This is a genomic window from Hymenobacter mucosus (assembly GCF_900188255.1).
GTDB classification, from domain to species: Bacteria; Bacteroidota; Bacteroidia; order Cytophagales; family Hymenobacteraceae; genus Hymenobacter; species Hymenobacter mucosus.
The window spans coordinates 1-115,343 of record NZ_FZNS01000012.1 but is presented as its reverse complement, the minus strand read 5'-3'; the positions used below and the strand labels follow the sequence as shown (position 1 = coordinate 115,343).

The following is a 115,343-nucleotide window of genomic DNA, read 5'->3' as shown; positions in this document are numbered from 1 at the left end:
GTATAAAGGTCGAAGGGGCCTACCTGGGTGCTATCAGTGAAGGCCCGCGCAAAGGTAGTTGTGGCCTCACAATAGTGTTGTTGCCGAAGGTGGCCCGCGGCAGTTTCTAATAGTTGCGGATAGGTCTGGGCCTGAACTAGTCGGCCGGTCGTCAGCAACAGGAACGCCAGTGAGACAGCAAGTGATTTAAAACAGCTCATAGAAACAAGAAATAAGTGACTAGCAGTACTATCTGAATAGGTTAGCAGGTGCGCATTGAACATACATTAACTGTGCACCGCCAAAGCAATTGACAAGTGCAATTATACGCAAGGTACTTTGTTTTACAAGGTACTATACCATAACTAATCTTATGCCATAGCTAGTCTTTGCCCACTTGTAGGTAGCCGTTGGGAAGTTTACCGGTTAGCGTAGCTGTACTTGAGGCATATAGGTTCTCCTTCCAAATAGAGTACCTGTCTCACTTCTTTGCTTTACCTAGCCTAGCAGGGCCTGTTTCCTCCTTAGGGCACCTAAGAGGGCCTTGAGTGCGAGCGAAGGCTAACCGTTGCTCCAATCGAGGGGCACGATGACTTCGTAGGTGGGACTGGCGGCCTACACCGCCTCGTAACAGTAGTAGTTAGCTGCGCAAATTGCTCCACATTTCACGCTACCCTCGGGCAAAAGCATACTGCCCGGAATCCTAGTGCTACCTTCACTCATGCCTGCGTTACCCCGCTGGCTTTCGGCCCGCTTATGGTACCAAAGGTGTGCTCGTATACCAAAGCGCGCTTGTTCCTACTCACTTCTTACCACTTAAAGAATTGGCAGTTAGGCAAGTAATGTCATCGAGTTCCTCCTTAGAAGGGCTTACTTTAGCTTTACTGGCTGAATACCGGCGTGCGTAGGCTTCACTGGCTTAATGCTACCATCAGCGTTGAATTCCAGCTTATCAATACACACCTCGCGGTGAAAGCCGGCATCACCGCCCATCTCAATGCCTTTAGGATAAGTGAAGCGGTGGTAGACCAAGTACCACTCATCGCGGCCCGGAAGCTGAATAACTGAGTTGTGGCCGGTACCGTAGATGCCAGTTGCCGGGTCTTTGCTGATAACTAGATTGTTGGCCGGCACCGTAATCTTGCCCAGCGGCGAATCGGAGGTGCCGTAGCGCACCTGATAGTTGGGGCTGCGCGTATCATCCTCGCTCCACAGGAAGTAGTACGTGCCGTTGCGGTATAGCGCGTAAGCCCCCTCCCGGAAGGTAGCGTCGGGCGTCAGTACGTGGGTAGTGCCAGGCTTTAGGCTGACCAAATCGTCATTGAGCTCAGCTCCGGCCATGTAGCCATTACCCCAGTACAAGTAAAGCTTGCCAGTTTTGGGGTCTTGAAAGGCGGCCGGATCAATCTGCTGCCCACCTTTTACGCCTTCGGGCAGCTGGTCGAGTAGGGGCTTACCGGTATCTTTGAACGGACCAGTAGGACTGTCGGCCAGGGCCACGCCAATCTTGGCGCCCGCGCAGAAGTAGTAGGCGTACTGGTAGCCGGTGGGCGTTTTGCGCTCTATGATGGTAGGAGCCCAAGCGTTTTTCTTGGACCAGCTCACGTCTTTGGGCAAGTCCAGAATCACGCCCTCGTCCTTCCAGTTTACCAAATCCGATGACGAAAAGGCTTTGAAGTACGTACCCGACCAGCCCGTAAATCCGTCGCTGGTAGGATAGAGATAAAACTTGCCGGTATTTTGGGAATACAAAATGTCGGGGTCGGCGTAATAGCCGCCCAGCACGGGGTTACGAGTTTCGGTTACACGCACCTGGTATGCGCGCTTAGCCGCGCCTTTGCCAACTGTATACGTCACGGGGCCCTTGCTGAAGTTCTGCGGACCCCTAGGCGTTACGGGCAAGGTAGGGGTGCTGAGTTGCAAATCGAAGGCTTGCAGGCTGGTGCCGGGCGCTACAACGAAGTTTACCTTGCCGGCGGCGCTATCCACTACGGTATTGTTCTTCCGAATGGCTGGGTTAGCTGACGTCAGCAATACGTCGGATGGGTTCATCCAGCGGGCCGCTAGGCGAGCGGCCTCGGTGCTAGTCAGGGGCAGCACCGTGCCGTGGCGCGGGTGGAAATTCATGCTGATGTCCTGGTCTACCACCGTGAAGTTCTGCAAGTCCTGAGTGCGCGTAAACTGGTAGCGGCCACTGGTGTACATGTCGTACATCAGAATGTAGTCGTCGGAGTTGTTGAGCTTGAAGGTGCCAGCACCCTCCACCGGGTTGGTCGTTTGCTGCACGTACTTATCGCGCAGCACGTAGCCCTCCGTCAGCTTGTCAGACACGGCTATCTTGATACCGTTGCCCTGGCCTTCGGTCTTAAAGAATAGGTAGTACTTGCCGTCTTTGGCTACGATATCACCGTCGATGCAGGAGCCATTGGTGGGCGAGAAAAACAACTGCTTCGGCTCACCTTCCAGATCGGTAAAGTCCTTATTGGCGTAGGCGTAATAGATTTTGTCGGGCTCCGAGCCGTACTGCAGGGAAAAATACACAAGGTACTTACCCGCCTTAGCATCATAAATAGTTTGCGGAGCCCACACCCGCTTCAGGTTTTCCTGGCCAGCATAGCGTTTTTGGAAGTTAATGGCGCTGGACTTCCAATTGATCAGGTCGGTAGAGCGCAGCAGCACCATGCCCCGGTTTGAACTCCAGCCCTTGGCCGATACCATATCGGTAGCTACCATGTAGAAGGTTTTGCCGTCGGCCCCGCGCAGGATATGCGGGTCGCGTACGCCCCCCGTTTCGCTGATGGTGGCCGAGCTGACCACGGGGCGGTTGCCATTCAAGGCGGTGTAGTGGTACCCGTCGGGACTGAGCGCAAAGCGAATGGCCTCTTCCTTTTTATCGTTGCCAGTAAAATACGCAAACAGGTAGGCGCTATACGGGGTGGCTTTTGGCGGCTTGGCCCCGGCCGAAGTACAAACGCTTAGCAGCAACAGAAACAGGTAAAGGGGGTATTTCATCAAAAAAAGAGATAATCAGTGCGGGTAAGCTGTCAGCAGCACCGAGGCACTGCAAGACTTGCCTCCGCTAAGTTTAATAGGTTTTTCGGTCAGCTACCTACTTGTTTGGCTAGCACATTGGCTTTTGGCCCCGCGGCGCCGCACCTAGTCTACCCACGGCAAGCTAGAAGCTATGCGTTTCAGCAACAGGGTAGCCTTCGTGAAACGGGTTATGCTCTGGTAAGCTAAACGGATGGCGCTGACGCAGCACCAGCCGGCCGAGTAGGTTCCCACTCCCACCCGACCGGCTTTTAACAGCACGTACTTCACTCACACTGGGCTGGCCTGATTCCCTATATATCAGGCCGTATTCCCATACGTACTGTTACTGGCGCCACGCGTTGCGCATCCTGCCCTGTCTACCGTGAGGAGTAAAAAGCGGCAGGTGTTCTTAGCTTCCTAGGTTACAAGCTGAGTCGTTGCACGGGGCTATATATCAGCTCGTTTACCCCTTGGGTCTTTACTCCTATGCGGGCATACACTACACCCCGAGTGGCGGCGGGTACGGTAAAGGAGAAGAGCTGAGGCTGGGTAAGATTGCCGAGGTCGGCGCTGGCTTTTCTTACTTGCCCTATCAAGCTGTTGTTGGTATCCACAAATTGGGTAGAGTTGAGGAAAAGCGTTGCCGACTCAATGGTACGCCCGGCCGTAGCCTGGCTAATCAGCGCGCTGGCAGTCACTACGTTGCCCGCGTTAGTGATGGTAGTGTTGCGGATTACGAAGTAGGGCTGAACTGGCACGTCGATGACCGTGTTGCCGCGCACAACCACGTCAATACTATCGGTGTTATTCTGCCAGGGGCCATTGTCGCGCAGGCGCGTCAGCTTGTAGTTGCCATCGAAGAGAGTAGCCGAATAGCTACCATCCTGGGCCACAAACACCTGAATCTTGTTGCGGAGTGCTTCGCCGCGCTGCCACAGTTCTAGTTGCACGCCTCCTTGCCCCCGCACGCCTATGACCTCGTTCTGGAAGGTTACGCGCCCCGTTAGCTGGGACGAAGGGGGGGAGTAGTTATCTTTTTCGCAGCTAGCGGCCAGTAGTCCTAGCCCAGCCAGCATCGTGATGGTGAATCGTTTCATGAGTGGTGCGGACTATTCGAAGGGGTTGCGAACGACTTTGGGATTGTTGTTGAGAATGCCGTTCCCGATGAAGGTGTAGTAGTTGAATGGCTGGAAGTTGCGCGGCGTACGGTAGCGCGGCGACACCCTTTTCTCAAATACATACTTGCCGTCGCGCGGGTCGCCGGGGCGCACCACGCGGTAAGGAAACAGCACATAGGCCACGGCGTTAGGGTTGTTGGCGTTGCCGTTCCAAACCTGGTGCGCAATGCGCCAGCGCTTGAGGTCCCACACGCGGTGATCTTCAAAGGCCAGCTCCACGCGCCGCTCGTTCTGAAGGCGAGCTAAAGTGAGGGTGCTAGTCGTCAGGCTATTAGCAGGAAATCCAGCTCGCTCGCGTACCCGGTTCACATAGGTAACTGCCTCTGCCGTGTTGCCTAGCTCCAGGGCGGCTTCACTGGCGTTGAGCAATACTTCGGCCAGGCGGAAGTGCACCCACCACACGTCGCTACGGATGCCGCGGCTGCTGGTGCCCGCCCCCGAGTCAATGAACTTGCGCAGGTAGAAGCCTGAGTTGGATACCTCTGGCTGGTTAGCCTGTGGCCCCGAGCTGCCGGTCAGAAGCTTGCCGTCGCCGGTGGGGAATGCCGCTCCCCCGTACACGCTGGCCAGGCCGCCCTCAAAGGTTTGATAGGAGTTGCTGGTGGCGTTCCACACTTTTACGCCTGCCTGAAGCTGTACTTCTTGCCCCTTAAAAGTGGAGCCAGGATAAATTATCGTGCCGTAGAGACGGGCGTCCTTGTTGGCGAAAGGACCACTTAGGTTGTCGTAGTAGATGAAGTCGGTACCTGCCGCGTTGCGGATATTCAGCTCACCCGAGGCGCCGTTGAGATACTCGTAGGCTTCCACCAAGTTGAGGATGGGCGAAATGGCCGACGACCCCAGATTGTCTTCACGGATGCCCCGCGCAATGTTGTCGTAGGAAAAGAAGTGTCGGTAGTCCTTGGCGGTCAGGAAGTCTTTCGCCCAGATGATTTCCGCGTTAGCGGTTTTCTTCGTGAGAGCCTCGTAGAAGTTTTCACCCAAGTTAGGATTGGCGCGGTAGAGCGAATATGGACCTGCCAGCACTTCCTTGGCCGCATCGAGCGACTTTTGGTAGTAAGCGTTAGCAAGGTTGGCTGGAATGCCTACTTCGCCGCCGCTGGTTTGGATATTGAGGCCCGACTGCGCATTATACTTGGCAATGGAGGCGGCGTAGAGCATGGCACGGCACTTCAGCGCCATAGCCGTGTAGCGGTTGGCGCGCGTAGCGCTACCGGCGTTGCCCAGCGTGCCCTTGATGGCATCCAGCTCACTGGCCACGAAATCATACAATTCCGTTTCCTTGCTGCGCGCTACCTGCAGTGGGGTCGTGTCGCCGTTGAAGTTGTACACGAGTTGGGATGTTACCAACGGTACTCCCCCGTAGCGCTTCCCCAGTTCGAAGTACGTGTAGGCCCGTAGAAAGCGAAACTCGGCTTTAAACTGTTCTTTCTGCGCGGAAGTCAGCGCATTGCTGTATTGGTCGAGGCCTTCCAAGGCCAAGTTGATGTCTCGGATGAGGCCGTAATTCCAATTCTCCCAGCGAAAAGCATCGAAGCTGAACAAGTCATTAGGCCCATTACCGTTGCCCGACCACATGGCTTCATCATAGGCAGCAAAATCTGGCCAGCCGGTCCGGCGGCGCGGATTGGCGTTGAAGTCGGCACCCAAATATGTAGTGGTATGGGTGGGTATACGGTCGTAGTAGTTGGCAAGCAAGCCCGTAATCAGGCCCGGGTCATTCCAGAGCTGCGCGTCAAGGATGATGTTGGGGGGAGTACGTTCCAGGAAATCTTTCTGGCAGCTGGTGGTAAGGCCTAACAGTAGCCCGGCGCCCAATGCCAAGGTTTTAAGCGTGTATTTCATTAGTAGGGAGAGGCTTAGAAGGTTACCGAAAGGCCCGTGTTGAGCAGTCGCTGGGGAGGATAGCCCAAGCCGTTGCTGGCTGCTACTTCCGGGTCAATATCGATGTCGTTAAGCGTGCTGAAGGTCAGCAAGTTGGTGGCATTCATATACACCCGCACTCCCGATAGTCCCACTTTGCCAAGCCAGGGCTTAGGTAAGCTATAGGCCAGCTCCAGGTTACGCAGGCGCACGTAGCGCACGGTCTTAATCCAGAAGTCGCTGCGGCGGTTGTAGTTCGCTTGGCCGCCGGCGTCGCGCCGGATGGCCGGGTACTTACCCGGTACCCAGGGGCTGTCAGCGTTGTACGGGTCGGCCCGGTGCCACCGGTCTTCGAGCATGTAAGCGGGTGAGGTGCCGTTGTTCTGGAAAGGTATCAGCAACTCCCATTCCCGCTGGTAGGTTTGCATACCGGCCCCCACGATGTCGAAGGTGAGAGTAAAGTTCTTGTAGCCCAGGCTGGTGTTGACCCCAAAGGTCACTAGTGGGTTGCCGCCCTGCAGGTAGCCAATGGGGCGCTCGTCGAGGTAGTTGATTACCCCGTCGCCGTTCACGTCCTTATAAATGATGTCGCCGGGCAGTTGGGTGCGGTTGCCCTGGCCGTCGTTATCCACCGTGTAATCGGCAATTTCCTGTTGTGATTGAAACTGCCCAATAGCTTGGTAGCCCCAGCCAATATCGCCCCAACGGTTAATGTAGGAACTGCGGTAACGTTCCCAGGAGTTGCCGAAGCGCTGCTTATAAATGTCGAGGTCGAAACGCCGGGCGATGGTAGCGTGCCCACTCACGGAGTACGTAAACCCAGGTGAGGCAGTGCCCGCGTACGTTAGAACGCCTTCAAGGCCTCGCGTCACGTCGGAGTTAAGGTTTTCATTTGGCAAGCCGTAGCCCACCTCAAGGGGTATGAGCACATCGTAGCGCGGGGCTGGGAGGCCCTCACGCCGCCGGGCAAAGACGTCGAACGCACCCGACAGCTTCCCTCCCCACAGCCCGAAATCCAGACCAAGGTTGGTAGTTTTGTTGCGCACCCACGAGAGGGTAGTGATGGGCAACCCGCGCGGACGCACCCCAATGGTATAGTTTCCGTTGAATACGGACGCTCCCGAGCCGAAATCATACCCTTGCTGGTAGCTATAGGGCGCTAGGCCTGATGGGTCACTACCCGTAATGCCGTAGCTACCGCGGAGTTTCAGTTCGGTAAGGATGTTCCCAATAGCGTTATTCTTGATGAAGGGCTCCTCCGTAATACGGTAGCCTGCTGTCACTGCGGGAAACAATCCAAAGCGGCTATCCGGCGCGAACAGCCATGAGCCATCGTAGCGGCCCAGGAGTTCGAGTAGGTACTTCTGTTTGTAGTTATAGCCTACCCTACCGGCATAGCCGGCCCGCGCTACCTCCGAAACCTCATCGTAGAGGTAGTCTTGGTTGGCGAAGTACTGAATGGGAATGGTATTGTTGGGCGGCACCGTGTGCACAATGTTGAACCGGTTGTCGGTATCATAGCGCTCATAGGCCGCCGTAGCCGTTAAGCCGTGGTCACCCAGCTGTTTGACATAGGTTAGCTGTATTTGCCCAGACCGCTCAATAATAGCACGGCGGCGCTGCTCCCGCCACGGGTTCTGGTTTCCCCCACCCGGCACCAAATCGTAGGTTTGCGTAGTGGGGTTATACCGGTATCCATTATAGGTGTACTCGAAGCCGTTGAACGTGTTGGTGGTGTAGTTATAAGAGCCAGTAGCGCGCACGCTCAAGCCGAAGTCAAAGTCATACTGCCCGTACAGGTTCATCTTTCCCGCCCGCCAGTCGTCATCATTGTACCCCGTAATGGACTCCTTATAGGTGGCCGGGTTGACGTTGATGTTGTGCGTTTGGTTGACGTAGTTCGGGTTGTCGTTGGCGTAGGGCGACTCGGTGGGCCACATCGAGAACACGCTCAAAAACGGGTTGAAATAGTCGTCGAGGCCCGGTACGCCGGCCGTATGGCGGAACTCTGTGCGCCCATAGAGCTGGGTACCCAGCCGCAGACGCGGGGTAACCTTGGCCTCCAAGTTTGCCTGAATATTGTAGCGCTTAAAGTAGTTATCTTCAATAAGCGCCTTTTGATCGAGGTAGCTGCCCGACAGGTAGTACGACATGTTGTCGGTGGCTCCCGACACGTTGCCGTTCACGTAGTACTGCGGCACGTTGGGCCGGAATACCATGTCGTAGTAATCGTAGCTTTTGTAAGCCGGGTCGGAGGCGGTGCGCCACTTTTCCAGTTCCTCCGCCGTCAGGACGGTACCTTTTACGGGGTCAACTACAGGGTTTGGCGCCCGGCGCTCCACTTGGGCCCGGTTCTGCTCGGCTTCCACCAAGCCGCGCTGGTGCTGGTAGGCATTGGCTGGGTGAGGATATTGGGTGAAGTTTTGCTGGCCGTAGTAGCCGTTGATGTTGACAACGGGCTTACCCAGTTTACCACGCTTGGTGGTCACCAGAATTACGCCGTTGGAGGCCCGCATACCATAGATTGCCGCTGAAGCATCCTTCAGTACGGAAATGCTTTCGATATCACTCAGCCCCAAGTTGTTAAACTGGCCTTCTTCTGACTGAATTCCGTCAATGACATAGAGCGGGGAGCCCATGTTGCGAATTTGGATGCTTGTACCGCTGCCGGGGCGGGCATCGCCCTGGCGGGCGGTAAGGCCCGGAATGCGGCCCACCAAGGCGCTAGTAGCTGCCACGGCCGGGGTACGAACCAATTCCTCGTTGGTGATCTGGCCCACGGCCCCCGTCACGGTAGCGCGCGACTGCGTGCCGTAGCCAACCACGACCACGCCGCCCAGCGACGTATCTTCGACTTCTAGCTTTATTGCCATGCGCGCCCCAGGTGTGGCGATAACCTCCTGCTTCTTAAAGCCTACGAAGGATATTGCGAGTATCGCATTTGCGTCTGGCACCAGTATCCGGAAGCGCCCCTGCTCGTCGGTAACAGTGCCTTTTGAGGTTCCTTTCAGGACCACGTTGACGCCAGGCAAGGGTTCACCTTTGGTATCAGTTACGGCACCTAGTATTTCAATTTCAGCTTGCTGAAGCGCTGTAGCCGACGTTTCAGCACGGAGCGACAGAGGGCCAACGGCACCTAGCACGGTACCAACCGAAGCACACCATGTTAGGGGTACCAGCGCCCGCCGGGCCATGGCAGGCCCCGCAGCAGTACGTAATTTTTTTCTCATATAGTGGGATTTTATGGAGGGTTACACAATCGTTTGTGCAAGCCCGTAGGGGGTAGGAGTATCGTTCGAAAAGCAGTGCAGCCAAAAGCAGGCTTACCAAGTGGAGAGAAATACGACTGGTTGCCAGGGCTTCGCAAGGCGGGCGAAGACTTATGACGCAGGTAGTCGTACTAAACTGTAGGCGAAAGAGCAGGTACTAAAAGCAGCGGGTATCCTGTGCAGAATCAGCGGGGAGCGTGGCGGCAAATAGCGCAGCTAAACCAAGCGCGCCCCCATTACGGTAGACCGACTGGAGAGGGGATATTTCACTGTAGCCAATGGGTACATGAGTGACCGATAAGCATGGCTAAAAGTACTCTAGTCAGCAGAAGCTAAAGGGGATAATTTCGCCGAAAAAGAGGGGTAATCTCGACAACAGTCTGCAACAGCTGCCTAGCGAATTACCTTATATGAGCTAACCAAGGCAGTTTCTATTGCAGATTTAGATAGTGTAGCACAACATGACCCCAATGCACTTCGTCAGTGGCAACACTACTATAGAAAGCGCTTCTATTGCTTGCCATCCATCCATTTTGAAAGGCGCCCAGAGTTGGGGCAAGCACGATGTCTAGTGAATCCAATCGCTCTAAGAGGTCAAAACCCACCGTTTGACACGACTTAAGAGAGAGAATTTTTAGGCAAAAAAGAGGGAAGAATTCTTTATAAATCTTCCTAAAGAATGTCCTGTCTCTGCTAAAATATTTCTCCTTTAGGCAGCACTCTTTGTTGACTCAGACTACTACTGACCTGCCGTGATATGAGGACACATACCAAGTATGCTCCCAATAGTATCTAGTTGATTCTGGAATTACCCCAACTTCATTTACTCAGGTGCCTGAAGTCTACTGAAGAGTGGGCACTCACTTTTGCGCTTTTTATGCAAACGATATCAGTGGTTAGGAGGCAACGTGCCTCTCTTATAAATTCTAGCTTGAGGTATGTTGCATGAACGGGCATCCTACCCTCTCTGCATCCTACCAAAGCACAAGAGGTACCCACCTTATACATCTAGTTGTAAGTAAAAACCCTAGGTTACGTCAGTTAGACAATGGTGAATTGTTTGACGGAAAAGCTAGAGTCGGCGCTTTACGCGCACAGCAGGACGTGTAGCAGGCAGCTTGATTAGCAAAGGCAAACGGGTTGTATCACTCACCGTTATTTCGGTAAGCAGATGAGCGGTTAAGTCAAATCGTAGCGCGTGGTTGCCTGCCCCTAAGCCTTCCAAGACAAATGCTCCGTCGGCATTCGTGCTTGTAGTGAACGTAGTGCCGGGCACCCAAACGCTTACCCCCGCTAACGGGTGCAACTCAGTATCTACTACCCGACCGCTAAGTACCGTCTGCTTTGAGGTGGTTTGGGCGCTACCTGGTGTTGAGATGAGTAAGCTATTCAGTAGCATAAGGCTACCTGAAATAAACCCAGCAGTAGTAGAACGATTTCGCATGCGGTTTACTTTTTCGAGAATTTAGAATTAGTACTCTTCTTGCTACTAATCCAGCAGCTGGAATACAATGGGTAGGGTGTAGGCTACGCGCACGGGACGACCATTTATGCGCCCAGGTACCCACCAGGGCATGATGCGAACTAGGCGAAGAGCTTCCTCATCGAGACCAGCGCCCAGGCCTCGCACCACTTGCGGGTCCCGCAGTCGTCCTTCTTCGTCCACTACGAAGCTGACTAGTACCTTGCCGGAAATGTTGAGTTGCTGAGCTTCGAGCGGGTATTGTTGTTTTGCGCGTAGGAACTTAAGTAATGCAGGGGCGCCGCCAGTAAAGGAGGGCATTTCGTCGGCAGCATAATAGACTGTGGTCGCTACCGAAGATGCCGCCGGGGTGGCTTTCGATGCATTAGCCGCGGTACTTGGAGCCGTATAGCTCTTAGCAGCTAGAGATTGTGCCGCCACACCCGAGGCAGTCAGCACGAGTGAAAGTAAGAGCGTGCAAGTAGGAAGCATCGAAGAGAATATGATTTAGCTATGTAAACCTACTGCAAGGCCTGAGCTTACGCATCGCGGCCACATCACCTTATCGTTATGGTTGTGTTACGAACGTAGGCTGTGACACTGTTCATGCACCATATATTAAGGTTTATAAATATATATTCAGCACATCGTACAGTGCGTAAGACATTGCGCGATATGCTGAACTCCTGCCTGAGCGGAATAGCTATAAGCTATTATGGGTATAAGGACCGATAAGTGAACCTTATCAGTCATTGAGGTAGAGGCGAGATAGTGCCTGTTTTTTGCGCTGCTACTCCTTATATATATGACTACCGAAAGTCAGCTGCCCGTCATCACCTCGCCACCTACCGCGCAGGTGCCGGCTCACCTGCTTGAATCTACCCACCAATACATCGCCTCGAACCTTCGCGGAACACAGTGCGCACCTACCCTGGAGATTGAAAGCACTTCACGGCCTAGTTTTGACGAAGCGCTGATGATTATCAGATTACCCGGATTTACAAGTTGTGTTCACAATCTCGTTGTTTCGTCCTGACACGCCCTTGAGTGTGCTTGCTCACCTCTATCACATATGTTGCTAGCTACATCTAATTATTTTAGGTAGCCAAGAGGTATGCCCCCTAGGCGAACCCACACAACTTGCGCATTATCTTCCTTAACCAGGCTTTCATCCTATCCTCCCGTTGCTATGACGCCGCACGAAACCCTATTCGCAGTGGTGCGCCACTTCATCACGTTGTCCCCCACCGAGGAAGCCTTGTTAGAACAGTTATTCGTGGCTGAACAGGTGCCCAAGGGCGGCTTTTTTCTGCGCCCAGGCGAGGTGAGCCGCAAGGTCGCTTTCATCGTGGAAGGCGTGTTTCACAACTTTCGTAGCCGCGACGGGCAAGAGCACAGCTTCTACTTTGGCCGCGAGCGGGAGTTCATCGGCGACTATAGTAGCTTTTTGCCGGCTCAACCTGCCGTGCACGCCATCCAAGCCCTGGAGCCCGCACGGCTACTCTCCATCTCCTACGACAACCTGCAGCGCCTCTACCGGGAGGTCCAACAGGGGGAGCGGTTTGGACGCTTGGTGGCCGAGATGCTGTTCGTAGATGTGCTGGGGCAGTTGACTTCGTTTTATGAGGAGACGCCCGAGGAGCGTTACGCCCGCTTCGTGCGCACCTACCCCGACCTGCTCCAGCGCATTCCTCAGTACTACATCGCCTCCTACGTAGGCGTGAAGCCTCAGTCGCTGAGCCGCATTCGGGGTCGAGCTATCTTATAAAGCCGCAAGGCATTTATGCACTTGAGTGAATGACTGGCTGGTCTGGGCGGCTGCACCTTTGTCAGGTACTTAACCCCTAACCTCCTCGTCATGACACGACGCAACATCACCCGCGGGCTCAGCCTGCTCCTCGGCCTGGGCATGGTCTTCATCGGTACTCGGTTTCTGCTGGCCCCCCGCCTCGGGGCCGAAGGCTACGGCGTATTTGCCCCCCGCCGATGTACAGTACTCCTTCCACTACGCTAAAGGCATCCGCGACGTCTTCTCGGGCCTGCTACTGGCCATTTTTTCCGGCCTGGGCTACGACCGTCCGTTGGCCTGGCTCGCACTGCTGGGCGCGCTAATTCCCAGCGTGGACCTGGCCATCGTGCTGGCTCAACCCACCGGCTCACTGGCGCTAGCCCTGCCGCACGTGGTTGCCATTGTGCTGCTACTGGGGCTGACGGTGTCGCTCTTTAGCTTGGCCCGGCCCGCGGCTTCCTCCAACTAAACTGTCCAGGGCAGCCTTTACTCGTCAACCAAAAGCATTTGTAATCAATAGGTGATGGTTTGGACCGCAAAGCACCCGCTGCTTGCTCTACTTGTCCATTCACCTGGTGTTAGTATTCAGCATCATTTTTTATCCTTCCTTCTCATGAAGCAAATCACGAAGCGGCTGTACCAACTCAGCCTGGGGGCTGTCAATGCCTTCCTACTAGAAGACGATGGCGTAACGCTGGTCGACACCGGCCTGCCCAGCAGCACGGATAAAATCTTCGCTGCCCTGCGGGCAGCAGGAAAGAACCCGGCCGACATTAAGCGCATCATCCTCACTCACCTGCACGCCGACCACAGCGGCAGTGCCGCCGAGATTCAGCGCCAGACCAACGCCCGCGTGTACGCCCACCACACGGATGCGCCCTTGCTGGAACAAGGCATCAGCAGCCGGCCGCTGACGCTCACCCCAGGCTTGGTGAATAAGCTCATCTACCACTTTATTATTAAGGGGCCCATTACGAGCGTGGCGCCCGTGGCGGTGGACGAAACGCTGAGCGATGGCGACGTACTCCCGCTGCTGGGGGGCGTCCAGGTGGTGCACACGCCGGGCCATAGCGCCGGCCACGTGGCCCTGCTGCTGCGCAATGAGGGCGTGCTGATTGCCGCCGACCTATGCTCGCACGCCGTAGGCCTAGCCTACAGCACCCTCTACGAAGACCGGGAGCTAGGCCGGCAAAGCATCTTAAAATCCAGCGCGCTGTCGTTCGACACAGCCGTGTTTGGGCACGGCCGGCCCTTGCAGGGGCGAGCCAATGAGCAGTTGCGGGCAAAATTTGCGTAGCTACCCTACCGTCGATATTCAGCGGCGCTCGGCGCATGTACTGATACCCCAAACTGGGTATGCAGAAGGACCAGGGCTCTAAGAAACAGCGGAGACCTGGTTAGCGTGGGTTACTCTTCTACAAGTGCCTGCCACCGTAGGTGTTTCTGACCGATCAGTGGAAGAGTAACCGGATTAGGGTTGAAAACCGTCTAGCTTCCCCAAAAGCCAACCACGCGCACGAGTACGCTCGCCTTGTTAAGTTTCACAAAGTCAGCTCCATGGGTGATGCATCCCCACACCACAAACGTGAGGTACTGGCTCGGCTAACCAGCGTAGAATAGATAAGCAAAGCGCGGAACTTGAGCGGGAAGTAGGAAAGACGTGTAAACAGGCTGGGGTCAACTTGATGTGAAGCAGAGTGTTAGCTAAAACAGCGGCATACAAGAGAGCCTGGATCAGTACGTGCTTATTTATTTCTTTACTAACTAAGGTACTCTCAGGAAAAGGCATGGTTTGGCCTCGCCTTTACTACCCCTGTGCATTAGCGTGTCAGGTATTTGCTGCTGCAACGGAGGCACCGTAGGTCAGTGACCTTGGCCGCCGTGAGGGCATGGACAGCTAGGCAGCCGCAGGGCAACCCTTTTCTGTCGTGATGGTCCTAATCCCCGCTGTCTTGGATTGTCTTACCTTTACCTGTTGCCTACCCACTAACGACGGTAGCCACTGCTTTATGGAAACGCTATTTAGTTCGTCTTACCTGCATATTTATCTTTACCGCACTACCCACAACACATTGGAACTGCACTGGCTGGATTTCGTACCGAGTGCCGACTTTCGCGCCTCCATCGACGAGTTGATGCGCTTTGCCCGCCACTACCAGGCGAAGGCACTTATTGCCGATAACCGCCTGTTGCGGGCCCTACGCCAAGCAGACTTGCAATGGAGCGGCGACGTCGTTTTTCGTGGGCTGAGCGAGTCAGGGGGGCAGCGGTTTGCGGTGGTAGAGTCGCTTGACGCCATGAATCGCATGGGGGTGCAGGCGCTCGTGACGAACGTCATACCCAACACGCAGCTGACCAGTCAGTTTTTCACTACTATCGAGCAGGCACGGGCCTGGGCGACGGCTCCGCTATAGCCACTTCGTGCCCCGGCGAGGTGCCTAGTGGCCAGCCCTATCAAGCCCATGGTCGTAGCCACGCGGTGCACTTTCTTATTGCCAACTTCATCATAACTCAGGCGTTTACTCTTGTGCACGAGATAGGCTAGCAGCCGTGAGTGAACAGTTGTTTTAGGAACGCCCTACGGGGTAGCACTAGCCGATTCTTCGGTGCTGTGCATGATTACCCGGTGTACGGCTTTGCTAACCAAGCAAAATTCATCGCCTTGCAAGGAGCGGTGCTCCAGTACTACGAGCAACCTGTTAGCCTAGCCACGCCCTGGGGTTGGATGAGCGATGTGCGGCGCATAAGCGCCATTCAGGAGGGGCGTAGCACCGGTTAGAGGAGTTCAACCCACGGGCGCTGACCGCCGGCCTGCGGGTAGTGAGTGTGGTGACCGAAACCCTATTTGGCCATATTGCTACGCAGCGCAACGCCTAGCAAACCGCAACGAGTACTGCTGTATTGCGAGCCATTTACTATCCTTTCCCTGGAAAAAGCCAAGGTAGTAGATCTCACTATGTTGGACTAGTACCAAATTTACTTGTAACAGAAAGCCCAGAGGAAGCGAAATTGTTCATTTCTCAGGAAGTCATGCGCCGGGAACAACCAGGCGTTCAGTGAATGCCCCATACGCAAATCACCATTCTAGAAATTCATATGGCGGTTACGGAGCTGACTTACGAAGTCGTCCTATTGAACCCTACTTCCTTGTTGGTCCGGGGATGTCCTGGGTGAGGAGAACCTTTGGGAGCGTTTCCGTCACCGGGCGCCCGCTATCGTAGCCTAGGTAGCATCCCTATCATTTCCTTGCTATCAAGCTTAACCTTGCTACAAAAATCTCATTATCAATCCGCATCCTACCAACGCAACTATGTAGTTATACTAGGGGCGCTTGGTATGTTGAAGCTATGTTTTATGACGAAAGAAAGATAGAATCCTATTATGTTTGGATTCAATCGGTCACCTTGATTGATCCACGCTTCTACAACTGGTTTTGCGAAGCGCTGCGGCCTCGACTTTTTCCTTTGGATATCTGCAAGGACTAGCTACTCAGGTGCCAGGCAGAAACCAGCCTTAACCGCAGCGCTTACAATTCTTGGTAGGTACTATTCACAACCTGCATGCTTGTTAGCTTACCAATCACGGCAGTGTGCCATAATAGCCTCTTTCTCATTTCTGCGTATGAAAAAACTGCTTCTTTCTGCCACTTTACTACTCGTCGCTGTCGTGTCTGAGGGCCAGGATTTCAAGTACCAAACACCCCCCAAAGCTCTGCAAGATCTGTTGCTGGCGCCGCCTACTCCGCGCGTTAGCCTCGCGTCGAATGGCCGTACTATGGCTTTGTTGCAAGTGCAGGACTTTCCTACTGTAGCCGAACTAGCCCAGCCCGAACTGCGCTTAGCCGGCTTGCGCATCAACCCCCGTACCAACGGGCAAAGCCGGGTGAGCTACGCCGTGGGCATCAAGCTCAAAACCCTGCCTACGGGTGCCGAAATTGAGGTAAAAGGCCTGCCCGTTCAGGCTCGTATCAGCGACGTAAGCTGGTCGCCTGATAACAAGACTATCGCCTTTGCACTAACCAACCCCGGCGCCGGCACTGACGGCCGCGTGGAGCTCTGGGTTGTTGACGTGGCTACAGCCACTGCCCGTCGCCTGTTAGCTACTCCCCTCAACGATGCGTTTGGTAACTCCTTTGATTGGGTTTCCGATAGCAAGACGATTGTAGCTTGTACCGTGCCGGCTGGCCGCGGTGCTGCTCCTTCCGCCGACACCGCGCCTACTGGCCCGGCGGTGCAGGAAAGCGGCGGCGGCATAAAGACGGCGGCCCGTACTTACCAGGATTTGCTGAAAAACCCCGCCGATGAGCGCCTGTTCGACTACTACGCCACTTCCCAGTTAGTGAAGGTAAACGTAGCCGATGGGACAACCCGCCCGCTGGGTAAGCCCGGCCTGATTCAAACCGCCTCGCCTTCACCTGATGGCAAGTACGTCCTGTTGCGCACCCGCCACCGGCCGTATTCATACACGCTGCCTATCAGCCGGTTTCCACAGCGCATCGATGTGCTGGATATGAACACTGGGGCCTCAGTAAAAGCAGTGGTTGACTTGCCCTTGGCCGATGCCGTACCCATTGGGAACGATGCAGTACCTACCGGCCCGCGCAATCACGCGTGGCGTGCCGATGTGCCCGCTACGCTCTACTACGTGGAAGCCCAAGACGGCGGCAACCCCAAAACCAAAGCGGACATCCGCGACAAGGTGTTCACCCTGGAAGCACCGTTTACGGGCGCGCCTCAGGAACTGGCCGCTTTGCCCCTACGCTTTGGTGGGTTGAGTTGGGGCACCAGCCAACTAGCTTTAATGAGAGGTTACCGCTGGGCGGACCGACACGAAACTACTTGGCAACTGAACCCTAGCAAGCCAAGCGTGCCGCTCGCTGTGCTGTTCGAAGGGTCGTCGGAAGATAAGTACCAGGACCCCGGCACGCCGTACGAGCACCGCAATGCCCAAGGAAAATCGGTGCTGCTCACGGGGGGGCCTGCGGGCAAGAGCCTATACTTGTTGGGCACGGGTGCTTCGCCCGAAGGCGACCGGCCTTTTGTGGACGAACTAGACTTAACCAGCAAAAAAACTACCCGCTGGTGGCGGTCAGAAGCGCCCGTATACGAGGTGCCAGTAGCCATTATTGATGCCAGCGGCAAAAATCGGCAGTTGCTCACTCGCCGCGAGTCGCTTACGCAAACGCCGAACTATTACCTGCGCGACGCCACTAAAAAAGATAAGCTCACCGCCGTAACGAAATTCCCGAACCCGTACGCGGCGTTTGGCGGCAGCTTCCCCAAACAGGTGCTGCACTACAAACGCGCCGATGGGGTGGAGTTGACGGCCAACCTGTACCTGCCCCCAAACTACAAGAAAAGCGACGGCCCGTTGCCTACGCTCATGTCCGCCTATCCTTTAGAATTCAAGGATAAAAATACTGCTGGACAGGTGAGCGGCTCCCCCTACACTTTTACCCGCCTGGGTGGGGGCTCGCCGGTATTCTGGGTTACCCAAGGGTACGCCGTTTTGGAGAATGCCAGCGTACCGATAGTTGGAGAGGGTAGCAAAGACCCCAACGATACCTATATTGAGCAGCTAGTGAGCAGCGCCAAGGCAGCCATTGATGAAGGAGCGCGCTTGGGCGTAGTGGATGCTGACCGTGTAGGCGTGATGGGCCACAGCTACGGCGCGTTTATGACGGCCAACTTACTGTCGCACTCCAACCTGTTTAAAGCGGGCATTGCCCGTAGTGGCGCTTATAACCGTACCCTCACCCCCTACGGATTTCAGGGTGAAGAGCGCAGCTACTGGCAGGCCCCCGAGGTGTACAATGCTATGTCGCCGTTTAACTACACCGACAAGATGAAGACCCCTCTTCTGCTTATCCACGGCGAAGCCGACAATAACCAAGGTACTTTTCCCATTCAGAGCGAGCGATACTTCTCCGCGCTGAAAGGCCAGGGCGCTACTGCTCGTTATGTAGTGCTACCAGCGGAGGCGCATGGCTACGCAGCCCGCGAAAACCTGCTCCACGTGCTGTGGGAGACGAATGCGTGGCTGGATAAGTACGTGAAACCATCTAAGCCAGCAAACTAGCACGGCTAAGGAAGCACACGATAAAAGCAAGAAGCCTGAATTACCAAATAGTAGTTCAGGCTTTTTTGCGTGTGCACAACTGCTTGCCTGTTCCAGCGCCGGGCCTTGGCAAGCTGTATTCCGGCCCAATCTGGACTATTGTCGGCTTGTATCCTCTTGCAAAACGATTGCAACTTCAACTTTACTGAAGCATGGGAGGTCGAGATATGCTCTGCATAATCACCAATCACGTCAGTTACTGAAAAAAATATGTATCAACAGTTTTTGCGTGTAAAAGTACAATTATTCAAAGTCAGCACCAGGCTTTATATAACTTTTATAAGATAGACTCCCTCCGATTTTGGTTGCAATATCTGCAATCATACTGTCGCTGTACAGATAAAAATACTAACACAATTATGTGATTGTTGATATTATACTCTTTATTAGCATCTGTAAACGAAATAGTCTCAACCGATAATACAAAGTACATGGGAGAATAATACGCTTATCTCTTTTGCAGATTTCACCCCCGATGAAGAGCGATTTGTGAGTAGCGCGGTAGATATTACCGGTGAAATAGTAGATGCGGAAGACCCAACGCCGATGAGCGTACCTGTCCTTATCTAAGCGCCTTTTCTGGCTTACACTCATTACTGCGAGTACGTCCCTATGCACTCTAATCAGGAGTAGCAGGCGCACGCCTGCCCAGGAATAACGGCCAATAAGCTATTCCCTTACTACTCTTTGGAAGCACCCATAGCACTTCCACCTCTCAAGGCCTTGAGGAGAAGTATCGTATCCCGTTGGAACATGGCTTGGTAGCGTGTAGAAAGTAGTGAGTGGGAGATGCCAGAAAACGGTAGAGTAGAGCAGTAAACACCTTGATCATTCAACAAAACATAATCCACATGAAGAAATCTTTACTTTCTAGCTTTGTCTTGATGTCAGCCTTCTCAACGCAGGCGTTGGCACAGAGCAAGGCGGTGACAGGACGAGTGACCGATGCCATTACGGGCGAAGGAATGCCCGGGGTAACAGTCCATCTGAAAGAGACTTCTACAGCCGCGCCAACCGATGAGCAAGGAAATTACAGCATAAACGTGCCAGCCGGCGGCGGGACGCTGGTATTTACCTTTATCGGCTACCTCAATAAAGAGGTGACCGTGGGCAGCCAATCCACCATCAATGTGAGCTTGGCCAGCGACTCCAAAACCCTCAATGAAGTAGTGGTAGTTGCCTACGGTACGGCAGATCCGGCGACGTACACCGGTTCCGTAACGCAGATTGGAGCCGAGAAACTAGCGCAACGGCCGGTAACCAACATTACCAACGCCATTGCTGGCCAAGCACCTGGGGTGCAGGTTTCCGCCGGTTCTGGGCAGCCGGGCTCCGGCCCTGACATCCGTATCAGGGGGTTTAGCTCAGTAAACTACGCCAACGACCCGCTGTACGTGGTGGACGGGGTACCGTACACAGCCGGTTTATCAAACCTGAACACGGAGGATATAGCCAGCATCTCGGTACTGAAGGATGCGGCCTCTACGGCTCTCTACGGTTCCCGGGCCACCAATGGGGTGGTGATGATTACTACCAAGAAGGGCAAGAAAGACCGGGTGCAGGTGAATCTGCGGGCGTTGCAGGGCGTTTCCTCGCGTGCAATTCCCGAGTATGAGCGCGTAAACGCGTACGAGTATTACCCGCTGATGTGGGAAGCCTACCGAAATAGCTTAGTCAGCGCAACCGTTACCAGGGCACAAGCAAGCCAACGGGCAACTGCCGACATTAAGGGCCTATTGGGCTACAACCCATTCAATGTTCCGAACAACCAGATTGTTCTACAAGATGGCACACTGAATCCGGATGCGCAGTTGTTGTGGGAAGATGACCTGGACTGGGAAAAGGCCCTGACCCGGGACGGTTCCCGCTCCGATTATACGGTGAGTTTCAATGGCGGATCTGAGAAAAGCGACTACTATGTTTCGTTGGGCTACCTGAACGAGAAGGGGTATTTGATTAAATCAGACTTCGAGCGATTCTCGGGTCGGATGAACGTCAACACCAACCTGACCAACTGGTTTAAGGCTGGCGTGAACATAAACTACACCCTGACCAACTCCAATCAGGCCAATACGGGTAGCTCCACGGGCTTCGTGAATCCCTTTTTCTTCAGCCGCGGAATTGGTCCGATCTACCCTATTTACCAGCACGACCCCGCCACGGGCGCTTATGTACTGGACGCGAATGGCGAACGGGTGTACGATCTGGGAGGCTCCTCTCCCACTATGACCCGTCCAGTGTACCCGGGCCGGCACATTGTGGCCGAAACGGAATGGAACAACTACCTCTACCGGCGCAACGTGTTTGGGGGCAGGACCTACGGGGAAATTACCTTCCTGAAGGACTTCAAGTTGACGGCCAACTTCGCCGCGGATATCACCAACTACGAAGAGCAAACTTACGAAAACACCCAAGTGGGCGATGGTGCCCCAGCCGGGCGAGCGGGCCGCGTGCTGTATAACCTGACGAGCTACACGGCCAACCAGCTACTCAATTATAACCGGACGCTAGCGGGCGTGCACACGGTGGATGCATTGCTGGGCCACGAGAACTACAGCCGGAGCCGGGACTACCTGAGCGGCTCTAAGTCAGGCGAGGTAATTGCCGATAATACGGAGCTGCAAAACTTCAGCACCATCAATAACTTCAACACGTACCTGCAAGAGCATAGAATAGAGTCATATTTCGGGCGGGCGAACTACACGTTCAACGACAAATACACAGTTTCCGCCTCGTATCGGCGCGACGGCTCTTCCCGCTTCTATAAGGACGTACGCTGGGGCAGCTTCTGGTCTGTGGGGGGCTCTTGGCGCCTGGACCAGGAAACCTTCTTCACCAAACCCAACTGGGTTGATATGGTCAAGCTTCGTTCTTCCTACGGGCAAGTGGGCAACGAAAACCTTGAAAACGGAGACGGCAGCCAGTATTACGCTTGGCAGGCACTCTACACGCTGGGCCAGAACAACGCCGCCGAGCCGGGCTTCTCACAAGCAACCCTGGGTAACCGGGGCCTGGTGTGGGAGAAGAACAACAGCTTCGATGCAGGAATTGAATTCGCATTGCTCAAGAATCGTCTGAACGGTTCGGCTGAGTATTTCAAGCGGACATCCGAGGACCTGCTGTTCGAAGTGCAGCTCCCGCTCTCCAGTGGAGTAGCCAACCGAATTGAAAATGTGGGGGCCATGTACAACCAGGGCGTTGAGCTCCGGCTGGCTGGTGACATCATCAAAACAGATGCCTTCACCTGGAACCTTGATGTAAACTGGACTACCTTTAAAAACAAGATAACCAAGCTGCCCTACCCAGAACTGGTATCTGGCACCAAGAAGCTGAAAGTAGGCGAGGATTTGCAGGCATTCTGGCTGCGGGAATATTACGGCGTTGATCCAGAAAATGGGAATGCGCTCTACCGGGCCATCACCTACAACGAAGCCAACAGCAAGATCATCGGCTCCGATACCGTAACCTGGAACGCCAACAACGGCCGATTCCACTACGCTGGCACGGCTATTCCAAAGTTCTCGGGTGGCTTCACCAACACCTTCTCCTTTAAAGGAATTACCCTGTCAGCCTTGGTTACCTACTCGGTAGGAGGCAAGTTCTATGACGGCCAGTATGCGACCCTGATGAACCACGGCACCTACGGCGGCGCCATGCACAAGGACATGCTGGACCGGTGGCAGAATCCTGGTGATATCACCGACGTTCCCAAGCTGCAAGTAGGAAATACGGCCAACCTAGCAGCGGCGTCTGACCGGTGGTTGGTGGATGCTTCTTACCTGAACTTCCGCTCGGTGAGCTTGAGTTACAATATCCCGGCCCCCCTCACTACCCGGCTCAAGCTGCGCAACGTGAACATCTTCGCCACGGGCGAAAACCTAGCGTTGGTTTCCAAGAGAAAGGGAATGAACGTGGCGCAAACCTTCTCGGGTACGACGTCGGCGGTGTACGTGCCCGCCCGGGTGCTTTCTTTGGGGTTGAATCTTTCTTTGTAGCAACTGATTGGTCATGAAAAAGACGATATACAGCGCGTTGCTAGCCAGCGCAATGATTTTTTCCTCTTGTGAGAAGGAGTATCTGGAAACGGCACCAACCAATGCGGTGACCGAGGAGAATGTGCTGTCCAGCACTAAGAATGGGATGGCCGCACTCAATGGCATCCATCGGATACTGTATTTACAACACAATGGTAGCCAAAACCAGGGTGGAGAAGGCTCCATGAAGATTATGATGGATGCCTTGGGGGAAGACTGGGTGCAGACGCTAGGCACCAGCTGGTGGGCCAATGAGCACAACTGGACGTCGCACCGTAATGCTACTTCTTCTACCACGTACAACCATGCCTGGTACTATTTCTATTACCGCATCATCGCCAACGCCAATATCCTCATCAATGGCTTAGACAACGCAACCGGCCCGGAAGCGGAAAAGCAGATGATAATTGGCGAAGCCCTCGTGTACCGTGCCTGGGCTCATTTTCAATTGGTGCAGGCGTTTGGCGAGCGGTACGAAGCTGGTAAAACCAACAGCCAGCTAGGAGTGCCCTTGCTGATTACTAGCACCACGGAAGGCCAACCACGTGCTACCGTGGAGGAAGTATACACCCAGATCAATACGGATTTGGACACGGCCATCGGGTTGCTGACTGGCCTGGGCAACCGCCCGGCAAAATCCCACTTTAACGCGGCCGTAGCCAAAGGCATCAAAGCTCGGGTGGCCCTCACTATGCAAAACTGGCCCGTGGCCGCACGGTTTGCGCAGGAGGCCATCCAGCAGAGCGGCGCTACCCTCATGAGCCGGGCACAGTACACGAGCGGGTTCAACAGTGTGGAAAACCCGGAGTGGCTGTGGGGCAGCAAAATGCAGGCCGACCAGACTAACTATTTCTACTCTTTCTTCGCCTACATGTCGGCCAATTATAGCTCGACCGCCATCCGGCAAAACCCGAAGAAAATTAACTCGGTGCTCTACAATCAAATCCCGGCCACCGACGTCCGCAAGGCCCTCTGGGACCCGACTGGGGCCAGTATCCCGGTTCCTGCTGGGGGCGTGAAAGCGCCGTACGGGCAGAAGAAGTTTCTGGTGGCAGACCCCAACCTGAGCATTGGGGACGTGCCGCATATGCGCTTAGCCGAGCTGTATTTGATCCAGGCCGAAGCCGAGGCCCGGCAAGGGCTGGCTTCCGCCGCTGGCAGTTTGTTTACGCTGGTGAGTGCGCGAGACCCGCAGTACGTGCGGTCTACCCGTACGGGGCAGGCCTTGGTAGACGAAATCCTTTTCCAGCGCCGGATTGAACTGTGGGGCGAAGGCTTCCGGTTCCTGGACTTGAAACGCACCAATAGCGCGTTGGATAGAACAGGCAAGAACCATATTGCCCAGTGGGCTTGGGCTCTCACCGGTGGCAACCTCCGGGTGGAGGCTGGCGTCAAGGAGTGGCAATTCCTGTTTCCACAGGCCGAGCTCAATGTCAATAAAGCCATTGTGCAGAACCCCTTGTAGAAACAGTTTTTTGGGCTGGATACACTGCAGTAGGCTACCCGTGAGAAAATAAAAGAGCCGCTCCCCGGAAGGAGCGGCTCTTTTATTTTCTCACGGGTAGCCTACTGCACGGGCTTACCTGTAGCGTTCCGTAAGGTGACTCTGCCGGGGGCAAACTTCTTTACTTCCTCGTACTGGGAGTGAGCATGTAGTAGCGGGCCCGCCGGGCGCGTATGTAGCGGCGCTGGCCACGTTTCTGCCCTGCTACGTGCTGGCATTGATGCAGGCGCTTTACTTCAAGCGGTATGGGCAGCACCCAGCCATTAGGGCCTTTGTAGAAGGTATTACGGCAGCGGCCATTGGCGCCTTCAGCGGAGCGGTAGTCGTGTTGGCCACTTGCTCGTTAGTGGACGTCCCAACCCTGGTGCTGGCAGCTGGTCTGAGCGTGGTGTTCAAGATGTGGAGGATTAAGGGTTAATCATCTAATGATCATGCTTTTGTCCACAACAATACTCCAATAAATGCAGGGTTAGTTCATCGAAACACATCCTGCTTTGTGTCGCCGCTTCAATTTATCAACGGGAACCAGGGCACCTGCTGCAAGGTGCCCTCGCCCTCTTGTGCTATATAGCTAGCCTTGCGGAAAGTACACCAGAAAGGTGGAGCCCTGATCAAGCTGACTATGCACCTCAATTTGGCCCCCGATATTCTCGACCATGCGCTTAACCATGTAGAGGCCAATGCCCGACCCCTCCACGTGCGTATGCAGACGCTGGAACATAGCAAACAGCTTCTCTTTCCCCTGCGACAGATCCAGCCCCAAGCCATTGTCCTGCACGGCGAGGACCTGATATTGCCCCTGGTTCTGGCAGCTCAGGCAAACCTGTGGCACCCGGTCGGGGTGGCGGTATTTGAGGGCGTTGCTCAACAGATTGTAAACCACGGAGCGTAGGTTTTTCTCCGAGAAAGTCAGCGTCACGTGTTCCGGTATCGCCACGGAAATGTGCGCCCCAGTTTGCGCTAGCAAAGGTGCCAGATCCGACTGCACCTCAGCCACCACGCGGGCCAGGCTAACTGGTGTGACAGGCTGGTCGAACTCTTTCTGCAAGCGCGAGATATCCGTCAGGTGCCCAATGGTGCGGCCAAAGCGCGCCGTAGACTCTTGCATCAATTGCAGAATGGCCGGTACGGTGCCCACGCGGGCCTGCGCAGGCAGCTCGTGTTGCAAGGCCTGCAGTAGCCCCTCAATGTTGGCGATGGGTGCTTTCAGATCGTGTGAGGCGGTGTAGATAAAGTTGTCCAGATCGGTATTCATGCGCTGCAGCTGCCGGTTAAAGTCGTGCAACTGGTGCTGCGCTTGCTTGGTTTCGGTGATGTCCACGACAAACTCCACGCATTCCGTGTCGCTCAGGCGCTTGCCGGCGAACAACCCCCACCAGCGCGAGCCGTTCGGACGGAGGAACTGCTTTTCGTAGGGCGTGTTTTTCCCGTGAGCGAGCAGTTCCTGTTGGGAAACACGCGTGATGGTCATGAACTCGGGTGGCGTCACCTCATCCCAGCGCACTTGCCCGCTGACGAACTCGTTGCGGGAGTAGCCACTCATGCGCTGGAATGCATCATTGGCGTCGTGGATGCTGCCTTCCAAATCGGAGAAGATTACGCCCACAGTCTCAATAGATATGGCTTCCTGCAGGCGCTCCCGCGAGTGGCGTAGGGCTTGCTCCGTACGTTTGCGCTCGGTGATGTCGCGGAAGAACACCGACAGCCCGCCCTGCTGCCCAGGATAAATGTTAACGTCAATCCAAGTGCCAAGCAGCGGCGATACGGTTTCGTACTGCACGGGCCGGCCTTCTTGCTGCACCTGGTAGTGTTTCTTGTATGATTCGCTGCCCACGGCCGAGGGAAACTCCGTCCAATAGTGTCGTCCCAGCAGTGCCTCGGGGTTACGCCCCCAGAGCCGGGCCGCCCGCTGGTTGACGTAGGTGAAGTGAAACTCGGCATCCAGGGCATAGAAGGCATCAGTAGTGCTTTCCAGGATGTCGATTGTGCGCGCATGAGCGGCCTGCAACTCCTGCTCGGCCCACTTGCGGTCAGTGACATCAATACAAGCGGCAAAGCCCCGGTTAGGGTGGTCCGGGATGCTATGGAGGGAGGTCACGCTAGCTAGGGTCCACACCGGCGAGCCATCGGGACGCACGTAGCGCTTGTCGACCGTAAACGGCTCGCCCGTGGCGTAGAGGTGCCGCAGCAAGTGTAAGTCGCGCACCGCATCATCAGGATGCGTGATGTCACTGACCAGCTTCCCTATCAGCTCAGCGCGAGGGTAGCCCGTTATGGCACAAAAACGGTCGTTGACGTAGGTAAAGCGTTCCTCTTCCGTTTCGGCGATACCTACAGCGGCCTGGGTTACTAACGCGCGAAACCGCTCTTCGGAGTGCCTCAGGGCCGCTTCCGCCTGCTTGCGGGCGGTAATGTCAGTAGTTGTACTCACGACCCCATCGCCCAGGCGCACTACCGACTGCTCAAACCAGCCGTCGTACTGCTCGTGGCGGTACTCCTGCTCGTACGCATGCGGTTGGCCGCTTTCCACGACCTGCACGAAGCGCTCAAAAATGCCGGTCTCAACTACGCCGGGGTTGAGGCTCAATAGGCGCTGCCCCACTAAGTTAGTGTCGTATTGAGCTGCTGCTTGCTCATTGACCAGGGTCCAGCGGAAATCCACGATATGGCCGGCTTCGTCGCGCACGGCATCAAACACTTGGATAATGGCCGTCGAACTATCGAGGGTGGCCCGTACCAACTGGTCAGCCTGAGCCTGGGCCACTTGCTCGCGGCGTTGGCTTTCGCTGAGCTGCGCCTGGGTGCGCTGCTGGTCGGTAACGTTGACTACACTGTGCAGCAGGTGACGCACCTGCCCCGTGGCATCGAGCAGGGGAATGTTGGTGGGCAGCCAGTAGCGTTCCGTGAACTGGCCGGGCTGCTCCGGGTTGGGTACATCGTAGTGCTGCAAGGCCATTTGGTGGGGCTGCCCAGTGGCCAAGACCTGCTCAAGTGAAGCCCGTAGGTTGCGCACGGCATGTGCCTCTTGGGCCTGCGGGTTATCGGGGAATACCTCAAAGAGGTAGTGCCCGACAAGCTGATGGCGCTCCGTTAGGGTTTCGGCTAGGTAGGTGTTGCTAACCTCCTCAATAATGAACTTGGGGGAAAGCAGGAGGTAGGCACCTGGCAAGGCGTGAAAAATAGCGAGCAGCGTCAGACTGTCGAGTGGGGCAGCAAGAGACATACGGGCAGGAAAAAGGCGAAGCAGTTAACTGACAAAGCGCCGAACGTGAGCTAGCACAGAGAGTTCATACCATAAAGTTCCTGCGAAAAGTTTCGGATGCCTTACGCAACTAGCAGCTTCTTGCCCGCCTAGGCTCTGCACACGCACTGCTAATAGCCCCATCGGCAAGGGTTGCGGCTTCTTACCTATCCCTATCCTGGAGGGGCAGTAATAAGATTGGCTGCTTGCTCTTCAGAGTAAGTCAGAGGTGGTAAATTGGCTTTGGCGCAATACACTTAATTAGCTGGCTGTAAGTTTATTGAGCGGACTCTAGCCGGTCCACTACCTTAGCAAGGGTTCTACCTGTCAAAGCAACCTGGAAAGAGTTTCCATACCTATCTTACGCGCTTTTACTATGCCTTACGCGTTGTTTTTGGGCTATTCAAGAAGTTATAGCACAGTTATTTCCTTGGTTGCTTATCATCACCCTTATTTCTCACATGCATACCGAGGAAATATAAGTAGTCACCTGCCCCGAGTTGCTACGGCGCGTTGATTTTTCCGGCACGCAATATATTCTCACACCCATAAGCTCTCTTTAGTAAGTTGCCTCACCAATTTACCGCTAGTCGCACGCTATCATTATGTTCCCTTCTCTTTCCTGGCTGCTAGGTGCAATAGCTCTGCTCTCGGCGGCCACCAGCGCGTGGTCCTCCCAACACCGGCCTAGTAGAACCATCGTGCGCGGCCACCTCGCCCACGCGCCCGCCGGTGACACCGTGCGCTTATGGTACGGCTCCCAGCAGGTTAAAACGCCCTTGGGTGCCAGCGGCGACTTTACCCTGGTAGTAACTGGGCTACCCCGTGCTACCTCAGCCTCGCTCTCGTATGCCCGTCAGCGCACCCCGCTCTACCTGAGTCCGGGCGACAGTCTGCACCTTACCCTGGACTTTGCCCACTTCGACGAAACTGTGCGCTACACTGGCCGCGGGGCCGCTGCCAATAATTACCTGGCCCATGTTCTGTGGCGCTTTCAGGCCGCGCCCACTGCTGCGTCGCCGGAGCGCCAGCGCACCCCAGCAACGACGCCCGCGCAGATGCGGCACCTGGCCGACGCGTTTCGCCAGCAGCAACACGCCTTCCTAGCGCGCTACCAGGTCACTAACGCGCTTCCCTCAGCCTTTCAGCGCCAAGCGGCCCTGGATATTGATCTGGAGTGGGCCCGTCTGTTGCTCGACTATCCCGGCTACCACCGCACGGTCGCCAAGCAAGCGGCTGTATTGCCGGCAGGGTATTATGATTTCCTGCACCAACTGCCCCGCCAGCAGCTAGACGAACAGGTGACGCGCGAACCCGTGCTACGCATGCTCACTGCCTATGGCGGGCGGCTGCTACCCGATGGCCCACTGCGCGCCGACCCCGCCGAAGCCGCCCGGCTCTATGCCATAGCCACGGCTGACTTCGGGCCGAACCGGGCCCGTGACTGGGCTTTATATCAGCTATTTACCTTTCAATTGCCCGACAACCTGACGGGAGTGATGGCGGCCTACCCTACCTTTCAGGCCCAGAACCGGGATACGCTGCTCAGCCGTAACCTCAAGCAATTTTTGCGGGACCTACGGCACCTGCAGCCCGGTCAGCCGGCCCCGTCGTTCACGCTCTTGAACCACGAAGGCTGCCCGGTGTCACTGACGGACTTTCGGGGGAAAGTGGTCTACCTCGACTTTTGGGGAACGTGGTGCGCGCCCTGCCGGCAAGAACTACCGGCCAGTGCCCAGCTTGCCCGCCAGTTTGCGGGCCGCGACGTGGTGTTTGTGTCCATTGCGGTGAACGATGCGGAGCAGAAATGGCAGCGCGTACTCGCTACCGAGCAGTTGACGGCCCTTGGGCAAGTACAGCTGCGAAGCCCAGATGCCATCGTGCCCACTGCCTATAATGTGGTAGAATACCCCTCTTATTTGTTGCTAGATCGTCAGGGCCGTATTCGCCTGACCAGCGCTCCGCGTCCTTCGGCAGGAACGGCCACCGTGGCAGCCATTGAGCAAGCCTTGCAGCAGTAGCCCGTGGTTAGCGGGAAGCCCGTAGGGAGCCGCTAGTAAGCCTAAAGGATTGCTTAGCTGAGGCAGCACAAGTCCGAATAGGAGTTTCAGGTCCCTACCGACCGTTGATATCAAGGGAGGTGCGCAATAGCTAGCGGGTGAAAAGGGAGCCCCAAAAATAAAAGGTAGGAGCCCCCGCAAGTTTCTGCGGGGACTGGGACCTAAGTAGTAGTTGGCCCTTTTCTGGTTCGGCTTCTGCTGCTTAAAGTTACCTCCATCCTCTTGCCCATGACTTCCCTACTTGCTTACCTGGTTTGGAACTTAGACCCCGTCATTACCTCTGTTGGCCCACTCACGCTCCGCTGGTACGGGCTCTTATTCATGCTAGGCTTTGTCGTGGGTACGCCCGTATTTCAGTACATTTTCCGGAGCGAGCACGTGTCGCCGCGTTGGGTGGATGTCTTGACCATCTACGTGCTGGTGGGCACAGTAGTGGGTGCGCGCCTGGGCCACATCTTCTTTTATGAGCCCGACCTGCTGCTGAAAGACCCACTGGAAGCAGTTAAAATCTGGCACGGCGGGCTGGCTTCACACGGGGCTACCTTGGGCATTCCGCTGGCCTGCTGGCTATTTGCCCGCAACAATAAGTTTGATACCCTCTGGGTGCTCGACCGCATCGTGCTAGTGGTCTGCATCGGCGGCGCCCTCATCCGCCTGGGCAATTTCATGAACTCCGAGATTGGCGGTTATCCCACCACCGTGCCCTGGGCTGTGGTGTTTCCGCGCGACACCCAGCACTTGCTGCCTGCTACCCGCCCGCTGCCCGCCGGGGCGGTACAGGTGGCCCACCCCGTGCGCCTGCCAAGTGGCGACGTAAGCCACCAGGTACTACCCGCCGACGCCCCCATTGGTCTGGACTCGCTGATGGCCGTGCCGCGCCACCCCACGCAACTCTACGAGGCGCTGTACTGCCTGCTATTGGTGTCGCTCCTCTACTATTGCTGGCACCGCACCAAAGAGCGTACCCCGCGCGGGCTCCTACTTGGCCTGTTTCTAGTGTTGCTGTTCACGCAGCGCTTCCTGGGCGAGTTTCTAAAGGAAGCCCAAGTTGCGTTTGAGCATGACAACCTGCTCAATCAGGGCCAACTACTCAGCTTGCCGCCGCTTCTGGTGGGTTTGTGGGTATTGTGGCATGCCGGCAAAGACTCAAAGAATCCGTACGGCTATGCCCCGCGCGACTTGGATGCCCCCTGGCCACCTGAGCGAGTAGTAGGTTCTTTGCCAGCAGGCAGCAATGAATATTAGGCTTTCGTGATGTAATATATACTGCACGCGAAGCCCTTTGCTTCGCGCCACCCCTGCCGATCTATGGTCCTTCAGTCGATTTACGCGTGAGTTCCTCCCCTACCGACGCCGAGCTGGTGGCCCAATTCCAGGCGGGCAGTGCGGCGGCCTTTCGTACGCTGGTTGAACGCTACCAGGGGCCTGTGTACCGTACGGCCCTGAGCTTGCTGCGCTCCCCCGAGGAGGCCGAAGATGTAGCCCAGGAAGTATTTGTAGAAGTCTACCAGACCATTGACCGGTTTCGGGGCGAGGCCGCTCTCAGCACCTGGCTCTACCGTCTCGCTACCTCGCGAGCCCTAAAACAGCAGCGGAAGAACCGGACCAAAAAGCGCTTTACCCTGCTAACCAACCTACTGGGAATTAACCACGAGGTGCTGCACGAGCCGCCCGACCATCAACACCCGCAGGCTCTACTGGAAGGCCAGCAGCAGCAGCAGCAACTGCTCGACGCCATTGCCCGCCTGCCCGAGTCCCAGCAGGTAGCCTTCACCCTGCGCCACGAGCAGGAGCTGAGCTACGAAGAAATAGCTGCTGTGTTAGGCACTAGCGTGTCGGCTGTGGAGTCGCTCTTGTTTCGAGCCCGGCAACGTCTGCGCCAGTTTCTTCATCCTCACTTAGTTTGAATTCCGCATGTCTGCCTTACCTCCCCTTCCGGAAGAAGACGAAGCCTGGACTGCCCGGTTGCGCGCGTTGCAGCCGCTAGGCCCACCCGAGCCCCGCCCATTCTTTTTTACCCGCCTGCAGGCTCGCCTCGACGCACGGCAGGCTCCGACGACGATGCTACCCGCGTGGTTACGCCGTCCTGCCTACGCCTTATTTCTAGGTGCCCTGGTACTGGCGTTGAACGCCGACACGGCCGTGAGCAAGTCGGTGTCGCCGCCGACATCCAGTTCCAGTAGTTCGGCGGCTGGTAAGTGGTAAACAGGGCCTACCCCACGTGTCCTATCCCTGATATACGAGAAGCTTCATGGACAGTAAGAACATCCTACAGGTCGCATAGGTCGTTAGAAACTCTAAGAGCCTAAAGCCTGTGTTAACCTATTGAATGAATATGGGTCTGGATAGCTTCCTACTCTTGTTTGGGGCTCATTCACCTGCCTGTTCCTTATTTGATACTTCTAGGCAGGTGATGTTTGCCGTTCGCAGGCCATCCACATTGGGTGGAAGCTCAGGGCCAAGTTCGTAGCCTACCCGCAGCACTTGCCTGTTTACTTGCTGGCTTTGATAGCGTTGCCACACCGCGCCCACTGGCAGTACATGGTAGCGGTTGGCCAGTTGCAGTGTCGTGTGTCGGGCCGCGCAATTGGGTGCATCCCCATAGCTAGCGCATAAGCGCACTGTAACGAGCTCATTGCACCCAGTCATAGTGGGGGTAACATTCTGCTCGGCGGTACAGCTACTTAACCCCAGCGAGAACAGCAGGCTAATGCCTGTTAGGTGTAGATGAGCAAGTGATACCCGCATAGATAAGAAATAGAGCGAAAAAATACGTGGTGAGAAAAAGTAGCAGGACTGGTCGATGCCTCTCATTGGCGTCATTCTACCGGCAACCCAGCAAATAGTGACGTGCGAAACAGCAGGTCATTGCCCATCTCACCTGAAGAGCGCCGCTGCCACGCTTTAGTTGCATAGTTCCACAGAAAACAGCAGCTGCCAGGATATAGGCTTCGTGAAGCCAGGGTGACCATAGTGAATGCACCGTATCCAATAGGGTGATGCTGATTCTTAGTTGACTTATCAAATACCGCTTATACTCGCCGTTAGTTAACGCGTGCTATTCTTATTCCTTATAATCCTGGACAATACACTAACCTCTACGGTAGCTGTGCACGCCCAAAGCAGGTTAACCTCACCTAGGATAGAGGCCGCATTCCGCTTATCGGATATCCGCTAACCACGCACTTGCCACGTACCCAACTCGACCATTCACAGCCACTTGGGTATACGATTTTTTACTTTGCCCCAGCACGTACACAGTTGCTTTTGGAGGGCAATTGTAGAGCAACGTAGCATTTGGGCGGCCAGCTGCTCGCAGTGAGTACGCCACCGCTTTCCTGAACCTGGTTTGGTACAGGTAGTTCGGGTTGGCGACTGAATCTGCGGTAGGTTTCCATGTAACTCCTGCTGGCCGGTACCCCCCTGGCGCCTGCTGGCTTCTTGCTTGTACAGAGGTGGGGGTAGCACGAGCTGACTGGAGCATAAATAAAGCAACAGCTACCCAACCCTGGCACTTCCTGATTACTGTGTACATGGCTTGTTTCTTGGCTTATTCTTTCGTGCTAACCCTGTGCACTGCTCACAGCGTCCTCAACGCCGAGTTGTGAATGATAGATTACTTTTTCTTAAGAATGTCTGCTATATCTAGCTACTTATTGACATAGCCTTCGCCATCCAACCGAGGCTTGTACCCATGAGTTAATTCCTGTATAACCGTGCCAATCTAGCGCAAAATTGGCCTTTAGGCTCGTATGCTTCACCTCTTGTAGTAGTTGGTTGCGCAAGGACTCAGTTGCTGGAACAAACCTACGTTGTGGCCGCCATTTCAGAAGATATCTGACGCACGACAGATCATGCTCGTACACAAGAACAGTTTTTCGTGGTAGGGATGGACAATCTACTCTGGAGCAAGGCTTTTGTCCCGTTTGGCCACGCATCCGGTGGTCAACGAGATGTCAGATTGCCTACTTCAGAAACTCATATTTTGTCCTAAAAAATCTTTTAAACAAACAAAAGCCACGTGTCTGTCGTCTTTACAGTAAGCCGCTTGATTCAGGAGCCCTCGGATTGGCTCTTCCCGTGCGAAAGTTGAAACCCGTACCACCCTCACTTTTTCTAACTATGAAAACGATTATTCTGTCTCTTGCTTTACTTACCGGCGCTACCGCCGCTGTACAAGCCCAAACCACCGGCGGTGGCACGCGCATTGGCCTTAAAGTGGGCGTGGTGGCTGCCTCCCTAGCTGGCGACGACAAAGACTTCCAAGGTGATGTTCAAAACCGCTTTGGCTTTCAGGCTGGCATTACAACCACGACGACCCTGGGCGTCGGGGGGCTGTTTGAGTTGCATCCTGAGTTGCTATATTCTCAGCGCGGCTACCAGATTGAGGATTTTTCTAAAACAACCTTTCACAACATTGATCTGCCGCTCTTGGCTCGCATAAATGCCGCCGGCCTTGTATTTGAAGCCGGTCCGCAAGTTGGCTACTTGTTCGCACGTAAAACGAAGTACGACGATTCGGCCATACCTGACATCACCGGTCGGGGCCAACTCAACAAGCTCCAGTTTGGCTACATTGTAGGCGTTGGCTATCAATTAGAGAGTGGCCCGAATGTTGGCATCCGCTACAACCGTAGCATTACCAAACTCTATGACGGCGATGCCGCTCTCCCCGGAGGAAATAAAATTTACAACTCAGTATTTCAGTTCCAACTGGGCTTTGCTTTCCCCGGAAGCAACTAAACAATAGGCAGCGTAGCTTCAAGTAAAGTAGCCCAGTTTCCGAAGCGGAAGCTGGGCTACTTTGTTAGCTTGGATTGCCTCTACCTACCCATTAACACACCATGTTCGTCCTACACTTCAGCCCGCAAGAACTGAAGGATCTGAGTAGTTACCCGTGCGGGCTCTTCCAAGTGCAACTAGTGCGTCGCACCATCAACGATAACCAACTGCCCATGGCTTACACTGCGCTAGTCTAGCGAGCAAACGTGCGAGCGAGAAGGATATAGTGGAGCTTATCTAGCCAGGTCACAATCAACTGGTTCAAGCGCCAATGGCCGGTTCTGACCTAACAAGGAAAGTCTCTTGATAAAGCGGCGCCCTATCATCCAGCCGGTTTATATTGTACTGGTATACGACGCCTTCCAAGCAGGCTACATTAAGAAGGGAGCCTTACCCTACCCCGTGTTTGACCAGCCATTGTGTCCCGTCCCGTTGTTCAAGTACGAAGCCATCTTGTAAGTAGACCTGCTGCAAGTGCTGCTCAAAGGTATCGGCCCGTTTGTGTCGCTGGGCATAGGGCCCAGGGTTATCGTACATGGCCTGCACCTCACTCAACCGGAAGGCTACCTCAAGGGTTGCAGTAGGCTCCTCTGCTGTCGGCTTCTTTGTGGCGGCCGTCGCTTTTGCTTGCTGATAGTCCGTAAAGAGGTACTTTTCGATCAGTGCCTTATACACAGCCCCAGCGGGTTTTTTGATCTTGCCCTTGCGGAATTGCCCCCCTATTATGCGCACGACATAGGCGATGTAATCGATATCATACTCACCGGCCTTTAACTGTCGGCTAATTACCGCCAAGCTTCTCTTTCCTACTCCTATCTCCGCCAGGGTTTGCGTCCAAGCGGGAGCTTCAGATAAGGGCGATTTTGTAGGCATAACCGTTGCCTCGTCAGGTGCAGCCAACAGGAACTTTACTTCTGATACGACTTTGCCTTGCTTCTGTAGTTCATAGGTGAAGGGCATGTCAGTCTGTTGCATCTCGTCCTGAGCCTTGTCTAGAATACGAGTGCGTAGATTGTTAAAGCGTGGATACTCTCCTTCCTGCAGGTCAAGCAGGAAGCGAAGCTGCGCAATAGTGATTGTGCGCTCTTTGAAGGTGGCATATTCCTTCAAGAGCCAGTAGATGCGATAGGAGTAGAAGCTCTTCAGTTTGTTGAGCTGCTCTAGTTGCGCCAAGGTAAAATTACCACTCTCACGCAACTGCAATAAGTAAGGCATAATCAGTGGGTTAAATGAAGCCACTACCCCTCCCCTATCGCTTTCATAAGCTGCCTTGGCCATTAGTGGAATGAACTCAAAATCGGGCTTTTTGCTGCGCTTGCGTGCTCCCTGTTGCGTGTCGACCAGCTTCTCAATATAGAGGCGGCGGGAAGTGATATTGTTACACATCTGCTTTACTTCCTCGTATGCGGAACCGCCCGTTCGCTCGTGGATGATCTCCGCCATGGGCACGAAATGCTCCCGGAATTGCTCATCTCCTGGCTCAATTCGTGTCAGCAAGGAAATGAACAAGCGCATCTCTAGCGGTACAAAACTGAAGCGTGCGTTGATCAGCGCATTGTGTTGCGCAACCGTCTTATCAACAACAGGAGTCAAGGGCGATTTTGTAGGCATGAGGGCGTTGCAGGGCGATTTTGTAGGTGTGAAAGGGCGATTTTGTAGGCATGAATCGTCGTTTTTGTAGGCATGAAAGGGCGATTTTGTAGGCATGACCCTCTATAGTATCCACAAAGACAAGCAGTTATGGCCTCCGTAATTACTAATATAGTATATATAATTAGCTAGCTTGTTTAGGGCGATTTTGTAGGCATGAAATTTCGGCGCTGTTAAAAGTAAAAAGTAGCACAAATTTGAAAATTTTTATGGCGCATTTTTTACTATTTTATACCTTAATTGTTTGGGCTTTTTGCTGTTACGTCGACTCGAGTAGCTTCCTGCCAAAGGCCGAGCAGCACCGGCTACAGCACCTAATAACGCACAAAGGGCGAAGCTTATCGTCTTTTATAAGGAAATAACGGCTTCACTTTCTCAACTTCTCAAGGATTTTAAGGAGAGTGTCAGCACGCTACACGCACCTAGGACACCCGTAAACTTCGCTATTACGAGTGGCTAGTTGCCATCGCACTGGATTAAGTGCGATAACGCTCCAAGCAACAGAGCCGAACTCCTATACCGTCATAAATTGTCCTGAAGCGTGGCCGTACGGCTATATCGACGTTCTGCCTCATGTGTAGTCCTCCTGCGCTTGCGCGAGCGTTAGGTGTCAGCACCTGGGCTTGACAATCAGAGATCCGAAGCTCATGGAGAACGGAGTGACTACCTTTCCGTCTACTAGCAATTGTGTGGAAACTAGGTGCTCCTTGCTACCACTCTCTTCTCTTGCCTATAGTAGAAATGCCAGGATTTCAATGCTTACCCGATGTGGGTGGGCACAAGCCCAACGGAAAGCTTCAGCAACCAGTCTAGCGTCAATACGCCTACTAGCCCAACTACTGACACGATAGTTTCCATCATCGTCCAGGAGCGGAGCGTGTCACGCACGGAAAGGTTGAAGTATTCCTTAAACAGCCAGAAGCCAGCATCATTGACATGGGAAAGCAGCAAGCTGCCCGCGCCAATGGCCAGAACCATCAGGTTAGGGTTGGCGTGCGAATAAGCCATGGTTGGCAGCATGACGCCCGCAGCAGTGAGACCGGCAATGGTGGCCGAACCCAGACATACTCGGATTATTGCCGCAATCAGCCAGCCCAACACCAACGGCGGCAGACCCGTACCCTGCAGCCTGGCAGCAATATCGGTGCTGACGCCGCTGGCCACTAGTACTTGCTTCAGGGCGCCAGCCCCAGCAATAATGAGCAGAATTAGGGCTACTTCCTTGGCCGAGGCGGTGTAGGCCTCCATTACCGAGGCAATAGACTTGCCAAGGGCCGTTCCTAGGCTGATGGTTGCCACCAGCACGGACAGCAGCATAACGACTGCGGGTTCGGATAGAAAGGCCAGTACGGGCGCAAGTTGGGTATGGGGAGGTAGTAGCGCCTGCAGGCCCAGCACAGTTACGAGCAGCAGTACGGGTAGCAAGGACGAGAGGAAGCTGTTCAGGCGGCCGGGCAGCACCCGTTCAGGCTCCGGTTCCACTGCAAAGCTAAGCAGCGGCACCGACACAATATGACGCAGGCGACGCCCATACACTGGCCCAGCCAGCACAATGGCTGGCACTGCAATCAGCAGCCCATAGGCAAAGGTGAGCCCCAGGTTAGCGTGGAACTGGGCAACCAGGGCGGTTGGGGCCGGATGCGGGGGCAAGAACCCGTGCATCACCGACAGAGCCGCCAGCATGGGCAAGCCCACGTACACGGCCGGCAGCTTGTACTTGTACACCACCGAAAAGATGAGCGGTACCATCAGCACAAACCCAACGTTGTAAAACAATGGAATGCCAATAATGAAGCCAGCCACCATCAGCGTCCACTGAATATAGCGGGTACCGAACGCCTCAATCAGGACGACGGCAATCTGCTGGGCGGCCCCACTGTCGGCTACCACCTTGCCGAGCATGGCCCCCAGCACAATTACAAGTACCACCGAGCCCAACGTGTCACCAAGTCCCTGGTAAATGGCTGCCATCAGGGGTGCAGGAGCCAGCCCAAAGGCAAAGCCTACCCCAATGGTGACCAGTAAAAACGCTAGAAAGGCATGTAGTTTCGCCCAACTAATCAGGCCAATCAGGGCCAGAATGGCCACTAGGAGTATCAGAATCGTCATAGAAGGGCTAGGCCAGCAACTGGCCTTGATAAGCAGCGTACTAGCTTGGCCTTAGTTAAAATACTGAGCGAACTGCGTTGGCATAGCCGTCAAAGGCCGAATCATAATGTCTTTGTAATACACTTCGGCGGCTTCGCTCTGGATCTGAATTTTACCGTGCGTGAGGGGTATTCGCTGCCCATTTTTGATATAGGCAGAGTTAGCCAGGGCCAGCACCACGTGGCCGTTCACAATGTGCAGGCTCTCTCCATTCACTTGAATTAGCTCCAACTCATTCCATTGCCCATTTGGTACTTCGTAGTTGGCTGCTGCCTGGCAAAAGCCAGAGTTCCCATTACCCATGGTTACGGGAGCTGCCGCCGGGTTGTACCGCAGGGTATCTTTCGTTGGATTGAGAGCCGCCCGAATATCGGCCGTGGAATTGGCAATGCGCCAGTAGTCGCCCATTGCATTTCCCCGCTGGTACTCCGACACTTGAAACTCCTGGCTGAGCATCCAACTGTGCCAGTAGTCGACGCCGCACTCTCCCTGACTGTTGTAGAGAATGCCACTGTCGCGGGGCTCATCCAGGCGAGGTATCCACTTTTTGTCGCCCCATTTCACTTTCAACTTGAGGTGGTAGTTAGTGAAATCCTGCTTTGTGAACACGCAGCCGTAAATCTCCCCACTAATACGCAGCACGGGCTCTCCCTTCTGTATCACCACCGAGAAGACATTTGCCTCGTTCTTGCCGTACCCGATGGGCGGAATTGTTTTGCCCTGAGAGTTAGTTGGTACTGTACCCTTGTAGCCTAGCTGGTGGCGGTAGCTCTCATAGGTCTGCCACTTGCTCAGATTGCGGTCTAGCAGCGGTTCCCACCCGGTGGGTTGCGGCGTTTTGAATGCGCTAGAAACAGATAACAGAGCCGCGGCGCTCAGTACCAAAGCGGTGATTTTTTTCATAATTGGGATTAGTAAGCGGTAGCGCAGTACCGAACGGGTTTACCACTGGTCGGGCAACTAGAAAGGTGGGTAGCCGCTGTTATGCCAATGCTTCGGCTTGAGCAACACCCCAGCTGTCATGCTCCTAGCTAGGTGCAAACAAGATGCTTCAAGCTAGGCAAATTGCAAAGCAATACTAGGAACGCTAGGTACAGAGGGGGTAGCGCAAGAGTAAGAACAAAAATTCCCGTTAAGGCAGTTGCGCAGAGCCGTAGAGCGTATCCTCGTAGTTCATCGGCGGAATGATAGCGGGTGGTGGGCCGGCAAAGATCCACTCAACAGTCCAACCGCGTCAGCCGCCGTTGTCGGCGGCGGTTGCGCCTTGCAGCAGGGGTCTACGGTTGGGTAAGCGGCCGTAAATAGTCGCCCACGTCAATCCGTATCACGAGTTCCGCCTTTTGTATAAGCCGGGCAGGGTGGCCGCGCCGGAGCTTTGTGTCATCACAACACCCCCCCAAAAAGATGGCAAAGACAATCTTCATTACCGGCGCCTCGCGGGGCTTCGGCAAACTCTGGGCCGAGGCCTTCCTAAAGCGCGGCGACAACGTAGCCGCCACTTCCCGCAACGTGAGCGGCCTGCAGGACCTGGCCGACACCTACGGCGCGGCCTTCCTGCCGCTGGCCCTCGACATTACCGACCGGGCCCAGTGCCTGGCCGCCGTGCAGCAGGCCCACCAGCAGTTTGGCTCGCTCGATGTGGTCATCAACAACGCCGGCTACGGGCTGTTCGGAGCCGTGGAGGAATTGGAAGAGCGGGCCGTGCACGACATCCTCGGCGCCAACCTGCTGGGCACGCTCTGGGTAACGCAGGCGGCGCTGCCCCTCATGCGGGCCCAGGGCCGCGGCCACCTCATTCAGCTTTCCAGTATATTGGGCATTACCAGCGCGGCGGGCACTGGCATTTACAGCGCCACCAAGTTTGCCGTGGAAGGCCTGAGCGAAGCCCTGTACCACGAGGTGAAAGGCTTCGGCATTTACGTCACGTTGGTGGAGCCTAACACGTTCAAAACCGACTTCGGCGGCACTTCCGCCGTGCACAGCCCCACCATTGGGGCCTACGACCAGGCCAAGGCCTCGCTGTTCGCCCTGCCCAACTTCCACCCGGACAACTACGGCGAGCCGGCCGCCACGGTGCCGGCTATCCTGCAGCTGGTAGATGCGCCGAACCCGCCGCTGCGCCTGTTTATGGGCAAGGCCGCCTACCCCTGGGCCCGGGAAGTGTACGCCGAGCGCCTCGCCAGCTGGGCTGAGTGGCAGCCCGTGGCCGAGCGGGCCCACGGCTAAGCACCCCTCCCCTGTTCCCGGCTAAACGCGAAAATCGCCCCTGCTCCTCCGGGGAGCAGGGGCGATTTTCCATATCTTTCACCTGGCCTTGCCCCGCCCGTTACGACGTGCCCCGCCCATGAAGCATTTCACCAGCATCAGTGCCTTTCACCGCGCTTGTGGCTACCCGCCGCCCCAGCAGCCGCTGCTGAGCCTGCTCACCTGCGAGCAGCTGCTGCGCTGCACCTTCGGCGAGGACCCGCTGACGACGGATTTCTACATGATCAGCTTCCGCAAAATGAAGCCCGGCGGTCGGTTCCTCTACGGCAAAACCAGCTACGACCACGAGGCCGGCGCCCTTTCCTTTATAAAGCCCCGCCAGGTCATTCAGATTACGGACCTGCAGTTCGTCGAAATGGCCTTCATGCTTATCGTGCACGAAGACTACCTGCTGGGCCACCCGCTGCACGCGGAAATAAAAAAGTACGGCTTCTTCGAGTACGAAGTCAACGAGGCCCTGCACCTGGCGCCGCGCGAGGAAAAGATTCTCTGGGACCTGTACCACCAGATGGGCTTCGAGTACGGCAACAACCCGGACGAGTACAGCAAGGAGATTATTCTCAAGCACCTCGACTCCATGCTTTCCTACTCGCAGCGCTTCTACAAGCGGCAGTTTTTGAACCGCAGCACCTTGTCGGGCAGCACGGTGACCCGGCTCACCAGCCTACTCACCACCTACCGTGAGCAGGGGCATCTGCAGACTCTGGGCCTGCCCACCGTGAAGTACCTGGCCAACCAGCTGCACACCTCCCCGCGCTACCTCACCGATTTGCTTAAGCAGGAAACCGGCAAAACCGCCCTCGACCACATCCATGCCTTCTTGCTGGACGTAGCCAAAAACCTGCTCATCAGCTCCGACAACACCATTGCCCAAACGGCCTACGAGCTGGGCTTCAACAACCCGCCTTACTTCACCCGGCTCTTCAAAAAACAAATCGGCCTGACGCCCCACGAGTACCGGGCCAAGTTCCTGAACTAATTCGCCGGTTAAAGCCAAGCCTGGCAGGAGCAGAAGCTGGCGCATGCCGACCACCGGGCCTACCGCCGGCGCATTTTGGTGCAGCTCAACTGGGGCGAGGGGCGGCACGCCGTGGCCCGAGCCGTGTTCCACAGCAAGAAAGGCGAACTGCGCCAGCGGTACCGCGAGGGCATGGAAGACCAACTCGGGGCCCTGGGCCTGGTCGTCAACGCCCTGGAGCTGTGGAATACCCGCTATCTACAGCAAGCGCTGGAATACCAACAAGCCCTGGTGGAACCGCCGGAGCCGGGCGACGTAGCCCGCCTCTCGCCCTTGCTGCACGAGCACATCAACATGCTGGGCCGCTACGACTTCACCTTGCCCGCAGGCATTGCCGCCGGCGAGTTGCGCCCGCTGCGCGATCCGACCAGTTGGGAAGAACAGCTCGCGCAACTGCCTTAACAGGAATTTCTGTTCTTACTCTTGCGCTACCCCCAGAGTGGTAAAGCACTTGCCGTAAGTAGCTGAGTCCACAGGCCGACTCTCGCAAATTATAGCTTGAGTATAACAAGTTGTACCGGCAACTCTGGGGGTTCAGAAAGTGGAATACGGAAAGGTCAAGACTACGTGCGGATTCACCTTCCCTCCTCCCCTACCGTCCGCGCACAACCAAGAAGCGTGGCGTGCACTTAGATGCTATTTGAGGCACTCCTCGCTAAATTCACGGGTCAAAAGACTCTAGCAGAGAAAGACGCTGCCACAAGGTAGTATGGAAGCGTTTGTGCTTGATAAGGCAATGTCCCGTGATGTCGATGACCGTCCAGTCGTCTAAGCGCATGCTCAGGCAGCTTATATACATCAACTGATTCATGCTGTATTCACAAACATTAATAATACTTTATTTAAATGTAAATAACTTAATTAAAATATATTACATATCTATTTTGCAACTAAAATAACAACTTAATAAACAATCATTTTTGAAAGTATTTCTGCAACTGTATAGAGTTCCTGATTTAGTTTTCGTTCTGGAATCTATTAGTTGTCGCTTTCTTGTGCGCTGGTCGATGCCAGCCTTTGAGCATCTTGTAGTTCTCCTCTATTCCACCTTCAATAAGATGAAAAATGTATCCCGGCGTGGATTTGTCGAGCGGCTTGGGGTAGGCCTAGGCGCCTCCATCCTGCTGCCCTCCTTCACTGCGTATCCCCAGCGCGGCGCGCTGCCCTATGCAACTAAAAAACTCCAGGTTGCGGTCTGCGGATTGGGTCGGTATGCAAATCTGGTGCGCGAAGGCTTGGCCGCCTCCCAGTACTGCCAGTTGGCGGGCATCGTGACTGGCTCGCCAACCAAGGCATCGCAATGGAAGGCCGAGTATCACATTCCCGAAAAGAACATCTACTCTTATCAGACCTTCGACACGATACTCGCTAATAAGAGTATTGACTTGGTCTACATTACCTTGCCCAATGGCTTGCATAAAGAGTACACGCTCCGGGCAGCGAAAGCTGGCAAGCACGTAATAGTTGAAAAGCCGATGGCGCTGACCGAGCAGGATTGTCAGGAGATGATTGCCGCCTGCCAGCGGGCCGGCGTCCAGCTGGCGGTGGGCTATCGGCTGCACTACGAGCCCCACCACATCGAACTCAAACGGCTTGGGCAGGAAAAGGTATTCGGGCAAGTACGCCTGATTGAAGCCTCACTGGGCTACCGGCTGGCTGACATCGACCCCAAAGACTGGCACTTAAACAAAGCCCTAGCCGGCGGGGGACCATTAATGAATTTGGGAGTGTACTGCGTGCAGAGCAGCCGCTACGTGCTTGGCGAGGAGCCCGTGGCCGTAACTGCCCAGTTTGGCCCTGTTACCCTGCCGCATTTGTTTACGGAAGTAGAAGAGTCCATTACGTGGCAACTTTACTTCCCCAGTGGAGCCGTGTGTACCTCCACCGCAACCTCCACGTGCAACATCGACCGATTCTTCGCCTCGGCGGATTCGGGCTCCTTTGAGCTCAGCCCAGGCCTGAGCTACGGGCCCTTTCGAGGCAAAAGCAGTCAGGGCGCCTTTAACTTCCCCGTCATCAACCAGCAGGCGGCCCAACTGGATGGCATTGCCTACTACCTGTTAGCGAACAAGCCCCTGCCAGCGCACATCTCAGGCGAGGAGGGCCGGAAAGACCTCCGAGTGCTGGAGGGCATTTACACAGCCGCTAAAAGTGGGCAGAAGGTATCCTTGCGGTAGATTGCGCCGCCTCCTCATTCAAAAATTACAACTACTCACACAACTATACCTACAACTATTTAGAGTTGTGTTTTTTGGCTGCCTTTTCGATTTTCTCTTTCACTGCTGCTACTACAAAATCGTGAATAGAGATACGGTCCCGTTTAGGTAAGCTGTCCTGAATGGCGCGAATCTGCGCAAGCTCACTCTCGTATATTTTGAAGGTAAAGGACTTGAGTTTGTCCTCTACGGGCTCCGACTTAGCAGGAGCAGGCACTAGGGGTTCCAGGACGGAGCCGCCCTTGCTGATCATCTCCTGCATGGCAGGGTTGGAGAGGGCAGCCGGTAGGGTGGGTGGGAGGCCGAGCTTAGGTTTCTTCGTAGCCATATGTTGTTGTTAATGTTGTACAACTAGACCTATTCTTACAAGTCATTCTAGTTGTAAAATAGGTTGCTAAAAAAGTTCTTTATTTAGTTGTACTCATCACGCTTTGTACGCTTGTACACAGCTCGTTGATCTCAGCAATAGCTTTCTCATCATTTGGTTTTATTTCGAGTACTCCTAACCCTGACGCCGCCGCATTAGCAAATGAGATACGGTTGCCCACGGAAGCCTCCAGGAAATGGAGGTACTCCGAACTGCGTAGAAGCTCGGCGGCTTCTTCCTTGTACGTACCACGGGCGTCCGCTTTGTTAATGAAGGTCAGGGAGCGCAGGCCCGGATTGAAGGGGGCTACTTCGGCAATTAGGTTCTCTACTTTTCGCAGCGTCCAAATATCGAGCGAGCGAGGAGCAAAGGGCACGAGGTACACGTGGGAGATGGTTAGGGCCGAACGCTGGCTGACGGTATCGCGGCCGCCCGTGTCAATGATGATATCGTCGCACTTCGTAGCTAGGCGTTGTACTTGCGCATTCAGTTCACGGCCGGTGACCTTGACTGCGGTGTACCCCAAATCTCCTGCGAGCGACTGATGACGAAAGGAAGTGAAGTCCGTAGCCGACTCCTGATCATCGGCATCAATGAGAATAACATCGCGGCCCTGCTGCAGCAGATAGACCGTCAGGTTCGTTGCTATCGTGGTTTTACCGCTGCCGCCCTTGATGCCGCCTACCGTGTAGATCATGTTGTCGTGGTTGAACTAGTATCGGTTGTTGATTTAGTTGTAAAACTAGTTGTTTTTCTCATCCTGGCAATATCGGATTTACGCAAAGCCTAGTGTACCGGTAGCGTAACTGGATAGTATCCGGTCCCAAGAAAATGATAGTACTGTCGCAAGCCCGTCTCAACCGCTCCCTGAAGACAGGTACCCTAGGGCTCACTTGTCCCTGATTCCACTTAACGTTTTTCTCCTGCTGAAGGCCCGCAGTAAAGGCTCTCGGTAGCCAAGCTGCGCGGCATCGCTAAAACCGCATTAAGGTAACGCTGGAAATAAAGGCCAGGAAAAACCAGCTTCTATGACCTGATTTTATGTGTTATTTTATGAAAATTCATCAACATTCCAAGTCAAAAAAGAGGCTTAGCTGCTCAAGCTACCCTTGCGACCCGGGCGTTTTCGTTTACATTAGCAACACCTGTTCATTCTATTTCTCCCTGTTAATGAGACACTTTCTTCTGGGGTTGAGTCTGTTGCTGAATCTAGCTACCCCCCAAACCAGTACCGCGCAGGCCAGCACCCAGCGGCCAGCGCAACCTAAAGCCAGCGCTCAGCCGCCCATTATCGACCGCGAACTACTGTTTGGTGACCCTGAGATTTCGGGTGCTCAGCTTTCCCCCGATGGCAAGTTCCTATCCTTCCTTCGGCCCTACAACGGTACCCGCAACATCTGGGTGAAAGGCCTGAACGAGCCCTTCGAACAGGCCCGGCCCATGACGAACGACCAAGCCCGCCCGGTACGCAACTACTTCTGGAGCCGCGACGGCAAGTACCTGCTCTACAGCCAGGATAAGGGCGGCGACGAAAACTTCAACATCTACGCCGTGAACCCGGCTGAAGCTCCCACCGCTGGCCAGCCCGTGCCCACCGCCCGCGACCTCACCGGCCTGAAGGGCGTGCTCGTACAACTGCTCAACGCGCCCCTGTCCGACCCCAACTCGCTCTACATCGGCCTCAACGACCGCGACAAGGCTTGGCATGACCTGTACAAGCTAAACCTAGCCACCGGCGAGAAAACCCTAGTGCGTCAGAACAACGACCGCATCGGGGCCTGGGAGTTCGACTGGAACGACCAGCTGCGCCTGGCCTCGCGCTCAAACCCGGACGGCAGCACTGAGTGTCTGCGCGTGGAGGGCGAAAAGCTGGTGCCCTTCTACAAAACGTCGATTGACGAGCAAAGCGGTGTGGTTGCCTTCGCCAAGGACAACCAGCACGTGTACATGATCACCAACCGGGGCGCTGGCCGCAACCTAGCCGAAATCGTGCTCATCAACCCCGCCACCGGCCAAGAGCAGCCTTACCAAGCCGACCCACTGAAGCGAGTGGACGTGGGCAGCCTGGAGGTGTCGGAGAAAACGCACGAGCCGGTGTTTGTGAGATTCGAGGACGACCGCATGCGCCGCGTGTGGAAAGACAAGGCCCTGGAGCAGGACTTTGCCGCCGTAAGCAAGCAGTTGCCGGGCCTCGATGTGTACCCCGCCTCGCACACCACCGACGAGCGGCTCTGGCTGCTGTCGGCTACTTCGGCTACCCAGCCCACCGTGGCCTACCTGTTCGACCGCCAAACCAAGCAGCTCACCAAGCAGTACGAAACGCGGCCCAAGCTTCGCGCCACCGACCTGGCCGACATGGAAGTGGTGCGCTATAAGTCGTCGGATGGGCTGGAAATTCCGGCTTACTTGACCTTACCTAAGGGCCTAACGGCGAAAAACCTACCGGTCATCATCCTGCCCCACGGCGGGCCCTGGGGGCGCGACGCGTACGGCTTCAACGCTATGCATCAGTTTCTGGCCAACCGCGGCTACGCCGTGCTTTCGCCCAATTTTCGGGCCAGCACTGGCTATGGCAAGCAGTTCCTGAACGCCGGCAACGGCGAATGGGGCCGCAAAATGCAGGACGACCTGACCTGGGGCGTGAAATACCTCGTGGCCCAAGGCATTGCTGACCCCAAGCGTGTGGGCATCATGGGCGCCTCGTATGGTGGCTACGCCACACTGGCCGGCGTGGCCTTCACCCCCGACGTGTATACTGCCGCCGTGGCTGTTGTGGCGCCGTCCAACCTGACAACCTTGCTCAACGCCATTCCGCCGTATTGGGAGGCCGAGCGCAAGCAGATGTACGCCCGCATGGCCGACCCCGGCACGCCGGAAGGCCGCGCCGCCCTGGCCCGCATGTCGCCACTCAACGCGGCCGATAAAATTAAAACCCCGCTCCTAGTGGTGCAGGGCGCCAACGACCCGCGCGTGAACAAGGCCGAGGCCGACCAAATAGTGGTAGCCCTGCGCAACCGTAACTACCCCGTACAGTACATCTGCGCGCCCGATGAAGGCCACGGTTTCGCCCGCCCCGTCAACAACATGGCCATGTTTGCTGCCTCCGAGAAATTCCTGGCCGGTCAACTCCACGGCCGCTACCAAGAAAGCATGAGCCCGGCGGTAGCCAAGCGCCTGCAGGAAATCACCGTCGACCCAAAAACCGTACAGTTGGGGGCAACGAATGGGCAGTAGGTGACAGTTGATTTCCAATAAAAAAGCCTTGCCTAGTTTATCCTTACCCAAAGCCAGAAGGGCCAGAAAGGCCTCCGAGTGCTGGAGGGCATTTACGCAGCCACTCAAAGTGGGCAGAAGGTAGCCCTGCGGTAGAATGCACCGCCTCCTCATCTAAAAAACGACAACTACTACTAAAACTAGTTTTACAACTATATCTACAACTATTCAGAGTTGTACGCATCACTTCCAATACCGTCACCGGGGCAAAGAACGGAAGGGTGGGGATAGGTAGATTTTATATTCTCACTCCCGGCTGAGTCTCCCAAAATGCTGCTTCCTGTAGCTGCTCAGAAGCTGGTCTGATTGACCTGCTACACTGGTCTACTGTGCCGTAGTAGCTCTGGATGCAGCCGGCCCGGCCACTAACTGTTACGCTACTACCTGCACATCCATTCAAACCGAAGCCTACCCGAACGTGCCATGGCAACTGCCCAAGGCGCGTACGGGTAGGCTTCGGTTTGAACATAGCTAGGTCGCTACATCCGGTTCTGGCTGGGGTTACTACAGCTGGATGCCCTGCGCCTGCATTTGCTTTTCTTGCGCGGCATGATTCGCGAGGAACTGCGCGTGTTGCGCTGCTGTACGCTCGGTACCCATGCTAGCTAACTGTTGCCGCAACTCAGTCGCGGGCAGGTCGGCACCGTAGCAGGGCGTACCGGGTTGCTGCCGCCAGGATTCGTGCAGGTTGCCGTTGTCTACGGCATCAAAGCCCAGTTCATCAACAAGAGCCATCACTCTCTGCTTGGCTTCGCCTTCGCCAGCCACGGGCAAGGCGATGCGGCCGGGCGTACCGGCGGGCTGCCCCGCGTTTTCGAGGTGGTCTGCGTAGATGTTGTTGAACACCTTCACCACCGGCCGGCCTAGGTGCTGCTGCACCCATTCACTTTCCGTCAGGTCTCCGCTTTCCAGCTCCGGCAGGTGGCCGTCGCGCAGCAAGGGGTAGTAATTGCTCGTGTCAATTACGGGCACGTCGGCGGGTATCCCTTCAAATAAGTCCTGGGGCAGCTTGGGGATGTTTTTCAGAGGAATGGTTACCACGATTAGCTCGCCCTGGCGCGCCGCTTCCTGTACAGTAACGGGGGTAGCGCCCGTGCGTTGGGCTACATCAGTGAGCGTTTCGGGGCCGCGTGAGTTGGCGATGTAGACTGTGTGGCCAAGGCTGGTGAGCCGTACGGCGAGGGCACTGCCGATGTGGCCGGCGCCAATGATTCCAATAGTCATGGGGAGTGGAAGTAGTGAACAGGGATAAGCAGCTACCGTGCGCAACTGCCTTATTCCATACCAGCCAGCCGGCAGATTGTTTGCTCTGGCGCTGACAGGCAGCGCATGCAAGCCCATACTGCCACCACGTAAGGACCGCACCGACGACCAATGGCTGTCATGTAGCAAAGAAGGACAGACGAGCGGCGCTGCAACCAGTGCCCCGAACAGCCTCAAGCATAGCTTGCCCTGTTAAGTCCCCAAAACGGCGGCTTACCTTTCCCTAATTAAGCGGTATAGCTGCTCACGGTACGTGTCGCTGACGGGCACTTGCTTGTCCCCGATGTAGAGGGTATTGCCATCCACTAGCTGAATCTTGTCGAGCGAGACGATGTAGGACTTGTGCACGCGCAGGAAGGGTGGCTGCGGCAGCGTATCGGCCAGCTCCTTAAGGGTCTGATAGGTGATCAGGCGCTGCCCTGGCAAGTAAAGAGAAACGTAATTACTCAGCCCCTCAATGTAGAGAATGTCGGCGTAGCTGACGCGCACGTACTTATGTTTAGTATCACCTTTAATGAAGAGGTAGGCCGGAGGCGCAGGCACAGACGGGGGAAGCACAGCTGCTGCGGGCGCGGGGGAGAGAAGGCCTAAAGCCTTCTGGGCTGCTTTGAGAAAGCGCTCAAACGCAATGGGCTTGAGCAGGTAATCCACCACGTCGTTCTCGTAGCCTTCCAGTGCGTACTCGGGGTAGGCAGTGGTGAGTACGACCTTGCATTTTGTCCCGCTGAGCTTGAGAAATTGTAGCCCCGTCAGCTTGGGCATCTGAATGTCCAGAAAGACTACGTCCACGCTGCCCTGCTGCACCAGCGTCAGCGCTTCAATGGGGTTCGTTGTGGTACCCACCAGCGTTAGGTAAGGCACTTGGCTGATGTAGTCGGCCAGGATGGCGAGGGCGGGCGCTTCGTCATCCACAACCAGGCAGCGAATCATAGGCAGTAGTGAGGCCCCGAGGGCCATATAAAAAGGGCCACCTTAGCAAGCAACCCGCAGTAAGGTAGTAAACTGCCCCCTTTCGGTGGCAATGTGCAACTGGTGACGGCCCGGATAAGATAGCGCCAGCCGCCGCCGCAGATTGGGTAGCCCAATGCCGCTGCTTGTGTCCTTCTGCTGGTCGCTAATGCGGTTTTCAACCTGAAAAACAACTTCCTGCGCGGCCACATGGAGCTGCAGGCGCACCGGGTGGGCCGGGTCGTCGAGCACCCCATGCTTCAGAGCATTTTCCACGAAGGGAATCAGCACCAAGGGCGCAATCTGGCGGCCCGCGGGCTCGCCCGTAATGGTAAAGTTGACGAACAGCTGGTCGGGAAAGCGCAGGCGGTACAGGGCCAGGTAGTGCTGCACGTACTCAATTTCCTGGGTCAATGCTACCTGATCGATGGCCGTCTCGTGCAGCATATAGCGCATCAGCTCGGCCAGCTTGAGCAGGGCACTCGCCAGCGGCTTGGACACGGGGTAGGCCATGCCGTAAAGTAGGTTAAGCGTGTTGAAGAGGAAGTGCGGATTGATCTGCGCTTGCAGGAACGCTGTTTCGGCGGCGCGCTTTTCTTCCCGAAGCTGCTGGTTTTCGCGCTCTTGGTGCAGGTTCCTCTCGCTCGCCCACAGAGCGGCACTAAACCACAGGGTAGGAATCGACCAAAAAAAGTTGTCTGCTACGTAATGCTGGATGGTGGTGCCTGGCGTGTAGTTATGAAACCCCAGCAGGGCCGGGAACAGCACTTCCTCAATACTGGCGCGCAGCCCAGCAAACAAGAGCACGGCCACGCCCACGCCCACTGCTAGGTGCGGTAGCCGATTGACGCGTAGAAAACGGGGATACACCACCAAGTAGCAAAAGTAGAACACGACGGCCCGCACGACCCAGAAGGAAGTGAGCAGCCATAAACTTTGCTGCAGAGGTACTCTGTGGGGTTTAATGGCGCCACTATAGTCCCAGAATTCATCAATGCAGGAGTAGACGTAGAAGGCTACCCAGGCCAGCACATGCCAGCGGAGCGTGCTCTTTTTCATAGCAGGAATAACGAAAGAAACTTAGCGCGCTTCCTGCCGCTGCACCCGGCCGCCGCTACTCACGCGGCTGCTCAGCTGCGGGTTGCCCAGCACCGTTAGCTGGCCGCCACTGCTGGCGTGGGCCTGTAAGTGGGTGGAAACCCTGACCCGGCCGCGGCTGCCACTGCTGAGCGTGGCCGTGCACGTCTCGACGGCCAATGCTTCGGCTTGTACATGCCCGCCGCTACTAAGCGTCAGCCGATAGTAGGGGCAGGTGCCCGCTACCGTAAGGCTGCCCGCGCTAGCCCCCGTTGACTGGAGCGTATCGGCAAGCAACTGGTGCAGCACTACCCGACCGGAGCTGGCCGTGCCCGCACTAACCCTTCTGGCCTGCACTTGCCCTAGCATCAGGAGCCCCGAACTATTAGCTTCTAGCCACAGCTGATTCACTTGCAAGGTGTCGGCGTGCAAGCGGCTGCCATTGGCCACGTAGAGACTGCGAACAGTGGGCATGGTAATATGCACGGTCACCTTCCCGAGAGGCGACTGGTTGCTCCGCCCGGCATCGGCGGTCCGGTCGCGAATGCGCAACTCGTCGTGGTCAACGTGGGTTTCCAGGCGGGCCAGGTCCTCGGGGGCGGCTTCCACCCGAACTTGCTGCGGGCTTCCTTGGTGCAGGAGCACCGTGATGGGTGCAGCCACCGCCACGTGGGTAAATGCGGCGACGTCGCGCGTATCGGGAGGCGTGATGCCGGCAGATGGAGCTGTAGGCAACAGCTGAAGCAGGAGTAGAAGAATAGCAGTCATAGGGGATATAAAGAAGCAGGTGGAAGACGCGTCAAACCTATCCATCCTCGGCAACGGACGCCACTTTTTTATTCCACTGCCCGAAAATGGGGTGTGAAACCGGAAAAAGGCTTTCACTTGATTTGACAGCCCATTTCCGGGCAGTGGAATAACTTTTTTGGGTAGGGGAGGCCCGCGGCACACTTTCGCCCCGTCCTCCAGCTTCTCCTGCCTTATGAAATGTTATACTCTCTTTACTACCCTTAGCGTCTTGCTGCTCAGCGGCCAAACCCGCGCCCAACAACCGGTTGCCGTGACAGGCACGGTGCACGACGCAACGGATGAGCCATTGGCCTTCGCCACGGTCGTGTTGGTGCACCTACCCGATTCGGTGGCAACGGCCACGCAAACGACGAATGAGCTAGGCTCGTATGACTTTGCGCGGGTTGCGGCCGGGCGCTACTGCCTGAAAGCCCAGCTGCTGAGTTACCGACCCGCCCGCAGTGCACCCTTTGAGGTGGCCAACCGGTCGATACTCATGCCCCGGCTGCTGCTCATGCCCCTTTCTACCACGTTGCAGGGCGTGACGGTGCAGGGCCGGCTGCCGGCTCTGGAGCAGCTCGCCGACCGCACCGTGTTGCACGTGGACCGCCTGAACACGGCCGGAGACAATGCGCTGGAGGTACTGCGCAAAGCACCCGGCGTGCAGCTTGACAAGGACGAGAACATCGTGTACCGCGGCAGTACCGGCCTGACAGTGCTGCTGGACGGGAAGCTTACCTACCTGAACGGGGAAAATCTCAAGGCCTACCTCAAGTCGCTCCCCGCTTCCGCCATCAGCCAAGTGGAGTTGCTACCTAACCCACCGGCCTCCCTTGATGCGGCCGGCACGGCCGGGGTGCTCAACATCCGGCTTAAACGCACCCAGCGGCCCGGGCTGAGCGGCACGGCAACGCTGGCGGGCGGCTACGGCCGCTACGAAAAGGCCTCAGGCAGCACCAACCTGCACTACAACGTGGGCCGGGTGCGGCTGTTTACTCGCCTGAGCGCTGGGCGCTACAACTCCTACAACCGCTTGGTGCAGGTGCGCTATATCCGCGACACGGTGTATCGGCAGGTGAACTACTGGCATCCGCTAGGGCACGCGCTCAACTTCGCGGCGGGCGTCGAGGTGCCCCTCACTCCCCGGCAGACCCTGGGTGGGCAGGTGCGCGGCAGCCGCTACGCCCAAACGGCCCCAACCACGAGCACAACTACCCTCACGGATGCGGCCGGCCGCCCGGTCGGGCGCTTGCAAATGGACAACCCCAAAGCCTCCCGTTCCGACAACGTGGGCCTCAACCTCAACTACCGCTTCACCCTCGACAGCCTGGGCCGCGAGCTGAGCGCCGATGCCGACTACGTTCGCTACCCTTCCACCGCCGACCAAATCTTCGCCAATTTAGCCTTCTCCCCCCTCAATGATAGTGCCCGCGACGCCGGCCGGTTGCGCAGCGCCGCCTCGTCGACGGTGACTGTGCGCGCGGCGAAGGCTGACTACGTGCACCCGGTAGCGGGCACAGCGTGGCGGGCCGAAACCGGCGCCAAAGTGAGTTGGGTGACCACGCGCAGTGCACTAGCCTTCGATACGTTTGTGGGTGATACCTGGCAGCCCGACCGGCTCCGTACCAATCAGTTTACCTACAACGAGACTATCACGGCGGCTTATCTGAGTTTGAGCACAACGCGGGGTAAGCTGGAACTGAAAGGCGGGTTACGTGGGGAGCAAACCCACTCCGTGGGCGAATCACCGACCACTGGGCAGCGCGTGCGGCGCAACTACGCGCAGCTATTCCCCAGCTTGTTTGCAACCTACAAGCTTACCCAGCACGACCAACTCGGCGTGTCCGGCAGCCGGCGCATCACGCGCCCGAACTACCAGAGTCTGAACCCATTTCTCAACTACACCGATGCCTACACTGCTCAACAGGGCAACCCGTACCTACTGCCCTCCTTGGCTACCTCTGCGGTGCTCACGTATACCCACCGGAACTTTCAGGTGCTGAGCCTAAGCTACCTGCGCGAAACAAACGGCATTAACAACGTCGTCTACCAGAACGACGAAACGAAAATTTCCACGTCCGTGGAGCAGAACCTGGACGAGGCCACAACGCTTGTCCTGTCTTCCGGGGGCCACTCGGACGTGGCGAAATGGTGGGGCGTGGACAACCAGCTGGCGGGCTCCTACGCGCAAACTCGTACCCTGGTTGAGGGCCAGACTGTGCGGTTGGCGCGCTTCGGTTGGTCGGCAAGTTCGGACCACACCTTCACTTTGCCGCGCCACTACCTGCTCACCGTTGGGGGCACCTATCGCTCCCCAACGGTGCAGGGACTATACCACGTCCGCGCCAACGGCTCGCTCAACCTAGGCCTGAAAAAGCAGCTCTGGCAGGAAAAAGCGACGCTGAGCCTGCGCCTCACCGACCTATTCTATACTGACCAGTGGCGCAGCTATTTGCGCTACCGCAACGTGGATATGACCTGGAACAACCAATACGAAAGCCGGAAGATATTGCTAAGCTTCACCTGGAAAATTGGTAGCGGCAAGGTCCTCAACCGCCACGCGGCAGGTAGCCAGGAGGAAGAAAACCGGGTTTCCAATTAAAACTCGGCTTACGATTACGAACCGGCCGAACAGGTAGATCTGGAGTGGCTGGGTAGTGCCGGGCTGCCCCAGGAAGATTTATTTGGTGGAAACTTCCAGGCGCCCCCCCGTACGGAACAAGGTGTGGTCCACGAAGTAGCCCTGGTTGGTGTGCCCATTTACCTTAATGGTGCTTAGGCTGCGGCCGTTGCCCGTTTTCTTCACAGTGAATGTGGTGCCGTTATCGGCTTTCCAGCTGACTTCATCAAAGAGAGGCACACTCACAAGGTACTTGGCGTCGGCAGCAGAATACGGGTAGAGGCCCGTGGAGCTGAACACGTACCAGGCCGACATTTCGCCCGCGTCGTCCATGCCAGAGTAACCCAGGCCGTCTTTGCCCATACCGTAGAACTTGTCCATAATCTCATCGAGCCGGCGCTGCGACTTTTCCGGCTTTCCAATGAAGTAGTAGGAGAAGGGCGTTTCGTGGTCGGGCTGGTTGCCGTGGCAGTACTGCCCAATAAAGCCCGATACGTTGCGGGCAATATGGGAGGGATTCCAGGGCACGGTGAACAGCGAATCCAGCTTGGCCTCGAAGGGCTGGGCCCCACCGTATAAGGCTATTAGGCCGGGCATGTCGTGGGGGGCGAAAAAGGAAACCTGCCAGGCGTTGGCTTCCCGGTACATGTACTCGTAGTAAGGATACTGCGGATCGAAGGGTTTCACCCAAGAGCCATCGGCGAGGCGACCACGCATAAACTTAGTGGCGGGGTCGAACAGATGCTTGTAGTTCTTCGACCTAGCCATCATCATCCGGTAGGTAGTGGTGTCCTTTAAAATCCGGGCCAGTTGGGCCACGGCGTAGTCGTCGAAGGCATACTCCAGGGTTTTCGATACGCCGGCCTTGTCTTTGGTTTCCACCTCCGGGTTCGCTACTTCCGTGGTAGAGATGTACCCTTTTTGGATGTACTCGGCAATGTGGGGGCGGGCTCCACCTTCCAAATTAGCGTTGCGCAGCATCAGTCGGTACACATCCTGCACGTCGAAGTTGGTGATGCCCCGCTGGTAAGAGCCAACAATCAAAGCCGAAGCATGGTCGCCGTGAAAGAAGGTGGGCAAGAACCCGGTCTTATGGCCTACATCCTGCATAGACTTAATCACGTCGGTTGTTACCTGGGGCGTGAGCATACCAATCAGCAAGTCCTTGTTGCGGTAGGTATCCCACAAGGAAGGCTCGGTGTAGTAATTGAAGTCGGCCTTGACCACGTTGCCCTGCACGTCGCGGTATTCGCCATTCAGGTCGCTACGTAGCGCCGGCCATAGAAACGAGCGGTATAAGCAGCTATAGAACAGCTGCTTTTGCTTGGCTGTACCGCCCTTTACGTTCACCTTGGCAAGCAAGCTTTCCCAGGTTTGCTCAGCCTGCTGGCGCACCTGCTCAAACGAGCGGCTGCCGATTTCCTGCTCCAGGTTCTGCTTGGCATTCTGCACGCTCACGAATGATATTCCGATTCTGAGTTCCACAGGCTTACTGCCGCCGGCCGGTAGGCGCACCACAGCCACGCCGTCTTGGGCACCCTTGCTTGGCACGTCCAGGCCCTGCAGGTTTTCGCTGAGTACTCCGTAGAAGTACACCGTCTGGCGGCCCGTTTCCTGAAAACCCTGTACGGCCGCTGGGCCCGCTTTTTCTATGCTCCAGTTGGTAACCCGCTCGTTGGACTGCGCAAGCTTGAACACGATGCGGCGGTTGTCTGGCTGGTGGTAGCGGTAGCGGTGAAACCCGCAGCGCAGGGTAGACGTGAGTTCTACCTGCACCCCGTAATCCTGCAGCGTAACGCCGTAGAAGCCCGGCGAGGCCTTTTCAGTGGCTTTAGCGAAGCGCGAAGAGTAGCCGGCCGGAGTAGTCGCCCCCGAAACCGGTAAAACCGGTAAGTGGCACAAGTTCCAGTGGCCCTTGTTGGTGTGGGCGAAGGCGTAAATCACCGAGTCCTCGTAGTCGTAGCCGGCGCCGGTGTGAAACTCGGTGATGGGGCTCAACTGCACCATAGCATTAGGCAACGAGCTCCCCGGAAACACGAGACCAGCCCACACGCCCCGCCAGTCCTTGGGAGGGGCGTATCCAATGGTTTTGGGGTCGTTGAACGGGGCTGTACCCATGAAGGGGTTAGCGTATTGCAGGTGGCCGCCCGGGGTGGGGTGGCTATCCGTCCGGTAAGTACTGCTCGGCGTAGAGGTTCTGGCGCAGGAGCAGGTACACCATACTACTAGTACAATCAAATAGCTCTTCAGCTTTATCATCGGGTGGAAGTACAGATGGGGGAGGAGTAGCAAGGCGCACTACAGCAGCCAGCGGGCGAGACTGGATGAGCACGCTCCCGGCGGCTTCATTTTCTGACGCCTATGTCAAGGCAGCGCAAGCCAATACTAGCGCCGTTTAGTAGTTTACTTCTTTACAAAGCGCTGTGATAAGCACTGCTGCCCGCTGACCCAAGAGATAATATAAACGCCGGGAGCCAGGGCCGAGACATCAAGCGACGTGTTATAAGACGGGGCGCTAATCACGATTTGGCCTAGGGAATTACGCACCGTGACTTGGCCACCGGCAAGAGTACGGTTTGCTTGCAGGCTCAAGCGGTTTACAACCGGGTTAGGAAATACCGCTAGTTCGGTGGATTTCGCGGTAGCAGGGCTGGCAGCGGCCAGAGGCGTATTCGTTACGTGGGCTACCCGCAGAATGGCGGCTGCGGCGCAGGCTTGGCCCATCATCATTACCGAGGCCGGGAACAGGTAGCGGCGGTCCTGGTTCCACGTGCCGTCGGCGTCATTGTAGGAGCCGGGGTAGTAGCCAAGCTGGTCGCGGCCATACTCAATGAGGTAGTCCACAATGTTGCGCGCCGCCGTGAGCCACCTAGCATTATGGTCTACTTCGTAAAAGTCTACCAGCATTTCTACCATGTCGCTGCCACCCCAGAAGGATATTTCGCTTAGTCCTTTACCGGGGGTGTACCACTGTCGCAGGCAGGCGTCTGCCATTACCGTGGCATCGTCGAGGTAGCGGCTGTCGCCGGTTAGCTGGTACAGCTTAAGAGCCAGCTGAATATTGGGGGTAGTTTGGTAGGCACGGTAGCCAGCCCCGTTCTCACCATGACCGGTTAGGCTCCAACTATTGTTGTTATAAAAGGAGAACTGGTTGAGCAGGTTTGTATTGGCATCGCGCAGCTTCCAGCTTACAGTATTAATTTTTTCATAGTATCGCTTGGCAATATCTAAGTATTGAGGGTCGGTGCTGTTCTTGGCAATCAGGGCACAGTGGAGGGCCGGCAAGATGGTAGCCTGCGAGTAAAACTTACCCCAGCCCAGCTCACTTTCCTTTTGCGGTACGCCCCAGTTCGCGTCGCGCGCATTCAAGCAGTAATTGAGGCCAATTAAAGAGCGCTCATATAGGCCGGTTTCAGTAGGCAAAACCTGCTGGTAGGCGTCCATGAGGGCAAGCCCGATGATGGCGTTGTCGTCATACAAAGGGTCGGCGCCGGGCACAATGTCGGAGGCGTACTTGCCATTCTGCCTATATTGGTCGAGGGCGTAGGCATAGGACCGAAGCCGGGCAGTATACTTAGCCGGATTGGCTAGGGCGCCGTAGCGGAGGGCCCGCAGCATGTGGGAGGCTGGCCAAACGTAGCTTGCCCCGCCGCGCTCCACAATAATGTTTTCGTTGCCATCAATTTGCTCCACATAGAGCTGCTTGCTGGCATTGTAAAACTTGGTGTTCAGCTTGTCAAGAATAGCTTCGCCGGCAACGTGGTACTTGTTCTGGCCGGAAGCGGTAGTGATAGTAAGCACACAGCCAGCCACGAGCAGGGCTAGGTACCGTGGCGCAAAAAGGAGGGTAGCAAAATACTTCATAGCAGGTTGGCACGAAAGGGTGGGAAGAAGAGCAGGAAAGCTTGCCCAGCGGGCAGCAGTTGTGTTCACTTAGATAGATGAGCGACGAGGCAACGCTACTGCAGGATGCTACCACTTGCTGACTGCCATCTGCAAGAAAATGCGCCTAGGGTGAGCCCTAACTTGCCCATAAGGAAGTGGATGAAAACAGCATCTAGTAGCAGAATAGAGAGAGGAGGGTAGGGGCAGGCTCTGCTGCCACACAGAGCCCAATAAGTGATTTACTTTCACAGGCACTAGCAGCCGTCATCTCCAAAAGCGCTGGGCCTAGTGTGGGCTGAAGTAGTATTTAAGCAAATGAAAGTATTTATTTTTCGTTTTGCTATGAAACGAACATTTTTGTTGTCAATATTGGTCAAGTGAAACGTATAGCCCACGCTTCAATAGGCTACGCGTTTCCGCTGCGAGGGAAGTACGCACGCCTTCAACCCGGTGCCAGCTACAGTTTTCCTTCGTTGCCAGCTAGTAGGCAATGCTGATTTCTCCCTTCTCTTTTCCCTTCTCCAGTCTATGCGCTCCTCCAACTATGACAAGTTTCCCTTCGTGCCGGTAGCGGCTAAAGCGGATGCTTGCCAAACCGGGTGGCCCGCCATTATCGAGGCATTACGCACGGCGCTGGAGGCGGCGTCCTCCGCACCCGGTCAGCCCCTGGTTCTGGCCGTAGAATGCTACCCCGGCACCAATCTGGAATTGCTACAGCAGCAACTAAGGCCGGGCTTGCCGGCGAATCAATGGCTAGTAGCAGATGATTACTACCGCCGCCCAGCTGAAATTGATCTGCTAGTTGCTGGCTCCCTTACCAACGACCCCGTCTTTGGTCGGCTGAATGGATTACTGATAGCCGATTTTTTTGACCCCGAGCGGCTCCACCAGGCCCAGGAAACCTTAGCTACGGCTGCGGGCCAGCTGGTAGTGCTAGTGGGTACCGGTGCCACGCTAGTATACCCGGCTCCGGCCCTGGTAGTATATGCTGACCTAGCCCGCTGGGAAATTCAGCTCCGGCAGCGGCGGGGCGAAATTGGGAACTTAGGCAGCCACAACTTCACAGAGAAGGCCAGCCTAAAGTACAAGCGCGCCTTTTTCGTGGATTGGCGGGCGGCCGACCGGCTGAAGAAGCAGGTGCTGCCCCAGGCTGATTTTCTGCTGGATACCAACGACTCCACCGTGCCCAAGCTCATCAGCGGGGCCGACCTGCGGGCGGGACTAGCGGCCACCGTGCGGCGGCCATTTCGGGTAGTGCCCTTTTTCGACCCCGGGCCCTGGGGCGGGCAGTGGCTGCGCGAAGTCTGCGACCTACCCGACGGCCCGGCGAACTACGCCTGGGGCTTCGACTGCGTACCCGAGGAAAACTCTTTGCTGCTGGGCTTTGGGGAAGCCCGCGTGGAAATCCCGAGCATTAACCTCGTATTTGCACACCCCCGGGAGCTGCTAGGGGAGGCCGTGCATGGGCGCTTCGGCACCGAGTTTCCTATCCGCTTCGACTTTCTCGATACCATGGGCGGCGGCAATCTTTCCCTGCAGGTGCACCCGCTCACGGAATACGCCCACGACCAGTTTGGCCTGGCTTACACCCAAGACGAAAGCTACTACCTGCTCGCGGCCGAGCCGGATGCGGTGGTGTACCTAGGCCTGAAAGAAAACGTGAACGTCCCGGCCATGGTGGCCGACTTGCAGCGCGCCCAAGAAGATGGTGGGGCTCCTTTTCCCGCGGCCAAGTACATCAACGAGTTTCCGGCTCGCCAGCACGACCACTTTCTAATTCCGGCGGGCACCATTCACTGCTCGGGTGCTAATGCCATGGTGCTAGAAATCTCGGCCACCCCCTACATTTTTACCTTCAAACTGTGGGATTGGGAGCGCCTGGGCCTTGATGGCCGCCCCCGGCCCATCCACCTCGCTCACGGCGCGGCCAACATTGCACCTGACCGCACCACCACCTGGGTAACGGACCACCTGGTTAACCACGTGGAGCCCGTGGCCTGCGGCCCCGGCTGGCGGGAAGAGCGCACAGGCCTGCACGAGCGAGAGTTTATCGAGACCCGCCGCCACTGGTTTACGGGCGTAGTGCCGCATCACACCCAAGGTGGGGTTCAGGTGCTGAACTTAGTGCAGGGAGCCGAAGCCCTTGTGGAAAGCCCCAGCCAAGCTTTCGAGCCCTTCGTGGTTCATTACGCGGAAACGTTTATCGTGCCAGCAGTGGTAGGCGCCTACACCATTCGGCCCCACGGACCGGCTACCGGTACCGAATGCGCCACCCTGAAGGCCTACGTGCGAACTCAGCCCTAGCGCAGCCCGCCCACCATTTGGCAGCTACCTTCACTCGCAAATCGACTTTTTGAACCCGATACGAGATATGCCTGACTTATTAGCGCCTGATAACGCGGCCGCCGCCCGCGCCCAAGTGATTGTTGAGAAACTGCTGCACACCGGCACGGTAGCCGTCGAGGAGTTAGCTACCCTGTTTGGCGTTTCGGTGGTCACGGTGCGCCGCGACCTGATGGAACTAGAGCAGCAAGGCCGCCTCCGGCGCACACACGGGGGCGCAGTGCCCCGCGAGCCCCTGCTCTACGAGCCCTTTCGGTATAACTCCAGCTTCCACGACCAGATTGACCGCAACCTGGCTGAAAAGCGCCGCATTGGCCTAGCCGCCGCCGCCCTCATTCAGCCCGGCGAGACTATTTCCCTGACGGCTGGCACCACTACTACCCAGGTTACGCGCAGCCTCCGCTCGGACGCCAACGTGACGGTCATCACCAATACCGTTAACGTGGCTATGGAGCTAAGCCACCGCCAAGATGTGCGCGTGTTTGTAACGGGCGGCTTTCTGACGGGTGGCTGGTTTTCGCTGGTGGGGCCGGCCACTACCCAAGCACTCAGCCAATTCTTTGTTGACAAAGTCTTTATTGGTGTCAACGGCATTGATGCCGAGAAGGGCCTGACCTCCCTACACCCTGAGGAGGCCGCCGTAATTCAGGTTATGCTACGCCAAGCCACGCGCCGCATCGTAGTGGCCGACCATACCAAGCTCGGGACGGTTGCTACCTCGCTGATCTGCCCCATCGGCGAAGTGCACCAGCTTATTACGGACACGGGCGCTACCGAAGACCAGGTAGCCCCCTTCCGGCAGCAAGGAATAGAGGTGCTGCTGGTGTGATTCACCTTGTGAAGTAGCCCCAACGGCTTGGTCTGCCCCGGGCCAGCGCGCAGAGAAGGTAGCCTTCGGGAAGGGGCGCACTCACGTGGGGCGCCCAGTATTATTCTGATTAGTAAAATGCTTACCGCCTAACTACTATGCCCCTCCACGCCTCCTCCGGTCCTCTCCTGCGCGAATCCGTTGCCCAGCCGCCTTCTCCTGCCAGGTCAACGGGTAACGCCGGCTACGTTTACCTGATTGCGACCGTGGCGGCGCTGGGGGGGCTGCTTTTCGGTTTCGACACGGCCATCATCAATGGGGCCCTAGTATTTTTGAAAAAGGACTTTGGCCTGACCGATACAGAAACCGAACTGGCCGCGAGCAGTATTCTGTTTGGGGCGGTGGCGGGCGCAGCCGTGGCCGGCGGGCTCACCGACCGCTACGGGCGTCGCCGCCTGCTATTTGGGGCCGCCCTCTTATTTACACTTTCGGCGGTGGCGGCGGCGCTGCCCCGCACGCTGACCGAATTTGTAGTGGCCCGGCTAGCGGGCGGCCTCGCCATTGGGCTGGCCTCACTGCTGGTGCCGCTTTACATTGCCGAAATTGCCCCGGCTCGCATTCGGGGGCTGCTAGTGACGCTCAATCAGCTGGCCATCGTCACGGGTATTCTGCTGGCTTACGTTGCTAGCTACTACTTAGCCGGGCAGGGGGTAGCGTCGTGGCGTTGGATGTTTGCTTCGGCGGCGGTGCCCTCTCTGCTCTTTATGGTCACGCTGCTGCTGGTACCGGAAAGTCCGCGTTGGTTGTTGGGCCAGGGGCGCGAAGCCGAAGCAATAGGTACGCTCACCCGCCTGAATGGTCCCGTTGCCGCAGCCACCGAGACGGCCGAAATTCAGACTGCTCTAGCGGCCGAGCGGGGGGCAGAAGCCAACCTCTACCAGCCCCGCTTGCGCCAACCGTTGCGCATTGCGGTGGTGCTAGCGGTATTACAGCAGATTACGGGCATCAATACAATTCTCTACTACGGCTCCATTATTTTCACCGAGCACAGCGGGCAGAGTGCCGCTTCAGCCATCGGAGCCAACGCCCTGATTGGGGGCATCAACTTCGCAGGCACCATTGTCGCCTTGTTCGTTATCGACCGGGTAGGGCGCAAGCCTCTGCTGCTGCTAGCGTCGGGGGGCATGACCCTGGCCTTGGGTGCGCTGGTAGTGGCCCTGCACCTGGGTGCGCCGGGGCCGTGGCTGCTGGGGCTTATCATGCTCTACGTAGCCTGCTTCGCGGTAGGGCTTGGACCGGGCGTATGGGTGGTAATCACCGAAATATTCCCCAACGCCGTGCGGGGCCGGGGGGCCTCTGTGGCTACGGTTGCCCTGTGGATTGCCTGCACCGTAGTCTCGTTTACGTTCCTATCATTGGTAAAAGCCGCGGGGCTGGCCGGAGCCTTCGGACTTTACGCCGGGCTTTCGGCCCTCACGTTCCTGTTTGTGTGGCGAGCCGTACCCGAGACCAAAGGGCGGACCTTGGAAGAGATTGAACGTGGGTGGCATTCATGAGCCAGCAAGCAAAGCATACAGCCGTTGCCGCCGCCAGTACTCTAATAGGTACAAGCCTTAAGTAATACACAATGATAACATATTGAAAATCAACAAATTATTATTAAAATATAAAACTTTTTTGCATAAATTGGCAGTGTAAATTGTTTTAGCTTAAACGATTTAGCTATTATTGCTGACGGTTAGATATATCTTGCTTCCAATAGGTACCAACTTCGTGACGATGTGGGACTTAAGCACTGTATTAACGCAGGTTTGAGTAGCCACTACACTGCCGAATAGGCTCAGGGGTAATTAAGAAATCGCCCCTTGCTTATTTATCCCTAGATCCTCGCACGGCACCAGGAATTATGGGCGCAGTATTAGCGCCTTGGTTCGCTAAAGAGCCGCCCTTTATCTGAGTTACTGGGCCGCTGGCCCACGAATACGCTTCCCTGTAGTCCTTTCTACCTACGGCTACTCCTGAGTAGATCAAGGACGCGCCCCGTCGTCATCAGCCTCCAAGGCTGATGCATGACTCCCCCTGCTCTATCTCCTCCATTTATCCCACCCATCATATGGCAAACTTTACTCGCTACGTGCGTTTGGCAGCACTGCTGGGCGCCGTACCCAGTGGCGCCAGCCAGGCCCAAGGGGCTTGGGCTCTGGCTTTGCAAAACCCTCCCACCCCGGCTCTAGCTGTTCCTACCCGATCAACGGTCCTGGCTGATGTCACCGTAGCTGGCCGCGTAACGGATAGTAAGGGAGCCGGCCTCCCCGGGGTGACGGTGGTGGTGAAAGGTACCACCCAAGGCACCAGCACCAACTCCGACGGCTCTTTCTCCCTGCAAGCGCCGGAAAATAGTGTGCTGGTATTCAGCTTCGTGGGCTACAGCCGCCGAGAAGTACCCGTAACCGGGGCCACCAGCCAACTCTCCGTAACTCTCACCGACGACACGCAGGCCCTACAGGAAGTTGTGGTAGTTGGCTACGGCACCCAGCAGCGGGCCAACGTGACTGGGGCCATCAACACGGTGGGCGGGGCCACCCTGGAAAACCGCCCGGTCACTACGGTGGCCCAGGCCCTGCAAGGCTCTTCCCCCAACTTAACTATTCAGCAGAGCAGTGCCGAGCCAGGCGCCGGCCTCAACATCAATATTCGGGGCGTTGGCACCTTGGGTAATGCTTCCCCGCTCATCATTGTGGATGGGATTCCGGGCTCGCTCAACGCCTTGAACCCCAATGATATTGAGAGCGTCACGGTGCTCAAGGATGCTGCTTCGGCCGCCATCTACGGCTCCCGCGCTGCCAATGGCGTGCTGCTGGTGACCACGAAGCAGGGCACACTCAATCAGAAGCCCGTTATCAGCTATAACACGGTGCTGGGCTGGCAGGCCCCGAACTTCCAACGCAAGCCCGTCACGGGCCTGGAGTTCATGCAACTCAAAAACGAAGCCTTAATTAACTCCGGACAGGCCCCGCAGTTTTCTCCCCAGCAGATGCGCGACTTTGCTGAGCAGGGTGACTACGAGTGGCATCTCAACAAGGTGCTCAAAAAGCAGGCTTTTCAGCAAAACCACAACCTGAGCGTCAGCGGCAGCTCGGGCCGGACGCGCTACTTGCTTTCCCTGGGCTACGTCGATCAGAACAGCTTGTTCTACGGCGACGACTATGGATTTAAGCGTCTGAACAGCCGCCTGAATCTGACTACGCAGGTAACGGACCGACTCAAGGTCGGGGCTATCTTCGCCTACGCCCATGTGGGCACTCGCGAGCATGCTTTTGACTCGCAGTGGATTATCAGCGACGCGGCCCGCATCCCGGTTATTTACCCCGTGCAGGATGAGCAGGGCAATTACGTAACCCCGGCTACCTCCACCAGCAACTCGGCAAATCGTCTCCTGAACGGCGGCCTACGCACCAACTCCAACGACAATGGCTACGCCAATCTCAACGCCGAGCTGGAGCTGGTGAAGGGGTTGAAACTACGCGGCGTGGTAGGCGGAGATTTGTGGAATTATCAGCTCGACGAATTTACCCGCAGCCTGCAGTACGTAACTCTGGATGGCTCGCCCACAGCCGGGGGCGACGGCAACAACTCGGTGCAGAAGCGCAACCAGCGCACCCTGCTGACGAACTATCAGGCCGTTCTCAACTACGACCGGACGTTTGCTAACAAGCACGGCGTGCAGGCGCTAGTTGGCTATTCAACTGAGCACTTCACCGACGACCGGCAGGGGGTTCGCGTCATCAACGTGCCCGGCAATGACTTCGGAGTGGTGAACAATGGTACGACCTACGCCGGCGTATTCGACCCCAGCGGGGGCTACCACGCCAACGGCACGTACGGCAACCAGGAGCAGTGGGCTCTTAACTCGGTATTCGGGCGCCTGAACTACGCCTTCGCCGGCAAATACTTGGTGGAAGGCAGCTTCCGCTACGATGGCTCGTCGCGGTTTGCCAGCAACAAGCGCTGGGGCTTTTTTCCGTCGGTATCAGTTGGCTGGCGTCCCTTGGAAGAGGCATTCCTGGGCTTCTTGCAGCCTACTTTCAGCGACTTGAAGGTGCGCGGCTCCCTTGGGCAGCTAGGCAACCAGAACATTGGCCTGTACCGCTACCTGAGCACCGTAAGCTTGGCTCCGGGCACGTATTCCTTTGGTGGCACGCCCGTATCCGGGTCCTACTTCAGCACCTCCAACGCCGACATTACCTGGGAAACGGCCACCATGGGCAATGTGGGCCTCGACCTGGCCTTCTTCCAGAACGCCCTCTCCTTCAGCGTCGATTACTTCGACAAGCGCACTAGCGACATTCTCATCGACTTGCCGGTTGCCGCAACCTTTGGGGCGGGCGCGCCCACCCAGAACGCGGCCAAGGTGCGCAACCAGGGCTGGGAAGTAACGGCTACCTACCGGATGCGCACGGGAAGCGGCTTCAACCAGAGCCTGAGTCTTAATGCGGCGGATAGCCGCAATACCGTGACTGATACCAAGGGGGTAGAAACCATCCGGGGGGGCGACGCCACGAACATCATCCGCGAAGGATTCCCCATCAACTCCTACTACGGCTACCGCACGGCCGGCTTGTACCAGACGCTTGAGGAAGTCAACGCCGGACCCAAGCCCTCGTTCGTGGCTCCCGGTACGGTGCGCCCAGGCGACATTCGCTACGTGGACCGCAATGGCGATGGAGTTATCAACCAGGATGACCGCTTTATTCTAGACAATCCGTTTCCACGCTACACCTTCGGGGCCACGTACTCGGCCGATTATAAGGGCTTTGACCTGCTGGTGTTCGTGCAAGGCGTGGGCAAGCGCAGCCTCTACATTCGGGGCGAAGGGGTGGAGGCCTTCCACAACAACTGGGAAAACGTGTACCAGCAGCACCTAGACCGCTGGACGCCGACCAACCCCGATGGGGACTACCCCCGCCTGACCATCGGTACGGCCTCAACCAACAACAACCAGGGGTCGGACTACTGGCTGCAGAATGGCGCCTACGCCCGCTTGAAGAACGTGCAGCTGGGCTACACCCTGCCCGCCACGCTTACCAAAAAGGCTGCCATTCAGCGGCTGCGCATTTTTGCTTCGGGCCAGGACCTCTTTACCCTGAGCCACCTGAAGAAGATTGGGTTTGACCCCGAAATCTCCGAGTTCAGCGAGAGTGTGGGCACCGGTGGGGGCCGCGGCAGCAGTGGCCGGGTATATCCGGCCGTGCGCGTCATGACCCTCGGGCTTGATATCTCCCTCTAACTTCCATCTCCCCACTCAGATGAAACGCAATTTTCGCTATACTATACTGCTTGGGCTTGGGCTGGGCTTGGGTTTCTCGGCCTGTCAGAAGCTTGACTTGCCGCCCACCGACCGCCCAACTGACGCCACGTTCTGGCAGCAGCCCACCGACGCGGCCAACGTGCTGGCTACCTGCTACGAAAACCTTTACAACGCCGAGTACTTCTTCTTCAACGAAGTGCTCTCCGATAATGCCTACAACAAAAGCGACGTGAACGGCTCGAATGCCCGCAACATCGCCGAGGGAGCCTACGGCACCAACCAGCAGCGCATCACCAACGAGTGGGGCTACCACTACAGCGGCATCCGCAAGTGCAATCAGCTGCTGGCCAACATCGACAAGATTACCAGTCTGGACGCTGGCCTGAAGGCTCGCTACCAGGCGGAAGCCCGGGCGCTACGCGCCTACCAGTACTTTCAGCTTCTGACCTGGTACGGCGATGTGCCCCTGATTACCGAAGAAATCAGCGTTACGGAGGCGGCGGGCGTGGCGCGCACCCCGCGGGCCGAGGTGCTAAACTTCGTGCTTGAGGAGCTGGATGCCGCCGCCGCCGACCTACCCCTGAATACGGCCTACGCCGCCGAGGATCGGGGGCGCTTCACCAAAGGAGCGGCCCTGGCCGTGAAAGCCCGAGTGCTGCTTTACGAAGGCCGCTGGGCCGAGGTGGCGACCATCACGGAGCAGCTCTTGAACAACCAAGCCGGTGCCTACAGTCTGTTTGCGAGCTACGCCGGCGTGTTTTCGCCTAACAACGAAGGCAATAGCGAAGTAATGCTGGACCTGCAGTACCTGTTTCCCTCCCGCACGCACTCCGAGCAGCGGTTTTTCATTCCGCGCACGGAGGGCAAGCTCATTTGCGCGATTGCCCCAACCCAAGAACTGGTGGATAGCTACGTGATGGCTAACGGCAAGGCCATTACCGAGGCCGGTTCGGGCTACAATGAGACCACTCCCTACGTGGGCCGCGACCCGCGCCTTTCGGCTACACTGGTGTACGATGGGTACCGGTGGCAGCGGCCGGATGGCTCAAGCATCCTTATCCGCACTCTGCCGGGTACCGGTGATAACTCCGTGGACCGCGCCGATGCCAGCCCCACGGGTTACTACTCGGCCAAGTACTTCGACCCAACCGCCGATGCCAACTTGAACTCGGGCCTCAACCTGATCTTGATCCGGTATGCCGACGTGCTGCTCATGCACGCCGAGGCCAAGAATGAGCTGGATCAACTGAGCGCCGGGGAGTGGAACCGCACCATCGGGGCCCTGCGGCGCCGGGCTGGCTTCACCGACCCGGCCGCGCTAGCCTTTCCCGGAGGCGACAAAGCCAGCCTGCAAGCCGTGGTGCGGCGCGAGCGGCGCACTGAGCTGGCCATGGAAGGCCTGCGCATCTTTGACTTGCGCCGCTGGCGCACGGCCCAAACCGCCCTCAACGGGTTTGCCCACGGCATCAAGGCCGGAAATCCATCCGTGGACAATGGTTACCTGCGGGTTGACCAACGCACGTTTGACCCCGCCAAGCACTACCTCTGGCCCGTGCCCCAGCGGGAGCGGGACATCAACCCCAACCTCAGCCAAAACCCTGGCTGGTAGCTCATTTCTCCGTTTCTGCATCCCTTCTCGCTCTTATAACCATGAAAAAATATTCCCACCCTCTGCTGTTGCTGCTCCTACTCGTTAGCCTATTCACGGGCTGCAATGATGATGACAAGGAACTCGACGACACTATTACGCCGGTAGAAAACTACATCTCGCCCGCCGACAATGCCGCCGTGAAACTCGATCCGCCGTCCAACGCAGCCGTTACCTTCGAGTGGGGCCAGGCCCGCGCGGCGGACGGCACGGTAGTACTCTACGAAGTGCTGTTTGACAAGGAAGGGGGCGACTTCTCCGCCCCCGTTTACAGCACCGTATCGGGCACGAACGGCCTGGACACCAAGCTGGTGCTTAGCCACGGGGACCTCAACAAGATTGCCAACCTGGCCGGTATTCCCTCCCAGGCCCAGGGCAAGCTGAAGTGGATGGTGAATGCCTCCAAGGGCCTGAACGTACTAGGCGCCGCCACTGCTCGCACTATTCAGGTGGAGCGTCCCGCGGGCTTCTCCGTCATTCCCGGCAACCTCTACCTCACCGGTGCTGGCACGGAAGCGGGGACTACGCTCGGTCAGGCCATGCCGTTCAAGCGGGTGTCGTCGGGCGTGTTTGAGCTGTACACCCGGCTTTCGCCCGGCGACGTGAAAATCGTAGACCAGACCACGGGCACGCCCACCGCCTACTACATCAATGGCAACAAGCTGCTGCAAGGCGACAACGCCACCAGCCCCGCTACCGCCCCGGCAGTATACCGCGTTACCCTTGACTTCAACAACGGCTCGGCTATTCTAACTGAAATTCAGTCGGTTGGCCTATGGGTTTCGGCCCAAAACAAGGTTACGGTAACCCTGCCTTACATCGGCCAAGGAATGTGGAAAATCGAAAACACTCCTATTGAGTTCTTCCAGTTCAGCTGGGGCCGCGACGAGCGGTACAAGTTCATCTTTTCCGAAAAGGATATGGCCGGCGCCACTACGGCCCGCCAGTACGGCAGCACCAACACCGACAACGTAGCCCCTACCGCAACGACGGCCGCGGCCTACTACACCCTTATTCCGGTGGCCGAGGACCAGTGGAACAACACCTACAAATTTATGGCGGCGGCGGACCGCAAGAACGTGGATATCACAGTCATGATGCAGCCCGCAGCTTACACCCACCAAGTCACCGTGCGGTAGGGAGCTAATCACCTTTTTCCAAGATTTTACTTCGACTGATATGCTGTTCTTCCGAGGCCCTGCCCGCCTGCTGCTGGGTTTGTTGGTCCTGAGCGCCTGCAACGAGCCCGTTGATGATATGATAACGCCCCCAGCCCCGGGGCCGGGGGGGGCGGCGGCAAACTGGGCTGCTCGCGCCGACTCAGCTCAGGCGGCCCTTCACCAGTACTTCTGGGCGCCCACCAACCAGTATTACCTGCAAAACAACCTCGGCAAACCCGACTTCAACTACTGGTGGCAAGCCCACGGCCTCGACGTGCTGCTTGATGCCTACCAGCGCACCAAGGCCCAGGACTACACCACCAGGATGCAGCAGTTGCAGCAGGGCGCCAAAAAGCAGAACGGCAACACTTACCTCAACACTTTCTACGACGACATGGCCTGGCACGCCCTAGCTAATCTGCGCGCGTTTCAGGTCACGAAGGACCCCTCGTATAAAGCCACGGCCACACTGCTCTGGGCCGACCTCAAGACCGGCTGGAACACCACGCAGGGCGGGGGCATAGCTTGGCGCAAAACCCAGCTCAACTACAAGAACACCCCGGCCAATGCCCCGGTGGCTATTCTGGCGGCCCGCCTCTACCAACTAGACCGCAACCCCGACGACCTGGCCTGGGCAATCAAGATTTACGAGTGGCAGAAGCAAACCCTGGTTGACCCCACTACGGGAACCGTGTGGGATGGAGTCAACCGCCAGGGCGACGGGCAAATAGACAAGGAATGGCGCTTTAGTTACAACCAGGGCGTGTTCTTGGGTGCCGGCCTGGAGCTGTACCGCGCGACCCAGCAGACTACCTACCTAGACGATGCTAACCGCACGGCGGGCTACGTGCTCAACGACAGCCAGCTCTCGCCCGGAGGTATTCTGCGCGACGAGGGGGGCGGGGACGGCGGCTTGTTCAAGGGCGTGTTAGTACGCTACTTAGCACTGCTGGCCACTGAGCCGGCCGTACCTGCTGCTACCCGCGCCCGGTACGTGTCCTTTCTCAAGTTTAATGGGGAGAGCCTGTACAAGCAGGGTACGCGCCGGCCCCAGTACCTGTTCAACACCAGCTGGACCACCCAGCCCGGCGGCACCGTAGACGGTTCCGCCCAGCTCAGTGGAGTGATGATGTTTGAAGTGATGGCTGACTTGCAGGCCCGTCAGCTCCTGTAGTCACGAGTATAGATTCTGAGGGCAAAAGGACCGGGCTGAGCAGTGGGATGCGGCCTGGTTCGCCCGCGCCTGGCTAATGGGACCGGGCGCGGGCATTTTGCTCGCACCTGCTACTCTTAAAATTCTTGTATGAAATTGACTTTCACTGCCGGCACCTGGTCCTTGGTGCTGCTGGCGGCGGGCGGCGCTAGTGCCCAAAGCGTGCTGAAGTACGTGAACCCGAATATTGGCACGGCGCACAGCCGGTGGTTTTTTTACACCCCGGCGGCCGTGCCCTACGGGATGGCTAAGCTGGCACCCTCGACCAACGGCCACTACGGCAATGCTTCCGGCTGGGAAGCCGTGGGCTACGACACTCGCCAGAATTCTATTGAGGGGTTCGTACACTTTCACGAGTGGCAAGTGGGTGGGGTAAGCTTCATGCCCACCACCGGCGAGCTGCGCGTAAAGCCCGGGGACCTAGAGGGTCCGGCCACAGGCTACCGCTCACGCTTCGACCGTAAAAACCAAGTGGCCGAGCCCGGCTACTACCGTGTGCTGCTTGACAACTACGGTATTACGGCCGAGCTGACAGCTACCAAGCGGGTGGGTTTTCACCGCTACACCTTTCCCCAAAGCGACCAGGCCCACCTTATTCTTGATATCGGCAACACGCAGGGTGAGAGCGGGGAGGTAACCGATGCCCGCGTGCGGATGGTGGACGCTACGCACGTGGAAGGCTTTGTGAGTACCTACCCTAAATACGTGAAAACCTACGACCCCAACGGCAAGGTGAACATGTATTTTTACGGTGAAATCAGCAAGGCACCGGCTGGCGTGGGGGCTTTCACTGCGGCGGGTACCCAACCCAATATAACCTCTGCCGCGGGCAAGGGCGCGGGGTTGTTTCTCAACTACAAAACCAAGGCGCAGGAGAAAATAGAGCTGAAAGTAGGCCTCTCGTACACGTCCATCGCCAACGCCAAGGCCAACCTACTGGCCGAGGCTCGCAGCCTCACTTTCGACCAGGCCCGGGCCGCCGCCCAGGCCACCTGGCAGCGTGAATTGAGCAAAATTGCCGTGGAGGGCCCCGATGAGCAGAACAAAACCAAGTTTTACACGGGCCTGTTTCACGCCCTGCTGGGGCGCGGCATTGCCAGCGACGTGAATGGCGCTTACCCGAAGCACGCGGGCCAAGTAGGGCAGCTGGCAACTAGCGGCCCAGGCCCTCGGCCCGAGTTTATCAATACCGACGCCATCTGGGGCGGCTATTGGAATTTAACCCAACTCTGGGCACTGTCCTACCCTGAGTGGTACGGCAACTACGTCAATACGGAGCTGCAAGTGTACCGCGACAAAGGCTGGTTTGGGGACGGACTAGCCAACAGCGAGTACATATCGGGGGTAGGAACCAATTTCGTGGGGCTGGCCGTGGCTGGCGCCTACCAGGTAGGCATTCGCAACTACGACGTAAACCTAGCCTACCAGGCCGTGCGCGCCAATGAGCTAAACTACCGCAACCGCCCCTTTGGCTCGGGCAAGATGGACGTGAAGGCCTTCACCCAGTATGGCTACGTACCCTTCAAGGAAAACTACAAGCAGGATCAGGGCGTGTGGTATAAAACCGATTCCACGGGCGCCTACTTCGCCAACTCGCACACCCTGGAGTACAGCTACAGCGCCTTTGCCGCCGCGCAAATGGCCAAAGCTCTGGGCAAGAAAGCCGACTATGAGCAGCTCATTAAGCTTTCCAACGGCTGGCAAGCTATTCTGAATCCGCGCAGCAAGCTCATGCAGCCCAAGCTGGCCGACGGGACCTTTGCGGCCAACTTCAAGCCCTTTGAGCCGTGGCGCGGCTTTCAGGAAGGCAACGCCATGCAATATACCTTCTACGTGCCCCAAAACCCCGCCGGACTGATTGCAGCCCTAGGGCGTGATAAGTTTAACAGCCGCCTGGATAGCATCTTCACGGCCTCGGCCAAAACGGGCTTTGGGGGAGGCAAAGAGATAGATGCCTTCGCTGGTGTCAATGCCATCTACAACCACGGCAATCAGCCTTGCTTGCATATCAGTTGGCTGTTCAACTTCTCGGGTCAGCCCTGGCTCACGCAGAAGTGGACCCGCCAGATTTGCGACGAGTTCTACGGTACCGAGCCCATCCACGGCTACGGCTACGGGCAGGATGAGGACCAGGGCCAGCTAGGTTCCTGGTACGTCATCACTGCCCTTGGGCTGTTCGACGTGAAGGGCTTCACCGATGCCCGACCAATTATCGAGCTGGGCAGCCCTATCTTCAGTAAGGCTACCATCCTGCTTGGCAACCAGAAAAAACTGGTGATTGAGGCTAGAAACACGGCCAAGGAAAACATGTATGTGCAGGCAGCGGAGCTAAACGGCAAGCCGCTGACCAACTGCTGGCTCTACCGCGACGAGCTGATGCAGGGTGGCCGGCTGGTGTTTACCATGGGCCCCCAGCCCAACAAAACCTGGGGCACCAAGACCCCACCACCCTCGGTACAGTAGCCGGTATCGGCGCCCCCGTTGTAAAAGCGCGGCGAATTTCAGCAGCTTGGGGGCAGCAATGGTCACCCTGGCGCGCTACTACCGCAAAACTCTTAACACCGCTTACCAGCGGCTGTTTGCCGCTTTCACAGCCGCGAAATTCAATAGGATAGAATCGGAAGACCAATGAATGTGGGCCGTTTCACGGCTGATTAGCCCAGGCTCCTCCACTCCGTCAGACCCTGGTTATAATGGGGCTCCTGTTAGGTTACGCCTTAGGTACCGGTTCTTCCGGTGTCGCTTTCCCGTGCCGAATTTTGGCTCGACTACACTGTGCATACCTAGCTACCGTGGGCCAAGGGCTTGCCGTATGCTTCGCATGCTGATGCAGGGTGGAAACTTTCTGCCGGGCAGCCAGCGGATCCAGAGCTTAATTAAATAGGCGAAGTTCTTCTCCCGACGAAAATTTGCTGTCACCTTTGGGGTCCATTTCCCAAGCGCCGCACGTGATAAACGCAACTGAACAAGAAGAGCGAGAATACCTAGAAGAAATAAAGGAGCATCTTGCCTTTGCGGTTAAGCGAGTGGATGATGCCGTTAAACAATTTTCCGACGAGCTACGGCAGAAAAAGCAATACATCCACGAGCACCAGTCGGGTATGGACGACGCCGACATGGTGGCGGCTGGGCAGTCCATCAACCGCATGGCCTTTACGGGCACCGCGGCCGTGGTCCGCAAACGGAAACTCATCAAGCTGGGGCAGTCCCCGTACTTTGGGCGCATCGACTTTGTCACTCAGAACCAGGTAACCACGCCGGTATACATTGGGGTGCATTCCTTCTCGGATGAGCAGCAGCGCCGAAACGTGATTTATGATTGGCGGGCCCCGATTTCCTCCATGTTCTACGACTTCGAGCTGGGAGAAGCTTTTTACGCTACCCCTTCGGGAACCGTGCAGGGTACTATTGAGCTAAAGCGTCAATACAAGATCCGGGACGGCCGCCTGGAGTTCATGATTGAGAACGGCGTGAACATCCACGACGACGTGTTGCAGCGGGAACTGGCCAAGTCCTCCGACGACAAGATGAGGAACATCGTCGCGACGATTCAACGGGATCAGAATGCAGTAATTCGCAACGAGTCTGCGCCGGTAATGGTCATTCAGGGGGTGGCCGGATCGGGTAAAACGTCCATTGCCTTACACCGCATTGCTTTTCTACTATATCGCTACCGCGAGACCATTGCAGCCAAGGACATTCTTATTATTTCGCCCAACAAGGTCTTTGCGGACTACATCTCAAACGTCTTGCCCGAACTAGGAGAAGAGCACATTCCCGAGCTAGGCATGGAAGAGCTGGCGGCCGATCTGCTCGATAACCGATACCAGTTTCAAACTTTCTTTGAGCAGGTGTCGGCGTTGCTGGATGGGCACAACCCAGCCTTCATTGAGCGCATCCGGTTCAAATCATCGTTTGAATTTCTCAGTAAGCTCAATCAGTACCTTCTCCATATAGAGAATACCTACTTCACCGTAACCGAGCTCCGCGTGGGTAGCACCCTGGTTCCCCGCACTCTTATTCTGGAGAAGTTCAAGGCATACCATCGGGTTCCACTCCTGAAACGGTTTGCGCTAGTAGGTCAGGATGTGCAAGCATACGTGCGAGATGCTACGCGCCGCAAGCTTAGTGGGCGGGAGAAAGCAACGATTGGCGAAGCTATTCCCCGCATGTTCAAGTTCAACCAAGTGCTGGACCTCTACCGGGATTTTTACCGCTGGATTGGCAAGCCTGGCCTGTTCCAGATTGACCACCGCATGAAGTTGGAGTATGCCGATGTTTTTGCCTTGATCTATCTGCGCATACGCCTTGAAGGTAGTAGCACTTACGATCAGGTTAAACACTTGCTCGTGGACGAGATGCAGGACTACACGCCCGTGCAATACGCGGTCCTATCCCGGTTGTTCCTGTGCCGAAAGACTATTCTGGGAGACGTGAGCCAGACGGTTAATCCCTACAGCGCTTCTTCTGCCGAAACCATTGAACGCGTGTTTCCGCAGGCCGATGTAGTTCGGCTTGACCGTAGCTACCGCTCCACCATGGAAATCACAGCCTTTGCGCAACGGATACGGCCCAATCCCAATATCATTCCGCTGGAAAGGCACGGGCAGGAACCCACGGTAGTGCGCTACACTACCCGCGAGGAGGAGTTGGCAGCAATCAAGCAGCTGCTCGTGGCCTTCCGGAACTCCGCCAACCATTCCCTGGGTATCATCTGCAAAACCCTTCAGCAGGCAGAGGATGCGTACGAAGCGCTTGAGGCACCGGGCGTGCATTTGCTCACGGAGGAATCTACTACCTTTAAAGAAGGAGTTATCCTCACCACGGCTCATTTAGCGAAGGGGCTTGAATTTGACGAGGTCATTGTGCCCTTTGTTTCCACCCAGAACTACAAAACCGAGGTTGACAAGAGCATGCTGTACGTAGCCTGCACCCGGGCTATGCACCAGCTTACGCTAACGTATTCCGGTGAGCTGACGCCATTCTTGTCCGTCTGAATCAGGTAGTCTCCGCTTTCTAAGCACTGATGTACAACAGGTGGTAGCTGGTGCAGAGGCCGCCGGCCCTGTCACGGCTCAGAATGCCTTGCCACCAAGGCCGCCATATCCCGGCCGGCAGTATCCCAGGAATACTTGGCCATGCTTGCCCACTCAGAAGAGGTTAGCCTTCCCCCAAACCCGTCCAGCAGTCGGGTTAGCTGAAGTCGGCAATGGCGCGGGCCATGCGGTTTTTATCATCATCGAACGGGTGGATGGTCATAAACCAAAAATGCGCTAGACCGGCCTTGAGCACTGGGCCTAGTTCGGTTGGCCCGTTGCACCAGGCCAAGAATTGCTGCATCTGTTCGTCCACCGCATCTGCTGGCGGGGCCTGGTAGTGGACTCGTTCTTGCCCCATTGGTCCGGATACTACTTGCATAAAGCGGGTGCGCCAGGCTCCAACTTCCAAAAGATATAGTCCGCAGCCGGTAGAGAACAGCGCGTGGTGCCAGCCAAATAAGCGGGCCGCCGCCAGCGGCTGATTGGCTTGCTGGGTGGCATCCAGTATACTGCGTGTTTCTATTCTCCGCATAAGATTCTTTCTGGGCAACTTCTTAGCCTGGTAGGCTTAGGGCGTGTACAGGCGGCAAAGCGCCACTTGTGTGTTCGCGGGCATAATTTCCTGCGAATACACAAGGGGCCAGTAAGCTGTTGGAGCTTGCACTGGCTATGGCGCTGTGCTTATCTACTTTCTGCCTTCACTTATCGTTCCTTATATTCGCTGGTCAGCAAGCACTTTCCCTACTGACAAAACTGTCATGAGTCAGCTTCCCGTTGTGTCTTCGGCGCCTGCGCCCCAGGTACCTGCCCACCTAACCGAGTCAACCCACCGCTACGTGGAGTCGGGCCTGCGTGGATCGGCCAATACGGTGCGTGCCTACGCTGGCGACTGGAAACGATTTGCTGCTTGGTGCCAAGTGCATCAGCTCGGCATGTTGCCCGCGCCGGTGGAAGCAGTAGCTGGTTTTCTCACGGAGCTAGCCGACGCGGGCAAGAAAGTAGCTACTATTGAGCGGCACGCCGCCGCTATTACTAAGGCTCATGAGCTGGCCGGGCTAGAATCACCTACCGCCGACAAGAAGGTAAAGGTGCTGCTCAAGGGCATTGCCCGGGAAAAGAAGACGCGGCAAAAGCAAGCTCCGGCCTTCACTCTCGACACCTTTAAGCGCACCATCAAAAGCATTGATAGTCAGATGCCAGCCGGATTGCGCAACCGGGCTTTGCTGCTGTTGGGCTTCACGGGGGCCTTCCGTCGCTCCGAACTCGAAGCCCTTAACATTGAAGACCTGGCGTTTGACGATGAGGGGCTGATTATTTCGCTGCAACAAAGCAAAACCAACCAGACTGGCCAAGCGGAGGAAAAGGCTATTTTCTATTCCCCCGATTCTGCCTTGTGTCCCATTCGCTCATTACAAGCGTGGCTGCGAGTGCTGGGCCGCACCGAAGGTCCAGTGTTTGTGTCCTTGCGCAAGAATAACCAGGTTACTACCCGGCGCATGACAACCAAGTATATCAACTTGATTGTGCAGCAGTACCTGGGTAGCCCGTACACGGCTCACTCCCTGCGGGCATCATTTGTAACTGTTTCCAAGCTTAACGGGGCCGACGACAGCAAGGTGATGAACCAAACCAAGCATAAAACTTCGGCCATGATTCGCCGCTATACCCGTCTCGACAACGTACGCCAGCATAACTCCGCCAAGGAGCTAGGTTTATAAAAAGCGCAGGTAAGGTGCCGCAACGCTGAGAAGTGGATACTTATCTTTTCCTGCCGAGAAGCGAGCTAGTCAACATGTCTGTTTGCTTCTCTTCTGCCCTCACCCATGCCCTCTACTTCTCCTCGCTTCTTTCCCCCGGCCGGCCCCATCCTGGGGCGATACGATGGCCCCGTTGTACGTGCTACTGGTATCCGATACGCCCGCGCCACGCGGTTTCAGGTGCCAGTAGCTGAATCGGCCTCCTCCACACCCATAGACGCTACCTCCCCGGCCCCCGCGTGCCCACAAGTGCCGGACACGTTGCTTGGGCCGGCTTTAGGCAGTCTGTTTGCGGGCCTTACTTACGACGAAGACTGCCTTCGTCTGTCCATCACGCTGCCTGCCGATTGGCAACCGGGCGAGCAGTTGCCGGTGCTGGTATGGGTACACGGTGGCTCCTATGTTATGGGGGCTGGTGATATGGCCGTGTACGACCCGGCCGCCATAGTAGCAGAGCAGCGCGTCGTATTTGTGGCAGTAACGTACCGGCTGGGGCTACTAGGCTTCTTGGGTAGCGAAAGTGGCCCGCCGCCCAACCTAGGCTTACTGGACTTGCTAGAGGCCCTGCGCTGGGTGCAGCGCAATATTGCCGCCTTCGGGGGCAACCCTGCCCTTGTCACACTCTTCGGACAGTCGGCCGGGGCCGATGCCATTGCCCACCTGATGATAGCCGACGGAGCTGCCGGCCTGTTCAAGCGAGTAATTCTGCACAGTGCCCCGCTGGGGCTGGCTCGTAACCGCCAGGCCATGCAGCGGGCCATGACGGCGGCGGCGGGCACCTTTGCGCCTACTGCTTCCATTGATGAAGTACTGGCCCGCGAAAGTGCAGTGCATAAGGCCGCGCGTCGGTTTGGCTTGAAAAGTGGGATGCCATTTGGTACTCAGTATGGCGCCTATCCTCTTCCACCCGAATCTCAGGTAAACGAAGCGTGGCAGGCCGTGGCCCCGCACGTAGACGTGCTGATTGGTGCTACGGCCGAGGAAACGCGTTTTTTTGCAGTGTTGGACCCTAAGTACCGGCGGCTGTTGCGTATTCCCTTGCTCGGGTCGCTGCTCACTCGCCCGCTCGTTGCCATCAGTTCGCGCCTGGTGTACCTGAAGGCAGCCAAATCGTTTGCTCGTCGGCATGCTCGGGCGGGTGGCCGGGCCTATCATTTCCTGGTGCTGTTTCAGCCGCGAGGCAGCGAATTTGGGGCTGCGCACACCATAGATCTGTCCTTGCTTTTGGGTACCCAAGCCAGTTGGTCCTTTGCCCCCATCCTAGGCCAAGAAAAGTGGGAAGACATCGACCAAGCGGGTCGGCAAATGCGCCAGTTGTGGGCCGCCTTTGCCCGTACCGGCACCCTGCCCGCCCGGGTAGACATTCCCGGTATACTTCGCGTGAAGCAGGAGGCCAGTAGGCAGTAGCATCAGGGGGCTTCGCGGATTGCATGGCGGGTATGGATACACGCGTGAGTTAGTCAAGTAGCATTACCTGAAGCGAGAATATACAAACCGGGGCAGATGGTATGAGCCCCGGCTTGCTGCTGCTGAGTGGTTGGAAGCTTGCTGGCTTGACTAGCAACGGCATACCTTCTTGTTGTCCCGCTCCTCGCAAAAACAGTAAGTTTAGGTCATGTATACGCTTTCCAGTAAGCAGCCAGTACCAGTGTATCCCTTCGAGCGGGATATGGTAACCGGAAGCAGTTCGTTCACCATCGCGCGCTCAGAAGGCGGCTTACCTTACGAAGACAACCTGCTCATACCTCACCGCAAGGCCTACTACCTGCTGGTATTCGTGAAGCATAATCGTGGGCGCCATTGGGTAGATATGACGCCCTACGAGCGGAAAGACAATACGCTTTACTTCTCGGCCCCAGACCAAATCTTAGTCAAAGAGGCTCCTACCCCCTTTTGGGGTACACAGCTAACGTTTACCACTGAGTTTCTCACCTTGCAGCAGCACGCGGCCCTGCGGGAGCTACCCTTGGTCCAGAACCCGCACAATGGGCACGAGCTGTTGCTGACAGTGGCAGATGGGGCTTTTGTGGAAGACATTCTAACGAAACTTGAGACGGAGTACCGCCACCCTGGTGAGTGGCAGCACCGGATGCTCACGGCTCACCTCACCGTGCTGCTTACCTACCTAAGCCGGTTGTATACTGAGCAGTTTACGGGCGTCGAGCCGTCGGCCGACCAACGGTTGCTCAAGACTTACCAGGCCAAAATTGAAGAATGCTTTCGGGAGCTGCACGAGGTAAGCGCCTATGCTTCGCAACTCCACCTATCGGCGGGGCACTTAAGCGAGGTAGTCAAGGCGCAAAGCGGCAAACCTGCCATCAAACATATTCATGAGCGCCTAGTGCTGGAGGCCAAGCGCCTGCTGTTCTACACCCCTCAGTCGCTTAAAGAAATTGCCTTCGACCTAGGGTTTTCGGATGCCTCCTACTTCAACCGCTTCTTTAAGCGCGAAACTGGCTTGACCCCGGCTGAGTACCGCACCGCCATCCGCAAAATGTACCAGTAATACCGCAGAATGGGTGCCAGCGGCGCCCCTAGGGCCCAGTAGTTTTGTGCTCTTACTCACTTGACCACCGTCAACCATGAAAACTGCACTTATTACCGGAGCCAACAAAAGCATTGGTTACGAGGCGGCCCGCCAGCTGTTGCAGCACGGCTATTACGTGTACCTAGGCAGCCGCGACTGGCAGAGGGGGCAGCAGGCTGTCAGCCAACTGCAATCAGAAGGGTTTTCTCAGGTAGAGCCCCTCCAGATCGACGTTACAGATAGCGCTTCTATTACCGCTGCCCGTCAGACGCTGGGCCAAAAAACCAGCGTGTTAGATGTGCTGATCAACAATGCCGGCATTCTGGGAGGGATGTCGCAACCGGCTCTTACCGCAAGCATCGGTATGATCAAGGAAGTTTTTGAGACCAACCTGTTTGGGGTGATTGAGGTGACCCAAGCCTTCATCGACTTACTGCAACAGTCGCCCGCGCCTCGTATTGTGAATGTAACATCGGGGCTGGGGTCATTGACTTTGCACAACGATCCATCTTGGCCATATTACCCGGTGAAGGGAGCTGCTTACCAGCCATCCAAAGCAGCTCTGAATGCCTACACTATCATGCTGGCCTATGAACTGCGCGACACGCCCTTCAAGGTAAACGCCGTGGACCCAGGCTATACCGCCACCGACTTCAACCATCACAGCGGCCCAGGCAGCGTAGCGGATGCCGCCGCTCGTCTAGTAAAAGCTGCCATGCTAGGTCCAGATGGCCTAACCAGCCAGTTTTTCAGTGATGATAATGCGCCGGAAACGGGAATCAGTCCGTGGTAGAAAACGGGTGGTACTTTCACCAGGAAGTTCTCCCATTTCCCCTCCTTGATTGGTAGTATGCTTATGCTAACCCTACGCTGCTGCCGCTAGTAGCCCCAACCTCAACAAGCCTCCTGCTAGTACGGAGGCTTGCTTGTTTTAGCGGAGGCCCATCTATTCCAGGAACAGACCGGCTGGATTCTTATCTGCTTCACTTTGCCTATTCTATGCTTGTTCTAGACGCGGTACAGTACCTTGGTATGAAACCGACGTCCTTTATCGCGTCAACTGCTAATGGTGCGCTTATTTACTCTGTTGTGTTCCGTGTGGTGGCGCTTTATGATGGTAAGCGTGGGTCTGCTCTTGGGGAGCCAAGTTGCGTGCGCTCAAGCGGCACAAGCTCCCGTTGAAGTACGGGTGCCATTCGCTCCTTCACCGGTAACTGGTAGCGACGGGCTGGTGCACGTGGCCTATGAATTGCACGTCACCAACTACTATTCCTCAACGGGTACCCTCCACCTCCAGCACGTTACGGTGCTAGAGGATAAGACCTCACGTGTACTAGCAAACTTTACTGCTGTCCAAGTAAATAGCCTGCTTGCCCACCCGGCAGAAAAGGCGGACACGACGGGAGTAGTACTTGAAGCGGGCAAACGAGTGGTACTCTTTCTTTGGTTGACGTTACCCCCTGGTCGCCCGCATCCGCGGCTACTACGGCATCAACTTGCTTTTACCACCTCGAATGGGGCACGGCAGCTTGTGGATGGGGTACGGACTTCGATTGTTACGGCCCCACCCATTGCGCTGGATGCTCCTCTACGGGCGGGGCCGTGGCTGACGCACGAGGGACCGGGCAACCCCTATGCTCATCACTGGAATGGCATAGTAGTAGTAAATGGACAAACCACGATTCCCCAGCGCTACGCCATCGACTTCTTCGGTCTCACCCCGGATGGGCACGCCCTTCGCCGCGTTTCGCTTGAGCAGCTGAAGACCTCTGCCCACGCAGACTGGGTAGGCTTCGGGGCGGACGTTCTCGCCGCGGCCGATGGGATAGTGCGCGACATGCGCGACGGTGAACCCAATCAAGCCGTTTTGGCTTCCCCTTCTTCGCCCACTGACGTAACGGAACGCACACTCATGGGCAACTTCGTCGTGCTAGAAGTTGCGCCCCGCGTTTTCGTGCATTACGGGCATTTGCAGCCGGGCAGCGTGCAAGTAAAAGTAGGCGACAGGGTGCGGCGCGGAGCCGTACTGGGCCGCCTCGGGCAGTCAGGCAACGCTAATGCTCCGCACTTACACTTTTTGGTAAGCAACTCCGCTGCCTTCGAAGAATCCGAGGGGCTGCCATTCGTTTTTCGGGCCTTTGACTGCCTGGGTTCAGCCAAGATTCACCAAGTATTAAACCAAGCAGAACAAGTGACCATTGAGCCTCGCTTTCAGAAATCGTCCCGGCAACAACTACCCTTGGATGGCAGTGTAGTAACGTTTAAATAAGGCGGAAAACCGTTGTGGTCGTAAACAACTAGCGGGTACTGGGCGGTCTGGCAGTAAGGAGCACGGGCATCAGCCTACTACCGTTGGGCAAAGGAGTACCGTGCAGGTTTTCTTGCGCCTCAGCAGGCGAATTATACCTTTAGCCCTCGAACTACAAGTATAGTACGGCAAGCCACTTCCGCACATAAGCAAATAGGCATAAGGCAACTAAGGCTCCTATGAACGAACCAATAGCTCCATCTAGTCAAGGTATGAGCGGCCCCGCTGCTCTGAGTGGGGTGATGCCCACGCTGGGCACTATGCGCCCAGATGATACGGCGGCGGCTACCGGCCGGGGAACGTTTCCGGGGCTGATAACCCGGGAAAAGGAGCCGCTAAATCTAGAGTTTCCCTTTCCCACGCTGGAAGCTCCATTGGTGCCGACTAACCGCTTTTATATCCGCAGCCACTTTCCCATTCCGCAGTTGGATACCACTAGCTGGCGGCTGCACATCGGGGGAGAGGTACGTGAGGAGCTGAATATCAGCTATGATGAGTTGCAGAACATGCCGTCGAAAACGGTAACTGCTACGTTGGAGTGTGCTGGGAATGGTCGGGCTCGGCTGACCCCCAAGGCAAAGGGCCTACTGTGGGAGCAAGGTGCCGTCGGCAATGCCGAGTGGACTGGGGTACCGCTTTCAGCTCTGCTGGCGCGGGCTGGTATTAAGGCAGAAGCCGTGGAAGTTATTTTCGAGGGTGCCGACCAAGGAGAAATTAAGGAAGAACCCAAGTCACCGGGCGTTATTCACTTTGCTCGCAGTTTGCCCCTAGCCAAGGCTAACCAGGGTGAAGTCCTGGTAGTCTACCTCATGAACGGTAAACCCCTGTCGCCTGAGCACGGCTTTCCCGTACGCTTGGTAGTGCCAGGCTGGTATGGGATGGCCTCGGTGAAGTGGCTTCACAAAATTACCGTAAGTGCTACCCCATTTGAGGGGTACTGGCAAACGATAGAGTACGCCTACTGGCGGCGCGAACATGGGCAGCCGGCCCTAACGGCCATCACGGAAATGCAGGTTAAGGCAGAAATTGCGCGCCCCGCCCTGCACGAAGTCATTCCCATCGGCCAGCCGTACCGCATATTTGGGGCTGCCTGGACGGGGGAGAGCGAAGTAACCTGCGTAGACGTAAGCACCGACAACGGCAGCACGTGGCAACCAGCCGAACTGCTGGATGCTAGTACCCCATTTGCCTGGCGCATGTGGGAGATGACCTGGACCCCACATGCGCCAGGAAGGTATACCCTCATGGCACGCGCTACCGACCGCGCTGGTCATACCCAACCTACCGAACACACTCCCGACCGGCGCACTTACATGATTAACCGAATCAGTGCGGTGGAAGTGACAGCGCAGTGAGGCCGTCTGCGTGGTGCTCCTGCTACCTTTCAGATTCCCTGGACCAGTACCACTACTAGTCCAGGGAATGCGTGCGGGGCTTCTCGTTCAGAATCCATCATGGTCAGGCGGAAAGCAATCCTCAGTCTACTATTCCTCTTCGGCCGCAATAGCAGCAGGGCCCTCGGGCAAGTTCAGCAGCGGGCCTAGCAGCAGGGCGTTGACAAACAGCCGGGAGGTACCGTGCCAGTAGTGGCGGAAGTTGGGGTCATCGGCAAACAGTACAACCCGGCCCGTACCCACCTTGCTCACCACCACGGCCGCAGAGTTGCGGATCTGCCGCAGATTGTTGTGGGATACGTAGCCGCTTACCAGTGGGGTAGGAGTATATTGGGCCACGGTGGCATAGGGGTTGCGGCTAGGCCGCAGAAAGGTGGTCCCGTTCCGGAACACATACAACTGCCGACTCGTCAAGCCAAACGCAATGGGGTTGGTAACGTCCACGTCGGCGCGGTAAATGGAGCCGGCAATGGCACGGGTGCCTTCCTGGTCCTGGGTCACAAAGTCGGTACGGCGGGTGAAGGGCAGCTCCGGTTTCGGGCGCTGGGTGGCCCTGGGAGCGGGCGGCCGCGCCTCGGCCATAGCCTCAGCCAGGGCTGTAGTATCGGCCCAGCCCCCATGCGCCGGAATCAGCAGCTTTTCTTTCACGATGCCCTGCTTGATGGCCCATTCCGAGGCGTTTTTCAGAGTAACAAGCGTGCCACCTTCCTGCACCCAGCGGCGCAGCTTATCTACGGCTGGTTTGTCGAGGGCAGTGTAGGAGCCGCCTACTAGTACTATACTGTTGTAGCGCCCCAAGGGTGCCCGGCCGAAGTTGCTTACTTCTAGGCGGCTGAGTGGCAGACCCAGTTGCTGGCTAGCTACAAACCACGCTTCGCCTACCTCCGACGCGTTGGTGCCGGTGCCCACCAGCAGGGCTGCTTTGGTTTCCGGCACAGTGCGGACGTTGTTCGAGCCCAGGTCGATGCCGCCCAGGCTAAACCCGGTGCCCACGCCCGTGAACGTTACGTGGTGCTGGCGGCTTACCCGACTTACCACCTGAAACACCGAGTCAGCAGGTAGCTTTTGGGCCGCTACTGGAATTACGAGGGTGCCGTAGCCGAAATCAGTTGACTGATTGGCGGCGCCAGCCCGGAAGGGCTTAAAGCTGACTTTTGCCGTTACGCCGGCCCGCTGCAAAGCAACCAAAGCGCGCGGAGCATTATAGTCGGACCAGGGTAGGAGGTAGGCGTAGCTGCTCTGTCCACCACGCACGCTTCCGGTGAGCACGGCAGGAGCTGCCACGGGTGCCCCCTGCACTAAGGCAATATTTTTCCGCTTTGAAACGGCCAGCCCGTAGGCGTGAGCCTGACTCCAGCCCGTTACGTCGTAGAATACACTATCGTGGAAGGCCGTCAGCTCTTCGAACAATGAGTGAACCACCCGGTATTGAGGCTGGCTGGTGGGCACCACGTAGGCCTTGCCAGCTTGGAATTCTTGGTTGTCGAGCGTGACGGTTTTGCTCAGCGCGTGCACTTCAATCTTATGTTGAAGCAGCAAAGTCAAAAAGCGGTTGGTCAGCGTCTCGTCTTGGGCATTGCCGAAGACGTAAGCTTTGGTGGGGAACTTGCGGGCATCGGTGAGAGCCGACGTGAAAAAGTCGCGCTGGTGGCGCAAGTACAGATCCTTTTCTTCCACTGCCCCGCGTACCGTGGCCAGGCCAGTAGCTACGTGGTTGCGAATGGTGAACGGAAACGTCACCACGCCGTTGCTGCCTTCCTGCGCTAGGCCGCGCGAGCTGCCAACCTCAAACGTGATGCCCACACCACCCTGAAAATCGGGATAGGTAGACCCGTAGATGGGCGAAAGGTTGTCGAACTGCTCCTTGGTCCAGTACAGAGAGCCTAAGTTATCGAGCGCCTTAGCAAAATACTTGGCCAAGTGCACGTTCAGTACTTCGTACGTGGCTCTGGGAATCAGGTCATTTTCAGTACTGAAGGGCTTCGATGGCTCAAAGTAATACGTTCCGTTGGTGCCCATTTCGTGAAAGTCAATCATCACGTTGGGGTACCACTCGTGGAAGAAGGCCATACGGGCTCGGCTTTCAGGCTGAGTCAACGCCAGCCAATCCCGGTTCAGGTCGGTGTAGAAGTGGTTGGTGCGCCCACCCGGCCAAGCCTCGGTATGCTCCCGGTCCAGCGGATCCGTAGGGTTGGGCCACGACTTATTCTGGTCAAACCAGTGGGAAGCCCGGTCACGGCCGTCGGGGTTTTCCAGCGGGTCAATGGTAATAACGGCCTGCTCCAGCCACTGCTTGGTTTCGGGCGCAGTGGAGGCCGTGAGGTAGTAGGCCAGCAGCAGCGCCGCCTCCGACGAACTGCTTTCGTTGCCGTGCACGCCAAAGTTCAGGCTCACTACCACGGGCAGCTTGCGGTAGTCGGGTGCGGCCAGCTTGGGGTCTATCAAGGCCCGACGCGCCTGCTGCAAACCAGCCAAATTCTGCTGGTGTTGCGGCGCCGTAATAGTGGCTACTACCTGCGGCCGTTCCTCAAAGGTGTTCCCAATAACCCGCAGGCTCACCTTGTCTGACACCCGATCTAGCTCGCGCAGGTAGGCTACAATTTGGTCGGTGCGGGTGTAATGCGAACCGATGGGGTAGCCCAAGAACTGCTCGGGCGTGGGCACGGCCGGGTCGAAGGAAGCAGCGGGAGTACCGGGGAAGAAGTACGTGCTTTGCGCCGAGGCTGAGGCAGTTAGGCCCAGCGCCAGCAGTAGGGTAGCAGTATAGCGAGTAATCATTGAGGCAAACAGAAAGGAAAGACCGAGGTGGAACAATGGCGCGCACTTACATCAGCAGAACTGGCAATCAGTAGTCGTGAAGTACTGCGCGGCAGGACTTAGTAGCCAGGATTCTGCTCTAGGTCGGGGTCGGCTACTAAGTCATTGAAGGGAATGGGAAACAGCCAGCGGCGCTGATCCGTGACGCCCAGCACCGCGCCCGCGCGGCCAGTGCGTACCAAGTCAAACCACCGGTCGGCCTCAAAAGCAAACTCTACCCGCCGCTCGTTCTCAATGGCTAGTAGCAGCGCGTCGGCAGAGGAGGCCGTGCTGGCTGGCACCCCGGCGCGACTACGCACGGCGTTCAGGTCGGCTAGCGCTTCGGTTAGCTTGCCCTGTTTGGCGCGTGCCTCCGCCCGAATGAGGTACTGCTCGGCGAGGCGCAGCACGTAGCTGGGGTCGTCGCGCTGGGCCGAGCGGCTGTAGAGGTTGCCGTAGGTTACGCTGCTTCCGGCAATGGTGGTAGTGCCCAGCAGAGCCGAGCGGCTGCCGCCCACGGCGGGGTCGTTGAGCAAGGCAATAGCGGCGGGCACGGGCTGGAAGTTGAACTGCCCGCCTAGGGCGCTCGGAAACCAATTGTTCCACATGGTATTGGCGTCGGAGTTACTAAAAGTCAGCTCAAACACCGACTCCCGGCTCAGGAAGGGTGCGGTAGAAATAGCCCGGTAGGGCGTTACCAAGCCGTAGTTGCCGCTTCCAATAACCTGCGTTGCATATGCTTCGGCATCGGCCCATTGCTGGCGGTAGAGGTGCAGACGGGCGCGCAGGGCGCGGGCCGTTGCCTTCACGGCCCGGTTGCGGGTAGTGCCATCAGGCAGCAGTGCTTCGGCCTGGGTGAGGTCAGCCAGCACTTGGTCGTAGGTTTGAGCGATAGTACTGCGGCGCGTGCCCTGGCCGTTTTCCTTAGTGCGGGTAGGCGAAAGCACCAGGGGCACACCGCCCCAGCCCCTGCCTAGGTCGAAGTACACTAGGGCCCGCAGGAAATATGCTTCCCCGAGCAGCTGGTTTTTCTCGGCGCTGGCCAGCAGCGGGTCGTTGATGCTGGGGAGGGCCGCCAGCACGTTATTAGCTCCGTTCACGGCCTGGTACATCTGGGTCCAGGCCTCTGTGAGTAGCACGTTATCGGCGCTGAGTTGGTTCTGGTCGATTTGCAGAAACTGGTTGAGCGTACCGTTGAAGCGGACGTTTTCGCCGGGTAGAAAGCCCAGTACCGGCCAGTTGAGTTGGTAGTACGCTTGCACCCGGTCGTAGACGCCAATGGTGGCCGAGCGGGCACTTCCGGCATCGGTAATAGCCTGGTCGTCGGGTAGTTGCTGCACGGGCGTAGGATCCAGCAGGTCGTGGCAGGCCGTAATGCTCAGGGTAGTAGCGCCCAGAATAGCAGCAAACAGCAGTTGGTATAGCGAAGATTTCATCGTAGTCAAAGGCTTACAGTCCAACCGTCAGGCCCACTTGGAAAGTGCGCGGTTGAGGCACGGTGGCCCAGTCGAAATTTTTAGTATTGCTTACTCCACTCTGCGAGTTTACTTCCGGGTCGAGGCCGGAGTAAGGCGTGATAGTGAAGAGGTTAGCAGCCTGCACGTAGAGCCGCAGCGAGTTAAGGCGAGCCTTGGCTACTACCTCCTTCGGAATGGTGTAGCCCAGCGAGAGAGTACGCAGGCGCAGGAAGGATCCGTCCTCTAAGTACCGGTCGCTCAGGTTTTGTACCACGCCACCGTAGTTGTTGCTGGCCGGGTTGGTTGTGAGGCGCGGAATGTCGGTCTGGTCGCCGGGCTGCTGCCAGCGGTCCAGTTGCTCGCGCAGGTAGCCAATATTACTTTGCGTGCCACCATGCACCAGAAAGAAGCGGTTCATATTCATGATTTTAGCTCCCTGCTCGAAGTTCAGGGTAAAGCCAAAATCCAAGCCTTTGTAGCTCACCGAGTTGGTTACGCCCCCGAAGTAGTCGGGCCAGGCATTGCCCACTAACCGGCGGTCAGCCACCGAGAGCTGCCCGTCGCCATTCACATCTTCGTACTGGGCATCCCCATTTTCGGGGTTCACGCCGGTTTGGTGGTAAAGCCAGAAGGAGTAAAGCGGGGCGCCTTCCTGCAACCGGAATATGTCGCGGGAGCCGGAGGTGATGGGCGCAGCCAGCTTCCCGATGCGGTTCACATTGCGGGCCACGTTGGCGGTAGTGCTCCACTGCACAGCCGCCGCGCGGGGCAGCCAGTTGGCAGTTACTTGCACCTCAAAGCCCTTGTTGCTCACGGCTCCGTAGTTTTCTACTACGGAAGCGAAACCGATTTTACGCGGCACCGGTACGTTCAGCAGTAAGCCCGAGGTATACTTATCGTAGTAGTTTAGCTCTAGCAGCAGGCGATTTTGCAGCACGGCCGCATCCAGGCCTACGTTCCACTGGCGGGTGCTCTCCCAACTCAGGTTGGGATTGGCCAGCTGTAAGGGTGCGGTGCCAGGTAGGTCTAGATAATTGGCCCCACCCTGCACCAAACCCCGGGCTGCAAAGTCGCTGATGCCGGCCTGGTTGCCGGTTTTACCTAGGCTACCGCGCAGCTTCAACTCCTGAAACACGTTCAGATTCTTGATGAACTCTTCTTCGCCCAGGCGCCAGCCTAATCCTACGGCCGGGAAGTATCCCCAGCGGTTATCGGCCCCAAACCGCGACGACGCATCAGCACGCACGCTCACGTCGGCAGTGTAGCGCTGCTTGAAGCTGTAGGTCGCCTTACCGAAAAACGAGAGCAGCCCCGCTTGTGAGCGAGCCGAAGAGCCCGTTTGAGTAGCGGCCGAGGCAATGCTGGTCAAGTCGTTGCTGGGAAACTGTTGACCCGCCAGGCTGGTACGCTGAAAGGTGTTTTTCTGAATGGTGTTACCTACCAGAGCTTGCAACGAGTGATTTTCACCGAAATCCACGGTGTAGTTCAGGGTCTGCTCATTGAGCAGGGTAATGTCGCGGGAGAGAAAAGAGGTAGCCGTACCCCGGGGCTGCCCAGCCAGAATCAGCGTGTTGTTGAAGTTGTTTTCATACATGTCGTTGAAGTCGATGCTCCAACTGCTGCGCAACGTCAGGTGCTTGCCAAACTGATACTGCCCATACACGTTTGAGATGACGCGCGAGCCCACCGCGTCGTTGTTCAAGTTATCAATCAGGGCCTGGTGGTTGTCGAAGGAGCCGTATTTGGCGTAGCTTCCATCAGGGTTGTACACCGGCAGGTTGGTGCGCGGAAACAAAGCCGAGTTGATGACGCCTACCGGGTTGTTGTCGTTGCTGCTCACGTTGCGGTGGGTGCGCGTGAGGGCTGTACTCGTACCGATGCGTAGATGGTCCGTAACCGCGTTATCGAGGTTTACGCGCAAACTAAACCGGTCGAAGTTGGTGGGCCGGGCAATGGACTCCTGCCGGAAATAGCCGCCCCCAACGTAAAACTGGGTTTTGGCCGAGCCCCCGGCGGCCGACAGTTCGTAGCTCTGCGTTTGGGCCGTGCGGAATACGTCCGAAAGACGGTCGTAGGTCTGCTGTTCCTCGGGTAGCCCGCGCCCCCCCGCTGCTACCGAACGATACGGCAACAGCGCGGGGTTACCGCCATCGTTGAGGAACCGCTCGTTTTCCAGCTGAGCCAGTTCCGGCCCACTCACCAAATCGTACTGCTTGGGTGCTTTCGACCAGGCGTGGTACGTATTGAAGGTAATGCGGGTCTTGTCGCCGGCCTTGCCGCGTTTGGTGGTAATAAGCACGACCCCATTGGCTCCGCGCGACCCATAAATAGCCGTTGCATTGGCGTCCTTCAGGATTTCGATGCTTTCAATATCCTGCGGATTTATATCGGCCAGCGGATTGCTGGAAACCTGGTTGCCCAGGCCCGTCGCAATCAGGTTGGTGTTGTTGATGAACACCCCGTCCACCACGTACAGCGGGTCGTTGCTGGCATTCACGGAGTTGCTACCCCGAATGCGAATGAAAATGCCCCCGCCCGGCACCCCGGAGTTGGCCGATACTTGCACACCGGGCGCTTTGCCTTGCAGCAATTGGTCGGGGCTGGCGGCCGGGATGTCCTTGAGCGCGTCGCCATTCACGGAGCTGATGGCGCTGGTTAGCGTCTTGCGGTTTTGCTCGCTGTAGCCCGTTACCACTACCTCAGAAAGCTGCTTAACGTCGGCCTTCAGAGTTACGCGCACTGGGCCGCCGCTGGCATTCACGGTCTGACTTTCGTAGCCTACGGCGCTAAAAACAAGGGTGGTGCTACCAGCCGGTAGCGGTAGTGAGAAGCCGCCATCTGGGCCAGTAGAAGCACCAATAGTAGTGCCTTTAACTACCACCGTCACACCCGGCAAGGGAGTTCGGTCGGTGGCATCCAGGACGGAACCGGTCACGGTGGAGGCCGTCTGGGCAAAACTCGCCTGGGCCAGCCCTGCCACCACTACTGGCACCGCCAGAAGAGTAGAGGATTTCATAAGCAGAAAAATGGGAAGAGGAGGATAGCAGAAATGCGCTGCCAGGAGGCCAGAAGGCCAATTGCGCGTAGATAGCAAAGCCGGAAGCCATAGGTCAGAAGTTCTTGGCTGCTACCAAGATCCGGGGCACACTGGCCAGCGCCACCGAGTGATTACACCGCGGCGGAATGGGCAGAATGTGCTCGGAGAGACCACCAAGCCTGCTCCGGGAATGGGAGGCAGGGCTTAGGCAAGAAGTAGCAGTAAGCTCAGACTAAGCTGCCAACTGACCATAGTTCACCCATTGGCCGGGCGAGTTGGCACTGAAAAGCTGGCGAAGGGCCCAGAAACGGGACCTATGATGCCTGGTGAGGCGGGAAGAAAGGAAAGCGAATCCGCTTCGCACCTTAGCAGCCCCGGCTCACCGTCCGCATACAGACGGGGCCCCGCATCATGCCATAACAGCCGTGCTGCGAAGCGATGTGGCGGCGGATACTAACGGTGGTGCTGGTGAAGGGCTTCACGGCTTTGTTGTTTTTATATGGTCAGGACTTGGCACCGTTCCGGATGTTCCGGGGGTTGTCGGCGGTTCATCGAGCCTGTCTCTCCGCGCCTCTGTATAAAAACAATCCTTTGTGGGGGAAAGAATTGATGTTGCAAATGTACCAGCGCATTTTTCTAAAATCCAAATTTTTATTTTAGACAAGCCTTTATCTCATGATAGTAAGCTGGTAACACTCTTTTTCGAGCTTACTTAAGACCACCATAAGACGCTCTGTTAGGAGAGTTGACTAGCATGAATAACTATAATTGAGTTCAGCCGCTGATGCTGGCAGAACCGCTTAGGGGGTAAGGCTAGAAGGGGCATTGTATAGGCTGGTAATAGCTCCCTACGGTGATATTAGCTTATAGCCTAGTACCTGTTTTTGTTCTAATTAAACAGCCGTATGATAATAAGTAAATTTATCGGATTGAAACAGCATAAAATATGACAATTTTAATAAGAACAAGTTCATAGTAGATGTTTTAATTTAAATAAAAAGTATAATACAAAGGACCATATTAAAATAATCAAAGTTATTATAAAACTATTCATCTGTTGGCAATAGTATAGCGCGTCACAGATTAGTTACATTTGCTGCATCATCACCGTGTGTAATTATACTAGATGGCTGCTCCTGTGCCGCTTGGTTTTCATGACCCTTCAGTTGCCCCTCCCGCCGACGAGCAGGCGTGGCGTACTTGGGCTCAAGACTACATAACCGCCCTGCAACTACAGCTAGCTACTGCGCAGGCGCAGCTTGCGAGCTTGTCGGGCGCAGTAGTCGAAAGTAGCCCTTCCCTTCTTCAAGCTGACCCGGCCTCCAGGCTGCTTGCGCAGCACCCGCAGCCAGTAGTGCAGCTTTCGGCCGATGGGCAGGTGCAATACGCCAACGATGCCGCTACTACCGTAGCCGCTCAGGCTGGGGAAGAACTTGCCTGGCACCAAGGCCCCTTGCAGGCCTTGGCCCAAGCTGCTCTTCGCACCAATACTTCTCAGCAGCAGGAAGTATACGTAGCCGGGCAGTGCTACGTAGCTCAAGCGACGCCTACCGCTGAGGGCGTCGTTGCCCTCTACCTAACTAAGCTGATGGCCGCGCGCTCTTCCGAAACGATTTCGAGCGCGCCGAGTGATTTTTACGAGACCATTTTGCAGCAACTGCCCGTGGAAGTGGCTGTGTTTGATACGGAGCACCGCTACTGTTTCGTGAATACCAACGGCATTCGGGACGCAGATATGCGCAACTGGGTTATCGAGCACGATGATTTTGCTTACTTCACCCACTTCCAGCGCCCCCAGGAACTAGCCCTACAGCGCCAGCAGAGCTTCGAGCAAGCCGTGCAAACCCGCACCCCCGTTATGTGGGAAGAAGTACAGGAAACCGCTACCGGACCTCAGCACATGCAGCGGCATTTCCTGCCAGTATTTGCCCCCGATGGTTCGTTGCGGATGATGGTAGGCATGGGCGTAGACATTACCGAGCGCCGACAAGTAGAGCAACAGTTAGCCGCCCAACGGGCGTTCTATGAGTTTGTGCTAGACCAGTTGCCCTGTGACGTGGGCGTTTTCGATGACCAGTTCCGATACCTGTTTGTAAATGCCAGCGGCATCAAGGACCCGGAAATGCGGAAGTGGGTAATTGGTAAAGATAACTTCGACTACTTTGCTCGCACTCAACGGCCGGTTGCCATGGCCCACGAGCGTCACGCTCAACTAGAGCGGGCAGTGCAGAACAAAGACCTTGTAACGTACGAGGAAACCTTCCTGCGCCCCGATGGCGACCGTCACTTGTACCGGTGTTTGCAGCCCGTGTTCCGTCCCGATGGCTCCCTGCACATGATTCTGGGCTACGGCCTTGATGTGACGGAGCGAGTAGCCACGGAGCGGGCGTTGCGCCACGCCAAGCTAGCGGCCGAGTCGGCGGTGCGGGCACGCGAGATTTTCCTGGCCAATATGAGCCATGAAATCCGCACGCCCATGAACGCCATTCTGGGCATGAGTCAATTGCTGGCTAAAACGCCGCTTACACCAATTCAGACCAGTTATCAGCAAGCCATTACCACCTCGGCCGACAACCTGCTGGTCATCATCAATGATATTCTGGACCTCTCCAAGCTAGAAGCAGGCAAGATGGTACTGGAGCAAGTCGGTTTCGATCCGGCTCAGTTGCTGACGCAGGTAAAGCAAACCCTTCACTACAAGGCTGAGGAAAAAGGGTTATGTCTGCGGGCCGAAGCGGGGCCGGGTCTTCCTCCCGTACTGCTCGGCGACCCATACCGCGTTACACAGGTTTTACTAAACCTGGCCGGCAACGCCATTAAGTTTACTGAAAAAGGGGAGGTAGTTATTTCGTGCGAGCTGGCCGCCGACGCGCCCCATAGCTCGGTAGATGTTCTGTTTCGGGTAACCGATACGGGTGTGGGCATTGAACCAGCCTTTCTGGCGCACATCTTTCAGGAGTTTAGCCAGGAGGATGCTTCTGTAACGCGCAAGTTTGGTGGTACGGGTCTGGGTTTGCCTATTTGCCGCAACCTAGTGAAGCTTATGGGCGGCGACATGCAACTGGAAAGCGAAAAGCACCGGGGTACGGTTACGCAGTTTACGTTGCGCCTACCCATTGGCGGAGATCAAGACTTGCTGCCGCAGGTGTTGCTGACTGAGGATAGCCCGCTGCGGCAGCACCTGCGCCACAAACAGGTACTGTTAGTAGAGGACAACCGCTTCAACCGTCAGATAGCCAAGACCTTCTTGCAGCAGGCGCAGGTGCAAGTAACCGAGGCAGAACACGGTGAGCAGGCCGTGGCACTGGCCCAGGAGCAAACCTTCGACCTGATTTTGATGGATATCCAAATGCCCGTGTTGGATGGGTATGGGGCTACGGCGGCGCTACGCCAGCAACTGCAGCTTACCACGCCCATTGTGGCTCTCACGGCCAATGCCATCAAAGGGGAGCGGGAGAAATGCTTGGCGGCGGGCATGAACGGCTACCTCGCAAAGCCATTTCAGGAAGCCGAATTGCTACAGATCGTAAGTGAATGGGTGGTACCCCACGCCGCAGGGGTTGGGGCAATAGTAGGAGCAGTTGCCCCTATTATTCCCCCACCCCCCGCGCTGTACCAGGTGGATGAGTTACTAGCAGTAGGTCAGGGCGACCAAAGCTTCGTGGCTTTTATCCTGGAAACCTTCGTGGAAAGCAGCGAAGAGATTCTCCAAGACCTAGCCCAGGGGCTGCAAGAGCAGGATGTCGTTCGGCTGAAAAGTGCGGCGCACACCCTCCGGCCCAGTCTGTCCCACCTGCGGATGCATCATCTGCTTCCTGCCGTCACGGAGCTCGATCAATGGCAGGGTGAGTTTCAGTTGGAGCCCCTCACTGCCCTGACAGCCTGTATTACGCAGCAGTTAGACGAAGTTATGCAGCAGATTAAACGTGACCTAGTCGCAACTTCGCCACTCACCGCCTAATAGCTTACTGTTAACTCGGTAGCATGCTGGTTGCTGCACCGGCGCACATGGCCAGCGCTACCGGAGCGGCCGGAAAAAGTTTCGTAGAGACTCGGCAAGCGCCTTAGGCTCCTCAAGGGCCGGGAAGTGCCCACCCGCTGGGATTTCAGTCCATTGTTGGACGTTATAGAAACGTTCGGCAAAGAGGCGGGGTGCCCGCAGTAAGTCGTGGCCGAAGGTAGTAAAGCCCGTGGGCACCTGAATTTTGGGGTACCTAACCCCTGCGGTACTGGGTCACCTTGGTAGTAGGGGGCAAAAGAAGAACCAATGGTATCGGTTGCCCAGTAGAGAGTCAGGTTTGTCAGTAACTCATCCTTGCTGTTGCGCTAGTGCGGGCAGCACTGCCGCGAGCTAGTAGCGGAGCACGACCTTCTCGGTTGGCCGTCGATGGGCCGCGTCGGCCCAATACTGTTGCAGAGTTTTGGGTCGGGCCGGATACACCTCGGCGCGCAAGTCAAGCTGTTGAATACGGTTGAGGCGGAAGTCGCGAAAGGACTGACGTAGCCGGCAATACACCACCACGTGCCAGTGTCGACTTAGGTACAAACCACTGGGCTCAATATCGCGGGTAGTAGGGGCCTGCGCCTCCAACGCCTGGTAGTGCAGCCGTACGAGGCGGCGCGTAGCTATTGCCATTACCAATTACTGGTAGATTGTTGAATCTGCGGGCTAGTTGCGCGGGGCGAAGACCTGAACATGCGGCGCAATGGTTGCTAGGTGGTCCCGTTCGGAGCGGCGCAGTACTGCCCGCACTTTGTCCATGGCTGCGCCACTAAAGCGGGCCGTGGGCGCATCGGTTAGTTGGGCCGTCAGTACGGCTGTGAGTAGGGTCGTGGCTTCCTCCAAGGTGCGCAAGTCTCGGTAAATCGTGCGCAGGCTTACACCAAACTGCTGGGCTAAGGTAGGGCCACTAACTACCCGCTTGGCTTGTAGTTGGAGAAGGATAGCCGTGACCCGGTCAAACCTGTTCATCAGTATAAAGCGAGTACGGGCGCCCGTCGGCTACAAACAGCCAGCGTATGGCAGCATAAGAACAGCACCAAGTTACCCACCTTTTTCTGTAGAAAACCTTACTAGAATACGTCAGGATACCTACTACGCCATAGCTAACCGCCAACCCCAATTACTAGCATCAACAGTGTTAAGCCCTGATGCTATAAAGCCGAAATAGCTCGCACCCCACAAATCTAAACCGGGCAACCAACTTAGTGGCACTGATTGAATTAGTACTCGGCGACTACAACTTTCCGACCTACGTTATCCTATAAGTACAATTGCTACCACCGAGCCTATCTATTCTCTACAAAGTTTGGCTAGTGCTTTGCCTGACTTGTTCCTACACGCCCTAAATGTGTATCCTGAAAGCCTGTCATGTACTTAAGGCCATAGCCCAGCATCCGGTCGAAGGCGCTGTGGAAGAGGAGTACTGTGCCTGCTAGCATCAGCACGGGTAGCCCTAGCCACCATCCTAGTACTCCTACCACCGCCAGTGCCTTATGGTGAGCAACGTTGTAACAGAATGCGCCCACGCGCGGGCCGGCCACGTAGCCGATCATGCTAAGGTCGGGGAGTAGGAAGGTAGCTGGTAGCACCCACCAAGCATAGGGCAGGGAGGCAAAGACAACTAGGGCTAAGAAAGCTTCGGCTAGTTCTTCTGTTTTCAGCAGCGTTTTCATATGAGAAGGGGGTGAATGAGGTGAGCGTTATACCTACCCCAAACTTCCGCCTATTCGGCCCCACGCAACGATAACAAAAGTTAAGAAATGCAGTGTGCGGCATGCACAGTTGTGGCTCTTGCTTTATTTGCCCGCATGGCGCGCCACTCGCCCCCTGATCCGGCTCAGCGAAACGGGCGTGACACCGAGGTAGTTGGCGACCAAATGCTGAGGAATGCGTTCTAGAATCTTGGTTTTGCCGCTGATTAATAACGCACGGTAGCGCTCTTCGGGCGAAAGTAACAGCTGCTCGACTAGGCGGGCATCGGTGCCAAGCAGGAGATATTCGGCCAGTAAACGCCCAAACCGCTCGTAGACCGGCCGCTCATCGTAGAGTTGGCGCAACACTGCGTAATCAAAAACAACCAACTCCGTATCGGTTAGGGCCTGAATGCTCAGCTTGCTAGGTTGGCCCGTCAAACAACCGGCGTAGTCCGCCAGCAGGTGGTTCTCGAAGAAGAAAAAGGTGGTACGTTCCTCTCCATCAGGGCGGGAGTAGTAGAGGCGGCAAGCGCCGCTGAGCAGCATTGCTAACTCAGGGCGGTACTCACCAGCGTGCACAAAATGCTCACCGCGAGCCAAGTGGCGCGGGCGTAAAGCCTCAGCCAGCGGTTGCCAGTCAGCGTCCGTTAGCTTAGGAATGAAGCGGTGGAGATACGCGCGCAGCGGGTGCATAGAGCCTATGTTAGCGGGGTACTATTCTACTACCCCGCTAACATAGGCAAACCGTAACCGAATGATTTCCTTTAGAGCAATGGTAGTGTCTTTTTTTAGTAACCAAGAGGCTGCTGAACCCTAGACAGGCACTACCCAATCGATTACAATGGCTTGTTTTTCAGTATTTTATTAACCAAGAGTGCGGTGAGTACGTGCTGATAGCCCTGGCGTACCGGACTTTTTTACCATACAAAACGCGCATCTATCGGAAAGCAAGCCCCTAGTATACCGTTTGTTCTTAGAGTGCATCTACCCCTCTATGTGTGGTAAGAAGGACTTCATCGTTTGGTTGACTCGATTATACTCAGCCGCTGGCAGCTAGATGGCGTCCTGTCCTGGTAAGTTGAGCAGACTGGCGGCACGCCGCGCTACGGTTTTGACACTAGTAACATCCGGACCGGTGATGGTTAGGTGGCCCATCTTGCGGCCTGCGCGCGCGTCTGCTTTGCCGTACAGGTGCAGGTGCGTTCCTGGTAAGCTCAGCACAGCCTGCCAGTCCGGCTCATGCAGTTGGCCTTCGGCGTCAAACCACACATCGCCCAGCAGGTTTAGCATGATGGCCGGGGAATGCTGGCGCGGCTGTGGCAAGGGCAAGCTCGCCATGGCATGGACCTGCAGGTCAAACTGCGACGCGTCACAAGCGTCCAGCGTGTAGTGGCCGCTGTTATGCGGGCGCGGTGCCATTTCGTTGACTACTAGGCCTCCATGCTCGCTGCCGTCTTCCACTACAAAAAACTCAACGCACAGCACCCCGACATAGCCGAGATGGTGTGCTATGGCGATGGCAGCGTCACGAGCCCTATCGGCTAGGGCTACAGGCATATTGCCTTCGTAGGCGTGGGTGACAGCCAAAATGCCATCGACGTGCACGTTGCGTTGTGGGGCGAAGCTGACGACTTGCCCGTCCCAGCCGCGCGCCACCAGCACCGAGCACTCAGCGGTAAGCGGCAGCATCTTTTCCAGCACGCAGGCGGCCCCGCCCAACTCCGCCCAGGCGGCGGCCAGTTCTTCGGCGGTCTTGACGCGGACCTGGCCCTTGCCGTCGTAGCCCAGGCGCGCAGTTTTCAGGATGCCGGGCAGCAAATCCGCCCGCTCGGCCTGCACGGACCGCAGCTGGGCCGGCGTTTCAAGCACCGCGTAGGGCGCGCAGCTCACCCCCGACAGGTCCGCGCAGGCCGCGAAGTGGGCTTTTTCCGCGATGCGGTTTTGGGCAATGCCCACCACGGCCGCGCCCGGCGCCACGGGACGGGTTTGCGCCAGGGTCTGCAGGGTTGGGGCGGGCACGTTTTCAAACTCGGTGGTGATGGCCTGGCACAAGTGGGCCAGTTGCGCCAGCCCGGCCGGGTCGTCGTAGCTGGTCTGGATATGGTGGTGACTTACCAGCCCAGCCGGGCTTTGCGCGTCCGGGTCCAGCACGGCGGTGAAGTACCCCAGGCGCTGGGCGGCGTGCACAAACATGCGGCCCAGCTGGCCGCCCCCCATTACGCCCAGGGTAGCCCGCTGGCCCGCGGCGTCTACACTGCCCGGGAAAATTGGGTTCATGGCAGTTATGTGACTATCTAGACTCATACCGGCAGGGTCATGGCGCGAGCGGCTTCGGTCTGCTCGGCGCGAAACGCCTGGAGCTTGGTCGCCAGGCCCGGGTCGTGCAGGGCCAGCAGGCTGACCGCGAACAAGGCCGCATTGGCCGCCCCGGCCGTGCCAATCGCAAAGGTGGCTACGGGCACCCCCTTGGGCATCTGCACGATGCTGTGCAGCGAGTCTACCCCCTGCAAATGACGGCTGGCCACCGGCACCCCCAGCACGGGCACCGTAGTTTTAGCCGCCATCATGCCCGGCAGGTGGGCGGCGCCACCCGCCCCTGCGATGATAGCCTGCAAGCCGCGCGGGCCGGCTTGTTCGGCGTAGGCAAATAAGTCGTCGGGCATGCGGTGGGCCGACACCACGCGCGCTTCGTGGGCCACGCCAAAGGCGGAGAGAATCTGCACGGCATGCTGCATGGTGTCCCAGTCGCTGCTGGAGCCCATGACCACCCCGACCAGGGGCTTGCCCGGAACGGAGCTGGGGGAGGGGGGAAGGGTACTCATGAATGGTTTTAGTAAGGGGGCGGAGCATGCCCGGGTAGTCAAAAAAACTGAATCCGGTCGCGGGCGACGAGGAGGCGAACTGTCCCGCCGGTGGTGAAAAAAGGTAAAGGGCATCCGGTTGGACACCCTTTACCGCGGCCACAAATCTAACGCTGCGACACCAGCGGTGGCGCGAAATTCGAAACCACGCCGGAAAAAGACTGGTCTCGGCGCCACGAACGGCTAGCGCTCCAGCAGGATTTCCGTGCCCAAAATCACTAGGTCTACCCGGCCCTTCAGCGTCTGGTCGATGAAGGGCGTGTTCTGGGATTTGGATTTCATGAACTCGCGCGTGAAGGTCGTTTCCGCTGCGGGGTCGAACAGCACGCACTCGGCTGGCTGGCCAACTTCGATGGCAGCCACCGGCAGGCCCATGAGGCGGCGCGGCTCCGCCGAATAGCGCTTCACCACCACGTCCCACCCGAACCTGCCGGGCTCGACGAAGAAGTGATGGAGCGACACCAGGGCCGTATCCAGGCCGGTGATGCCATTGGGCGCGCTGATGAAATCCTGGGCTTTTTCAAACGGCGTGTGCGGCGCGTGGTCCGTGGCGATAAGGTCGAAGACGCCTTCGATGAGCCCCTGGAGCAGGGCATCACAATCCGCCTGCGTGCGTAGCGGCGGATTCATCTTGTAGTTCGTGTCGTAGTCGCCGATGTGCTCGTCGGTGAAGAGCAGGTGGTGCGGGGCCACTTCCGCCGTCACCTTCACATCGCCGCGGGATTTCCACCAGCGGATGGTTTCCATGCCTTCCTTGCTGGACACGTGCTGGATGTGCACGTGCGCGCCCGCCGCCCGGGCCAGGCGGATGTCGCGGTCAATGATGATTTCCTCCGCGCAGGACGGCGAGCCCTTGATGCCGAGCCGGTAGCTCATCACCCCTTCGTTCAGGGCGCGTGGCCCGGCCAGCTCCGGCACCTCACAGTGGCTGGCGAAAAACATCCCAAACTCAGTGGCGTACTGCATGGCCCGCAGCAGCACCGCCGGGTCGCTGGTGGTATCGCCGTCGTCAGTGAGCATCTTCACCCCGAGCTCGCGCATGCCCTCGATTTCCGCCAGCTCCTTGCCCTCGCGGTTCTTGGTGACGCAGCCGGAGGTGTATACCGGGATACGGGACCGGTGCTTGGCATTTTCCAGTACGGAGGCCACTGAGCTCGCCGAGTCAAGGGCGGGACGGGTATTCGGCATCATGACCACACCGGTAATGCCGCCGTTGATGGCGGCCTCGCTCCCCGTGGTAATGGTTTCCTTGTTCTCAAACCCGGGGGCGCGGAAATGGACGTGGGCATCAAACATGCCCGGCATAAGAATTCGACCTCGGGCGTCGATGACGCGGGCCCCCTCGGGAATAGCTAGGTTGCTGCCGAGGTCCTGAATTTTTCCTTCGACAATCAGGACATCGCTCTCAAGCAGTACGGGTGAATTTTCGGAGGCGATGCGGGCGTTTTGAAGGAGTAGCATGAAGTGATAAAAGCTGGTAACCGGCGAAGGCTTTGAGAGAGGTAAATGGAAGAGTGGAGGGAGCGGCCGCGTCCCGGGGTTAGGGCATCACGAGCTTCGAGCTAGCCCGCTGCTGGGCGACATACGATTCCTGTTTCGGAAACTCTCCGCCCGGCGTGAGCCAGTCGAGGACGGCCATGCGAATGGAGATGCCGTTTTCAACTTGGTTGGTGATCAGGCTGCGCTCGTAGTCCATGACGGCGTCGCAGAGCTCAACCCCCCGGTTCACGGGGCCGGGGTGCATGATGTAGAGACCCCGGTCGCGGATTTCAGCCAGGCGGGCCGTGGTGATGCCGTAGACCCGGTGGTATTCGCGGACGCTGGGAAAAAACTGCACGTCCTGGCGCTCCATCTGCACGCGGAGCAGGTACACCACGTCGGGCGCCCAGGCCATGGCCGCCTCATAGTCGGTGAAGCGGCGGATGCTGGCCGGCACATACTTGGGCACCAGCGACCCCGGGCCGAGGTAAGCGATTTCGACGCCCAGCTTCTGCAGCAGCGTGCTGGTGGAGCGCGCGACGCGGGAGTGAAGAATGTCCCCGATGATGAGGACCTTTTTGCCCCGGGGGTCGGGGAATTTTTCCCGGATGGTGAAGGCGTCGAGCAGGGCCTGGGTGGGGTGCTCGTGCGCCCCGTCGCCGGCATTGATGACCGAGGCCGTGGTTTGGCGGGCAATCATGCCGGGCAGGCCGGGGTGGCTGTGGCGGACGACGATGTAGTCGGTGCGCATGGCCTGGAGCGTCTCGATTGTCTCGCGCACCGACTCGCCCTTGGTGATGGAGGAGTGGGCCACGTCGAAATTCGTCACCTCGGCCGAGAGGCGTTTGGCCGCGACCTCGAAGGAGGAGTGCGTCCGGGTGCTGGCCTCGTAGAACAGCATGAGCACGGACTTGCCCTCGAGGGCGGGGATTTTTTTCACCGAGTGGGTGAACAGTTTTTTAAACGACGTGGATTGGTCGAGCAGGAACTCGATTTCCTCACGGTGAAGGGATGCGATGTCGAGCAGGTCTTTACGTGCCATACCGAAGTAGAGGAAAAGTGAGGTCGTCTAGCTAAAAGGAACAATGTGAAGTCTACCTGCTACTCCTGACGGAGAAACGGGCTACCAGCAAGGACCGAGGCGATGGTGGCAGCAGCCACAATTGAGTGAGGAGTATAGGCGTCCATTGGAGGTAGGGGTGGGTTTAGCGTTTGAGGTATGAACTATGCAATAGCTGCGGGGGTGGTAGCCGACGAACTCAACGGACATAAAAAAACCGTTTCGGAATCCGAAACGGTAACGGGGCAACACCCAGAAAAAACAACGGAAATGCCAGAGGCAAAATTGGGAGAACCGATAGTGGCAAAGACCTTCCGGCCCACTCGCGGTTCCTTGCCGAGCAGGGTTCCACGCTTCATCAACAAGTTTTTTGGTTGAAGCATGCTGCAAAGCTACGGCATTGTTACGTATCCTTTAAGCATGTAAGGCAAGAATTTCTGTTGAGGTGAACCTATGTGTTGCCGACGAGCAAAAAACCTTGAGTTTAATGCGCTATGCGAAAACGCTTAATGTCGATTGGCGACCCCAACCTCGATTAAAAGTGGGGCTTACAGTCAAACGGGCAGCTTGGACTAGGACTCCTAACCGGAAGGCAAAAAGCGCATCTTGCGTAAGTAGTCCTATAACTTCTCGTTGGGTGAGCCTACTTTGTTATGTAAGCTGGTGTACTGCTAGCTTACTGCGCAATAACTGGTTTTGGAATATTTACGCAAAGGGTAGTTCGACATTCTATTCGCTGACCTACTAATCTGAGCTTGCCTACCCTAAATGCCGCTGTGCTCGTGCAAGTGAATACCTCAGTACTACAATACAGTATTAAAGCACGGAACACATTCTGATATGGGAATCTAGCCCATGTCATTCTAAAGCGCTACTCCGTGCCTGTAGGGAGTCAGTACCCAAGTAGAACACTTAGCGCATTCCCTCTGACAAGCAACTCGAAAATACTAGGTTGCCCCAAAGCCGTTGTGGAGGTTCTACGCTGAGTTACTTATCAGAAGTAGGCCGGTAGCTGCTGGCAGGCAGGCTGCGCAAAAGTAAGTGTAGCCCGGTTTCCGATAACTGCTGAATAATCAGGCTAGAAAAGCCATACCAGTAGGTGACTACGCGCGCGGCGGCCGCCAACCGTTCAACTTGTAAAATGGCTTGTTGACCCATTCTGTCTAGCTGCTGCAAGTGGGCACAGTCGATCCAGAGCGTGCGCACTTGCTGTTGCAGAGCCTGTTCTATCACCTGAATGAATTGCTCCATTTCGGCCACTTGGCAGCAGGTACCACGTAATTGCAAACTCATACCGCTTCGGTGAGGAGAAATTGTAATAGCAAAGGAGGTGGGCATAAAAGCGAACTAGTATATGTGCAAACCGATGTTGCAAACATACTTATGCTATTTCTTGCCTCACTCGTGATAACTACGGATCAGCTAGGCAATAAACTCGTATATTAGACTAGCGTCCAGTTCCTTACTAAGCATTTCTACCGGTCTTGCCATGTCCCTTTCCTATTTTCTTGCTGCGGGTGAAATTGGGTTGCTACCCGAAGGCTACCTCCAGGTGGTGTGGGGACCAGGCTCCCAGGAAGCGGCGGCGGCAAAAACGCTTATGGAAGCCGTGCTGGAGCTGCTGCGCCGAACGGGCTGTCAGCGCCTGCTCACCGACCAGCGGCACCTAGTAGGAGCCGGCGAAGAATTTCTGAGTTGGCTAATGGTGGACTGGCTACCCCGCTCAGCCGGAAGCGGCTATCTGCGCCGCGTGGCTGTGGTCACGGCCATCCCGCTGGAGTTGCGCCTAGAGGCTGTGGACGTCTTCCGCGAAGCCAAACGGTTGTATCGACTGCATAGTCGGTTTTTCTCTAGCCGCGCAGTTGCTAGAGCTTGGCTGTTGGAAGTTGGGTAAAGCCCGCCGCGTATGTGTTTGTTCAATTAACGTAGTAGAGCTAGCTCAAAGAATAGCAGTACAGCTGAAGTACAATGCGGCCGTTTTAGTAAGTGGATTCTTGTGTAGACAAAGTGTCCGGTACTACCGTAGTAAGGAACTGGTGTAAGCCACCCTAGTGTCTGACGCGAGGTCTTGATTGTGTTTCGTATTTGACATAGATTACTTACTACTGTCGCCCTGTATGCTGCCCCCACCCGTTACCTCACCCGTCTGCTTCGAGAACTCGCTGGCCGTTATCACGGAAGAGCGGGAGGGAGCTTACGTGCAGGTGGTGTGGAAACAAACACCGTGGACTCTGACAGCCGCACAAGTAGTGTTGAATGGGGTGCTGGCCTGCGTTCAGCACACGGGATGGGGCAAGATCCTCGTCAAGCAAGTTCCCTTGCTTTCCTTTCCCGTATCCTACCACACATGGCTGCTTTATGATTGGCTGCCGCGCGCGCAAGCAGCCGGTGCGTGGTGCTATGCTCTCATTCCTCCCCACGGCTTGTTTGCACGGGTTGGGTTTGCCGATTTTCTGACCCAACTACGCCAGCAAGGCGCCTGTTGCTACGTGGCCACCTCGCAGGCGCAGGCCGTGGCGTGGCTAGCCGAACAAATACCCGCAATAAAAAAGAATATATAAGGGGTAAGTCAACACAACGTAGTGCTACTAAAAGGCCGTTTGCAGGCTTCTGGCAGCTTTCCTCCTGGTAAGGTGCTGTTTCATCTGCGGAGGGTGCTAGTCACAATTTCGAGCATTGTGTCCTTGACGGGCAGATAATTAGCAGAATACCTTTGGGTATTCTGCTTCTCGTTTTGCACCCACCTATGCCAACCACCCAGTCTCTTCCCTCCCAGCAGCCACTGCTGGCGATGGTTGCTCTTCTGCTTCTCCAAACGGAACACGCCACCTTCTCTTCTGCATCACTCTCCGACGCAGATCAACTACCTCACTTAGGTGCGGCGGGCTATAACCAAGAGACGCTACTACTTCCTACGCCGCTGCCGGCAGCGGCGTAGGAAGTAGTAGCGTCTCTTGGTTATAGCCCAGGCGCAGAAGTTCACCGTGCGCTATAGGTACGGCTTCGCTCTTGCTGTAGTCACCTGTTTTCCAGCTTCCACCGATACGTGCTTGTTGGTTGCTTCAGGTAACAAGCACGTTTGGCCGTAGCATCCTGAAAACAAGTAGCTTGAAATCGATAAAGTCCCTATGCAGCTGATCTGCCTCAGCAACAGATAAGGTGCTATATAGCTCATCCGAACGCAAGGATACTCCCACACTGAGCATCTGCTACCGGCTGGCGTGAAGTAACCGCCGATACCCGAGCACCATCAACACCAGCACACCAACTACGTGAAGTAGCAATACGCGGCCGAGATACTGCCCTGAGTAGGTAGCGTATGCGCGCGACTGAAATTGCGGAATGGCGTCCGCATCCTTCACTGTAAATGTGCGGTAAGTACTCTCCAGCGCCATTTTGGGATAAAAAAACTGCTGCGTGTGCTCCCGGAAAACATCTACGTCGCGGCTGAACCGGTTGAACTGGTGCCAGTGAGTTCCTGCCAGGGTAGCTAACACCTCTTGTAGCAACAAGGCCGGACTTAACCACTGCAACTGCCCAATGGCCACCTGCTGCTTCTCAACCTGACCGTAGAGGTTGTTCTCCGCTACTCGTGTTGCCTGGTCCTTGATGATCTGACTCTTGGATACAATGATGCCGTAGCCGTACACCATACCCGGCGTGACGATGGATGCCTGCCGAATAAGGGTACGCGGGCTGTTGAATACCTCTTTGGTGAGCAACTGACCATCTTTCTCGAAGTAACGGTTGGTGGCTTCGCGCTCAGCCTTGGTCAGCGCAATGCGGCTGGGGATAGGGTAAACCCGGTTCAGGCCGATTTGCAGCAGGTTGGGCAGTAGCAGGCCCAGTAGCAACCACAGAAAAATCAGGCTCATGGCATTGAGGTTGGAACTGAGCGAGAAGCTATTGACCAGAAAAGCCAGCGCAAACCAAAACGCGAAATAGCCCGCCACAAACGCGACCAGCCACCACCAGTTAGTAGTAGCCAGGAAGCTGGGCCCAATTAGCAGCGTCAGCACTGGTACTACTACGGCCCACACAGCAGCCGTGAATAGCCCGTAGCGAATACCCAGCCGCCCCAGCAACAGCCGGGCAATAGATTGGTTGCTAGTCTTGAGTAGTACCCACGTCCCCTGTTCTTTTTCCGAGGACAGCAGGTTGTAGGTAAACACGATGATGAGCAGGGGCAACAGATACACCACCACGAACGAAAAATCGAAGGTGTCAACAAACTGTAAAAAGCTGTTGTCAATCTCGCTCTCGTGCACCAGGGCTTGCTTCCGGGTGATGTATACTTTGTAGTAGAACGGCTGCATCGCGCTCTGCCCCGTGGCCAGGGCTTGCAGGACAAAGGGCTGCTTCACGGCATACTGGGGGCCTTCGTTGCGGGCAGTATTGTAGGCATACGTGGGGTCGTCCCAGATGAAGCCGGGGTAGTACATACCGTGAGCTTCGATGCGCCGGATGCGCGCTTTGAGGCTGTCTTGCGCCGCTACCCGGTGCGCTCTAATTTGGCCTAGCGTGCGTTGCTGCTGGTGCAGCCGGCTGCTACCCATCCAGAGAGCCCCAACGAGCAGCACCAGCAGAATGGAAAAAAGGGTAATCAGCACCCGATTACGGTATAGGGAGATAAGCTCGTGCCTGAAGAGCACGCGGAACAAAGAAGCCTGCATGATACTAGTTGGTTAAGGCTGGCCAGTAACTGCCCCGCCGCAAGAAGAAAACCCAAGCAGCCCTAGGCTGTCAGGCGACGGTAGGCCCAGACGGCCATGCCCCCGGCGGCTACCAGCCACACCAGCAGAATTACCAACGGAGCCACCGCGTTGTGCAGGCGCCAGCCCAGGCCCGGCGCTGAGTAAGCAAATTGCGGCACTGTCTTCCAAAAGTCATTGCTGGCTACCGTGTGTTTCTGGTAGAAGGCATCCACTACCCTGCCTACGCGGCGGCGGTGGGCCTCCGCCTGTTGGGCAAAGTCATTATGCGTATTTATATCGGTAGCGGTCAGGTGCAAGGAAAAGTCACGGAACGCTAGGAAGGGCGACAGCACGGCGCTGGTCAGCACAAAGGCGTTTTGGCGGGCCTCGTTGCGCTCAACGGCGGCGTAAGCACGGTCCATCACGAGGCCATCAGTTTCTTCGAAGTACTCAATGGTGATGGGGATGTAGAAAACCGGAAGGTCCTCTAGGCGCTTAACGTGGTACTTCGCCAGGGTGCGCTGTTCCAGCAGGGCGCGGCGGTGGTCTTTGGTGCCCTCGTTTCCCATGCCGTACTCCTTCTCCCGAAAGGTTTGGTCGTCAAACTCTACCGCCGTGATAGACGGATATACCTGCCGCGACAGTTCGCCAGCCAGCCGAGGTACCAAAAATACGCCTACCAGCCAGAAGCCTGCCAGCACGACCAAGGCCAGCGCCGAACTGCGCGCCAACAGGGACACTGCTACTCCTAGTACCGTGAGCAGTACGGCGTACATCGTCAGCCCCACTACGTAGCAGCCATAGGTGAGCAGCACCGGGCCCAGGCCCGCAGCCCCGCGCTGTACCAGTAGTAGGCCCAGCGCCCCCAGTGCCAGCGTTGCTACCACGGCGCCCACTACCAACCCGCAGGCCAGCAGCTTGCCAGTAAATAGCTGCCGGGCTTGTACCCGAGTGCTGAGCACCATTTTGATGGTACCATTCTCCCACTCCTTGGCAAACACGTTGTGGGTCAGCAAGAAAATGAACAGGGGCAAAATAAACTGGGCGAAGTAGCCGGCGTTCAGGAAGCCGAAGCTGCGCAATCCCGTAGCATCGCTCACCTCCCGGAACTTCACCACCCCGCGCTGGTGGGGCTCCAGGTAAAAGGAATTGCCAGTATAGTCCTCCAGCCCGTTGTCTACCAAGGCTAGGTCGGCAGTAGGCTTGTACGCGTAAAAGCCGAAGTGGGCCCCTAGGTGTGGGTTCTTGTCGCCCTGTGAAATGAACTGCTGGTAGGTGATGTGCTGGGACTCACGCAGAAACTGACTGCGCGTGGTGGAGTATGCGTAACCGTTATATAAGGCCAGCCCCAGCAGGGCGGCCAGCCCCACTAGCAGCCAGGTAACCTTAGTGGTGCGCAGCAGCTCGGTCAGCTCTTTCTTGAGTAGAAGCTGAATCATTTTAAACGGACTGGTTGACGGTGGTGAGGTAGCAGTCGGTTAATTCGGCGTAGGATACGGCCTCGGAGTGCAGCTCTTGCTGCAAGCGACCTTGGTGCATAATGCCAATGCGGTGACCAAGATTCTTGGCCATCAGCAAGTCGTGGGTCGCCATGAGGGTGCTCACGCCTTGGCTGCTAAGGCGGGTGATAACCTGGGCAAACTCATTGCTGGCGTGCGGGTCTAGGCCCGAGGTGGGCTCATCCAGAAACAATGCCTTGGCTTGCTTGGCTAGAGCAATGGCAATGCCCACCTTTTGGCGCATCCCCTTGGAGTAGCCGCCCACACGCTGGTCGAGGGCGGCGTCTTGCAAGCCGGCTGTCTGGGTAAAGCTTCTCAATTCGGCCCTCGAGTAGGCGTAGCCCGAGAGGCCACTGAAAAAGGCTAAGTTTTCGAGCCCCGTGAGCGTAGGGTAGAGGTTCACAACCTCGGGGATGTAGGCCACCATATTGCGGGTAGCGTGGTTGTTTACCGATACTTCCAGTCCATCAATCAGCGCCCGGCCGCTAGTAGCGGGCAGAAAGCCCAGAAAGATGTTGATAGTCGTCGATTTACCAGCCCCGTTAGACCCTAGGAGGCAGTAGACCTCCCCGCTGCGGATGTCTAAATCCAGGTGGTCGAGGGCCAAATGTGCGCCAAAGCGCTTGGTGAGTTGTTCAGCTTGTAGCATAAGGTTGAGCAGAGTGTACCAGGCGCTTAGAGAGTATAGCTTACCGACAGCCGACCATTGGTACCGGCCTGCGGTATCCAGTAGTAGAGCCCGTTGCGCAGCCAGGGAGTAGTAATGAGATTGTGATTCATTAGGTTGTTGACCACCAGGTTTACTTTCAGATGGGGCGACTGCCAGCCCAAGCCTCCATCTAGCCGGAAGAAATCGGGTATGGGGTAGGGCGTGGCCACGGCGTAGCGCCCACCCCGGCCCGCTTGGTACTGATACCCCAGGGAAAAGCTCAGGCCTCGCACCAGCCGGGCGGGTAGCTCGTAATTAAGCCAAGCGTTTTGCACGTGCTTGACAAACAACGGCGTGCGCACTCCTACCAGCAGCGGATTAACGTCCTGATCAATGCGGGAGTCGGTATAGGCGTAGTTCACCACCACATTCAGGCCGCGTACTACTTGACCCATAAGGTCAAAATCTACCCCCTGAGCATGGTTCTTACCTACCTGAATGCGGTACAATGCATTAGTAGGGTCGGAGGCAGCAATGCTGGACCGGGTAATGTAGTACACGGCCACGGCCGACGTCCAGCGGCCATCAAGCCAGTTCTTCTTGATTCCCAATTCACGGTTGAGGCCCCGCAACGGGTCGATGGGCGTGCCATTGCTTGTTATGCCGCCCTGCGGCACTAGCGTGCGGTCAAAGAGGCCATACACCGAGAGGCTGGGCAATAGGCTGTAGCTGACGCCCAAGCGAGGGGTAACTACCTGGTCGTGAGAACTGCTGCTGGCGCCTAGCACGTGGTTGTTGCTGTTTACAGCCGTGTAGCGCAAGCCAGGCGTAATGCGCAGCTTATTCGCCAGAAGAGCTATTTCATCGAGAACGTAGGCCGAGTAGTAGTTTATGGTTTGCGAGGTGTTGCGGGAAGCAAGCCCACCGGGCGAACGGTAACCTGGAATTTCGGCACCGTATACCGGGTTGGTCACATTGAGGGGGTAGTACACGGGTTGGGTAGTACCCCCAGCCGTGGGGACCGTGTTATACGTTAGGTAGTCGACGGCCTGGAACTGTTTCTGGTTTACATCCACACCTGTCAGCAGTTGGTGGGTAAGCGCGCCGGTAGTAAATCGGCCATTCAGAAACGCTTGTTGGGAAAATACCCGCGTGCGGTCCAAATCGTACTTGGGGTTGCGCAGCAGCACATCGGCGTTGTTAGGATTCAAGCCCGTCACCCAAAGGTAGATGCCCTCACTTTTCTCTTGCAGAAAGGCGCCCCGTACCGTAAGCTGCCAGTGGGGGTTGAACTGATGAGAAAGCGTGAGAAAGCCCGACTGATTCTGCGCCCGAATAGGGCCCACACTCCGTTCACTGATGGTAAAGTCGTGCGGTAAGGTGCCAAAGCCCCGCGGAGTCATCACAATAGGGCTGTAGAGGCCGTACGTGAACGTCTGAAAGCTATACTCAGCCGTTACAGCAGTACGGTCACTTATTTGATACTTCAGCACCGGCGCTACCAACAGGCGCCGGTTGTAGTCACCTGGCACAAAAGATTTCGTACTCAGGGCCATGGTGTTGAAGCGGTAAAGCAACCTGCCTGGCTTGTCGAGCTTGCCATCAAGGTCGGCGGCCAAGCGGTAAAAGTTGTAGCTACCCAACATAGCCGTGGCCGAGTAGCGGGATCCGCCGGTGGGCTGCTTGGTCACGATATTGAAGCTTCCGGCCGGGTCGCCAATGTTGTTCATGAAAAGTGACGGCCCCTTCACAAACTCTATTTGCTCGATAATGGCGGCATCATCCGGAACGGGCCCCCGGTAGTAGGGCGTCAAATCCACGCCGTTGCGGAGGCTGGCAATCTGGCCGCCGCGCATGTACAGGTTGGGGCCCAGGTTGTTGGATATTTCGTTTCGGATGACGCCGCTCACGTTGCGGGTCACGCTTTCGGTGGTGTTGAAGCTGCCCTGGTCGAAAATAACCTCCGGCCCCACCGATTGAATGTCCTGTGAAAGTTGGAGCAGTGGCGTCTGTAAACGCAGTGCGCTGGATATAGTCTGGGTGGTGTACTGCCGATAGTATTTCGAGGTCACGGTGGCTTCTGCCAGCGTCGTTGCCGCGTCGGCCATCAGCGCAATGCGCAGAACCGAATTGGCCGGACCCACCCGTAGGGTTTGTGCTTGATGACCTAAATGATTAACAGTAAGGGTGGTGATAGGCTCGCGGCCCCGCAACTCAAACCGCCCAGTGCTGTCGGTAGTGGCTACGTGGTTAGTTTGCGGGCTGCTGATAAGGGCCCCCACAAGGGGTGTGCCTACCTGGGGCCCCTCGCCCTCGCGCACCTCCCCTCTGATAGTGGTTTGGGCCCATGCGGCCAATGGAGGTAAGAGCATACACAATGCAGCTACCAAGTGTTTCATACAACAGAAGCCTCGACTAGAACAGGCGCGCAGCCGCTCCCACTCCCCGACACGGCTAAATGAACCGTAAGGGTATAGCGGCGCGGTCAGCCGGCGCAGTCCAGCCTGAAAAGCAGATAAGTAGGGTGAAGGAATGGCCGGCGGTCAGAGTCCGTCAGCTTGGCCAAAGCCATAAGGCCATCAGTAAAAGCCCATACACCGTGGGCACCGAAAACGCAGGCGACACCTGCTAACTATTTGATTGATAGCCAGCAGCAATAGACACCCCACGCCGGTACCGGGTCCTACCTGCAGCAGGACCAATAACGCACACGGTTACGCTTAAATGGGACCGACTAGGCAGGTGGCGGGCGAAATACGCCTCGCGCAGCAGCAACTGGCACTTCGGCTGGTCGGTAGGGGCCATAGCCCACGGGAATGCCACCCCAGCGCTTGGGGGTAGCAGGCAGTAGCAGCCGGAAGGCTATTGGCAGCATTTCCGGGCTTTCTTTCAGAAGATTGTGCGCTTTGTTTCCCCGCTCATCCTGCTCTTTCAGTTGTTTGGCAACATGGCACTTGCCGTTGCAGTGCAGTTGTGGCCGGGCCTTGTTCACGCAGAAACGGGCCGTAATGGCGGCCTGGTTCAGCAGGAAGTCTACCATTACCACTTCCCGGCTGAAGGTCTGCAGCAGCACGAGTAGGATGAGTAGGTAGGAGAAAAAAGCCTTCACAGAGGGGATGCTAGTTGGCGCAAATGTACACGCACAACTACCGTTTTTAGTGAATCCCGCGCTAAAAGGAGACTTTTATGCAGAACTACCCGATTCCGTTGGCCCGCAAATTGGGCGGTTTTTCTTCGTGCATCTGGCTCCAAGCTGCTTACCCTCAGCAGCTAGAGCAATAGCAAATACTTTCCGCTAGGTAGCGGAGTTTACTAAGCATGTCCTAGTGAAAAACAGCACAGCGAAAGTACCTGCTCTGGGTACTTTTGCTGTGCTGTTGCAAAGCTAGTGGGTGGTGATGCGACTACCCAGGCTGAATTTGATGCCTAGCTCCGGGGTTATTTCCCAGTAGGAGCGCTGCCTAAAATTGCCGTATGGGCTGTAGTAGGTATAACCGGGCCTCCGGTCAACCCCCGCGCCCACGTACGCATCAAACCAGCCATACTTGCCAAGGCGGCGTTGCATCCCCCAAATGGCAGTGAGCGTGGAGTATCGGTAGGGGTTATAATGCAGTTGATTGAAGACAGTCGTGGTCTGCACAGCAAGGTAATTACCCACGAATGGACCCGTTGCCCGCTCTTTCTGACGCCGTTTCTCTTGATTGTAATAGTATCTCACCCCCAGGTCGAATCCATATTCATGGATAAGCGGAGCGCGAGAACCATCAGCAAGCGGATTACTACGTCCTAGTTTGATGCCCGCAAATCCGTTGCCGTACACGCTGATAGCAGAAGTGAGATGATGCTCAGCTCCTACTACTACCGGCAACGACACTCCCCAATAGCCACTCCCTAAGCCTCGGGTGAGACCCGTACTCACTTTAACCAGCGTACCAGACCTCGTAGGCACACGATCAATCGGACGAGCAGTAGAGTCAGCAATTTGGGCGGTAGCTCCGGTGCTGCTTAGCAGGAGCAGAGTGAGTGGTAAAATGATAGATAAGCTACGCATAGAAATACAGAAGAAGAGAAATCGATACTTGTGGGAGGCTATCCTAGACAAAATGGTTGCGCGGGGGAATATTTACCTACAAAATATGGGCTTCTTGCCTAAGCGTTTCGAGAGCGAACAATCAGCATACCTACTTTAATATCTTGATTTACAATTCATAAGTACAGTATGGTTAAACTAGGTTTTGACAACTACCGCTCGGGCCGTAGTTTTTATACTAATTCCTTATTTCCATGACTAGCACATGGCTGGCAGTCAATCACATAGATATACTATCAATTTTGCATTTTATTCATACTACATACCCTTAGAGTAGAATTGTAATTATCTATTATAGCTGTATTGAAGAGAAGCTCAATCTGACTGACAGGAAAGAACATAATAAGTAAGCTGTTGATAATTAGATAATGACAAAGACATGCGCACGTAAGAATGTAGCTGGAACAACTGGAAGTAGCATCCGTTAAGACAATCAAACAGGATAGTCCTGTTATTCACTTAGTATAGAATATTTACATGAATACTGACGACTTAAAACAACTGGTAAAGGACGGGTTATCCGCGCAACTGGCAGGTAGCAAAGTAGCGGCAGCCGCAACAGACGAAATTCAGCAGGACGCCAAGAATCCGGCCCTAAAACAAGCACTACAACAAGGCAACGAGACGTCCAAAGAGTGGGCAAAGCGCCTAGATCGGGCTATTGCCGAAGTAGGTGGCGTGGAAGAACAGAAAAACGAAATCTTAGAGGCACACTACCAAGTGAGCAAAGAAATCCGCGCGAAAGCAGAATCCGACGACGTGCGTGATTTAGGTATCATTGCCAGCGGCCAAATGGCCCTGCACTACTGGATTGCTTCATTTGGTACCGTAGCCTCTTACGCTGCTTCTGCTGGCTTTCCCCAAACAGAGCAAGAGTTGAAAGCCTCGGTGCAAGAAGCAAAACAAGCAGACGACCAGCACACGGATATTGCTCAGCAAATTCTTGCTGCTCAATAGGTTGTTTCCTGCTCGTGCTACTCTCACATGCATTAAAGTGGGCGTAGCTTCGGTCTACAGTAATAATTTCTATGCCGCAGCAGGCAGTGCCGATTGGGCTTTGTAAAAAGCAGGTTGCCTGCTCTGCATTTGCCAGATGAGCCGAAGAAATAACTACCCCAATACGTTCTGAGGGCCGCTAGATGCATCTAGCGGCCCTCAGAACGTATTGGGGTCCATCATGACCACTACTGTCGACCCTAGTGTGAAGGAAGCTCTACTCTTTACTGGCGCTGCTAGCCAATTGCCAAACCGAGGTTGCCGACACTACAACGCATCCAGAATACATTGAAGCTATCAGTTACAGCACTGAACTGCTCTGCGCCGGAAATAACCACAGACTCATCACGCTTCACGTTAACTGCTGCTAACACCCTGCGCTACTGGTGTGTTACTTTTCTTCCGCCAGCCACTGCATTGCCCAATACTGCCCAGGACCAAAAAACAAAGGCAATAGGCGCTCAGGTAAGCGCAAGCCGTTGGCACTATTCGTCAACAGCAGCAGACTTTCCTTGGTGTCAGGAAATGCCATGAAAAAACCCTGGAAGTCCCCATTGTTGCCCCAGTGCCACAAGGCCGGTCCGTGGCTGGTTGCAACCAAGCCTACTCCGCAAGCCCAGGCCACAGCTGCATCCGCGGGGCTAAGCGAGGTGCTACGGCACCGCGAAGCAGAATTACTAGGCGTACGTACTACTTGATAGGAAGCCGGCTGTAGGCCTCGGCCTGTTGTCAAGGCTTGCAGAAAGATAGCGTAATCGGTGGCTGTGGTGAGTAGGCTATAGGCTCCGTAAGGCTGGCTGAACTGCTGGATAGTGGTAGGTTGGCCTTTCTCATCATGACCGGTGCAAGCGGTAGTCGAAAAAGCCGCGTGCCACACAAAACTACTGTGAGCCATGTGCAAAGGCTGAAATACTTCTTCCTGCGCAAGCGTCTCCAATGATTTGCCTGTTAGGTGTTCCAGCACTTTCTGCAACCACACGTAGCCTTCGCCTGAGTAATTCCAACAGCTGTCCGGGGTGTAGCGCAACGCGAGCGGCGAGGCAGACCAGTTTGGACTAAGCGGAGACTCGGCCCAGTTCGGTAAGCCCGTGCTGTGGGCCAGAGCCATACGGGCCGTAATGGCCTGCGCGCGCGGGTCTTGCTGGAGTCGGGGGTAAGGGCAGTAGCGCAATAGGGGCGTGTCAAGCGTCAGCAGTCCCCGGTCGCGGAGGCGCAAGGTGATGTAGGCCAGCACTACTTTCCCCAAAGAAGCCGCTTGAAACGTGCTGGCTGCCGTGACAAGCTGCGAAGTGCCAGCTTTGCGCACACCCACGTTGTACGAGGTCACGGTTGGGCCGTGAGTATATACTAGCTGCATACCGGGCACGTTGGCTTGGCGAAGCGCTTCCGTGAGTACGTGTTGCGGTACGGTGCTAGCTACCCTTCTTGGATTAGATTGCGGGCGACTAACACGTTGTCCATAGCACGACGAACCGGCACCGATGCCAACCAGCAACCAACATACCCAGCACAGCACCCGGAAAAGCCGTGCCGATACTCGGCAAACAGAAGAGGCTGCCCCACGAGGAATAGGGCATGTTTGGCTAGCTGGATTCATGTGAGATGAGAATAGTGAGTAGCGGGTAGCAACACTGCAGATATAAGCGGCTGATACATTAGAGGAGACACCGTAGGGAAGCAGTTGTAAAGCTAG

At 56.6% G+C, this 115,343-nt stretch carries 80 protein-coding genes, 2 pseudogenes and 1 riboswitch (1 of these 83 running past the window's edge); of the genes and pseudogenes, 42 read left to right on the top strand and 40 right to left on the bottom strand.

Annotated features, from left to right (window positions below; genetic code table 11):
- The 7 genes from CHB83_RS20390 to CHB83_RS20360 form a co-directional block, all read right to left on the bottom strand.
- Positions 1-200: the 5' end (the start) of a PHB depolymerase family esterase gene (locus tag CHB83_RS20390; protein ID WP_143437224.1), read on the bottom strand. The gene continues 979 nt to the left of window position 1, outside the view; the window shows 200 of its 1,179 coding nt (coding positions 1-200); the start codon lies at positions 198-200; its stop codon lies beyond the left edge, outside the window.
- Positions 201-849: 649 nt separating this feature from the next.
- A complete protein-coding gene (locus CHB83_RS20385; RefSeq protein WP_089334028.1) occupies positions 850-2,991 on the bottom strand; it encodes a family 43 glycosylhydrolase in 2,142 nt (713 codons plus the stop codon).
- Between the two features lie 443 nt (positions 2,992-3,434).
- A complete protein-coding gene (locus tag CHB83_RS20380; protein ID WP_045690640.1) occupies positions 3,435-4,109 on the bottom strand; it encodes a DUF3823 domain-containing protein in 675 nt (224 codons plus the stop codon).
- 12 nt (positions 4,110-4,121) lie between these two features.
- Positions 4,122-6,035: a RagB/SusD family nutrient uptake outer membrane protein gene (locus tag CHB83_RS20375; RefSeq protein WP_089334027.1), complete on the bottom strand. Its 1,914-nt coding sequence runs from the start codon at positions 6,033-6,035 to the stop codon at positions 4,122-4,124.
- Positions 6,036-6,049: 14 nt separating this feature from the next.
- Positions 6,050-9,283 (bottom strand): SusC/RagA family TonB-linked outer membrane protein, encoded by a 3,234-nt coding sequence (locus tag CHB83_RS20370; protein WP_245855392.1) that lies wholly within the window; start codon positions 9,281-9,283, stop codon positions 6,050-6,052.
- A gap of 1,111 nt (positions 9,284-10,394) precedes the next feature.
- A complete protein-coding gene (locus CHB83_RS20365; RefSeq protein ID WP_089334025.1) occupies positions 10,395-10,766 on the bottom strand; it encodes a carboxypeptidase-like regulatory domain-containing protein in 372 nt (123 codons plus the stop codon).
- A 45-nt stretch (positions 10,767-10,811) separates the two neighbouring features.
- Entirely contained in the window at positions 10,812-11,243 is a 432-nt protein-coding gene (locus CHB83_RS20360) for an energy transducer TonB (protein ID WP_179225586.1), read from the bottom strand.
- A 730-nt stretch (positions 11,244-11,973) separates the two neighbouring features.
- Here CHB83_RS20360 and CHB83_RS20355 point away from each other — a divergent pair.
- The 10 genes and pseudogenes from CHB83_RS20355 to CHB83_RS20320 form a co-directional block, all read left to right on the top strand.
- On the top strand, positions 11,974-12,552 hold the full coding sequence (locus CHB83_RS20355) for a Crp/Fnr family transcriptional regulator (protein WP_089334023.1): 579 nt from the start codon (positions 11,974-11,976) through the stop codon (positions 12,550-12,552).
- Positions 12,553-12,642: 90 nt separating this feature from the next.
- Entirely contained in the window at positions 12,643-12,798 is a 156-nt protein-coding gene (locus CHB83_RS23930) for a hypothetical protein (RefSeq protein ID WP_179225585.1), read from the top strand.
- Positions 12,758-13,042, top strand: a complete 285-nt coding sequence (locus CHB83_RS20350) for a DUF4267 domain-containing protein (protein ID WP_089334022.1) — start codon at positions 12,758-12,760, stop codon at positions 13,040-13,042. Before CHB83_RS23930 ends, CHB83_RS20350 begins: the two co-directional genes overlap by 41 nt.
- A 144-nt stretch (positions 13,043-13,186) precedes the next feature.
- On the top strand, positions 13,187-13,870 hold the full coding sequence (locus CHB83_RS20345; protein WP_089334021.1) for an MBL fold metallo-hydrolase: 684 nt from the start codon (positions 13,187-13,189) through the stop codon (positions 13,868-13,870).
- Positions 13,871-14,582: 712 nt separating this feature from the next.
- Positions 14,583-14,987 carry a hypothetical protein gene (locus tag CHB83_RS20340; RefSeq protein ID WP_089334020.1) on the top strand — a complete coding sequence of 135 codons (405 nt, stop codon included), beginning with the start codon at positions 14,583-14,585 and terminating at the stop codon, positions 14,985-14,987.
- Between the two features lie 197 nt (positions 14,988-15,184).
- A complete protein-coding gene (locus tag CHB83_RS23925) occupies positions 15,185-15,352 on the top strand; it encodes a hypothetical protein (RefSeq protein ID WP_179225584.1) in 168 nt (55 codons plus the stop codon).
- An 842-nt stretch (positions 15,353-16,194) separates the two neighbouring features.
- On the top strand, positions 16,195-18,651 hold the full coding sequence (locus tag CHB83_RS20335) for a prolyl oligopeptidase family serine peptidase (RefSeq protein ID WP_089334019.1): 2,457 nt from the start codon (positions 16,195-16,197) through the stop codon (positions 18,649-18,651).
- An 890-nt stretch (positions 18,652-19,541) separates the two neighbouring features.
- Positions 19,542-22,685 (top strand): SusC/RagA family TonB-linked outer membrane protein, encoded by a 3,144-nt coding sequence (locus CHB83_RS20330; RefSeq protein WP_089334018.1) that lies wholly within the window; start codon positions 19,542-19,544, stop codon positions 22,683-22,685.
- A 13-nt stretch (positions 22,686-22,698) separates the two neighbouring features.
- Positions 22,699-24,189: a RagB/SusD family nutrient uptake outer membrane protein gene (locus CHB83_RS20325; RefSeq protein WP_045690609.1), complete on the top strand. Its 1,491-nt coding sequence runs from the start codon at positions 22,699-22,701 to the stop codon at positions 24,187-24,189.
- A gap of 202 nt (positions 24,190-24,391) precedes the next feature.
- Positions 24,392-24,646, top strand: a pseudogene (locus tag CHB83_RS20320) (chromate transporter); the annotation flags it as partial.
- A gap of 153 nt (positions 24,647-24,799) precedes the next feature.
- Here CHB83_RS20320 and CHB83_RS20315 read toward each other — a convergent pair.
- Positions 24,800-27,451 carry a PAS domain-containing sensor histidine kinase gene (locus tag CHB83_RS20315; protein ID WP_089334016.1) on the bottom strand — a complete coding sequence of 884 codons (2,652 nt, stop codon included), beginning with the start codon at positions 27,449-27,451 and terminating at the stop codon, positions 24,800-24,802.
- A 623-nt stretch (positions 27,452-28,074) separates the two neighbouring features.
- Here CHB83_RS20315 and CHB83_RS20310 point away from each other — a divergent pair.
- From CHB83_RS20310 to CHB83_RS20295, 4 genes are all read left to right on the top strand, one after another.
- Positions 28,075-29,490: a TlpA family protein disulfide reductase gene (locus CHB83_RS20310; RefSeq protein ID WP_089334015.1), complete on the top strand. Its 1,416-nt coding sequence runs from the start codon at positions 28,075-28,077 to the stop codon at positions 29,488-29,490.
- Positions 29,491-29,757: 267 nt separating this feature from the next.
- Positions 29,758-30,774 (top strand): prolipoprotein diacylglyceryl transferase, encoded by a 1,017-nt coding sequence (gene lgt, locus CHB83_RS20305; RefSeq protein WP_245855390.1) that lies wholly within the window; start codon positions 29,758-29,760, stop codon positions 30,772-30,774.
- Positions 30,775-30,860: 86 nt separating this feature from the next.
- Positions 30,861-31,436 (top strand): RNA polymerase sigma factor, encoded by a 576-nt coding sequence (locus CHB83_RS20300; RefSeq protein WP_089334014.1) that lies wholly within the window; start codon positions 30,861-30,863, stop codon positions 31,434-31,436.
- A 7-nt stretch (positions 31,437-31,443) separates the two neighbouring features.
- Positions 31,444-31,734, top strand: a complete 291-nt coding sequence (locus tag CHB83_RS20295; protein ID WP_089334013.1) for a hypothetical protein — start codon at positions 31,444-31,446, stop codon at positions 31,732-31,734.
- A 165-nt stretch (positions 31,735-31,899) separates the two neighbouring features.
- On the opposite strand, the gene CHB83_RS20290 is transcribed toward CHB83_RS20295, so the two are convergent.
- Entirely contained in the window at positions 31,900-32,277 is a 378-nt protein-coding gene (locus tag CHB83_RS20290) for a hypothetical protein (protein WP_089334012.1), read from the bottom strand.
- Positions 32,278-33,651: 1,374 nt separating this feature from the next.
- Between CHB83_RS20290 and CHB83_RS20285 the strand changes: the two genes are divergently transcribed.
- The gene (locus tag CHB83_RS20285; protein ID WP_089334011.1) at positions 33,652-34,272 is read left to right on the top strand and encodes a porin family protein; all 621 of its coding nucleotides are present in this window, start codon (positions 33,652-33,654) and stop codon (positions 34,270-34,272) included.
- 101 nt (positions 34,273-34,373) lie between these two features.
- The gene (locus CHB83_RS24255) at positions 34,374-34,508 is read left to right on the top strand and encodes a hypothetical protein (RefSeq protein WP_262489995.1); all 135 of its coding nucleotides are present in this window, start codon (positions 34,374-34,376) and stop codon (positions 34,506-34,508) included.
- A gap of 193 nt (positions 34,509-34,701) precedes the next feature.
- Here the strand turns inward: CHB83_RS24255 and CHB83_RS20280 are convergent, their stop codons facing one another.
- From CHB83_RS20280 to CHB83_RS20270, 3 genes are all read right to left on the bottom strand, one after another.
- A complete protein-coding gene (locus CHB83_RS20280) occupies positions 34,702-35,922 on the bottom strand; it encodes a replication initiation protein (protein WP_179225583.1) in 1,221 nt (406 codons plus the stop codon).
- A gap of 798 nt (positions 35,923-36,720) precedes the next feature.
- On the bottom strand, positions 36,721-38,070 hold the full coding sequence (locus tag CHB83_RS20275; RefSeq protein WP_089334009.1) for a gluconate:H+ symporter: 1,350 nt from the start codon (positions 38,068-38,070) through the stop codon (positions 36,721-36,723).
- A 51-nt stretch (positions 38,071-38,121) separates the two neighbouring features.
- The gene (locus CHB83_RS20270; RefSeq protein WP_089334008.1) at positions 38,122-39,012 is read right to left on the bottom strand and encodes a 3-keto-disaccharide hydrolase; all 891 of its coding nucleotides are present in this window, start codon (positions 39,010-39,012) and stop codon (positions 38,122-38,124) included.
- Between the two features lie 501 nt (positions 39,013-39,513).
- Between CHB83_RS20270 and CHB83_RS20265 the strand changes: the two genes are divergently transcribed.
- The 4 genes and pseudogenes from CHB83_RS20265 (at position 39,514) to CHB83_RS20250 (ending at position 43,569) form a co-directional block, all read left to right on the top strand.
- Positions 39,514-40,335: an SDR family NAD(P)-dependent oxidoreductase gene (locus CHB83_RS20265; RefSeq protein ID WP_089334007.1), complete on the top strand. Its 822-nt coding sequence runs from the start codon at positions 39,514-39,516 to the stop codon at positions 40,333-40,335.
- A 118-nt stretch (positions 40,336-40,453) separates the two neighbouring features.
- The gene (locus tag CHB83_RS20260) at positions 40,454-41,353 is read left to right on the top strand and encodes a helix-turn-helix domain-containing protein (RefSeq protein ID WP_089334006.1); all 900 of its coding nucleotides are present in this window, start codon (positions 40,454-40,456) and stop codon (positions 41,351-41,353) included.
- Between the two features lie 48 nt (positions 41,354-41,401).
- A pseudogene (locus CHB83_RS20255) lies at positions 41,402-41,794 on the top strand (Tn3 family transposase); the annotation flags it as partial.
- A gap of 656 nt (positions 41,795-42,450) precedes the next feature.
- The gene (locus CHB83_RS20250) at positions 42,451-43,569 is read left to right on the top strand and encodes a Gfo/Idh/MocA family protein (RefSeq protein ID WP_089334033.1); all 1,119 of its coding nucleotides are present in this window, start codon (positions 42,451-42,453) and stop codon (positions 43,567-43,569) included.
- Positions 43,570-43,624: 55 nt separating this feature from the next.
- Here the strand turns inward: CHB83_RS20250 and CHB83_RS20245 are convergent, their stop codons facing one another.
- Both CHB83_RS20245 and CHB83_RS20240 read right to left on the bottom strand, forming a co-directional pair.
- Entirely contained in the window at positions 43,625-43,936 is a 312-nt protein-coding gene (locus CHB83_RS20245) for a hypothetical protein (RefSeq protein WP_045690674.1), read from the bottom strand.
- 79 nt (positions 43,937-44,015) lie between these two features.
- The gene (locus CHB83_RS20240) at positions 44,016-44,672 is read right to left on the bottom strand and encodes an AAA family ATPase (RefSeq protein WP_089334005.1); all 657 of its coding nucleotides are present in this window, start codon (positions 44,670-44,672) and stop codon (positions 44,016-44,018) included.
- Between the two features lie 473 nt (positions 44,673-45,145).
- On the opposite strand from CHB83_RS20240, the gene CHB83_RS20235 reads away from it, so the two are divergent.
- The gene (locus CHB83_RS20235; protein ID WP_089334004.1) at positions 45,146-47,209 is read left to right on the top strand and encodes a S9 family peptidase; all 2,064 of its coding nucleotides are present in this window, start codon (positions 45,146-45,148) and stop codon (positions 47,207-47,209) included.
- A 543-nt stretch (positions 47,210-47,752) separates the two neighbouring features.
- On the opposite strand, the gene CHB83_RS20230 is transcribed toward CHB83_RS20235, so the two are convergent.
- From CHB83_RS20230 to CHB83_RS20215, 4 genes are all read right to left on the bottom strand, one after another.
- Entirely contained in the window at positions 47,753-48,472 is a 720-nt protein-coding gene (locus CHB83_RS20230) for an NADPH-dependent F420 reductase (RefSeq protein WP_089334003.1), read from the bottom strand.
- Positions 48,473-48,724: 252 nt separating this feature from the next.
- Entirely contained in the window at positions 48,725-49,441 is a 717-nt protein-coding gene (locus CHB83_RS20225) for a LytR/AlgR family response regulator transcription factor (protein ID WP_089334032.1), read from the bottom strand.
- Positions 49,442-49,483: 42 nt separating this feature from the next.
- Positions 49,484-50,518 carry a sensor histidine kinase gene (locus CHB83_RS20220; RefSeq protein ID WP_089334002.1) on the bottom strand — a complete coding sequence of 345 codons (1,035 nt, stop codon included), beginning with the start codon at positions 50,516-50,518 and terminating at the stop codon, positions 49,484-49,486.
- A gap of 21 nt (positions 50,519-50,539) precedes the next feature.
- Positions 50,540-51,304 carry a GIN domain-containing protein gene (locus CHB83_RS20215; protein WP_179225582.1) on the bottom strand — a complete coding sequence of 255 codons (765 nt, stop codon included), beginning with the start codon at positions 51,302-51,304 and terminating at the stop codon, positions 50,540-50,542.
- Between the two features lie 214 nt (positions 51,305-51,518).
- Between CHB83_RS20215 and CHB83_RS20210 the strand changes: the two genes are divergently transcribed.
- The gene (locus CHB83_RS20210) at positions 51,519-53,927 is read left to right on the top strand and encodes a TonB-dependent receptor (protein ID WP_089334000.1); all 2,409 of its coding nucleotides are present in this window, start codon (positions 51,519-51,521) and stop codon (positions 53,925-53,927) included.
- Between the two features lie 78 nt (positions 53,928-54,005).
- On the opposite strand, the gene CHB83_RS20205 is transcribed toward CHB83_RS20210, so the two are convergent.
- Together CHB83_RS20205 and CHB83_RS20200 are read right to left on the bottom strand one after the other, a co-directional pair.
- Positions 54,006-56,204 carry a GH92 family glycosyl hydrolase gene (locus CHB83_RS20205; RefSeq protein ID WP_089333999.1) on the bottom strand — a complete coding sequence of 733 codons (2,199 nt, stop codon included), beginning with the start codon at positions 56,202-56,204 and terminating at the stop codon, positions 54,006-54,008.
- A 144-nt stretch (positions 56,205-56,348) separates the two neighbouring features.
- Positions 56,349-57,809, bottom strand: coding sequence for a T9SS type A sorting domain-containing protein (locus CHB83_RS20200; protein ID WP_089333998.1), 1,461 nt, complete (start codon positions 57,807-57,809; stop codon positions 56,349-56,351).
- Between the two features lie 549 nt (positions 57,810-58,358).
- Here CHB83_RS20200 and CHB83_RS20195 point away from each other — a divergent pair.
- The 9 genes from CHB83_RS20195 (at position 58,359) to CHB83_RS20155 (ending at position 75,307) form a co-directional block, all read left to right on the top strand.
- Positions 58,359-60,134, top strand: coding sequence for a class I mannose-6-phosphate isomerase (locus tag CHB83_RS20195; RefSeq protein ID WP_089333997.1), 1,776 nt, complete (start codon positions 58,359-58,361; stop codon positions 60,132-60,134).
- Between the two features lie 67 nt (positions 60,135-60,201).
- The gene (locus tag CHB83_RS20190; RefSeq protein WP_055562786.1) at positions 60,202-61,002 is read left to right on the top strand and encodes a DeoR/GlpR family DNA-binding transcription regulator; all 801 of its coding nucleotides are present in this window, start codon (positions 60,202-60,204) and stop codon (positions 61,000-61,002) included.
- Between the two features lie 137 nt (positions 61,003-61,139).
- Complete coding sequence (locus tag CHB83_RS20185; protein WP_089333996.1) at positions 61,140-62,537, top strand: sugar porter family MFS transporter; 1,398 nt, start codon at positions 61,140-61,142, stop codon at positions 62,535-62,537.
- 557 nt (positions 62,538-63,094) lie between these two features.
- Positions 63,095-66,268: a SusC/RagA family TonB-linked outer membrane protein gene (locus CHB83_RS20180; RefSeq protein ID WP_179225581.1), complete on the top strand. Its 3,174-nt coding sequence runs from the start codon at positions 63,095-63,097 to the stop codon at positions 66,266-66,268.
- A 19-nt stretch (positions 66,269-66,287) separates the two neighbouring features.
- Positions 66,288-67,898 (top strand): RagB/SusD family nutrient uptake outer membrane protein, encoded by a 1,611-nt coding sequence (locus CHB83_RS20175; RefSeq protein WP_089333994.1) that lies wholly within the window; start codon positions 66,288-66,290, stop codon positions 67,896-67,898.
- Positions 67,899-67,939: 41 nt separating this feature from the next.
- Positions 67,940-69,076 carry a SusE domain-containing protein gene (locus CHB83_RS20170; protein WP_089333993.1) on the top strand — a complete coding sequence of 379 codons (1,137 nt, stop codon included), beginning with the start codon at positions 67,940-67,942 and terminating at the stop codon, positions 69,074-69,076.
- Positions 69,077-69,116: 40 nt separating this feature from the next.
- Positions 69,117-70,271 (top strand): glycoside hydrolase family 76 protein, encoded by a 1,155-nt coding sequence (locus CHB83_RS20165; RefSeq protein WP_218823208.1) that lies wholly within the window; start codon positions 69,117-69,119, stop codon positions 70,269-70,271.
- A gap of 129 nt (positions 70,272-70,400) precedes the next feature.
- Positions 70,401-72,773, top strand: a complete 2,373-nt coding sequence (locus tag CHB83_RS20160) for a GH92 family glycosyl hydrolase (protein WP_089333992.1) — start codon at positions 70,401-70,403, stop codon at positions 72,771-72,773.
- 485 nt (positions 72,774-73,258) lie between these two features.
- Positions 73,259-75,307 (top strand): HelD family protein, encoded by a 2,049-nt coding sequence (locus CHB83_RS20155; protein ID WP_089334031.1) that lies wholly within the window; start codon positions 73,259-73,261, stop codon positions 75,305-75,307.
- 196 nt (positions 75,308-75,503) lie between these two features.
- On the opposite strand, the gene CHB83_RS20150 is transcribed toward CHB83_RS20155, so the two are convergent.
- On the bottom strand, positions 75,504-75,881 hold the full coding sequence (locus CHB83_RS20150; RefSeq protein WP_218823207.1) for a Fic family protein: 378 nt from the start codon (positions 75,879-75,881) through the stop codon (positions 75,504-75,506).
- A gap of 226 nt (positions 75,882-76,107) precedes the next feature.
- On the opposite strand from CHB83_RS20150, the gene CHB83_RS20145 reads away from it, so the two are divergent.
- The 6 genes from CHB83_RS20145 to CHB83_RS20120 all read left to right on the top strand — a co-directional run bounded on the left by CHB83_RS20145 (position 76,108) and on the right by CHB83_RS20120 (position 83,296).
- The gene (locus tag CHB83_RS20145) at positions 76,108-77,067 is read left to right on the top strand and encodes a tyrosine-type recombinase/integrase (RefSeq protein WP_055562797.1); all 960 of its coding nucleotides are present in this window, start codon (positions 76,108-76,110) and stop codon (positions 77,065-77,067) included.
- Positions 77,068-77,172: 105 nt separating this feature from the next.
- On the top strand, positions 77,173-78,513 hold the full coding sequence (locus CHB83_RS20140; RefSeq protein WP_089333991.1) for a carboxylesterase family protein: 1,341 nt from the start codon (positions 77,173-77,175) through the stop codon (positions 78,511-78,513).
- A 208-nt stretch (positions 78,514-78,721) separates the two neighbouring features.
- Positions 78,722-79,612 carry an AraC family transcriptional regulator gene (locus CHB83_RS20135; protein WP_089333990.1) on the top strand — a complete coding sequence of 297 codons (891 nt, stop codon included), beginning with the start codon at positions 78,722-78,724 and terminating at the stop codon, positions 79,610-79,612.
- Between the two features lie 76 nt (positions 79,613-79,688).
- A complete protein-coding gene (locus CHB83_RS20130; RefSeq protein ID WP_089333989.1) occupies positions 79,689-80,426 on the top strand; it encodes an SDR family oxidoreductase in 738 nt (245 codons plus the stop codon).
- A gap of 273 nt (positions 80,427-80,699) precedes the next feature.
- Entirely contained in the window at positions 80,700-81,902 is a 1,203-nt protein-coding gene (locus tag CHB83_RS20125) for a M23 family metallopeptidase (RefSeq protein WP_089333988.1), read from the top strand.
- Between the two features lie 218 nt (positions 81,903-82,120).
- Complete coding sequence (locus CHB83_RS20120) at positions 82,121-83,296, top strand: sulfite oxidase (protein WP_218823206.1); 1,176 nt, start codon at positions 82,121-82,123, stop codon at positions 83,294-83,296.
- Between the two features lie 129 nt (positions 83,297-83,425).
- Here the strand turns inward: CHB83_RS20120 and CHB83_RS20115 are convergent, their stop codons facing one another.
- The 3 genes from CHB83_RS20115 to CHB83_RS20105 all read right to left on the bottom strand — a co-directional run bounded on the left by CHB83_RS20115 (position 83,426) and on the right by CHB83_RS20105 (position 90,604).
- Positions 83,426-86,113 (bottom strand): M14 family zinc carboxypeptidase, encoded by a 2,688-nt coding sequence (locus tag CHB83_RS20115; protein ID WP_089333987.1) that lies wholly within the window; start codon positions 86,111-86,113, stop codon positions 83,426-83,428.
- A 98-nt stretch (positions 86,114-86,211) separates the two neighbouring features.
- The gene (locus CHB83_RS20110; protein ID WP_089333986.1) at positions 86,212-87,567 is read right to left on the bottom strand and encodes a RagB/SusD family nutrient uptake outer membrane protein; all 1,356 of its coding nucleotides are present in this window, start codon (positions 87,565-87,567) and stop codon (positions 86,212-86,214) included.
- Between the two features lie 13 nt (positions 87,568-87,580).
- Positions 87,581-90,604, bottom strand: coding sequence for a SusC/RagA family TonB-linked outer membrane protein (locus tag CHB83_RS20105; protein WP_089333985.1), 3,024 nt, complete (start codon positions 90,602-90,604; stop codon positions 87,581-87,583).
- A 513-nt stretch (positions 90,605-91,117) separates the two neighbouring features.
- Positions 91,118-91,209: riboswitch (SAM riboswitch) on the bottom strand.
- 542 nt (positions 91,210-91,751) lie between these two features.
- Between CHB83_RS20105 and CHB83_RS20100 the strand changes: the two genes are divergently transcribed.
- A complete protein-coding gene (locus CHB83_RS20100; RefSeq protein ID WP_089333984.1) occupies positions 91,752-94,586 on the top strand; it encodes a hybrid sensor histidine kinase/response regulator in 2,835 nt (944 codons plus the stop codon).
- Positions 94,587-94,976: 390 nt separating this feature from the next.
- Here CHB83_RS20100 and CHB83_RS20095 read toward each other — a convergent pair whose 3' ends face one another.
- The 9 genes from CHB83_RS20095 to CHB83_RS20050 form a co-directional block, all read right to left on the bottom strand.
- Entirely contained in the window at positions 94,977-95,261 is a 285-nt protein-coding gene (locus CHB83_RS20095) for a WYL domain-containing protein (protein ID WP_089333983.1), read from the bottom strand.
- Positions 95,262-95,294: 33 nt separating this feature from the next.
- Complete coding sequence (locus CHB83_RS20090; RefSeq protein WP_089333982.1) at positions 95,295-95,597, bottom strand: helix-turn-helix transcriptional regulator; 303 nt, start codon at positions 95,595-95,597, stop codon at positions 95,295-95,297.
- Positions 95,598-95,938: 341 nt separating this feature from the next.
- A complete protein-coding gene (locus CHB83_RS20085; protein WP_089333981.1) occupies positions 95,939-96,301 on the bottom strand; it encodes a DUF4260 domain-containing protein in 363 nt (120 codons plus the stop codon).
- A 123-nt stretch (positions 96,302-96,424) separates the two neighbouring features.
- Positions 96,425-97,015 (bottom strand): Crp/Fnr family transcriptional regulator, encoded by a 591-nt coding sequence (locus CHB83_RS20080; protein ID WP_045690627.1) that lies wholly within the window; start codon positions 97,013-97,015, stop codon positions 96,425-96,427.
- A 360-nt stretch (positions 97,016-97,375) separates the two neighbouring features.
- Positions 97,376-98,599: a 5-(carboxyamino)imidazole ribonucleotide synthase gene (locus CHB83_RS20075; RefSeq protein ID WP_218823205.1), complete on the bottom strand. Its 1,224-nt coding sequence runs from the start codon at positions 98,597-98,599 to the stop codon at positions 97,376-97,378.
- 23 nt (positions 98,600-98,622) lie between these two features.
- Positions 98,623-99,144, bottom strand: a complete 522-nt coding sequence (gene purE, locus CHB83_RS20070) for a 5-(carboxyamino)imidazole ribonucleotide mutase (RefSeq protein WP_089333979.1) — start codon at positions 99,142-99,144, stop codon at positions 98,623-98,625.
- 222 nt (positions 99,145-99,366) lie between these two features.
- The gene (locus CHB83_RS20065) at positions 99,367-100,644 is read right to left on the bottom strand and encodes a dihydroorotase (RefSeq protein ID WP_089333978.1); all 1,278 of its coding nucleotides are present in this window, start codon (positions 100,642-100,644) and stop codon (positions 99,367-99,369) included.
- Positions 100,645-100,723: 79 nt separating this feature from the next.
- Positions 100,724-101,704: an aspartate carbamoyltransferase catalytic subunit gene (locus CHB83_RS20060; protein ID WP_089333977.1), complete on the bottom strand. Its 981-nt coding sequence runs from the start codon at positions 101,702-101,704 to the stop codon at positions 100,724-100,726.
- A 1,005-nt stretch (positions 101,705-102,709) separates the two neighbouring features.
- Positions 102,710-103,015, bottom strand: coding sequence for a hypothetical protein (locus tag CHB83_RS20050; RefSeq protein WP_045690688.1), 306 nt, complete (start codon positions 103,013-103,015; stop codon positions 102,710-102,712).
- Positions 103,016-103,211: 196 nt separating this feature from the next.
- Here CHB83_RS20050 and CHB83_RS20045 point away from each other — a divergent pair, with 196 nt between their 5' ends.
- From CHB83_RS20045 to CHB83_RS23635, 3 genes are all read left to right on the top strand, one after another.
- Positions 103,212-103,616, top strand: coding sequence for a hypothetical protein (locus CHB83_RS20045; RefSeq protein WP_045690687.1), 405 nt, complete (start codon positions 103,212-103,214; stop codon positions 103,614-103,616).
- Between the two features lie 223 nt (positions 103,617-103,839).
- Entirely contained in the window at positions 103,840-104,283 is a 444-nt protein-coding gene (locus CHB83_RS20040; RefSeq protein ID WP_045690686.1) for a hypothetical protein, read from the top strand.
- A gap of 185 nt (positions 104,284-104,468) precedes the next feature.
- On the top strand, positions 104,469-104,660 hold the full coding sequence (locus CHB83_RS23635) for a hypothetical protein (RefSeq protein ID WP_143437223.1): 192 nt from the start codon (positions 104,469-104,471) through the stop codon (positions 104,658-104,660).
- A gap of 271 nt (positions 104,661-104,931) precedes the next feature.
- Here the strand turns inward: CHB83_RS23635 and CHB83_RS20030 are convergent, their stop codons facing one another.
- The 6 genes from CHB83_RS20030 to CHB83_RS20005 all read right to left on the bottom strand — a co-directional run bounded on the left by CHB83_RS20030 (position 104,932) and on the right by CHB83_RS20005 (position 112,615).
- Positions 104,932-106,395 carry a DUF3526 domain-containing protein gene (locus tag CHB83_RS20030; RefSeq protein ID WP_089333974.1) on the bottom strand — a complete coding sequence of 488 codons (1,464 nt, stop codon included), beginning with the start codon at positions 106,393-106,395 and terminating at the stop codon, positions 104,932-104,934.
- Positions 106,396-106,457: 62 nt separating this feature from the next.
- Positions 106,458-107,855: an ABC transporter permease subunit gene (locus CHB83_RS20025; RefSeq protein WP_089333973.1), complete on the bottom strand. Its 1,398-nt coding sequence runs from the start codon at positions 107,853-107,855 to the stop codon at positions 106,458-106,460.
- A gap of 1 nt (position 107,856) precedes the next feature.
- Positions 107,857-108,564, bottom strand: coding sequence for an ABC transporter ATP-binding protein (locus CHB83_RS20020; RefSeq protein ID WP_089333972.1), 708 nt, complete (start codon positions 108,562-108,564; stop codon positions 107,857-107,859).
- 26 nt (positions 108,565-108,590) lie between these two features.
- The gene (locus CHB83_RS20015) at positions 108,591-110,936 is read right to left on the bottom strand and encodes a TonB-dependent receptor domain-containing protein (protein WP_179225580.1); all 2,346 of its coding nucleotides are present in this window, start codon (positions 110,934-110,936) and stop codon (positions 108,591-108,593) included.
- A gap of 362 nt (positions 110,937-111,298) precedes the next feature.
- Positions 111,299-111,673 carry a hypothetical protein gene (locus tag CHB83_RS20010; RefSeq protein ID WP_052695716.1) on the bottom strand — a complete coding sequence of 125 codons (375 nt, stop codon included), beginning with the start codon at positions 111,671-111,673 and terminating at the stop codon, positions 111,299-111,301.
- 276 nt (positions 111,674-111,949) lie between these two features.
- Positions 111,950-112,615 (bottom strand): hypothetical protein, encoded by a 666-nt coding sequence (locus tag CHB83_RS20005; RefSeq protein ID WP_143437222.1) that lies wholly within the window; start codon positions 112,613-112,615, stop codon positions 111,950-111,952.
- 516 nt (positions 112,616-113,131) lie between these two features.
- On the opposite strand from CHB83_RS20005, the gene CHB83_RS20000 reads away from it, so the two are divergent.
- On the top strand, positions 113,132-113,611 hold the full coding sequence (locus tag CHB83_RS20000; RefSeq protein ID WP_089333969.1) for a YciE/YciF ferroxidase family protein: 480 nt from the start codon (positions 113,132-113,134) through the stop codon (positions 113,609-113,611).
- A 430-nt stretch (positions 113,612-114,041) separates the two neighbouring features.
- Here the strand turns inward: CHB83_RS20000 and CHB83_RS19995 are convergent, their stop codons facing one another.
- On the bottom strand, positions 114,042-115,247 hold the full coding sequence (locus CHB83_RS19995; protein WP_089333968.1) for a serine hydrolase domain-containing protein: 1,206 nt from the start codon (positions 115,245-115,247) through the stop codon (positions 114,042-114,044).
- Positions 115,248-115,343 lie beyond the last annotated feature (96 nt).

Bases quoted from the DNA above. Each gene is read 5' to 3' on its own strand.
- CHB83_RS20065 (WP_089333978.1), bottom strand. From the start codon at position 100,644: ATGCTACTCCTTCAAAACGCCCGCATCGCCTCCGAAAATTCACCCGTA.
- CHB83_RS20240 (WP_089334005.1), bottom strand. From the start codon at position 44,672: ATGATCTACACGGTAGGCGGCATCAAGGGCGGCAGCGGTAAAACCACG.
- CHB83_RS20015 (WP_179225580.1), bottom strand. From the start codon at position 110,936: ATGCTCTTACCTCCATTGGCCGCATGGGCCCAAACCACTATCAGAGGG.
- CHB83_RS20160 (WP_089333992.1), top strand. From the start codon at position 70,401: ATGAAATTGACTTTCACTGCCGGCACCTGGTCCTTGGTGCTGCTGGCG.
- CHB83_RS20340 (WP_089334020.1), top strand. From the start codon at position 14,583: ATGGAAACGCTATTTAGTTCGTCTTACCTGCATATTTATCTTTACCGC.
- CHB83_RS20190 (WP_055562786.1), top strand. From the start codon at position 60,202: ATGCCTGACTTATTAGCGCCTGATAACGCGGCCGCCGCCCGCGCCCAA.
- CHB83_RS20355 (WP_089334023.1), top strand. From the start codon at position 11,974: ATGACGCCGCACGAAACCCTATTCGCAGTGGTGCGCCACTTCATCACG.
- CHB83_RS20225 (WP_089334032.1), bottom strand. From the start codon at position 49,441: ATGATTCGCTGCCTGGTTGTGGATGACGAAGCGCCCGCCCTCGCCATC.
- CHB83_RS20265 (WP_089334007.1), top strand. From the start codon at position 39,514: ATGGCAAAGACAATCTTCATTACCGGCGCCTCGCGGGGCTTCGGCAAA.
- CHB83_RS20030 (WP_089333974.1), bottom strand. From the start codon at position 106,395: ATGCAGGCTTCTTTGTTCCGCGTGCTCTTCAGGCACGAGCTTATCTCC.
- CHB83_RS20235 (WP_089334004.1), top strand. From the start codon at position 45,146: ATGAGACACTTTCTTCTGGGGTTGAGTCTGTTGCTGAATCTAGCTACC.
- CHB83_RS20295 (WP_089334013.1), top strand. From the start codon at position 31,444: ATGTCTGCCTTACCTCCCCTTCCGGAAGAAGACGAAGCCTGGACTGCC.
- CHB83_RS20165 (WP_218823208.1), top strand. From the start codon at position 69,117: ATGCTGTTCTTCCGAGGCCCTGCCCGCCTGCTGCTGGGTTTGTTGGTC.
- CHB83_RS20105 (WP_089333985.1), bottom strand. From the start codon at position 90,604: ATGAAATCCTCTACTCTTCTGGCGGTGCCAGTAGTGGTGGCAGGGCTG.
- CHB83_RS20205 (WP_089333999.1), bottom strand. From the start codon at position 56,204: ATGATAAAGCTGAAGAGCTATTTGATTGTACTAGTAGTATGGTGTACC.
- CHB83_RS20220 (WP_089334002.1), bottom strand. From the start codon at position 50,518: ATGAAAAAGAGCACGCTCCGCTGGCATGTGCTGGCCTGGGTAGCCTTC.
- CHB83_RS20380 (WP_045690640.1), bottom strand. From the start codon at position 4,109: ATGAAACGATTCACCATCACGATGCTGGCTGGGCTAGGACTACTGGCC.
- CHB83_RS20365 (WP_089334025.1), bottom strand. From the start codon at position 10,766: ATGCGAAATCGTTCTACTACTGCTGGGTTTATTTCAGGTAGCCTTATG.
- CHB83_RS20185 (WP_089333996.1), top strand. From the start codon at position 61,140: ATGCCCCTCCACGCCTCCTCCGGTCCTCTCCTGCGCGAATCCGTTGCC.
- CHB83_RS20335 (WP_089334019.1), top strand. From the start codon at position 16,195: ATGAAAAAACTGCTTCTTTCTGCCACTTTACTACTCGTCGCTGTCGTG.
- CHB83_RS20020 (WP_089333972.1), bottom strand. From the start codon at position 108,564: ATGCTACAAGCTGAACAACTCACCAAGCGCTTTGGCGCACATTTGGCC.
- CHB83_RS20210 (WP_089334000.1), top strand. From the start codon at position 51,519: ATGAAATGTTATACTCTCTTTACTACCCTTAGCGTCTTGCTGCTCAGC.
- CHB83_RS20085 (WP_089333981.1), bottom strand. From the start codon at position 96,301: ATGAAAACGCTGCTGAAAACAGAAGAACTAGCCGAAGCTTTCTTAGCC.
- CHB83_RS20090 (WP_089333982.1), bottom strand. From the start codon at position 95,597: ATGAACAGGTTTGACCGGGTCACGGCTATCCTTCTCCAACTACAAGCC.
- CHB83_RS20315 (WP_089334016.1), bottom strand. From the start codon at position 27,451: ATGTCTCTTGCTGCCCCACTCGACAGTCTGACGCTGCTCGCTATTTTT.
- CHB83_RS20080 (WP_045690627.1), bottom strand. From the start codon at position 97,015: ATGCACCCGCTGCGCGCGTATCTCCACCGCTTCATTCCTAAGCTAACG.
- CHB83_RS20000 (WP_089333969.1), top strand. From the start codon at position 113,132: ATGAATACTGACGACTTAAAACAACTGGTAAAGGACGGGTTATCCGCG.
- CHB83_RS20200 (WP_089333998.1), bottom strand. From the start codon at position 57,809: ATGAAGTATTTTGCTACCCTCCTTTTTGCGCCACGGTACCTAGCCCTG.
- CHB83_RS20250 (WP_089334033.1), top strand. From the start codon at position 42,451: ATGAAAAATGTATCCCGGCGTGGATTTGTCGAGCGGCTTGGGGTAGGC.
- CHB83_RS20125 (WP_089333988.1), top strand. From the start codon at position 80,700: ATGGTGCGCTTATTTACTCTGTTGTGTTCCGTGTGGTGGCGCTTTATG.
- CHB83_RS20040 (WP_045690686.1), top strand. From the start codon at position 103,840: ATGCTGCCCCCACCCGTTACCTCACCCGTCTGCTTCGAGAACTCGCTG.
- CHB83_RS20180 (WP_179225581.1), top strand. From the start codon at position 63,095: ATGGCAAACTTTACTCGCTACGTGCGTTTGGCAGCACTGCTGGGCGCC.
- CHB83_RS19995 (WP_089333968.1), bottom strand. From the start codon at position 115,247: ATGAATCCAGCTAGCCAAACATGCCCTATTCCTCGTGGGGCAGCCTCT.
- CHB83_RS20330 (WP_089334018.1), top strand. From the start codon at position 19,542: ATGAAGAAATCTTTACTTTCTAGCTTTGTCTTGATGTCAGCCTTCTCA.
- CHB83_RS20045 (WP_045690687.1), top strand. From the start codon at position 103,212: ATGTCCCTTTCCTATTTTCTTGCTGCGGGTGAAATTGGGTTGCTACCC.
- CHB83_RS20290 (WP_089334012.1), bottom strand. From the start codon at position 32,277: ATGCGGGTATCACTTGCTCATCTACACCTAACAGGCATTAGCCTGCTG.
- CHB83_RS20260 (WP_089334006.1), top strand. From the start codon at position 40,454: ATGAAGCATTTCACCAGCATCAGTGCCTTTCACCGCGCTTGTGGCTAC.
- CHB83_RS20120 (WP_218823206.1), top strand. From the start codon at position 82,121: ATGAACGAACCAATAGCTCCATCTAGTCAAGGTATGAGCGGCCCCGCT.
- CHB83_RS20195 (WP_089333997.1), top strand. From the start codon at position 58,359: ATGCGCTCCTCCAACTATGACAAGTTTCCCTTCGTGCCGGTAGCGGCT.
- CHB83_RS20005 (WP_143437222.1), bottom strand. From the start codon at position 112,615: ATGCGTAGCTTATCTATCATTTTACCACTCACTCTGCTCCTGCTAAGC.
- CHB83_RS20060 (WP_089333977.1), bottom strand. From the start codon at position 101,704: ATGGCACGTAAAGACCTGCTCGACATCGCATCCCTTCACCGTGAGGAA.
- CHB83_RS20385 (WP_089334028.1), bottom strand. From the start codon at position 2,991: ATGAAATACCCCCTTTACCTGTTTCTGTTGCTGCTAAGCGTTTGTACT.
- CHB83_RS20325 (WP_045690609.1), top strand. From the start codon at position 22,699: ATGAAAAAGACGATATACAGCGCGTTGCTAGCCAGCGCAATGATTTTT.
- CHB83_RS20375 (WP_089334027.1), bottom strand. From the start codon at position 6,035: ATGAAATACACGCTTAAAACCTTGGCATTGGGCGCCGGGCTACTGTTA.
- CHB83_RS20095 (WP_089333983.1), bottom strand. From the start codon at position 95,261: ATGGCAATAGCTACGCGCCGCCTCGTACGGCTGCACTACCAGGCGTTG.
- CHB83_RS20025 (WP_089333973.1), bottom strand. From the start codon at position 107,855: ATGATTCAGCTTCTACTCAAGAAAGAGCTGACCGAGCTGCTGCGCACC.
- CHB83_RS20175 (WP_089333994.1), top strand. From the start codon at position 66,288: ATGAAACGCAATTTTCGCTATACTATACTGCTTGGGCTTGGGCTGGGC.
- CHB83_RS23930 (WP_179225585.1), top strand. From the start codon at position 12,643: ATGACACGACGCAACATCACCCGCGGGCTCAGCCTGCTCCTCGGCCTG.
- CHB83_RS20145 (WP_055562797.1), top strand. From the start codon at position 76,108: ATGAGTCAGCTTCCCGTTGTGTCTTCGGCGCCTGCGCCCCAGGTACCT.
- CHB83_RS20280 (WP_179225583.1), bottom strand. From the start codon at position 35,922: ATGCCTACAAAATCGCCCTTGACTCCTGTTGTTGATAAGACGGTTGCG.
- CHB83_RS20285 (WP_089334011.1), top strand. From the start codon at position 33,652: ATGAAAACGATTATTCTGTCTCTTGCTTTACTTACCGGCGCTACCGCC.
- CHB83_RS20100 (WP_089333984.1), top strand. From the start codon at position 91,752: ATGGCTGCTCCTGTGCCGCTTGGTTTTCATGACCCTTCAGTTGCCCCT.
- CHB83_RS20110 (WP_089333986.1), bottom strand. From the start codon at position 87,567: ATGAAATCTTCGCTATACCAACTGCTGTTTGCTGCTATTCTGGGCGCT.
- CHB83_RS20270 (WP_089334008.1), bottom strand. From the start codon at position 39,012: ATGAAAAAAATCACCGCTTTGGTACTGAGCGCCGCGGCTCTGTTATCT.
- CHB83_RS24255 (WP_262489995.1), top strand. From the start codon at position 34,374: ATGTTCGTCCTACACTTCAGCCCGCAAGAACTGAAGGATCTGAGTAGT.
- CHB83_RS20115 (WP_089333987.1), bottom strand. From the start codon at position 86,113: ATGATTACTCGCTATACTGCTACCCTACTGCTGGCGCTGGGCCTAACT.
- CHB83_RS20370 (WP_245855392.1), bottom strand. From the start codon at position 9,283: ATGAGAAAAAAATTACGTACTGCTGCGGGGCCTGCCATGGCCCGGCGG.
- CHB83_RS20245 (WP_045690674.1), bottom strand. From the start codon at position 43,936: ATGGCTACGAAGAAACCTAAGCTCGGCCTCCCACCCACCCTACCGGCT.
- CHB83_RS20150 (WP_218823207.1), bottom strand. From the start codon at position 75,881: ATGCGGAGAATAGAAACACGCAGTATACTGGATGCCACCCAGCAAGCC.
- CHB83_RS20140 (WP_089333991.1), top strand. From the start codon at position 77,173: ATGCCCTCTACTTCTCCTCGCTTCTTTCCCCCGGCCGGCCCCATCCTG.
- CHB83_RS20170 (WP_089333993.1), top strand. From the start codon at position 67,940: ATGAAAAAATATTCCCACCCTCTGCTGTTGCTGCTCCTACTCGTTAGC.
- CHB83_RS20130 (WP_089333989.1), top strand. From the start codon at position 79,689: ATGAAAACTGCACTTATTACCGGAGCCAACAAAAGCATTGGTTACGAG.
- CHB83_RS20135 (WP_089333990.1), top strand. From the start codon at position 78,722: ATGTATACGCTTTCCAGTAAGCAGCCAGTACCAGTGTATCCCTTCGAG.
- CHB83_RS20275 (WP_089334009.1), bottom strand. From the start codon at position 38,070: ATGACGATTCTGATACTCCTAGTGGCCATTCTGGCCCTGATTGGCCTG.
- CHB83_RS20215 (WP_179225582.1), bottom strand. From the start codon at position 51,304: ATGACTGCTATTCTTCTACTCCTGCTTCAGCTGTTGCCTACAGCTCCA.
- CHB83_RS20050 (WP_045690688.1), bottom strand. From the start codon at position 103,015: ATGAGTTTGCAATTACGTGGTACCTGCTGCCAAGTGGCCGAAATGGAG.
- CHB83_RS20230 (WP_089334003.1), bottom strand. From the start codon at position 48,472: ATGACTATTGGAATCATTGGCGCCGGCCACATCGGCAGTGCCCTCGCC.
- purE (WP_089333979.1), bottom strand. From the start codon at position 99,144: ATGAGTACCCTTCCCCCCTCCCCCAGCTCCGTTCCGGGCAAGCCCCTG.
- CHB83_RS23635 (WP_143437223.1), top strand. From the start codon at position 104,469: ATGCCAACCACCCAGTCTCTTCCCTCCCAGCAGCCACTGCTGGCGATG.
- CHB83_RS20310 (WP_089334015.1), top strand. From the start codon at position 28,075: ATGTTCCCTTCTCTTTCCTGGCTGCTAGGTGCAATAGCTCTGCTCTCG.
- CHB83_RS20075 (WP_218823205.1), bottom strand. From the start codon at position 98,599: ATGAACCCAATTTTCCCGGGCAGTGTAGACGCCGCGGGCCAGCGGGCT.
- CHB83_RS20345 (WP_089334021.1), top strand. From the start codon at position 13,187: ATGAAGCAAATCACGAAGCGGCTGTACCAACTCAGCCTGGGGGCTGTC.
- lgt (WP_245855390.1), top strand. From the start codon at position 29,758: ATGACTTCCCTACTTGCTTACCTGGTTTGGAACTTAGACCCCGTCATT.